Here is a 115343-nt window from a genome sequence, read left to right as displayed (position 1 = left end):
GATCCCCGCCTTTCTCGCCCGGCAGACCGACTTGTTGGCCGCCGCAGCCGCAACCGGCCGGCCGGTTCATGTGAAAAAAGGCCAATTCATGGCTCCCGGCGATATGAAGCATGTCGTCGCCAAATTGGACGAGGGGGGCTGCCGCGACGTGCTGGTCTGCGAGCGCGGTACGTTCTTTGGTTACGGCCGGCTGGTGAACGACATGCGTTCGATCCCGCAGATGCAGGCCTTGGGCGTTCCGGTGGTGTTCGACGCCACCCACAGCGTCCAGGAACCGGGAGGGCTGGGGGGAGCGACCGGGGGCAACCGCGACATGGTCGAGCCGCTGGCCCGGGCTGCGATGGCCGTCGGGGCTGACGGACTGTTTTGCGAAACGCATCCCGACCCCGACCGTTCGCCCAGTGATGGCCCGAACATGGTGCCCTTGCAGGCCATCGAGCCTATGATGAAGCGTTTGACGGCGATTCGCGCCGTGGCCGAGGCTGATTTCTAGCAGGGCCGTCGTCGGCTGCGAATTGAGCCGAAATCGCCGCGCCGCCGGGGGGGCTTGCACACCGCCCGGCTGGCCTGACTCCTTCCCGCCTGATATTTCCGAATTGCGATGCCTGTTCCTCTCTGCACTCGGTCCCGGCGGATGCATGTCGGGGCGTATTTGTCGCTGGTTGCGCTGGTCGCGTGTTGGTTGATTGTCGCAGGTTGCGGTCCGCCCCAAGCGCAGCGCGGTCGACGCAGCGCCGGCGCCGGCGGAGGCAAGCGGGCCGAGGGGGACGCGCTCCTGGCGAGCGTCGCCGAATCGCTCAACGATCTGGCCGAGCGGAACGACCTGAATCTCGCTCCCGCCGAGCCGGTGCTCACCGCCGCGAACAGTTCCGACGGCCGCGAGATTCGGGCCATCATCACCCCGAATCCCGCCTCGCCGGAGACCGGCGTCAATTACTTGCGCGTCACGACCGGCAACGCCAACTTCCGCACCCTCGGCGTGCGGCCGCTCGACGTGGTGCGAATCTACTATGTCAAAGTCGACGACGCCGACGAGGAATCGCGCCAGATGCAGGAGATGGGCATCCAGGAACGCGATTCGATCGAGATTCCGGTCCGTCGGCTCGATCTCCAGGACCCTGAAAGTGCGCTGCTGTTGGGGGTCGAACTCAATCAGGCGGTCGAGTATCCCGAGCGGGTCGAGATCTGGCGTTATTCCGACAAGCGGATGGAGCGGATCCGTTGGGCGCTCGATCAGTACGATGTGAACCGCGAGCCGCCGCTAGGGTGGGAACCGACTCCCGACGCGGGAGCGCTGGCCCAGTTGGTTGAACGGGCGAACCAATGGCTGCGCAACATCGGCTCCCCTGCGGACACTTGGCCTGCGCCCCCCTTGGTCGATTCCTGGCCGGCCGAGTTGCGGACCGCCAAGGGCGCGACCGAGGCGATCGCACCGACGAACTTGGACGGGGGGCTGTTCGCCGACTACGAAGGGCGACTCCTGCAGCAAGCTGTTTGGACCCGCGATGTCGCCGCTTGGGCTCGCGGCCCCGCCGTGACCGACGCCGACACGGCCGCTGCGCTGTTCGATTGGGTGGTGCGAAACATTCAACTGGACGATCCGGACGCCGCCCGCACAATCCACCTTCCCTGGCAGGCGCTTGCCTACGGCCACGGTTCGGCCGACCACCGCGCGTGGGTCTTCGTGGAGTTGTGCCGGCAACTGAGGATCCCTGCGGCGATGATGGCCTTCGCCCCGGCGGCCGACGCGGAACCGGCGCGGGCGCTCCTGGCCGCGCTCGGCGAACAGGGGTGGCTGCTGTTCGATCCCGAGTACGGTCTGCCGCTGCCGGGCGCCGGGGGGATCGCGACGCTGACCGAGTTGAAGGCGACCCCGGCGCTCGTGCGGGCATTCGACGTGCCGGACGCGCCCTACCCGCTTGCCGAGTCCGACTTGACGCACGTCACGGCTCAGATCGTCGCCTCGCCGCTGCAGTTGACGCGGCGAGCGGCGAGACTCGAAGCGGCCCTCAAGGGGGAGCAACTCGTCTTCCTCACAGCCAACGTGCCGGGGATGGTCGAGCGCCTGAAGTCGGCGCCGATCGACGCCACGTCGCTGTGGCCCGGAACGTTGGCCGGGCTGGCCGGCGCCTACTCAACCCGCTCGTCGACGCGCACGGCCGAGGTCGAGCAATTCGCGCCGTTCGCACAGGCCCCCGAGTTGTGGAAGGCCCGGACGCTGCACTTCATGGGGCACAAGGACGTTCCCCGCGATCGACGCGACGACCCGTTGGCGACCCCCAAGGAGGGGCATCGTGATGCGATCCCGCTTTACTACCACGAGCGGGTGCTGATGCCCGAGGCGCGGCTCGCAGCGTTGGACCCCGCGAAGCGAGCGGTTTCGATCGCGGCGAAGCGCGCGGCGAGTTATTGGCTGGGGCTGTTGAGCTACGACCTGGGGAACCTGGAAGCGGCCCGCAATTGGCTCGACAAGCGAACCCTGCAGGCGGCCCCCGACGGGCCGTGGCGCGAGGGCGCCCGCTACAATCTGGCACGGACGCTCGCTCGGCTGGCCGAGAGCGACGCCGAGGGGGGCTCGGAACTTTTCGCGGCGGCGATCAAGCTGCTTGAAGAGACCCCCCGGACGGCCCCCCAATGGCCGGGCAACCAGGCGCTTGCTCGCCAGTGGAGCACCCAGATCTCCTCCCCGGCTGAATCGCCCGCGGTGGACGACGTCCCCTGAATTTGCGGCGACTCGCGAAGGCTGGCGGGCCGAACAACCGATTTCGCGGGGATTTCGGCGGGTCGCGAACATGGGGGCGCGACCTCCGCGGGGGTAGTGATACCATTTGCGGCCTTGGAAGGGTGGCTGGGGTCGCAGCGCAGCGAAGCCCCCAGGGAATCCGCTGGGGGCTCACTTCGTTCGACCCCAGCCACCCGTCAATTTGGCAAATGGGGGGCGCGGCATTCGCGGGGTGCGTCTTGTCGGTGGCCGGCGAGGCCGGTATTCTTAGGGATTCGCCGGCCCCCGTCGGGGTTGGCCCCTCCGAACACGCTGCGTCCCCGCCTTACGGCGCAGGGGCCGGCAAAGACCATGGTGCGACGATGAAGGCAGGAGTTCATCCCGAATATCACGAAACGCACGTCCATTGCGGCTGCGGCAACACGTTCGTCACCGGCAGCATTCGCAAGGAGCTGAAGGTCGACATTTGCAGCCAGTGCCACCCCTTCTACACCGGCAAGCTGAAGTTCGTCGACACGGCAGGCCGGATCGAGAAGTTCAAGAACAAGTTCGCGGCCGCCGGCTACGCCAGCCTCGGACGCGGCAAGAAGAAGGACGAGAAGAAGTAGCTGCCTTGCCGCACCGGCCCCCTGCGGGCCTCGTGAGCCGACGGCGCTAGCCGCGCGCCCCCCCTGTACTGCGGGGTCGCCCGACGCAAGCGCGTGCGGCTCATTGTGTTTGGCGACCCGCCGGCTTGCCGCTTCCTCCTTCCTCCGGCCTGCTCCCTCCCATGCGCGAACTTCTCGAAGAAAAACTCGCGCGGTTCGAAGAACTCGACCGGCAACTCGTCGATCCCGAGGTGTTGGGGAACTCGACGAAGCTGACCGCGGTCATTCGCGAGCGCGGCTCGCTCGAGCGATTGGCGAACAAGTACCGCGGTTTCAAGGAACTGGCGGGCCAGATCGCCGACGCCCGCGGGATGGTCGAGGGAGACGACCCCGAGATGGCCGAATTGGCCGAGGCCGAGCTTCCCGATCTCATCGCCCAGCGCGAGGCGATCTACGACGAGCTCTTGGGCCTCACCCTCGGCGGGGCCGACGCGAACCGCACGCGGTGCGTCATGGAAATTCGCGCCGGCGCCGGCGGCGACGAGGCGGCCCTGTTCGCCCGCGATCTGTACGAAATGTACAAACGGCACGCCGAGACCAAGAAGTGGAGAATCGAGGTCCTCGATCACAGCGCCACGGAACTCGGCGGCTTCAAGGAAATCTCGCTCGCCGTCGAGGGCGAGGGGGTCTATCGCGAGCTCGCCTACGAGAGCGGCGGCCACCGCGTGCAGCGCGTCCCCGCGACCGAGACCCAGGGACGCATCCACACCTCGGCGGCCACGGTCGCCGTGATGGCCGAGCCCGAGGACGTGGAGATCGAGATCAAGCCGGACGACTACAGGCTCGACAAGTTCTGCGCCAGCGGCCCCGGCGGGCAGCACGTCAACAAGACCGAATCCGCCGTGCGGCTCACGCACTACGAAACGGGCATCGTCGTGCAGTGTCAGGACGAAAAAAGCCAGCATAAGAACCTCGCCAAGGCCCTGCGCGTGCTCAAGGCCCGCGTCTACGAGGCCAAACGCGAGGCCGAGGACAAGAAGCGTGCCGACGAACGGAAGACGCTCGTCGGTTCCGGCGATCGCAGCCAGCGGATACGCACGTACAACTTCCCCGACAATCGGCTGACCGACCACCGCATTGGACTCACGCTCTACAAGCTCGACCAGATCCTGGCCGGCGATCTCCAGCAGGTGACCGACGCCCTGGTCGACTACGACCGCCAGCAACTGCGCGGCGACATGGACGAGTAGGGAGTCGTTTCCGGCGTCTCGCGATCGGGATGCGTCCGCCAGTCTGCAATTTGCAATTCCCATTTTTGCAATCGGCACGCCCCCCGCATGTCTGACGCCCCCTGGACCATCGGCCGGCTGCTCAACTGGACGACCGAATTCCTGCGCGAGCGCGGGGCCGAGAGTCCGCGGCTTGACGCCGAGGTGCTGCTCGCCCACGCCCGAGGTTGCGAGCGGATTATGCTGTATGCCGCGTTCGAGGAGCCCGCGAGCGAAGAACTGCGGACCAGCTTTCGCGAGCTCGTGAAGCAGCGGGCCGCGGGCAAGCCGGTGGCGTACCTCGTCGGCAAGCGGGAGTTCTTCTCGCTCAGCTTCGCCGTGACCCCCGACGTGCTCATCCCGCGCCCCGAGACCGAGGGGCTTGTCGTCCGGGCGCTCGACCTGCTTAAGGCCCGCCCCGACGGGGCCCCCCAGGCGATCGACGTCGGCACGGGGAGCGGCGCCATCGCCGTCTGTCTTGCCAAGCACAACCCGAAAGTCCGCTTGACGGCCGTCGACGTCAGTCCCGCGGCGCTTGCGGTCGCTCGCCGCAACGCGGAGAAGCACGGAGTCGCCGAACGGATCGAATTCGTGGAGAGCGACTTGTTCGCGGCCGTTCCCGCGAGCGGGGACTTTGAGTTGATCGTCAGCAACCCGCCGTACGTGACGACGGCCGAACTTGCGGCGCTGGCCGACGACGTGCGCCGGTACGAACCGCAACTCGCGCTCGATGGCGGCGAGCACGGCACGATGGTCGTCGAGCGGCTGCTCGCCGCGGCGCCCGCTCGACTCGCCCCGGGCGGGTGGCTGCTGATGGAGATCAGCCCCGCGATCGCCGAGCGCGTCGAGCGATTGATCGACGCCGCCCCCGGCCTCGCGCGGGGCGACACGCTCGACGATTCCAACGGCCTTGCGCGAATTGTCCAAGCCCGGCGCGAACCCTGACCCCCGCCCCTGGGCCGGACCGCCACGCGGTCCGGAGGACGAGGGTTCCAATTTCGACTGCGATTTTTCGGAAGGCGTGGCCCTCCGGCTGGGGCGTTGCCGCCAGCTTGCCGATCGCACCCATTGCTCGTTGCACCCATTGCGACTGTCCGCTCACGCTTCGTACGCATGTCCAATCCGCTTCGCTGGCTGACGTTGGTTCCCCTGTCGCGGATCGAGCTGCCGACCGCCGAGACCATTGCCGTGACGTACCGGACGCAGTTCCCGGGCTCGCCTGAGCCGAACCTGGGGCAAGGGACCGAGCGGTTGCTCACGGCGACGATCGGCGAGCATACGGTCGCGGCGGGATTGATCGACCGGCCGATCCCGTGGTCGCAGCTTGAGGGTCCCGCGAGCGCCGCGTGGTACTGGCCGACGGCGGCCGACGAGTTGCGTGATCACCCGGCCCACTTGCTCGTGACGCTAGTCGACGAGGGGGGCTCGGCGATGGAGTCCGCGTTGACGCTGACGCGCTGGACGGCGACGCTGGCCGCCGCCGCCCCGGCCTGCGGCGTGTTGTGGGGCCCGGGGCGTCTGGTCCATCGCCCGGCGGACTTCGTCGAGCAGGCAGGTCCCTCGACCTTGGCGAATTTGCCGCTGTTTCTGTGGATTGATTTTCGCATCGAGCCGGCGCACACGAGCGTCATCGAGGGAGCGAGCGTGCTGCGGCTCTATACCACCGGCTTGGCCGCACTGGGACAAAGCGAGATCGAAGTCCCGCTCTTCAAAGGCGAACCGCAACAACTGCTCCGCCACGCCTACAACGCGGCCCACTACCTGCTCGACCGCAAACAAGTCGTCAGCGACGGCGACACGATCGCCCTGGCCGAGGGAGTGCAGGCGACGGTGCGCCGCACTGGCTCGATGCTCGGCGGAGACATGGAGGTCGTGCGGCTCGAGTGGGATGCGTAGGGCGTCATTTTGCTGGTGAGCAATAATATCGCCATTCACTGTGCAAAAGTCAGGGCAACGGCGAGGGTCAAGCGGCCCTAAGGGATTTCGGAGCAACAGTTTGCGATTGCGCCGCAATCGCCGCCGGCCGGAGTTTTGCTAGCAAAATCCCGCGCGGCCGTGCAAAACTCCGGGCAGCGTCTGTCGTCGCCTGTTCGCAGGTCACGCGCCGCTCGTCGCCGAGCGCGACTTGCCGCCCTCGTTCTACACGCGATGGCGGCTCAATTTCTACAGGAAACTTGGGGCAATTTGGAACCTCGCTCAGCACCGCTGGGAGTCACTTTGCGGACGTCATGCCTTGCGGGGGCTTCCGACCTGCAATCTTGAAGCAGCCTCCGGCCGAACGCTACATTTGACAGTCTTCATACCTTGGACGCTCCTCCGAATAAAATTTGCAGTTGCTTCGGAAAAGACTCACCCAACAACAAGAGTTCGCCGTCAGGAAGTCGTCGGCAGAGTCCAATTGAATAGATGCAGCCCCAGACGAGTCGTGATTTCTTGAGAGTCGCAGCACAGCGCATCAACGCTGCGGAAGCGTTGCTGGGCGCTGATTTTACGCTCGACGCGCAATACGTCGGCGGATACGGAGTGGAATGCTCGCTCAAAGCATTGATCCTTGAAAGGACGCCGGTTGACGAACGGCCTGACAAATTGTCCAGAATCTCATCGGGAGCTAGAATGCATCAGTTGGAAACGCTCTTGGGGGAGTTGCGAAATCTCGGCGTTCGCCTGACTCCGGAATTGGCAAGGAGAATGCGACGCTTCGATTGGAAGACCGACCTGCGGTACGAAACGGGACGTCGAAATCGCGGCGAGACGAGGGGGTTTCTTAGGACTTGCGTCGCAATCCACGACTGGGTGAGAGGGCAATTGCAATTATGACGACGAAACAAACGTCCGACTGGGAGTCCATGCGAACGGACGAGTCCCGGATGGTCGAAGATCATCTGCGCAACGAGGGCTTGGATCGGGTTGACGCGTATCGGTACAACTCCGCCTCGCTCCGCGTTAGGGTGATCGACGCGAAGTTCGAGTCGATGCCGCGTGACGACCGTGATTCGATTGTCGAACCGTTCCTCGACAAGCTGCCGCCGCAAATCCAGGCGGACATCGTGACGCTTGTGTTGCTCGCCCCGTCCGAGTTGGAGCAGCCGTGCGAACATCTTGGCGAGTCAATACTGAACGTTGAGTTCGAGCATCCAAGCCCTTCGATGCTATAGGTAGGTTGCAGAAGAAAGGTGCGCCATGACAATGCCCAGTTCGTCGTCCGCTTTGGGTTTGTTGCCGGCGTTGCGGTCGAGGGCGTCGTGAATGGCGGCCATTTCCAGGTCGCGCAGGGGCATGTCCCGAGGCATCTGTCGGGTGCGGCCGACTACTTCCCGACCTCCAACGTCTCCAGCACGATTTCGCGGTTGGGGAGTTTGATCGCGATGCGGCCGCCCATGGCGCCGACGAGGCGGCGCAGCGTCGAGAGTTGGATTTCTTCGCCCGCCTCTATCTGGGAGATGTTTGGCTGACGGACGCCAAGCCGCTCAGCAAGGACAGTTTGCGTCAGGCCCTGCTCTTCGCGAATCTCGGCCAAGAGCAGGCCGATCCGCATCGTCTCGGCCTTGCTGACGGCAGCCGAGCGCTGCTCTTCGCTCATCTTTGAGCGAAGCTGCTTCCACGGGTGTCGTCCTGCCATTATCCGTTCCCTTTCTTTCGCGCCTGGTTCTCCGTCTCCAGTTCCATCAAGTGCACGTCGTACAGGCGGTCGGCGACGGGGATCATGCGTTCGTAGAAGCGATCATCCCCCGTCTTGTCCCCGCCGATTAACAGGATGGCCGTGCGCTCCGGGTTGAAGGCGAACAATGTTCGCAACGGGTCGCCCCCCGATTGAGTCCGCAATTCTTTCATATTGGGATGCCGCGATCCGTTCACCGAGTCGACGTATGGCCGGCCGAGGTTCGGGCCCCGTTCCATGAGCACGTCGACGCAGGCGTCAATGTCGCTCTGTTGGGACGGGGTGAGAGTGTCCCACCACGCCTCAAACTCGTCGGTGTACTCGACATCCCACAACACGAGTATATACGTTACGACTTATAATGCCAAATCGTGTTGGATCGGTTGCGCGCGGGTTGACGCCCCGCTCAGGCAAGCGTTACGCCGACTTCTCCATCTCCCCCGCGGCATTGAGTTTGTTGTACAGCGTCTTGAGACTGACGCCGAGTTCTTCGGCCGCTTTGGGTTTGTTGCCGGCGTGGCGGTCGAGCGCGTCGTGGATGGCGGCCATCTCCATCTCGCGAAGGCTCATCACCCCCGGTTTGAGGCGTGCGGCGCCGACCAGTTGGCGGCTGTCGAATCGCGAGGGGAGGTGTTCGGCGCGGATCGGGCCGGCGTCGCACAGGATCGTCGCGTGCTCGATCACGTTCGCCAGCTCGCGGACGTTGCCCGGCCAGACGTGGCCCCGCAGCGCCTTGACGGCGTCCTCGGCGATCGCGTCGTGGGCGACCGCCCCGCGGCGATGCCGGGCGAGCAGGTGCCGCGCCAGGTGAGGGATGTCCTCGATCCGCTCGCGCAGCGCAGGCAACCGGATCTCGAAGGTGTTGATCCGATACATCAGGTCCTCGCGGAACTCGTCGGCGACGACCATCTCGGCCAGATTGCGATGGGTGGCGCAGACCACGCGGACGTCGACAGTGACCGGCTTGTTCTCGCCGACGCGGCGGATTTCGCCGCTTTCCAGCACCCGCAGCAGCTTGGCCTGCATCGACTTGGGAAGCTCGCCGATTTCGTCGAGGAACAGCGTGCCGCCGTGGGCGACCTCGAACAGCCCCATGCGGTTCTCTTCGGCGCCGGTGAAGGCGCCTTTGCGGTGGCCGAACAGTTCGCTCTCGATCAGGGTCTCGGGGAGAGCGCCGCAGTTGATCGCGACGAACGGCTCGCCGGCGCGGGGGCTCTGGTCGTGCAGACTGCGGGCGACCAGTTCCTTGCCGGTGCCGGTCTCGCCGAGGATGAGCACGGTCGACCCGGTGGGGGCGACCTTTTCGATCAAGAGCCGCACTTTCTGCATGAGCGCCGTTTCGCCGATCAGCAGGGGCGAGCCCGCGAGTCGGCGGACTTGGTGCTCCAGGGCGCGGTTCTTTTGCTCGAGCCGGCGTTTCTCGGCGACGCGGCGGAGCAAGGCCTCGATCTCGATCAGCCGACAGGGCTTGGTGAGGTAGTCGAACGCCCCGTGGCGCAAGGCCGCGATGGCGGTCTCCAGCGAGCTCTTGCCGGTCAGCACGACCGCCTCGGTCTCGGGCGACATCTCCTTGCAGCGGGCGATGACGCCGATGCCGTCGAGTCCCGGCATGTCGAGGTCGACGATGATGCAGTCGTAGGCGTTCTTTTCAATCGCCGCGACCGCAGTCATGCCGTCGGGGCAGACAGTGACCCGATGGCCGAGCCGCGGCAGTTCGAGCTTCATCAGCTCTTGCAGCGACTGCTCGTCGTCGGCGAACAACAGCGACAGCCCGGGGCTGTTAAGCGGCTTGGCGGCGATGATGCGACTCCTTGTAGGCGGCGGCCAGCGGCAACGTGACGGTGAACCGCGACCCGCGACCGGGGCCCTCGCTCTCCGCCGTGATCCGGCCGCCGTGGTCTTCCACGATGCGATGGGTGATGGACAACCCCAACCCGGTCCCCTGTCCGTTCTTGCGGCGCGTGAAGAACGGCTCGAACAGATGCTGGCGCACTTCGTCGGAGAGTCCGCAGCCCGTGTCCGACACCGCGATGGTCGCCTGGCGGGCGTTGCTGCCGATTTCGATTCGGGCCGTGCCGTCGGCGTCCATGCTTTCCAGGGCGTTGGTGACGAGGTTGAGAATGACTTGCTTGATTTCCTGGGCGTTGACCGCCGCCACGACGGGGGGCCCGGCGAGCAATTCGACGCGTCGGTCTCGATAGCGGCCCAGGTGGTCCACCATTTCGATGACCCCCGCGGTCAGCTCGCGGAGCTCGACGTTCGCCCGCTGCGAATCGCCTCGGCGGGCGAAGTCGAGCAGCTTCTCGGTGATCTGTTTGCAGCGGAACGCCTCGCGTTGGATCATCTGCAGGTAGTTGCGGGCGACGTCGACGTCGGCGGCCCGGTCGGGCCCGGCGGAGGCCAGCAGTTCCTGCAGCCGGCTTTCCAGCGACTCGCTGCACAGGGCGATCGACGCCAGCGGATTGTTGATTTCGTGCGACACTCCCGCGGCCAGGAAGCCGACGCTGGCCAATTGGGCGCTGCGGACCATCTGGCTTGCCTGTTCGCGGACCTGCTCGTTGAGGCTGTCGTTGATTTCGCAGAACCTTTGGGTCATGGCGTTCATTGCGTCGGCCAGTTCTCCCATTTCGTCGCGGGTGGCCAGCCGGATGCGGTGGTGGAAGTCGCCCGCCGCGACCTTGCGCGAACCGTCGACGAGCGTTTCGAGCGGATGGGCGAACCACTTGTAAAACACCCGCCCGGCGCCCGACAGGACGACCAACGACACGACGGCCGTGAACCAGGAGACGACGATGGCCGTGCGGTACCGGGCGCGCATGTCGCCGGCGAGGGCCCGGAAGCGATTGTGGAGATGGCTGGGGAGCGCGGCCACATCCGCGGCCAGCTTGTCGACCTCGCCGCGAATCCGCCCCAGTTGGACGTGGTCGAGCAGCCATTCCTGCCCGTGGGCGTCCTCGTCGCGGAGGGCGGCGATTCGCTTCTCGATGGCCGCCAGCGTCTTGCCTTCGCCCAGGTCGTCGCCCAGGCCTTGGTCCGCCTCGTGCTTGTTCTCCTCCCACTGATCGCGATACTTGGCCAGCGATTCGGCCAGCAAGTTGAGCTGGGCGACGTACGCGTACCGCAGCTCCTGCATGTCCAGCGGGGCATAATCGTAGGCGTCGATGACGCCGTCGTTGTTCGAGTCGTACGCCGACTTCGACGTCGACTGCGACGACGAGGCGAATGTCGTCGGCAGATAGAGCCGTTCGCCGGCGCGGCTGAGCGTGACGCGCAGGTTGCTGACGTTCTGCCGGACGTCGCTCGCCAGCGGCAACTCGGCGCTGCGCGCCGCGACGGAGTGCAACAGCCCGCGATAAGCGTGCAGTCCGAACAGCGCACTGCCGAACAGCGCGAGCACGGCGACCAGCAGCAGGCCGAGCCCGACCTGCAGCTTCGTGCGTATGGGCCAGTGGCGGAGCACCAGCGACCTCCTTGTCGCAAACGGCGCGGGGCGATTTGAGGGGGCGGAGTGTACTGGCCGGCGCTGTCCGGCGGCAAGGCGGAAGAGGGAGAGGCGAGGGGGAATGGCGGAACGAGGATGACGGAAGAGCTTGTTGGTTGGTTTGGGCGTTTGAGCCTCCGGCGCCAGCATCGATAACGTCGCCGCGGAGGTCGCCAAACTTTCCCCCGTCGAGCGACGACAGATCGAGACCCGCGGCGATCTGGGACTCTCCGGGCAGGTCCTCTTGGCCCGGCGGCGGACATTGGGTCGCCGGCAAGCTGCCCGAGCGGCTGGCCGAGCGGTTCCCCCAGTTGCTCCGCCGCAGCGATCGCAACCGCAGCGATCGCCTCAGCCGGGCCGAGATGACGGCCTTGGCCGAACGGAACGCGGCCGCCCAGCGTCGCCTTGCCGCCGGCGAGTGAACCCGCCCCGCGGAGCCCGGTTCGTCTTGCAGATCGGCATTTCCCGTCGAAGTCCGCGGCTTGGTGGGTTTCCGCGACCCCCTGCGTAATTAGCGCGGAGCCCTTGAACCGCGAACCGATCGGTGGTGTCATCCGTACAGATGGCAACGTCGCGTGCCGCGGGCGACTCTTGCGGGAAAGCAAGTCCGGGGTATGGGGCGTCGGATCACAGAGGAGGCTCCCCATGTCGACCCCCGTTCCCCCGCGCACCGAGCCGTTCGACGGCTTGCCCCCCGTGGCGCTTGAGTTCGGAGCATGGCTGAAGTTCAATAGCGAATTGAACACGCAGCTCCGCGAGTTCGAAGCCCGGTACGTTCGCCCCCGGCGGCACGCCGTCACCCGCGACCCGCAGCCGGGCCGCATGACCCCGCGCAAACCGCGATAGAGCGAGGGAGGATCCAGCGGACCACGTCCGCGTCAGTCAGCACATCAAGCATTGCTCCCAGGGCGTCGGGGACCGAGACTCGCCAACTCTCGAAGAGTCGGCGGCCTCCTTCCCCGACGCCCGTTCCCGTTTTCAGGGCGGCTCTCCCAGGCAGGGCGAGCCGGGCAGATTCCCAGGCCAGCTTGCCCCTTCGGCCCGAGGCTGGCGGAGTCTTAGGATTCGCACTTCTCACGCCGCGAGCTTCGCCTCGAGTTTCGGCGCCATTTCTCCAGGGGCGGCGTGTCGCTTGGGCGAACGACATGGGTGGTCGCGCCCAGGGAGTCGCGGTTATCATCGCAGGATCGCTGGATGCGTCCTCCCCCCGCGCCTGTCTCCCTCGCCCATGAACGTCCTGCTCGCCAGTCCCCGTGGATTCTGCGCCGGCGTCAACATGGCGATCGAGGCGCTGGAATTGGCCCTGCAGTCGCTGCCGACGCCGATCTACGTCTACCACGAAATCGTCCACAACAAGTACGTGGTCAATCGGTTTCGCGATTTAGGGGTCGTGTTCGTCGATCATCTCGACGAGGTTCCCGCGGGGGCGACGCTGCTGTTCTCCGCCCACGGCGTCTCGCCGGAAATCCGCCGCGCGGCCCGCGAGCGGCGGCTGCGAGCGATCGACGCGACTTGCCCCCTGGTCACCAAAGTCCACCTCGAGGCGATCCGGTACGCTGAAGCCGGGTACACGATCTTCCTGATCGGCCACGAGGGGCACGACGAGGTCATCGGCACCATGGGCGAGGCGCCCGAGGCGATCATCCTGGTCGAGACCCCCGAGGACGTCGACCGCCTGTGCGTCGCCGACGAGGCGAAGCTGGCCTATCTCACCCAGACCACGCTCAGCGTCGACGACGCGAACCGGATTATCCGCCGGCTGCGCGAGCGGTTTCCGCGGATTGCGGCGCCCCCGAAGGACGACATCTGCTACGCGACTCAGAATCGGCAGGAGGCGGTCGCCAAACTGGCGGACGAAGCCCAACTGACGCTGGTTCTGGGGAGCCAGAACAGTTCGAACAGCCAGCGGCTCGCCGAGCTCTCCGCGGAACGGGGAACCCCGGCCCGGTTGATCGACGGGCCTCAGGATCTCGACCCGGCTTGGTTCGCAGGGGTCGATACGGTGCTGGTGACCGCGGGGGCGAGCGCTCCGGAGGTCGTCGTCGAGGCGACGCTCGATTACTTGCGCGACAAGTTCGCCGCCACAGTCGAGGTTCGCTCGCTGCGCGAGGAGACCGTTTCCTTTCCGCTGCCGAAGGAACTGCGAGCCGGAGCCTCGGCGTGACGAGGCGTTTGATCGTCGCGGCACTCGAGCCCGTTTCTGTTGCACCGATTCCCGTGCGAAACATCGAACAGACCTACGAAGATCCCCTGTCGCTCGTTTGGATTCGGGCGGCGGCGCAGATGGGGATGCGCGTCGAGCGGAGCGCCGAGGTGAACGCTTCGTGGGACGGGGCCGGGGTGCTGACCATCGGCACGCCCGAGACCCTCGACCCCGACGACTCCCTCGCCCAGATGATCTTGCACGAGATCTGTCACGCCCTGTGCGAGGGGCCCGAGAGTCTGGAGAAGCTCGATTGGGGACTTCTCAACGAGCCGGAGAAGAAAGTTCACGAGCACGCCTGCCTGCGACTGCAAGCGGCGCTGGCCGACCAGGTCGGCATGCGGGCCTTCTTTGCGTCGACGACGATGTTTCGCTTGTTTTACGACCGGCTCCCCGCCGACCCGCTCGCCGCGGGGGACGACCCGGCGATCCCGCTCGCCCAGGCCGCGTGGCAGCGGGCCAAGCACGGGCCGTGGGCCGCGGCGCTCGACGAAGCGCTCCGGCGAACGGCCGACATCGCCCGCGCGCTCCGCGGCGCCACGACGGCAGACTCGCTGTGGCATCAGCAGGGGCCGGAATCATGGTCCCTGAAGGAGGTCCGAGCGATGGACGAGAGATCGAGGCCGCCCGCGACCTGAGGCGCCGGTGAGGCAATCACTCACTTTGGATCGGGCACTCCAAGACCCCTGCAAATCTTGCGGGCAAGGATATCGGCAATCTCGACATGGCGGGGGACGGCTTCCATTGCGCCGTTCATTGGGTTCATCCACAAGGAGTGGGAACGACCCTCTCGCTTAAGAATGCAGCCGTGTCGCCGCAAGTGTCGTAAGAGCGCCGCCCGTTTCATTCGAGCGTGACCACGGTCCGGTCGGCGTCAGCGGGCACGCCTCGGAGGGCGTCCTCGCGACGATCATCCAGGATCAGGGAGATCGCGTCGCGGAGACTTTCAAGCGACTCTTCTCGGGTGACGCCCTGACCGTTCGCACCGGGGACTTCGGGGCAATAGGCGACGAACCACTCGCCGTCCCGTTCTACGATGGCCGTGAATTCGTTATGCATTGCCGATTCCGCAAAAGTTCAGCGAGAACGAGCATCGCCCCGAGCTATTGTACCGTTTGGCGTCGCCCCGGGCGCCTTCTCATCTTACGCGACTGCCTCACCCCACCTTCCGCACCACCCCCGTCACCACCCCCAGCACTTCGACGTTGCGGACGTAGATCGGTTTCATCGAGCTGTTGGCCGGTTGCAGACGCACTCGGTTCGCCTCGGGGAACCAGTACTTGAGGGTCGCCTCCCCCTCGTCGGTCAAGGCGACGACGATGTCGCCCTTGTGGGCCGTCTTGGTGCGGCGGACGATCACGATGTCTCCCTCGGTGATCGCGGCTTCGATCATCGAGTCCCCCTTCACGCGCAATGCGAAGCAGCCCTTTTTGGTGGGGAACAGCTCCTCGAAGTCGAGCGTCTCGGCCTCCTCGATCGCCTCGGTCAGGTTGCCGGCCGCCACTTGGCCGACCAGCGGAATGCCGTGCCCGCGGGCGACGTCGGAGAGCTGGATTGCCCGCGACATGTTCGGCTCGCGGGTGATGATCCCTTTTTTTTCCAGGGCCTTGAGGTGGCACATGACCCCGTTGGGGGAGTTGATCTCGAAGTGCTCGCCGATCTCGCGGACGGTGGGGCCGTAGCCGCGGCCGCGGATCTTCTCGCGGATGAATTCGTAGACCTCGCGTTGCCGCTTGGTGAGTTGGTCGATGGCCATGCGTGCCCCCTGGTAAAACGCGAAATCCGCCGGTCAGAGCGGGCGATTCGCTCGAGTCCCGGAGGTCGCCAGTCGCGGCTTGGCTCCGGATTCCGTGGCGAAGTTCGCGTGACGACGGTTGTTGCGGCGGCGGTCCGACCGCGCGCCCGCTGCCACTAACTTAATATACGGGCGTACATGACGCAAGTGCGTTTGTACAGGTGACATCGGTCGAGGGGCGGGATGAGGTTTCACATGATCAGGGGGCGGAGCAGGGGACAAAACATTGCCGTAACGGGCAAGGGTTGCGAGAATGCAGGGGTCGCGGGCCGCCCGCGGCGGTCGCCGTTTGCTTGCCGGAGCCTTGCCCTTGTTCCGTCGCACCGCTGGTTTCGGGTCGCTGATTGCCGGGATTGCCGTCGGGGCCGCGCAGGTTTTCTCCCCCGGGACGGCCTGGGCCCAGAAGGTCGATCTGCCTGCGGGGGTGGCCAAAGTGCTCGCCGAGCGGTCCCCTGCAACAGTCGATGATTTGCGGCAAATCGAACGTCAGGTCGCCCGGGTCGTCGAGCGGGTCCTGCCGGCGACGGTCGGTCTGCGGATCGGCAACGGCATGGGGAGCGGGGTCGTCGTCAATCGCGAGGGGTTGATCCTCACCGCCGGGCACGTCGTCGGCGAGGCGGGCCAGCGGGCGACCGTCATTTTTCCCGATGGTCGTCGATTGCCCGGCTACACCTTGGGGGCGGATCACGACTGCGACGCGGGGATGGTCGAGTTGTTGGACCCCCCCGCGGATCTTGTCTACTGCCCGCTGGCCGAGGGGGACGAATTGGCCGCCGGGACGTGGGTCGTGGCCACGGGGCAGCCGGGGGGAGTCGTCGCCCTGCGCGATCCGCCCGTGCGACTGGGGCGGGTGCTGTTCACCGGGCACGACGTCGTCTGCAGCGACTGCGAGATCGTCGGGGGCGATTCCGGCGGGCCGCTGGTGAACCTCGCGGGAGAAGTCGTCGGCATTCACAGCAGCATCGGACCGATGATCAACCAGAATTTTCACGTGTCGATCGGCGCCTACCGCCGCGGCTGGGAGCGGATGCACAAGGGAGAGTCCTGGGGCGGGCCGTTCGACCGCAACGGCGACGGGATCCGCGATCGGCCGATGCTGGGGGTCGCGGGGCGGACCGAGGAGGGGACGTGCCTGATCACGCAGGTCTTTCCCGGACTGCCGGCGGAACGCGCGGGCCTGAAGCCGGGGGACGTGGTGACCAAGATCGACGGGCGGACGATCGACGCCTTCGAGGCGCTGATCGCGGCCGTCGAAGCGAAGATGCCGGGACGGCGCGTGCTGCTGGAGGTCCGCCGCGGGGAGGAAACGCTCGAGTTTCGCCCGCGATTGGCCGTGGCGCCCCCTAAACCTGCCGATAAGGAAAAGGGCCCCCAGGGCTTGTCGCCCGGCCGGGCCAACTGACCGGCGACTGCGGCCCGTGCGCTCGTTGGATCGCCGAGGCCTGCAGCCGTCGCTTGGAACTGACGAGATCTCGCCCCACGACTCGAGCCCCGTCGAACCATGACTGCACCATTTCAGTTCTTAGCGCGATTGGCGCTGGCCGTGTTCGTCGCCGCGAGCGGCGCGGTGGTCAGCGAACTGACGCAAGGGCAGGGGAGCCGCCCGCGCGGCGAGTCCTACGAGGGGCCGGGCACGCGCGATTTGCCGTTCAACGCGGATCAGTTTTTCGTCCCCCGGTGGCGACTGACCAACGGGCCCCAGGTCCGCGAAGCGTTTCGCGAGGTCGTCGAGCCGGTCGTCCCCTCGGTCGTGCGGATCGTCTGCGAGGAGCGGGACGTTGCGTTTGGCGCCGCCCTGCGCACCGACGGTTGGATCCTGACCAAGTTCACCTCGCTCAAAGGACCGGCGACCTGCGTCTTGGCGGATGAGCGCGAGTTGCCGGCCGCGCTCGTCGGATTCGACAACGAGTACGACCTGGCGTTGTTGCGGGTCGAGACGAACGATCTCGTTCCGGTGCGCTTTGCGCGCACGAGTCCCCTGGTCGGATCCTGGGCGGCGACAGTCGGGTTGTGGCGCGATCCGGTGGCCGTGGGAATCGTGAGCGTTCCTCCGCGGGCGCTGCCTCGGCAGGCCGGGGTGCTGGGTGTGGAACTTGATCAGTTCAACGCTCCGATCGTCACCAAGGTGCGCCCCGACACCGGGGCGGACAAAGCGGGGGTTCGCGTCGGGGACCGCATCGTCGCGGTGAGCGGCGAGGCGACGCCGACGCGCGTCGAGCTCATCCGCCGGGTACGCAGTTTCAGCCCTGGCGACGAGGTCGAACTGGAGATCCTCCGCGACGGCCAGCGGATCACGCTCGTCGCGGTGCTCAAGAGCGAGTCGAGCCTGCAGACCAGCGGCAGTCGCGGCGACACGGCGAGCATGACGGGCGGCCCCTTGAGCGAACGGCGGTTCGGGTTTCCGCGCGCCTTGCAGCACGACACCGTGCTGCGGCCCAGCGAGTGCGGCGGGCCGCTGGTGAATCTCGACGGCGAGACGATTGGGCTGAACATCGCCCGCAGCGGCCGGACCGAGTCGTACGCCATCGACGCGGCGACCGTTCAGCAAGTCGCCCAGCGCCTGCTCGCGGCGGCCGGAGTCGCGCAGCCGGCCGGTTCAACGGCCGCCACGGTCGGGGCGCCGGCGAGCGAACCGTAGCGAGCCGTACGCCAGTGCGGCCAGCGCGGCGGCAATCATCCCGCCGGTCGGTTCCGGTACGGCAGTCGTCTGCGGCGGAGCGGCCCCGAACGCGGCGCTCCAGGCGCCGTAGTCTGCGGAGTCGACCGCTCCGTTGCCATTGGCGTCGCCGTTGGCGTTGCCGGTTTGGCCTGCGAGTCCGAAACCGCGTTGCCAGATCAGAAAATCGCTGCCGTCGACGAACCCGTCGCCGTTGAAGTCGGGATCGTCGGCGCCCCCTGCGACGACCGCCAACACGCCGCTGGCGAACAGTTGCGATACGTCCCAGGCAAGTCCCGCAGTCAGTTCCGGCAGCGACATCACGAATCCCCCCGACGCCGAGCCGAAGTCGAGCAGATCGAAGACGTCGCCCATCTGCGGGGCGTAGGCGTCGAGCGTCACGGAGAAGACCCCGCCCGCGGCGAGATGGCCATCGACGATCAGGCGGTCGTACTGGCCAAAACTCGGGCCGGCGACGTCGAGGGCGATCTCGCCGGCCTGCATCGTCAGGTCGCCGAAGATGCGCGTCTGGCCGATTCCCATTCCGGGCGCGATGGCGCCGCCGGCGTTGACCAGCGAGAACGCCACCTCGTCGGCCGAGAGGACCCCGCCGGTGAAGCTCATCGCCCCCGCGGCTCCCTTCTCGATCCGCCCGACGCGGAGCAGCCCGCCGGCAAGCTCGAGCGTTCCCTGCGATGCGGCGGTCCCGCCGATGGCGATTTGATCCTGCACGACGAGCCACCCGGAGTTCACCGCCAGGGTCGCAACGTCGGCCGCTCCGCCGGCGATCAGCACGCGCCCGGCATGTTGGCCGACCGCGTCGACGACGGCCGTGCCGCTGTTGATCTGCGCCTCGTCGAAGCGGGAGGGCTGCCAGTGCGTGCTCCAGTTGCCGCTCTGGGCGTAACGGTTGCTCGTGGCGGCGCTGAACTCCAGGGGCCGCGGCGCCGGCCAAGCCGCGATTTCGTTGACGTATTCTTCGAGATTCGTGTAGCCGTCGTCGTCAAAGTCGCCGTTGTTGTCGGCGACCAGCGGGTCGAGATTGTGGGCCAGCTCCCAGTAGTCGGGCATTCCGTCGCCGTCTGAGTCCCAGCCGGCGCCGCGGGAGAAGGGGGCGGCGCCGGTCGCCGGGTTGGCGCGCAGGGCGAGCATGTCCCGCCATTCGGTTCCTTCGTTGGGATCGTTGTTGAACGGGTCGTCGGCCCAGGCCATGATTTTGCCCGTGCCGGTGCGCACTTCCTGGATGATCCGCTGGTCGACCGGGCCGCGGTCCCACCACGTGGCGCCCATGAAGTCGAGCACGCGGTCGTACGCCTCGGTCGCCGAGAGGGTGACGCCATGGTACGGAGTTTGGGTATAGGGGGTCGCTTGGATGCTCGACGAACTGAAGTTGCTGTTGGTGAGCAGGACTCCGTCCAGCGCGTCGCCGTCTTTGTTGATGTCGCGCATGTTGCCCGAGTGGTAAACCCGGGTCGCCGACGAACTGGCGCCGTTGAAGGTGTTCGTTCCGCCCGCCTTGACGGTGATCGCCGTGCTGGAGCCCCCCACAGGATTGTCGCCGCCGGGGCCGGCCAGATAGAAGTTGCCGATGAAGTTGTTGAAGCTCGGTTGCCCGCTGGCTCCGCTGCCGGCCGTGTCGAACCAGTTGTAGAAGACGTTGTTGCGGAAGTCGTTGTAGGCCCCCGTGCCGACTTCGCTGCCGACCCGCGGCAAGCGTCCCTTCTGGTGGGCGTAGAGGTTGTTGACGACGCTGATGTTGGCGTTCGAGCCCGCTTGCAACAGCGATCCGAGCGCGTGTCCTGTATAAGTCGTGCCGCTCGCCTCGGCGTCGGCTTGGGGATAATTCTGCCCCTGCGAGATGTTGCTGAACTGAATCGTCACGTCGTCGGCCAACTCGTTTGCCGAAACGGTCTCGTCGGTCGCGTAGACCATCGTCACGTGATCGATCATGATCCGCTGCCCCGAAATGTCGATCGCGTCGTAGACGTAGCGATCGGGGAAGGTGCCGGGCGTGGGGAAGACGCCGGCTTCCGGCTGCGAGAAGTTACGCATCCCGTACCCGGGGGCGATCGTCACGTTGCGCAAGATCGTGTTGGATCCGCTTGCCTTGACGAGCCCCCCCATGATGTACACGGGGCCCGGCGCCGTTTGGCCGGCGATCGTGACGTTGCTCCCCAGGTTGTACCGCGACTGGGTGTCCCAGCCGTTGTCGTGACCGTTCTCGGCGCCGTAGCGGCCGAGCCAGAACGTCCCGGCGACGTCGAACACGATCGTGCGCGGCTGGCCGCCGAAGTTGCTGTCGCTCAGCCCGTAGCGGAGCGTCCCGGGGCGGTTGTCGTTGAAGTTCTTGTCGAGCAGCGTGACGTGGTAGACCAAGCCGCCGCGCCCGCCAGTGACGGTTCGCGCGGCGCCGTCGGCGCCGGGGAAGGCGGGCAGTTGGGCCAGGGCGCACGGGATATTTGCGAGCGTCGCCAACGCGACCGCCGCCAGAGTGAGTCGACGAAGCATCAACCAGGAACCTCGCGGGGACCGATCGCGGCGAGACAGCCGCGGAGACGAGACGGGAACAAGGAGCGCAAGCCGGCTGACTCTCGGCATCGCCACGGAGTGCGACCGAGGAGCCTTTCGAGCCAGTATTTCCAGTGTAGGCGCCCGCTCCGCCGGCCCCAACGAAGGGGCTTTGCAATCAGGGCGAAAATCCCGCAAATGAGCCTGTTTTCCGCAGCGGTCTCATGCGGCCGACAGCCGGTTTTGCCCACGGTTCGATTTGCCGCTTTTCCAGAATTCTTGCTCCGCGCTAGACAAATCCCCGCCCCGACGCGCATCGTAATGGTGATGGGCCCGGAAACTTCGTTTGAACAGCACGTCGTCGGGGCGTCGCAGCGGCTTGCCGAGTCGGGGGTCGCTGCGCTGGGGGGATTGTACGATCTCACCGCGGACCGGCTCGTGCGCTACGCCAGCGCAATTACCCGCAACCAGCACGACGCCGAAGACGCGGTGCAGGCGGCCCTGGTGCGCGTGGCGGCTCAGCCGCGGGTGTTGGCCGCCGCCCAGCGGCCGTGGGCTTACCTGCTGCGGATCGTGCGGAACGAAGCCCTGCAAGCGGCCCGCAAACGGAAGCGGTGGTCGCTCGTGGCCAATCTCTCCGACCTGCTCGCCCGCCGGCTTGTCGACGAGGTCGAGCAGGAGGAGTCGCATCGGGCCGTGTGGCTCGCGCTGCGCAAGATCCCCGTCCCCCAGGCCGAGGTCGTCGTGCTGAAGATTTGGGAAGGGATGACTTTCGCCCAGATCGGCGAGGTGCTCGACGTCTCGACCTTCACTGCCGCCAGTCGGTATCGCTACGCCATGGAGAAGCTGCACGCCTTGCTCGGCGCCGGGCGGGAGGAGGCGGTCCATGAGTGAACGGCTTCCACCGCCCCCCTCCGGTGACGATCGCCTTGGCGCCGGCGACTTGGCCGATCTTGAGGCTCGCGTTCGGGCCGCGGGGCGTTACATGCGGGCTTCGGACGATCTTCGGCCGCGAACTCTGGAAGCGGCTCGCGTCCAGCGGGGCGTCAGCACGGGAGCCTGGACCGCGGCGGTTGCGGCCGCGGCGGCGATGCTGCTGGTGTGGGGAGCCTCGCACCGGGCCGAGCAGCATCTGCGACTCGCCCCCGAGAACATTGCCACGGCCGACGCTTGGCAACTCAGCCTGACGGTCCGTCGGCAAGCGGTCACCGCGGTCGGCGGCCCGGCCTGGGCGATGGTCGACCTGTTCGGCGCCCTGCGCCACCGCCAAGCGGAGCTTCTCGGCCAGCCGCGCGACGGCGACCGATAGCAGGGCGTTGAAAAGCGGAGCCGTCGCGCTCCCAGAATGCTGCTGTCTGCTGTCGGGGCGTTTGGAGTCGGTTCGTGTGCCCGTCCCCTTTTCGACCGCTTGGCAGCGCAGCGGTTTCTGCCGTTTGGCGCGCAATTCTAAACAAGTTCGCGGTTGGCGAGCATCGTCTTAAGCGGCGGCTCTTGGACGCTTGCGCGTTGGGCTCCGGCTGAGCGGCGTGGTCGCCGTCGCCGCTGCAAACGCGGGATACTTGTCGCCGCGTCCTTTGCTCGATGCTTGACCAACCATGTCCGCTCTTGACGATGTCGCTGCCTTGAATGAGGACATCCTGGCGCTGGAGCGCGCGGGGGTCCGGCTCGACTTGGGCTTGGGCAATTCGTTCGCCGCTTGCCGGAGGGGACTCGAGCAGGCGATGCATGCGATCGCCGTGCCGATGGCTCGCGGGGCGAGTGCGGCCGAGGCGGTCGCCAATCCGCGCACTCCGCTCCCCGGAGCGTATCGCAGTCTGCTGGCCGTCGGCTTGCGGCTGGGTTCGTTCGCCGAGCCGCTCGACGCCCTGCGTCGCCGCGCCGTCGCCCGGAGCGAGATGCGGGGCATCGTCCGGCGCGCGCTGGTCTATCCGTTCTTGGTGGCGGGGCTGGCGGTCGCGGGGATCATGGTCAACGCGCGCACGTTGGCGCCCCCTGAGGAAGCGATCTACGAGCAGTTCGATCTCGCCCCCGGGCCGCGGTTCGAGCGGCTCGCCATGATCAACGACACCCGCTGGCCAGCGGCGACGGCGATGGCCCTCGGCGCGGCGCTGGTCGTCGCGGCGCAGCGCTCGGGATGGCTGCGGCGCTTGCGTCCCCGCGGGCTCGCTCAGCACGAGGCGACGATCGAGCAAGGACATTTGGCCCGCCAACTTGCCCTGCTCACGGCTCGCGACGTGCCGTGGGAGGAGTCGTTGGGGCTGGTGCAAGGGCTGGCCGCGGATGCGGGCTTGGGGGAGACGTTTGGCCCGTCCGCGCCGCGGTTGCGACCTTTGTTTCGGTGGGCGCTGGCCGAGGACCTTGCGTCGCCCGATCGGGCGACGGCGCTGGCGGCGGTCGACGCCGCCTACGAGGATCGCACCGTACGGCAGGCGGGCCGGCTGCGCGTCTTGCTGCCGGCGCTGACGTGTGCGGTCGTCGGCGGCGCGGCGGTCTTGCTGCACGGCTGGGTCGTCTTCGGGCCGTGGGGCGAAATGTTGCTTAAGTTGTCGAACCCTCAGTGAGCGGGCGATGGGCGCCGATCAGGACAATCCGACCGCTGGTCCGCAACGCGACGTGCTCGCGGCGGGCTTGGGCGCGTACGCGGCCGAACTCCCCCGGGGTCGGCAGCGGCGCGAGTTGACCCGATTGGCTGCGGACCTGCGAAGCGGCGCTGCGGGAGACCTGTTGGCGCCGCAGAGCCGTGGCTTGGCTGCGGCTTGGGTACCGCGTTTCGCCGCGGCTGCCGCGACGGGGCGGCCGCTTGAGCCGCTCGCCGAGTTGTTCGTCGAAGCGCAGTCCGGCGCCCGGCTGTGGCGCAGCCGACTCGTGGCCGGAACGTATGTGCTGCTGATCGCCCTCGGGGCGCTTGCCGCGGCGACGTTCGTCGGGCTGGCGGTCACGCCGATCTTTGGCGACATCTACAGCGACTTCGAGCTCGACCTGCCGCCGCTCACCGAGGCCGTCGTCAGTTGGTCGCAATTCATCCGCGGCGATTGGGGGCCGATCGTCGGAGTCGCGCTGGCCGTGATTGTCCCTTGCGGCGCGCTTTGGTGGTGCGTCCGCCGGGGTTGGGGGACGCCGCTGGTCGGTCGATTCTTAAGCGGGTCGACCGGCAGCGTCGCGGACGCGGCGGCGCTGGTGCAGCGGATCGTCGATCTGCGCGAGGCGGGGCAGTCGCTCCCCGACGCCGTCGCCGCCGCGGGGTTGAGTTGTCGCAACGCCCCCTTGCGCCGCGGCGCGGTTGCCTGGGGGGCGCTCCGCGGGGCGGCGGTCGACGCGCCGCGGCAATACGTTCGCTCGCTCCCCGCGACGTTGGTTCATTTGCTCGACGACGAGACGATCCCTCCCGTGACGCAACTGGCGATGCTCAAGGCGCTCGCCGCCAGCTATCGCGAGCGGGTCGAGCGCCGCGGCAGCGAAGGACTGGGGATGTTCGCTCCGATTGCAATCGCGTTCGTCGGCCTGTTGGTGCTGGTCTTCGTGCTGGCGTTGTTTCAGCCATTGGTCTCTCTCGTCAACAGTCTCACAGGATAGCGGCCATGTGTCGGCAGGCGTTTCGTCTGCCTTGATCGCACGCAGATTGAGAAATTCATGACCGAGTCGTTTCCCACCTTCCGCAAGTGGTTTGGCAAGCTGCGAGACCTTGTGCGCACCGGCGAAGGCGCCGGGCGGCTCCGCGACTTGCTGCCGCCGCCGTGGCGGTTGAGCCCCTGGCGCCCCGGCGAAGGACGAGCGGCGCGACAGCGGACGACGCTGCGGATGATCGCCGCGGGAGCGGCGAACCAAGTCCCGCTCGCTCCGGTCGCGGACGCCTTGGCGCGCGAGCACCGCTGGTTCTACCGCGGTAAACTGCACGCTCTCGCCCGCCGGCTCTCGGGGGGGATCCCGCTGGCCGATGCGCTCGAACAGACCCCCGGCGTCGTCGCCGACGAAGCGGTCCTCGCGGCGCGGTTCGGCAGCGAAAGCGGGACCCTGGCCGCGTCGCTCGCCGAGATCGCCGAGCGCGACGAATCGGCGGCCCTCGCCGTCCGGCGCCGATATCGCACCGGGGCGTGGTACTTCTTCGGACTCGGCGCGGCGCTGATCGTCGTTTCGACGTTCATGCTTGTGAGAGTTGTTCCGAGCTTTGTCGAGATCTTCGGCGACTTTTCGCTGGAAACGCCCTCCGCGCTCCAGGCGTTCATCGCGACCGGCCGGGCGTTCCATGTGGTGTTGCCTGTCGTGTTCTTCGGTGCGGCGCTGTTGTTGTTCGCCCTGGTCGTCACCCGCGGCGGCTTGGCCCGTTGGTTGAGCCGCTCGGTCTACGGCCGGGCGTTTCGCCCCGTGGCCAGTCTGCGAATCGGGCAACTGTGGAGCTGCTTGTCGACCGCCTCCGCCGCCGGCCGGCCGCTGGCGGGGGCCGTGTCGACCTTGGCCCGGTACCACTACGATCCCTCGATCCGCCGGCGGCTGTTGTTCGTGCGGAACGAGCTGGATCATGGCGCCGAGTTGTTCGGCAGCCTCGCCGCGGTCGGTTTGGCCGCGCCCGCCGAGGTCGCGGTCATTCAGCGGGCCGAACCGGGCGACGAGCGGACCTGGACCCTGCGGCAATTAGCCCAAGCGCGCCGCGACCGAACGCTCGCGCGGCTTGATCGCTGGGCCGACGTCCTGTTCCCTGCGGCGGTGATCGTCGTCGGGTTGGCCGTGCTGCTGGTGGCCGTGGCGATCATGGCTCCGCTGAACAATCTGGTGGGAGGGTTGTCATGAATCGTCTCCTCCGCCGAGAGCGACGCGGGGCGCTGCTCGTCGAATGCATCGTCGCCGCGGGGGTGCTGACGACCGCCGTCGGAATCGTCGCGACGATCATCGTCCAGCAGGGGCGGCTGGCGGTCGCGACGCGGCACGAGCGACTCGTGCTCGAAGAGCTTTCCAACCAACTCGATCGATTGACGCTCCTCCCTCCCGACGAGGCGGCGGCGGCGCTGGAACATCTGGCGCCGTCGCCCCGCCTTGTCGACGCCCTCGACCAGCCGCGGCTCGTCGGTCTGCTGCGCGACGACGCCGACGGCTCGCGAATCGAACTGGGCCTGGAGTGGAGCGACGGGCCGGGGCGCGAGCGGCGGCGGGCTCTCGTCGGCTGGTTGATCGCACAGGGCGACTCGCCAGCCAGTCCCCAGGGAGAATCGCCATGAATCGCCTCCGGCGGGGAGCTTCGCTCGTCGAGACGCTCGTCGTCATCATGTTTGCGACGACGCTCTTGGGGATCGGCATTCAAATGATCGCCACGGCGAGGCACAGCGAGCGGACGGCGACAGAGCAGGTCGACCTGCAGCGCACGGCGGCGCGGCTGTCGCGACAGTTTCGCGCCGATTTGGCCGCATGCCGGGACGCGACCTTCGAGCCGGACCCGCAGCGGCTGCGGCTGGACTTTGGCGCCGAGCGAACCGTCGAGTGGCGCGTCGCCGGGCGACGAGTCGAACGAAGCGAACCGCTGGCCGGCGGGGAAGAACGTCGCGAATACTACGTCTTTCCTCCGCGCCGTCGGTGCCAATTGCGGATGGCGGAGTCGCCCCCGCGGGCCGAATTGACGGTCGCGCCGCTCGACTTTGACGAAAGCTCGTTCTTGCCCTACGAGTTGCAGATCGCCGCGACCCCCATGCGATGGCGCGCGATCGGCGTCGCCGAGGAGGATTCGCCATGAACGACGGTGTGCGCCCTTCTCTTCGGCGCCGGGGAGCGACGCTCGTGGCTGCGCTGGCGTGCGCGGCGGTTGCGTTCGCCCTGGCGGCGAACATGCTGCGCGCCGGGCTGCGATCCCGGCACGACGTCCAGGACCAAAGCGAGCTGCGGCAGGCGGTGCTGCTGGTCGAGGCGGGGCTCGTGCGAGCCGTCGGCGCCTTGGCCGACGACCCGGGTTACGCCGGCGAGACCTGGCGGCTCGACGCCGAGTCGCTTGCCGGGATCGCCGCCGGCGAAGTCGTCATTGCCGTCGAGCCCCTCGCCGGCGCGGAGCAGTCGCGCCGGATTCGCGTCGCGGCGACGTTGGCCCCCGACTCCCCGCGCTCGGTCCGCAGTTCGCTGACCGCGATTCATCCTCTCAATTCGTCCCCGTCAGGAGAACGTCTGCCATGAACGCCAACCCGCATACTCGAGACCAACGCCGGGGCGAATCCGCGGCGCCGATTTCGGCGAACAGCGGCGCGGGCCGCGGGGTTCGATTGCGACGAGTGACAGCTTTCACTCTCGTCGAGCTTTTGGTCGTGATCGCCATCATCGGCGTCTTGGTGGCGATGCTGTTGCCGGCGATTCAGGCGGCGCGCGAAGCGGCGCGGCGTTCGTCGTGTCAGAACAACGTCGCCCAATTGGGTTTGGCCGTGCTCGGGTACGAGTTCAGTCGCGAGTCTTTGCCCGCGGGGTGCCTGAACCCCGACGGCCCGGTGCGGAACGAGCCGATCGGCCGCCACGTGAGCTGGGTCGTGCAAATCCTGCCGTACATCGAGCAGTACAACGCCTATCGACTGTTCGACCAGGAGGCGGGCGCTTACGCGCCGCAGAATCAGGCGGTGCGGGAGGTGTCGCTGGCGCTGATGACGTGCCCCTCGTATCCAGGATGGGAGCGGAGCGAGCGGGGCGGCTTCGCCCACAGCACCTACGCCGGCTGTCATCATCACGAGGAGGCGCCGATCGACGCCAAGAACACGGGGCTGCTCTACCTCAACAGCCGAATCCGTTACCGCGACATGCTCGACGGCAGTTCGCAGACGATTCTGCTGGCCGAGATGTTTCCCGACGAACAGAACGGGTTGGGGTGGGCGTCGGGGACCCCCGCCACGCTGCGGAACACGGGCCGGATCGAATCGTGGCGCGAGTCGCGCGAGCGGCGCTCGCCGTCCGGAAGTTCGGCCGAGACTCGCGTCGATCCGCTCCACGTCGGCGGGTTCGGCAGTACGCACCCGGGCATCTTCCTGGCGGCCTTCGCCGACGGTTCGGTCCGGCATGTGAGCGAAAACCTCGAACCGGAGGTGCTCGCCCAGTTGGGCCATCGGGCCGACGGCAAGCTGCTGAAAGATCCTCACTATTGAGAGCAGCGGCGAGCGACGTCCGGCAAGCGGACGGCAGCACCGCGGAGTCCGCCCCGACTCGCGTTCCTCGTAACGCTCCGCCGGTGAATTCTCGCAGATTGTTTGCGCAATACCCGGGGACGATCCTCCGTGAAGATTTGCGACAATGCCGTTTCGCATGATGGCCGGCGCCGGGGGGCGACTTTACACTGTCCCCAGGCGGCGACTGTCGTTGCGCCGCGCCGCTCGGTCGGCTCACTGACGTCAAGTACGGCATGGTTGGCACAATGCTGCGTAACTTCCTTTCCGGCGGGCGGCGTGCGCCGCTTGGGGCGCTGCTGTGGTGCGGCCTGACGTACGGGTTCGTTCGGGCCGAGGAGAGCCTCGCCGACCTGCATGCCGCCGACGCGACGGTCGGCCGGCGCGACGACGGGACCGCGGTGACGCCGGTCAATCAAATCGTCACGCCGTACGGCAAGCTGATCGACCTGCCCGGGATGCGGCCGCAGGCGATTGCGCTCTCCCCCGACGGACGAACGCTGGTCGTCACCGGCAAAACGAATGCGCTGGTCGTGCTCGATCCCGAAACAGGGGAGGTGAACCAGCGGGTTCCGTTTCCAAGCGACGACGCCCGCATCGTGCGCTCGAAACCCGCCTCGTCCAACATTCTGCAGCCCGATCGCAAGAGCCAGGTCAGCTACACCGGCCTGCGGTTCTCGGGGGACGGATCGCGACTCTACTTGAGCAACGTCGAGGGGCTCGTCGAGGTCTTTCGCGTCGAGGCCGAGGGGCGGATCGTTCCCGCGGACTACTGGCCGCTGCCGGCGGCGAACGCCCCGCGCCGGGCGGCCGAAATCCCGGCGGGGATCGCCGAGAGCGGCGACGGCGCTCGGCTGTACGTGTGCGGGAATCTTTCGAATCGCCTGTTGGAACTCGACGCGACCGACGGCAAGGTGCTGCGGACCTTCGACGTCGGGGTCGCTCCGTACGACGTGGCGCTTGTCGGCGGCAAGGCGTACGTCAGCAATTGGGGAGGTCGGCGCCCCGGGCCTGACGACCTGACCGGCCCGGCCGGCCGGGGGACGACGGTGCGGGTCGATCCGCGCCGACACATCGCCAGCGAGGGTTCGGCGAGCGTCGTCGACCTCGCCGCGGGAGAGGTCGTCGCCGAGATTCCGACCGGGTTGCACGCCAGCGGGTTGGCCGTTTCGCCCGACCGCCGGCTGGTCGTGTGCTGCAACGCCGCCAGCGACACCCTGACCGTGATCGACGCGGCCGCCGATCGGATCGTCGCGACGTTGTGGGCCAAGGCGAGTCCCGCGGAGCTGCTGGGCGCGGCGCCGAACGCGGCCGTGTTCGACTCGTCCGGCGAGCGACTGTACGTGGCCAACGGCTCGCAGAACGCGATCGCGACGTTCGAGTTCCGCGCCGAGGATCCCGCGCGGTCGCGCTTGGCGGGGCTGATCCCCGTCGGCTGGTATCCCGGCGCCTTGGCGTTCGACCCGCGGCGCCGGCGACTGGCCGTCGCGAACGTGAAGGGATTGCCGACCGAGCGTCGGCGTCATCCGGATCTCGACGCCGAGGGATTCAACACGCATCACTATTTCGGCTCGGTCTCGATGGTTCCGTTGCCCGACGAGGAGACGCTCGCGCAACTGTCGCAGCGGGTCGCGCTCAACCAGCGCGCCCCGCGGATCGCCGAGGCGCGCCTGCCGCCGCGCCCCGACCAACCGCCGCGGGCGATTCCCCGACGCATCGGCGAGCCGAGTTTGATCAAGCACGTCGTGTACGTCATCAAGGAGAATCGCACGTACGATCAGGTGCTGGGCGACTTGCCGCAGGGGAACGGCGACCCGCAGTTGTGCGTGTTCGGCCGCCGCATCACCCCCAATCAGCACAAGCTGGCCGAGGAGTTCGTGTTGCTGGACAACGCGTATTGCAGCGGCATTCTGAGCGCCGACGGGCACCAGTGGAGCACGACCGCGTACTCGACCGACTACATGGAAAAAAGCTTCGCGGGTTTTCCGCGGAGCTATCCCGACGGCATGGGGGTCGACGAGGACGACGCCCTGGCGTACGCCCCCAGCGGGTTCTTGTGGGACAATGCGATCGAGCACGGCGTGACGCTGCGCAACTACGGCGAGTTCATGGGGCCTGCGGTGCGGTGGCGCGACGAGTCGCGCCCCGGCGAGCCCGACTTCGCGGCGTGCTATCGGGCGTGGAAGTCCGGCGGGAGCGAGGTCGTGTTCGAGTCGTGGCCGAGCGTCGAAAGCCTGCGGCCCTTTTCGCCCGTCGATTTCGTCGGCTGGAACATGTCGGTTCCCGACCAGTGGCGAGCCGATTACGTGCTGGCCGACCTCAAGCGGTTCGAAGCCGCCGGCGAGATGCCGCAGCTCGTGATCATTTGCCTGCCGCAGGATCACACCAGCGGGACGAGCCCCGGCTGTCCGACCCCGGCGGCCTGCATGGCCGACAACGACTTGGCCCTGGGGCGGATCGTCGAGGCGTTCAGCCGCTCGAAGTTCTGGCCCGAGACGGCGATCTTTGCGATCGAAGACGATCCCCAGGCCGGCTGGGACCACGTGAGCGGGTACCGCACGATCGCCCTGTGCGCCAGCCCCTACGCCAAACGGGGCGCCGTCGTCGGCACGCAATACAACACGACGAGCGTCATTCGCACGATCGAGCAGATTCTGGGCCTCCCGCCGATGAACCAGTTCGACGCGAGCGCGACCCCGATGTTCGACTGCTTCCAAGACGAGCCGAACCTGGCGCCGTTCACGGCCGTGCCGGTCGAGACGCCGCTGGACGAGATGAACCCGACGGTCGCCGAGATCGCCGATCCGATGTTACGCGAGGACGCGCTGGTGTCGGCGCGACTGAACTTCAAACAGGTCGATCGGGCGCCGGAGGACGTACTCAACCGAATCCTGTGGCGGGCGATGCGGGGCGCCGGCGACCCGTACCCCGAGTGGGCGATCTCAGTCACGGAGGACGACGACGACGAGTTCGAGGCCGACGGGGCGGCGCCGCCGCTTGATTGAGGGTTGAACGGGGGCGCGAGCGCGCCCCGAGCGGAGCCCGGACCGCGGGGCTGCCAAGCCCTCGGATCGCGCCTGCGACGCACGGGACCGAATTGCCGATTATTGCCGTTCGAAGATGTCGCCCGAGGAACGGCTGGCCATCGGCTTGAGCACGGCTTCGAGATCGGCGTCCTCGCTGACGAACTCCGCCGAGCCGTCGCACATGCCGACATGGGCGCCGCCGGGATGATAGCTGCCGAAGCTGATGTCGGTAAGCAACGGAGCGGGAGGGTCGAGCGTCGCCGAGCCGTCGTCCTCGATCGGGCGCTTGCCGTTGACGGCGTAACGGACGTTCTTGGCGTTGTAGACGAAGCCGAGCGACCCGCCCACCCAGTCCGAACCGTCGAGGGAGGTGCTGCCGACGATCCATGGTTGCTGAGGACCGACGTCCCAGGACATCTCGCCGTACATGATCGTGTTCGAGGTTCCGTCCGAAATGGCGCCCATGCGCAACTTGCTGAGGGGGTAGATGACGCCGTTGATCGCGACCCCTCCCGACGACGTGCCGGGGGGATCGGCGCAGGAAGCCTGATAGTAGGTGCTGGCCGGGTAGGGCCACGTTCCGCCGCCGCGCCCGCCGCCTGGGGGATTGCAGCCCGAGGAGGTTCCGTCCTCGCGGGGACCGGGCCGGGCGCCCATGTTGCCCACGTAGTGACAGCGGAGGGCGTTCAACTCCGGCGGAAGCGTGGCGTTCATGCCGGCGTCGACTTCCGTGAGCTCCAGATCCTTGCCGCTGGGGCATCGCAAGAACGGCAGGGGCGTGAAGCGGGCGAGGCGATTCGAGTTGTCACGCCAATGGGCGTTCTGGTTCACCAGATCGTGAACCGCCTTGTTCTCCATGTAGGGGAGCAGACGAGCCTGGCTGCTCAGCGCGCCGGCCGGCGCGTTGTTCACCACGTACACGTCGCCGTGCGTGACGATCTTGCCGATCGCCGATTCGTAGTTGAGCGCCGCCAGCAACGATTGCCGCAGGCGATTGATGCAGTCCGTTCTCCGCGCCGCTTCGCGGGCCGCTTGAATGGCCGGCAGCAGCAGGGCCACGAGCACCCCGATGATGGCGATCACGACAAGCAGTTCGACAAGCGTGAAACCCGACCGTCGGCGCCGGGCCGCCGGAATTGCTGCTGCGACGGGCATCGTCCTCGCTCCTTTAGATCCGAATTGCGGCACTTGCCGGCGCGGGCGCGCGAAGTCGGCGCTGTTGCGGGGATTGAAACGCTGCGGCGACGCCGGGTGCGGCTACTTCGTTGCGAGCTCTAGCTCGGCGACGTTTTTGACGCCCGACTTCACCTCGACCGACAGTCCGGACGAATCCGGGTTGGAATACTTCGCGGGGATGAGCGTGTTCCGAGATTGCGCCGCCGGCCGATCGTTGTCATAGTCGGGCGGTCCCGACGCGGTCTGCGAGGCGCCGGTCACCGTGAGCCGGTGCGTGCCGATCAAGGCGCCGTCCCCCTCGCCGAACGTACCCAGCTTGAAGGTTCCGTCGCTTTGAATCCATCCCGAGGCGCTGCGACCGCCGGCAGGCCAGGACGTGACCAAACCGGAGGCGAGGGGCTTGCCGTCCAATCGCACGACGCCGGTCACTGGAGCCAACTTGGCGTCTGAGCCGGAACAGCCCGCGGAGGCTCCGAGGGCGAGCGCGACCAGCCCGAGGCAGGCCGGCGAAACAGAGTTGCGCGGTCGTCGGGAGCGAGGGAGAAGGCGAAGCGACATGGGCTCGAGTCTCAATTCCAGCGGCTGGAGGGTCGCAGGCGACAACCGGCGTTAAGAAGTCGGTCAGAACGCCCCGCTGACGACTTCCCCGGAGTCGCGACTGGCCAGCGGTCGGTAGACTCCCTCCAGGTCGATGCTTTCGCTCAGAAAATGGGCCGACGCGTCGCACATCAGCACGTGCGTACCCCCCGGGTGCATGCTGCCGAGGCTGACGTTGGTGACGTTGGCCACCGGCGTCCAAGCCGAACTGGTCGGGTCGGCGGTGAACGCCTTCGAGTTGATCGGGTGGTAGATGTTCTTGGCATTGTGGACCCAGCCGTAGGCGCTGTCGGACGTGCCTCCCCACGAGACGGCGCCGACGATCCACGGATACTGCAGGCCGACGACCCACGAGCACTCGCCGTACATAATCGTCTGGGCCGTGCCGTCGGTGACGTTGCGGAAGTCGATGTTGCTGTTGGGGAAGATGACGCCGTTAGTGGCGACGCCGCCGGAGCTGCCGCTGGGGTTGCCGTCGAGATCGCAGGATTGTTGGTAATAGGTGCTCTGCGGGTAGGTGAAGGTTCCGCCGCCGCGTCCCCCGCCGGCTGCTGGGCAGCCGTTGGAGTTGTTGATGCCGGGGTCAGCGGGCCCGGGGCGAGCGCCGAGATTGCCTACGTAATGGCACCGCAGGTTGTCCTCCTTGGGGCCGGCGGTCCACCAACTCAGGTGGCCCATGTCGGTCCATTCCATGGAAGCCTGACTGGGGCAGCGGAAGAACTCGACCGGAGTGAGCAATGCTTCGCGATTGCTCACGTCGCGCCAGTGCGTGGTCTGGTTGACGAGGTTATGGACCGCCTTGTTCTCCATGTAGGGGAGCAACCGGGCCTGACTGCTCAGATGGGTCGGCACAGTCGAGTGAGGAACCATCTTGCGGTTGGCGTCGTGATAATTCATCGCGGCGATGCCGATCTGCCGCATGCGGTTGATGCAGTCGGTTCGCCGAGCGGCTTCGCGAGCGGCCTGGATTGCCGGCAACAGCAGCGCCACCAAGACGCCGATGATGGCGATCACGACCAAGAGTTCGACGAGCGTGAAGGCTCGATGAGAATTGGCCGGCGACGGCGTCCGCGGACTGCGTCCCCGGACGGCGGGGACATCGGAAGCGACGAACGGCACTCGGGGAGGGCGACGCATCATGCACTCTGGTGTTACGGCGGGGACGGGGATTTGAGCAGCCGCCACTGGTCGATTTGCCGGAGGCCTAACGGCTGCGACCAACCCTTGCCCCCAAGGGTTGGCCGCAGCGCGTCGCCGCCTTTTCACTTTGTCCGACTCGCGTCGGACGCTCACGCCGATCGCTTGCGAACGATCAGGCAAGCCAACCCGCCGACGGCGGCCAACAGCATGGCGCCCGGTTCGGGGACGCCGGCTACGGCCCCTCCCGCCGCCGCGACGGCGGGGACGCCGACGCCGTAATTGGCTTGCCAATCGGCCAGATCGGTCGCGTCGAACGTGCCGGGGAATCCGCGCTGCCAAGCCAGGAAGTCCGCCCCGTCCACGTCGCTGTCGTTGTCAAAGTCGCCCGGTTGGGTGAACACGGTCTGCACTTGCAGGAGGCCTGTGCCCGTGAAGAACGAACTTTGGAACGTCGCCCCGGAACCGATGGCGCCGTAGGTGCCGATCGCCTGCGACACGCCGGCGAGGAACAGCGAGTCGATGAAGTTGGTCCCGCCAAAGTTGAGATCCAGTACGGCGCCCGTGGCGATGTACACGTCGGCGCCGCCGTTGAGATACGGCTGCGAGATGCTAAGCGTGCCGCCGTCGACGATCGTGTCGCCGGTGTAGGTGTTGGCGCCGGACAGGACCAGCGTTCCCGTGCCGATCTTACGGACGCTGGAAACGGCCACCGCCCCGCCGCCGCCCGTGCCGTCGGAGATCGTGCCGGCGAAGTCGGAGTTGGTGTTCAACCCGCCGATCTCAAACTGGGCGTTGGGGACTGCGGTCGAACCGCCGCCGAAGCCCGCGAAGCTGCTGTCGGCGTCGCCGTGCAGTTCGCCGAAGCTGAACACGGCCAAGCCCGACCCGCCGTTGCGATTGGCGAACGAGGTCCGGGTCATGTTGACGACGGCGTTGGGAAAGTCGTTGTTGGCGCCGCCGGCCCGGATGGCGATGAAGCTGCCCGGATCTTGCGCCGCGAACGTGATCGTTCCGGAGAACGTGTTCGAGGCGTTCATCGAGACGGTCTTGGTGGCAGTCGGTTGATCATGGGTGTAGGTGACGCTCCCCGAGCCGGTCAGAGCCGGGAAGCCGAAGTCGGTCGTCGAACCGTTGTCGTTGATCACGACTCCCGTGCCGTTGATGTTGACGGCGGTGTTCGCCAGCGAATTGGTGCGAGTCAGGGTCGTATTGGTTTGCAGTTCCAGAACGCCCGTTCCCACGGCTCCCGCGGCGTTGGAGACGACCGCTCCGGCCTCGATGACCGCGGCGCCGCTGAACCCGTTGGTCGAGTTGAGCGTCAACGTGCTCGAACCTCGCTTGATGAGTCCGCCGGTTCCGACGATCGGGCTACCGGAGAACGAGTAGCTGTTCGTCGAGGCGTTGACGAGCACCGAACTGGGGGCCACGGCAGCCGCGACGTTCACGGCGGTGTTGGCGCCCGTGTCGTTGAACGTGACGTTGTCCCCCTCGAAGTAGGTGTTGGGGGAACCGCCGAGAGTCCAGTTTTGGGTCGTTTGAATGTCCCAGTTGGCGCTGTTGGCGCCAGTCCAGATCACGTCGCCGACGGCCCCGACGGCAGTCGTGGTGAATTGCAGCAGGTTGCCGTTCGTGACCACGGTCGGGGCCGTGCCGCGACCGAACCAAGCGACGTTCCAGCCGGTCGTGCTGCCGCTGAAGCCGCCGGCCGAGTTGAGCACCGTGTAGGTCAGTCCCGGGGCGGGAGCGCCGGCGAGGAAGTTCGGCTGAATCGTGCCGCCGCTCCCCAGGTTGGTCGTCCCGGTCACGGCGATCAGGTCGTCGCCGCCGGGAGTGGCGTTCATGTCATAGACGATCGTCCCGCCGTTGAAGCTGAGATTGCCGTCGAAGGTGATCGTGCCTGCGGTCGGCTGCAGATTGTTGGTGAGGCCCGTAATCGCCCCGCCGCCGACGTTGTTGGTGTTGCTGGTCCCCGCAATGCTGACGTCCGCCGGATTGATGAACCCGGCCTGATGGTTGAACGCGCCGCGGATCGTTCCCGCCCCGGTGAATTGCTGCAAGGGCTCGGAGTAGAACGTATTGGTCGAGCCGGAGACGTCGAGCACGGCTCCCGGCAGGACGTTGACGGTGGTCTTATACGTCGTCTGCCCCCCCTTGAAGTGGTCGAACGTTCCGCTGGTGGCCAGTGTGCCGGACGAAACGCGAATCACCCCCGCTTCGCGGGCGAAGTTCGTCGTGGGTTGCGACAGGACGGGAGAATTCGTTTCGTTGACGCCGCCCGACAGGGTGAGCGTACCCGTGCCCACCTTGTCAATTGACAGCCCGCCGAGCCCGTCGATGGTGCCGGCGAAGGTCGTGCTTTGATTGTTGCTGCCGATGATGTAGCGGACGGCCGTGCCGCTGTTTCCGCCGGCGAGAACCGACGTCGCGTCCCCGGTCAGCGAGGCCATCGGAACGTTGTTCCCCTGGCTATTGGTGACTGCGAACACCCGCGCATTGACGAGGTTGACGTTTGCGGCCTCAAATGCGTTGGCATTGAAGTTCTCCGGAGCGGGACGATTGATCCGCAGCCGGAATTGGCTGGGGCCCGCTTCGCTGAGCCCCGTCACGTTGACGTTGGCCAACGTGCCGGTCGACCAACCGTTGCCCTGGGCCGTATAGACGCCAGTGCCGGCGAATTCCAGATTGAGCGTCTCGCCGGCCCCTGGGCTCGAGACATGCTGTACGGTACCGCTGTTGCCGAGCAGTTTGATCGTTGCGTTGGCGCCGCTGGCGAGCGAGACGCCGGTGAAGAAGAACCCGTTGATCCCGGATTCCAGTGTCGTGCCGTTGGCCATCGTGATCGGCGCCGTGCCGCCGGCGTAGGTTCCGGCGTCCCGAATCCGCAAAGTACCGGCGTTCAACAGGATCGGGCCCGTGAGGCCCGCGGCCGGGGCGCCGATGGTCAATGTCCCGGCGCCGTTCTTCGTGAACCCGTTCGTCCCCGCCAGTTGGACGCCGATGTAAGCATCGTCGAAGCCGCCGCCGGTCGGGCCGAGCGGGTTGACGGTGATCACCGGGCTGCTGGCGTTGTTGTCGAGCGTGATCGTCGGCAACGGATCGTCGTTTGTGCGAAGTTCCCAACTGGTCGGGCTTCCGGCGTTGTCCGTATCTCCGAACAGCAGCGAGCCGAGGGTCGGGCTCAACCCGTCGAGCGTGACGGAATTGTCCCCGTTGAAGTTGAGCGTGCTGAAATCGGCAATGGCGCCGGCGGCGTTCGGAACTCCCCCGCTCCAGTTGCCGGAGTCGGCGTAGTTGCCGCCGCCGTTGGTCGTCCACGTGGCGGCGGTTGCGAGACTGGCGTGGACCGTCAGCAAGATTGCCGACATCGACAGGACGATTCGGAGACGTTGGTGTGATCGCATGAAGTGAGGCTCCCGGCTCGAAGTAAGCGACGATAGGGGCGACGAACCGATCAGTGACCGGTCGCTCGACGGGGGGGCGTGGCGACTTGTTGGCCGCGAAGTCGCGGCGCGGACGATTCGCATGAGTTCAGGCCTTGATGACAAGGCCCGATCGTTGCAAACGCACCGTGGGAAAAAGTTGCGAACTGAGAAGGGGAAAAGGCGCCGAGAACGGCGCTTGGTTGTCGTTACTCGATCAGGCGGAACGACGGTCGCCGCTGCCCCGTTTTTGCGTTGCGACTGCTATAAGCCGCGCACTCAAACTGGAGTTTACTGTATTGAAACGAATTCGTAAGTCAATAGATTTGAGCGACTTGCGTCTAATCGACCGGGCCTTGCGTGAAATCGGACCTGTGTCGTTCCTGCCCCGCGCGAGCCTGGCATATCCGCGCAAAATCTGTCACGGCGTCGTGCGTAATCGCGATGTTTCGTCACGCATTTTCTGCAGGCTCGTGTCAGCGCTCGCGAAACGCCCTTTTCAGTTCTTCAATCTCCTGAAAAACGAAATCCAGCGACTCGGGATCAGTTCGATCATGAGCGTCCGGGCGACCGGTCGTCGGCCAGTGCCGGCGGTGCTCTTCGCATGCGTCGTCAATGACAGCGAGCGCTTCACGGCGGCCGGGGCCAAGGGGTTGGCCCGGCTGGTTGGCGAACCGGTCGCTGAGGGGCGCATTTTTCGTAGAGCGGGGCCCGTCGGCCTCGCCGCGGCCGATTTGCAATTCAGCTTCCAGGGCCAAACTCGCCAGCGTCGGAGCGGCGAGCGGCTCGTCGATCGTCGCCGGGCTGGCGGCTGCGACGACGGCCGGCACGGCCAGATTCGTGCCGAATCCCCGCTGCCAGGCGAGGAAGTCCCCTCCGGCGACCAAGCCGTCCCCATCGGCGTCGGCAGGTTGAACGCCCCCGCCGGCTTGGCCGTAGAACGCCGACCAGAGGGCCAAATCGTCCCCGTCGACCGCAGCGTCGCCGTTGAAATCGCCCGCAGCGGGGCCGTTGGGGGTTGGCATGTAGACCAGCGGGGCCGACTGGGGCGCCATTCCCGCCCCCAGAAAAAAGCTCGGGTGGGGCGGCTGGTTGTACCCCACGTTCTGCCAGGCCAGCGCCGAGCGGTACTGCGTGTCGTGCGCCAGCGTGTACAGCTTCTCGGTCGTGACGATGGTGGTCGACCAGATCTGCAGAGCCGTGTTGTCGCTGGTGCGCCAAATGACCTCCTCGCGCCAATCGCCCAGGATGTCGCCCGAAAACGCCGGGGTGGCCTTGGTGCCGTTGTTCGACGACAGGGCCGAGGTGTTGTTGATGCCGCTGTTGGCGAACGAGACGAGGTTCGTCCGCCCGGCGGTCGTGTAGTTCCAGTCGCCGATCGTCGTGCCGTCGAGCGTCTCGCGCAGCAGGTCGGCGTCCCACCACACGCCGAAATTCGTGTGCATGTTCGCCGGCTTGGCGTAGATCGGCACGCCTTGGGCGTTGTAAATGCTCGGGCTGTAGCTGTTCCAGAATTCGTACCCCGGGTGGTTGGGGTCGATGTCCATCGCCGCGCCGCGGCCGACGTCGGGAAAATTGCCCGCCGCCACGTCGGCCGGCGACACCAACGGCGCCGCCAGGATCCGCCCGGTCGCCGCGTCGCGAAGGGTCGAGGCCGTATGATTGCCGATCGAGGTGCTCTCGTGCGGCATGAAGATTTCCAGCCCCGGATTCGACAGGTCCATGTCGGAAACGTGCAGGGCGTCGCCGTGCCCGCGGCCGGTCGAGTAGAGCCCCGTCCCGTCGTGGTCGACGACCATGGCGCCGAAGACGATTTCGTCGCGCCCGTCGCCGTCGACGTCGGCGACCGAAATGCCATGGGTCCCTTGGCCGATGAATTCGCTGTTGACGTCGTTGATCCCGACGTCGGCCTGGAAGTGCCACACCGGGATCAACTGACCGTCGCGCCAATCCCAGGCGGCCAGTTCGTTGCGAGCGGCGAAGTTCTGATTGAACGGTCCGTAGATCCCGCGCCCGACGACGATGCTGGGACGCGAGCCGTCGAGGTACGCCGGCGTCATCGACAGGCTCTCGCCCCGATGGCCGTAGTCGTCTCCCCACGAGGCGATGTTCTGCCGATCGGGCAAGAACGGGATCGTCGCCATCGCGGCGCCGGTCTCGCCGTTGAAGACGGTGAGGTACTCGGGGCCCGTGAGAATTCGGCCCGAACTGTTGCGGTAGTCGGCGTTCGGATCGTCGCCCGGCAGGATGACGGGGACGCCGAGGCCGTCGATCGTCCCCGGCATGGTGCGCGAGACGAACTCGGCCTTGCCGTCGCCGTCGAAGTCGTAGACGAGAAAGGGGCTGTACTGCGGCGCCGCGCGGATGTTGACCCCCAGGTTAATCCGCCACAAGAGCGTGCCGTCGAGCTTGTAGGCGTCGAAGATCATCGGGCCGGAGAACCCCGCGACTCCGGCGTGGGCTTCGTTCGTGGGCATCCACTTGAGGATGATTTCGTACTGTCCGTCGCCGTCCAGGTCGCCGACGCTGGCGTCGTTGGCCGTGTAGGAGTAGTTGACGAACTGCCCGGGGTTGGCCGCATCAGGCTGCTGGCCGCCGGGGGGAATTTGCAGCGGCAGATTCAGGTACTGCCGTGTCGGCGCGTTCGCGACAAGCGTGAACGTCTCGCTGGGGGGCTGTTCGACTCCGCCGAGGATCGGTCGGACGAAGTAAGCGTTGGTCGCCGCGGCGTTGAAGGTCGTGTCGACGTAGTTCGTCGAGTTCGTGATCGGCGTCGCGTTGAGCTTCACCGCCGCGCCGCCGTTGGCCGAGCGGTAGACGTTGAAGCTGACGTCGGTCGGGTCCGTACCCAGCATCCGCCAACCGAGGTAGACCTGGTTGCCGGCGCGGCGGAGGGCGATCAGCCCGCGGTCGAGATAGTCGACCTGTCGCGGCAGCACGACCGGCGTCTCCGGCGACGGGGGGAGGAATTCCAGGCGCAGGGTCGGCCGCAGACTCGGGTCGGGGTTCTCGCGCGAACCGTAGACGAGATCCCGATTGGCGCCGGCGTCGACCAGCACGATCAGGGTCGCCAGCCCGCCGGCGGCTTGGCGGTCCTTGAGGAAGTTCACCAGATCGACGCCGAACAGAAACTGCGACTTGCCGCTTGATGTGACCTGCTCGATGACGTCGGCTCCGCCGATCCCCTCGCTGCTGAGGTTGACCACGCGCGTCGTGTCGAGGTAGTTGCCGCCGGTGGTCGTGTACTCGAGCCCCAAGCCGGAATTCGCCAGCGTCGCTTCGTTCCAATTCTGCGGCGTGTTTCCGGGGAGGTCGGCGAGCCCGAACACGTCGAAGCGGTCGGAGTTGATGATCGCCCCGCCGACTTTTTGCAGATTGAAGTAGGCGTTGGTGATTCCCGTGAGATCGACCCCCGAGAGATCGAACCGCAGGTAGGCCATGTAGTCGCCTCCCGCGCCGTTGAGGTCGCGGGTTTCGAGCGTCGTGGCCGAGCCGGCGTTGACCCCGGCGCGGGTGTACGTGTCGGCCGTCGGCAACAGCGTGACGGCGCTCAGCAGACAGCGACTTTCGAGCGACTCGATCCGCGGCCGACGATCCGCCGGCCGATGCCGCTTGGGCTGTCTCCCGAACAAGGAGACGGGAGTTGTCTTCATTGGTGACGCCCAGTTGAAACGAACGACCTGAAATTGCCCGCGACTCCCGCACTTTGGAACTCCTCGGAGTCGGCGTCCGGCGATTCGCAGCGGAGTCGACCGGCGCGGAGCGTGGAGACGCCGACGTCGCTTCTCCGGCGGCGGCGGGCAGCTTCCTCGTCCGCGGATTCGTCGCCGGACGAGCCGTCGTCGTACGCCGCAGCGACGGCGATCAAGTCTCCGGCAAGCTCGGCCTCGGTCGCCTCGTCGTCGGCGCTGCCGGGGAGGCCGTCGCCGGCCAGCGTGGCGAATGCTTCATCGACCAGCGCGGGCGGCGCCGTCGCGGAGGCGACCGCCGCCGCGACGCTCGATTGTCCGAAACTGCGCTGCCACGCCAGGAAGTCGGACCCCGTGACGACCTGATCGCCGTCGGCGTCGCCCGGCAGGAAGCCGTGCGTGGTCGTCATGCCGTAGGTCTGTCCCCAGGCGCCAAGGTCCGCTCCGTCGACGGCGCCGTCCTGGTTGAAGTCGGCCGCCAGCAGGGGATTCGCCGCGGCGGCGTAGATGTTCGGCGTGGGGGGCGGGGCCATGCCGGTCCCCAGGAAAAAGCTGGGATGGGGGGGCTGGTTGTACCCGCCGTTCTGCCAAGCGATCGCCGTGCGGTACTGCGTGTCGTGCATCAGCGTCGTCAGGCGGGTCGTCGACGGAATGACGGTCGTGAAGATCATCAGCGCCGTGTTGTCGCCGCGGCGCCAGACCACTTCCTCGCGCCAATCGCCCAGGATGTCGGCCACCAGGGCGGGGGTGCTCTTGGTGCCGTTGTTCGACGCGGCGTTCGGGGCGAACTGCTGCGTGCCGCCCGTTGCCGGGTCGAGGTCGAAATTCGACCGCCCGGGGCTGTTCCACTTCGAAATCGTCGTGCCGTCGAGCAACTCTCGCGACAGATCGGCGTCCCACCAGACCAGGAAGTTGTAGAACATGTTGCTCGGGGTCTGATACAGCTGCTGTCCCGAGGCGCTGTAGACGTAGCGTGGCCCGCCGTCGGGATCGCTGGTCGTCGCCCACATTTCGTAGCCGGGCGAGTTGGGATCGATGTCGGCCGCCACGCCGCGCCCGACGTCGTTGGTGGCCGGGATGCCGAAGATCAGTTCGCCCGTCGCGGCGTCGCGGAACGTGGCTCCGTTGCCCTGGTAGCTGCCCGGGCTCTCGTGGACCATGAAGATCTCCAGCCCGGGGCGCGACGGGTCCATGTCCGACATGTGCAGCGCGTCGCCGTGCCCCCAGGTCGTCGAGTACAGGCCCGTCCCGTCGTGATTGATCACCGCGGCGCCGTAGACGATCTCGTCCTTCCCGTCGCCGTCGACGTCGCCGATGGTCAGCGAGTGGGCGCCCTGGCTGACGTACTCGCCGTTGATGTTGCCGTTGATGTTGTAGCCGGCCTTGAAGTGCCAGCGCAGCGTGAGCTGCCCGTCGCGGAAGTCGTAGGCGGTCACTTCGTTGCGGGCCTGCCCGCCGCTGGATTGCGGACCGTAGTATCCGCGGCCGAAGACGATGCTCGGCTGCTCGCCGTCCAGGTAGGCGACCCCGGCGGTGAACCGATCGACCCGGTTGCCGTACGTGTCGCCCCACTGCGAGGCGGAGCCCCGGGCCGGCTCAAAGGGGACGGTGGCCATCGCGGCGCCGGTCTCGCCGTTGAAGACCGTGAGATACTCGGGACCGCTGAGAATGTAGCCGCTGGAGTTGCGGTAGTCGGCGCTGGCCGAGTGGCCGGCGAGCAGCACGTCGTTTCCTTGGCCGTCGATCGTGCCGGGGGCGGTCTTCATGACGACCTCGGCCTTGCCGTCGCCGTCGAAGTCGTAGACGAGCAACTGCGTGTAGTGAGCCCCGGCGCGAATGTTCCGCCCCAGATCGATCCGCCACATCAGGGTCCCGTCCAGCTTGTACGCGTCGATGTAGACGTTGCCGGTGTAGCCCGACTGGGAGTTGTCCTTGGAGTTCGACGGGTCCCACTTGAGGATGATTTCGTATTGGCCGTCGCCGTCGAGATCGCCGACGCTGGCGTCGTTGGCGTTGTATGTGTACTCGACGCCGTCGGGGGTCGTCCCTCCCGCGGGAATCTGCAGGGGCACGTTGAGGAATTGCTGCACGGGCGAGTTGGCCGGCAGCGTGTGCGAACCGTTCGCGGCCAGCTCGACGCCGGCGATCACCGGCCGGACGAAGTACGTGTTCGTCGCCGAGAGCGAGGCGGTCGTGTCGACGAAGTCGGTCGTCTGCACGAGCGGAGTCGCATTGAGCTTGACCGGGGCGCCGCCGTTGGCCGAGCGATAGAGGTTGAACGCGACGTCGGCCGGGTCGGTCGCCAGCATGCGCCAGCCGACATAGACCTGCGAGGTTGCGCGGCGGACCGCGACCATGCCCCGGTCGAGCGCCTCGACCTGCCGGGGAGGAGTCGCGACGGGGGGCGGCGGATTCTCGGGGTCTTCGGCTTTTTCCGTGAAGGTCAGTTCCAGCTTGGGGCGCAAGATTTCGTTGGCGTGCTCCTTGCTCGCAAGACCGTAGCCGAGGCCGCCGGTCGCCTCGACGGGAATGACGAACGTCGCCAGCCCGTTGTCGTCGACCCGCGAATTCAGAAACGCGATCAGATCGGGTCCCGTGAGCATCTGCGGGACGTCGGTCCCGTTGACGATGATCTCGGTGACGTTGGCGCCGTCCTCGGCGTCGAGGCTGACCAGCCGCGAGCGGTCGATGCCGTTGAGGGCGGCGTCGTCGACCCACTCGGCGCCCGAGTTCATCCCCGCGACGAGCGTCGCTTCGCTCCAATTCTGCGGCGTGTTGCCCGCGACGTCGGCCAGACCGTAAACGGCGAAGCGGCCGCCGTTGATTGAGTCGTTCCGCGCGCTGGCGACCTTGGAGACCGTGAGCGTCGCCGCGCTGATCTCGTCGATGTTGAGCGTCGACAGATCGAACTGGATGTAGGGGACGAAGCTGAACCGCGAATCGAGCACGGTTGCCGCGCCGTTGTTTTGGCCGCTGCGGAGGAAGGTGTCGGCGCTGGCGACCAGCGAAACCGTGGTCAGAAGTTGGCGTGCTTCCAGCGGCTCGAAGCGCAGGGGACGATGCGAGGCGGGCTTCTTCTTCATTCAGTCCACGAAAGTACGAGGCGAGCGACGCGGCGACGACGGTTCCGGACGTCGTGCTCGGCGAGCGGCAGCAGAAAGCGCGCGGGGACTCGATCGACTGCGAACTCGGGCGTCGATCGCCGCGGCGACCGAGCCAACGCAAGGGAGAGGAATGAGTCGAACGCAGGAGACGAGCCGGCCCACGCGCCAGGCGTCTCTCCAGACTACCAACAAAGGCCCGTTTTCCGCAGAGATTGGCGCGCGTCGTGCGGTTTTTCGACCAAGGATTGCGACCGCCGGGCCATGGGGTCGGGCGTCGCCGCGGGCGGCCCCCTGCGCGCGTTTCACGAAGGGCTGCCGACTCTCCCCCGACGCAGCGACTCGGTCGTCCGCCCCGGCTCGCTCGGCGCCCAGCGTAGCGCCGATCACCCAGGCGATTTCTGTCGACGAGACGGTTTGATTGTTCCGACTCTTCCCCGTGATAATGCGTTTGCCGCAGGGCCCTCGGTATGCCGCTCCTCTGGATTTGGAAAGTTCGCCGTCGTGAAACTCACTTCGCTGCTCGTCGATTTGTTCCGTACGCTTTGGCAATCGCTGATCTTGCTGATCGTTGCGGGTTCCGTGCTGGACGTCCCCCTCGTTGGCCTGCGGGATGCCGCAGCCGCGGAGCAGGGAGCCGAGTCTCCCAATTCGTTTTGGCCCGCAGTCACCCGGGAGACGAAGCCCTGGACCCGCTGGTGGTGGCATGGCAGCGCGGTCGACGCGGGCAATCTCACGCGCCAACTCGAAGCGTACGCCGCGGCGGGCGTCGGCGGAGTCGAGATCACCCCCATCTACGGCGTGCGGGGGACGGAGAACCGGTTTCTCGACTATCTTGCCCCCGAGTGGATGTCGGCGCTCGAGCACACGCTTGACGAGGCGGAGCGGCTCGGACTGGGGGTCGACATGGCCACTGGCAACGGCTGGCCGTTCGGCGGACCGTGGGTCGAACCGGACGCGGCCTGTCGCAATCTTGTGATCGAGACCTGGCGCGTCGCCGGGGGCGAGCGGCTCGCCGCGCCGGTGCAATTCACCCAGGCCCCGATGGTTCGGGCGATCGGGCGCCGGCTGCGAATCGACGAGCTCAACCAGCCGCTCCGCGACAACGACGACCTGCAGGGTCTGGCATTGGAACAAGTTCGCTTCCCCCGGCCCCTGCCGCTGGCGGCGCTGGCGGCCGTGTCGAAGTCGGGCGAGACGCTGCAACTTGCCGACCGCGTCGGCGCCGACGGGACGCTCGACTGGACGGCCCCTCCGGGCGAGTGGACGTTGTACGCGGCGTTCATGGGCTGGCACGGCAAACTCGTGGAACGGGCCGGCCCCGGCGGCGAGGGGGACGTCATCGACCACTTCTCCCGCGACGCCCTGACGGCCTATCTCAAGAAGTTCGACGCGGCGTTCGCCGACCGCGAGATCGCAACGCTGCGGGGGTTCTTCAACGACTCGTACGAGGTCGACGACGCCTCGGGCGAGTCGGATTGGACGCCGGAGTTCTTCGCCCAGTTTGAGCGGCGCCGAGGGTACGATCTCCGCGAAGAGCTTCCCGCGCTGACCGGGGAGGGGGAACCCGACCGGTCGGCACGAGTCTTGTGCGACTTTCGCGAGACGATCTCGGACTTGCTGTTGGACGAGTTCACCGAGCCGTGGGCCGAGTGGGCCCGATCGCACGGGGCGATTATTCGCAATCAGGCCCACGGCTCGCCGGCGAATTTGCTCGATCTGTATGCCGCGTCCGACATCCCGGAGACCGAGGGGGAGGACCGCATCAAGTTCCTGACCGCCGCGTCGGCGGCGCACGTCACGGGCAAGCCGCTCGCGTCGGCGGAGGCGTGCACTTGGATCGACGAGCACTTCGTCGAGACCCTGGCCGACACAAAGCGGTGGGTCGACCGGTACTTTCTGGGCGGGATCAACCACGTGTGCTACCACGGCACGCCGTACACCCCGACCGACGCCCCATGGCCAGGATGGTTGTTTTACGCCAGCGGTCATTATGGCACGACGAACTCGTGGTGGCCCCACTTCCACGCCCTCAACGAGTACGTGACCCGTTGCCAGTCGTTGCTGCAGGCCGGCAAGCCCGACAGCGACGTGCTGGTCTACTACCCGATTCACGACCAATGGTCGCAGCGAGGCCGCACGCGACTGGTTCACTTCGACGGCTCGATGCAGGGCAACGCGGCTCGCCAGTGCGCCGAGCGGTTGCTTGCCGGGGGCTACCTGCTCGACTTCGTCTCGGATCGGCAGCTTGAGAACGTCGCGGTCGAGGGGGGCAAGCTGCAGACGGGCGGGATCGCGTATCAGGCGATCGTCGTCCCCCCGTGCCGGGCCTTGCCGATCGCGACGCTGGAGAAGCTGGCGACGCTGGCCGAGCAGGGCGCCATGGTCGTGTTCGAAGGCGAGGCGCTGCCGAGCGGGCCGCCGGGGCTGGGCGATCTGGCCAAGCGGCAAGTGGTGTTCGACGAACTGATCGGCCGCTTCAATTCCGCGGCGGGCGAAGCGGGGCTGCGGATGGGGGCGCCGATCTCGTTCGGCGCCGGTCGGCTGATCCTCGATGACGCCGTAGTCGCGTTGACCAAGCACGCCGTCGCCGGCGAACCGCTGGCCGTCGCAGGGCTGCAATTCACGCGGCGCCGGTTGGAGGACGGTTGCATTTATTTCATCGTCAATTCCAACGAGCAGGAGTTCGACGGGGCCGTTGCGTTGGCTCGACGGGGCCGCGTCGTCCGGCTCGATCCTGCGAACGGGCGGACGTCTGCGGTGCTCCTCCAAAGAGCCGGCGACGGGTTTGAGTTCGGCGTGACGTTGCGGCTGGCCGCCGGCGAGTCTTGTCTCTTGCGAACGTTCGACAAGTTCGATCCTCCGGCGGCGCTCCGGCATCAAGTCTGGCCGCCTCGCAGGCTCGGCGATCCTCAGACTCTTGTCGGGACCTGGGAGGCGGAATTCATCGCCGGCGGACCGGAAAAGCCGGCGGCGATGAAGCTCGACGCGCTCGCTTCGTGGACGGACCTGCCGGACGATCGGGGCAAATCCTTCTCGGGGACGGCTCGGTACACGACCAGATTCAATACGCCGATGCCTGGAGCAGCCCTGGAACTCGACCTGGGCGAGGTCCGCGAATCGGCCGCGGTGACGGTCAACGGCCGAGCCGTCGGCACGCTCTTTGCGCCGCCCTACCGGGTCGTCGTCGATCGAGACATGCTGCTGCTCAATGGGAACGTGTTGGTGGTCGAGGTCGCCAACCTGATGGCCAATCGCATCGCCGCGATGGAGCAAGCCGGCGACGCGTCGTGGAAGAAGTTCTACAACATCAACTTCCCGTCGAAGGGGGCCCAGGTCCGCGGCGGGCCGAACCCCAATCGGGGGCCCGACGGCCTGTTCACCGCCAAGCACTGGCAGCCGCGCCCGTCGGGGCTGTTGGGGCCCGTGACGATCCGGCCTGTGGTCGGGAAGGAGACGCCTTGATTCCCCGCAGGCCCACACTGGCATTGCCGGCAGCGATCTTCGCGGCCTGCTGTTGCACGACGTCGCTCGCCGAGCGTCAGCGCGAGCAACTCGATCGGGGCGTCGTCGCGGTGCGCACAGGGGACGAGGCGGTCGTCTTGTGGCGGCTGCTCCCCGACGATCCGGCGGGAGCGACGTTCCATGTTTCCCGGCGCGTCGGCGACGGGAGCCCGGTGCGCCTGACCGCCGAGCCGCTTTCCGGACCGACTCGGTTCGTCGACGCGACGTACGGCGACGTCCGCGGCCAAGCGGTCGAGTACCTCGTGCAGGGCGCCGGAACTCTTTCTGCTGATCGGACGGAGGACGGGGCGGACAATCCGACGATCCCCGCGGGTCGCTTCGCGCTCCCTGCCGATGCGGCGGACGTTCCGTACTTGGCGATCCCGATTCGGCCCCCCTTCGGCTATCAGGCGGGGGACGCCTCGATCGGCGATCTCGACGGCGACGGGGCGTACGAGATCGTCGTCCACATGGTCGGCGTGGGCCGCGACAACAGTCAGAACGGCTTCACGACCCCGCCCTGGCTGCATGCGTACAAGCTCACCGGCGAGCGACTGTGGGCGATCAACTTGGGGCCCAACATCCGCGAGGGCGCCCACTACACCCAGTTCATGGTTTACGACTTCGACGGCGACGGGCGGGCCGAGGTCGCCTGCAAGACGGCCGACGGCACGGTGGACGGCGCCGGGCGCGTGATCGGCGATCCGCATGCGAACCACGTCAACGCGGTCGGACGGATTCTTGCCGGCCCGGAGTTTCTCACGGTGTTCGACGGACGCACGGGCGCCGCGCTCGACACGGCGGACTACATCCCCCCGCGCGGCGACGTGGCCGCGTGGGGCGATCGCAACGGCAATCGCAGCGACCGATTCCTGGCATGCGTCGCGTTTCTCGACGGACGCCGTCCCAGCCTCGTCACGGTCCGCGGGTACTACACGCGCACCGTGGTGGCGGCATGGGACTTTCGCGACGGCAAACTCGCGCATCGCTGGACCTTCGACAGCGACGCCGGGGACGAGTCGAACCGCGCCTACCGCGGGCAGGGGAACCACCACCTCGCGGTCGCCGACGTCGACGGCGACGGGCGCGACGAGATCATTCACGGCTCGTGCGTCATCGACGACGACGGCCAGGGGCTCCACGCGACTGGGCTAGGGCACGGCGACGCGCTCCATGCGGCCGATCACATTCCGGAGCGGCCCGGGCTCGAAATCTTCAAAGCGAACGGCGACGGTCCCAGTTCCGCGGGGATCGAGATGCGCGACGCCTGCACCGGCGAGCGCATTTGGGGCGTCCCCTGCCCGGGACGCGACGGGGTGGTGCGGGCCTGTGCGATCGATATCGATCCGCGCTATCCGGGCAGCGAATGCTGGGGATTCGGCGCGGGGGTCCGCGGTTTGTTCGCCGCTTCGGGGGAGCGGATCGCCGACCGGTCGCCCCGGGTGTGCAACATGGGCGTCTGGTGGGACGGCGACCCGCAGCGAGAACTGCTCAACGGCGTCACGGTGAGCAAATGGAACCCCGAGAGCGAACGCGACGAGCTCGTGTTCGACGGGCGCGAGTTCGGCGCCGTTTCGATCAACGGCTCGAAATCGAACCCTTGCCTGTGCGCGGACCTGCTGGGCGATTGGCGCGAGGAGATTGTCGCCCCTTCGGCCGACGGCACGGAACTGCGGATCTTCGTCTCGACCGAGCCGACGCCCCATCGGGCGACGACGCTCATGAACGACCCCGTCTACCGGCTCGGCATCGCGTGGCAGAACGTCGGATACAACCAGCCGGCGCACCTGGGGTTCGACCTGGCGGAGCGGTTGGAGGAGCGGCAGGGCGGGGGCGATTAGGAGGGGGGGCTTCAGCGTACGTTGCGCGGCCAGTGAGTTCCGAGGGCTTGCTCGGCAAGTTGCCGTCAGCGACGCCTGCCAGTCCGATCGAACTGCCGCGAATCGTTCCGGTCTCGCTTCCCTACGGCTCAGTTCGCTCCGCCTTGGCGATCTCCGCCATGTACACGTGCGGCGCCCCGTGCATGTTCGAGCGGAAGACGAGGTGCTTGCCGTCGGGGGTGAAGATGCCGTTCGGCTCGAGGTCATAGTCGTGCTGCGACAGGTCGACCAATCGCTCGGCGTGGAGGACGCCGGTCCCGACGAGGTCGCCCCCTTCGGCCCCCAGGCCGTTGCGGCGGCCCTCTTCCGGGCGGAACAGGTACATCCACTGGCCGTTGCGGGGCGGGTCGAATTTCTCGAAGTTGGCCGTCAGATTGGCGACCGAGGAAGGCCCCCCGCCATCGCCGCTCATGAGCGTTCCGTCAGGCGAGACGTTGTAGTGGACCGACCAATGCTCGCGCTCGAGATGGTACCACCTCCGGGCGCCCGTCTTGAGATCGCGGCTGGCCAGCCAGAAGACCATGCTCCGCGGCGTTTGCAGGTCGTACCAGATCTTGTCGCCGCGGGGGTCGAAGAACTCGTGGCCGGCGATTTCCATGTTCATCGTGCGCGGATGGACCAGCGTCAGTCCCGTGCCGTCGGTGCGAATGACCCAGGTGCGGTCGACGTAGTGCCAGGGGCCCTCGTGGCAGAACAGAATTTGCCCCGGGTCGGTCGGCGAACACTGCAGGTGATTGAGCCAGTCGTGGCTGCGGTGGATGACCCGCACGTCGCCGGTCGCGACGTCGATCGTGTACATGACCAAGGGTTGGCCGGACGCCCAACGCGGGCCGAGTCGCCCCCCCGCCGCCTCGCCCTCGGGGGCCGTGCGCGGCTGCAGTGTGCCGTCGGGATCGGTTCCGATGCCCACCAGCAGCGTCTCGTCGGCGTTCACCGCGACGTTCCCCCAGCCGAAGTTGCGGCGCACCCCCTCGGGAATGCTCGGCGGTTCGCGCCGCTGTTCGGCCGGGTCGTCGCCGCGCCGCCATTGGCTCAATTGCCGGGCCGAAGGCCGGAACCGAAACTGCTCCGGCAACTTCGCGACGACCCGGGCCGCGCGGGTGTCGAGACTCGCGGCTTTCACATGTCCGTCTTGGATGTAGTACACGTCCCCCGTCTTGCGACCGGTGAGCAGGATGAGCGCCGGCCCCGGAACGATTTCTTCGATCTCTCGGGTTTCGAGATCGACCGCGGAGATGCCGTGCGGGGTCGTGAAGACCATCTTTCGCCCGTCGGCCGAGAACGGGTACTGATGGAAGTAGAGGCTCTGGCTCCCCGGCTCGTCGGAGAGCCGCACGATCCGGTGGCCGGTTTGCGGGTCGATCCACTCGCGCGGCGGCTCGTCGGCGGCGGAACCGCGGGCGAGCAGCGCGACGGCGACGTAAGCGAGGGATGCGGTCGCCCGGCCGACGCCGGCGAAACGGAAGGGTGCGAACTGGTTCATGCGGCGCTCAGCGCGAGGAGGAAGCGGCCGCCGAAACGGCCGAATACGGCTGCCCGTTGACGAGGACTTGTTGAAACACGACGGCCTGCTCGTCGTCGAGCACAAGTCGCGGCACGTCGGCGACGACGTCGATGCGGCGCAGCATGACGCCGGAGATCTCGTCCCCCTTGTTTCCGCGTAGCTCGCCGAGCGTGCGGAACGTGCCGGTCACGTGTTCGACCGTCACGTTGCGAACCACCGACTGAGGGGGGGCGTGTCCCTGCAAATCGAAGAACTGGGTCCACGGCTTCACGTCGAAGATCGCCTGGGCGCGATCGGCCGTGATCCCGTCGACCGCGATGTTCTCGTAGAGTTGCGGCGTGTCGGGGCGGAGCTTGAGCCGTACGACCGGCACTGCCGCGCCGACCCGGCAGTTGCGCAGCGTCACGTTGCGAACGATCGTCGCCTCGCTGCCGCAGGTCAGCACGCCGTGACCGCTGACGAAGTTGCAGTCTTCGATCAGCACGTTCTCGACGGGGGGGCTCGTCTCGTCCTCCATGGCCAACGGGCCCTTTGTCCCCTTGAGCGCGATGCAATCGTCGCCCACCGAGATCGTGCAGTTGCGGATCGTCACGTTTTGACAACTGTCGACGTCAATGCCGTCGGAACTGGGGGCTCGGTCGATCGCCGTCTCGTCCCACGGCTGGAGCTCGCCGACGATCTTGGGGGGATCGCCGTGCGGGGCGGCGATCGAGATCCCCTCGACCAGCGCGTCCCGGCATCTGTAGAGGTGCAAGTTCCAGAAGCCCGAGTCCTTGAGACGCACGTCGCGGACCTCGAGGTTCGTGCAGTTTTCGAGGAAGACCAGCCGGGGACGTTCGACTTCCAAATTGGTGCACTTGGGGTTCTCGGCCCGGCGCCGCCAGAACGCGGTCCAAAACGGCTTGCCGTTGCCGTCGAGCGTGCCGGGGCCGGTGATCCGCACCCCGTCGAGATCCTTGGCGTTCACGAGCGCCGGCCGCCACGGCTCGAAGTGCCCCTCGATCCGCGTCATCTGCGTGGGGTAGTCGTCCAGGTCGGTCGAACCCAGCAGCACGGCCCCTTCGGCCAGATGGAGTTCGACCCCGGCCTTAAGGACGAGGGCCCCCGACTTGAACACGCCGGCGGGGATCGTGACGCGCCCCCCGCCGGCGGCGGAGGCGCGGTCGACGGCCCCTTGGATCGCGTCGGTGCAGAGCGCATCCCCCCCAGGTTTCGCACCCTCGTCGAGGATCGAAACGTCGAGTGCCAAGCAGCGCACAGCGCCAATCGCGACGAGCGTCGCTGCAATCAAGCATCGTGTCATGGGTGAATCGCCCAAAGCCACAATCGGGGCCGCGGAGCTACGAGTTGCGCCGCGGTTCAGCAGAACACGAAAGACGAGCCGTCCGCCCAGGGTACCAATAAAAACAGGCGCGCCCAGCGAAGCCGGGCGCGCCTGAGCGCTGCTTGGTGCGATGAGGCACGTTACTTGCGGCGCCGCCGGACGACCAACGTTGCCGCGATCGCCGCCAGGGCGATCGTCGCCGGTTCGGGAATCGGCACCAGGGCGATGCTGTTGCCGTTGAAGGCGTAATCCAGCACGTACCCCGACGGAAGATTCAGCACGTTGGCGAACGCGGCGCCGGAGAGCGAACCGTAAGTAGCGATCACGTAGGCCGGATCATTCAGCGGGGAAAGGACGCTCAGATTCAGAGACGCGGCCGTGATGTCGAGCGCTCCGGCAATCGCCAGCACGTCGGCCGAGCCGGGACCGGCGCCGTCGACTTCGGCCAGCAGGGTTCCGCCCAGCACAGCGCTGCCCGCCGACAACATGCCGATGCTCGTCCCCGGCGACACGGTTCCCGCGCCGGTGACGGAGCCGGAAATCGTCCCCGTTCCGCCGAGCGTTCCGTTGGCGTTGACGAGCGCGTTGCCGGTCCATGCGCCGTTGACGTTCAGCACGCCGGCGTTCACGGTCCCCGCGCCGGCGACCGAGACGGAACCGTTGAGATTCTGCGTCCCGGCGCCCGTCTTGATGATCGTCGACGAACCGCCGGTGAACGTGATGTCGCCGGAAAACGTGCCGTTGGCGTCGTTATTCCCCATGGTCAGCGAGCGGGTGTTGCTGCCGGACTTGAGGACCGTGCCCGCGCCGCCGCTGTAGTCGTTGAGGCCGTTGATCTGCAGGTTGACGTTGTTGAGGAACAGTTGGGCGCCGGCCCCGACGTACACGTCCCCTTTGCCCGCACCGGAGGGGAGCATGTTGTCCGAGGACATGTCGAGCAGGCCCCCGGTCACGATCGTATCGCCGTCGTAACTCTTGGCCGTGGTGACGAATCGTAGCCGGCCCGGGTCGGCCTTGATGATGCCGAAGGCGCCGCTGATTCCGCCGCTGACTTCCAGTCGGCCATTGCTGGTGTTCGCCGAGACCGAGTAAGTCGTGTCCTGCAGCAAGACGACCGGGGCGCCGATCCGCCCGATGCTCGAACCGCCGGCGGTGTAAGAGACGTTGCCGCCCAGGTTGATCGAGTTGCCGTTCACCTCGTTCAGGTTGGCTAAGATCGCGATCCCGTCGATCTGCGTGCCGGCCGGGAGATCGTTCACGGTGATGCGCGATCCATTGGCAACGGGGATGCCGATCACAACGTCGTCCAAGGCGGCCGGCGCGATGCCGCCGATCCAGTTGGCCGGATTGCTCCACAGGGTGTTGTCGCTCGGATCAACGCCCGTATCGTGCGACGACCACGTAATCGTGGTTCCCAGAGTGGCCTGGGCGAGCACCGCCCAAGCGGCCGCGACCATCGGCCACGACCATCGTTGTGTCCATTTCATGAGACGCTCCTCACAGCTAGTGTGTCAAAGGGGAAGAGTTCGAAAGACAAGCGTTACGAAGAGACCGCCGGCGTGAATTCCGCAGGACCATCGCCCGCGACGGCGGCTCGGCGAGCGACGCGATCGAACCTGTTCAAGACAAGTCGGCCAATCAAATCGCCCTGAAATCAGGTTAGTTGCCGCGTACGACGGGGACAAGCGATTACGCGGGTGTGAATTGCTGCAAGTACTGTCGCAAGAACGGATTGCGATAATTCGTCGCGGGTCTGCAAAAAAGGGGTTCCAACGACCAGGCGCTTGGCAGCGCTTTCGGGACGCAGCCGTCGGCGAGACCGCTCCCGCGGCAGGCGTGCGTTGGTATCTTGAGAGCGAGTCTGCGAGCGAAGCCTGACGGCATGCGGGCAAGCTTGTCCCCGGAGCTCGTCGCCCGTGCGGAGGCCGATTCTCCTCGTGCCTGCTTGTCGGCGGATGTGACAGCTTCCCTATCGCGGGCATGCAGGCCCCGGCAATTCGGGCTGCTCGCCGCCAGCAGCTCTCGGCATGAACCACTCGCCTTGAGCCGACGACTGAGATCCGATCGCCCGTGAGGCGCTTTCACAAGGCACTCCTCAACTGCTCAACTGCGTAATAGCAACAACCAGCCATGAATTCAGCTCTCACACGGCGTTTCTTCGCGGCTATCAACGCGGCGATCCTTTGCTGCCCGCAGGCGCTCGCGGCGGACAATTCGAACGACCCGGTTCGAATCGTCCTCGTCGGCGACTCGACGGTGAAGAACGGCAGCGGTCGCGGCGAGGGGGGAATGTGGGGCTGGGGGCAGGCGCTGGCCGAGCACGTTCGCCCCGAGGCGGCCGTCGTCGAGAACCGGGCCCTCGGCGGACGCAGCAGTCGCACCTATCTCACCGAAGGGTTGTGGGAGCGGTCCCTGGAGCGGCTGCGCCCCGGCGACTTCGTGCTCATTCAGTTCGGCCACAACGACGGCGGCCAGTTGTTCGAAGGCGATCGCCCCCGGGCCTCGCTCAAGGGCAACGGCGACGAGACCGAGCAAGGCACGGTCGCCGCCGCCGGCAAGGCCGAGACGGTGCACAGCTACGGCTGGTACTTGCGCAAGATCGTCGCCGACGCGAAGGCCAGGGGCGCCACGGCGATCATCCTGTCGCCCGTGCCGCGCAACATGTGGCGAGCCGGCACGGTGGTGCGTGCCGATCGCGACTACGGCCGGTGGGCCAAGGAGGCGGCCGAGCAGAGCGGGGCGCTGTTCGTCGATCTCAACGGCATCATCGCCGCGCGGTACGAGCAGCTTGGCGAAGAGACGGTGTCGCGCGACTTCTTCACGGTCGCGGACCACACGCACACGACCGAGGCGGGGGCGCGGCTCAACGCGGCGTGCGTCGCCGAGGGAATCCGCCGGCTTGCGGACTGCCCGCTCGCGGAGATCCTACGTCCTGAAGGGGAGGCCGATGACGGGGCGGCTCGACGCCCGCGACAGGCGAGCGTCCGCGATGCCTACCGCTTCCACTTCCGCGAGCACGGCGTCGCCGACGGGGGGAGCTGGGTTGCGGTTGACGACGCCTACGACCCCGAGCGCGGGTTTGGGTTTGAACAGCTCGCCGAGCGCAGCGAGGAGTCGCGGTATTTCTCCGTGAAGCTGCCGGAAGGCAACTATCGCGTCACGCTGAACTACGGCCGGGGAGATGCGTCCCCGCGGGCCGTGAAGGCCGAGTTGCGACGGCTCATGGCGTGCCGCATCGGCCAGACGCCGCCGCGGCGGGAATTCACGGTCAACATTCGCACGCCGGCGATCGGCGCTGGCGGCGCCGACGGGCCGAGCGTGCGGCTCAAGGACCGCGAGCGCGGCTCCGAAGCGTGGGCCTGGGACGATCGGCTGACGCTGGAATTCTGCGGCGGCCTGCCGGCAGAGATGACGGTGGTCCCCGAGCCGCGCGCGACGACCGTCTTCCTTGCCGGGGACTCGACCGTCGCCGATCAGCCGCTCGAGCCGTGGGGAAGTTGGGGGCAGATGCTGCCGCTGTTCTTCGCACCCGGCGTCGCGGTCGCCAATCACGCCGAGTCGGGCGAGAGCGTCCGCAGCAGCGTCGGCGCCCGACGGTTCGAGAAGATTGAATCGCTGCTGAAGCGGGGCGACTACCTGCTGATTCAGTTCGGTCACAACGACATGAAAGACGCCCGTCCCGGGGCGCTTGCCGAGTATCGCCGGCTGCTGGCGGACGTGATCGCCCGAACCCGCGATCGGGGAGCGACGCCGATTCTGGTTACCTCGATGGAGCGGCAAACGGGGGTCGAGAACGACACCCTGGGCGAGTATCCGCAGACCGTCCGCGAACTGGCCGCGGCGGAGGAGGTTCCGCTGATCGATCTGCATACATTGAGCAAGCAGCTCTACAGGGCTCTCGGGGACGATCTCGGCGCTGCGTTTCAGGATCCGACGCACCACACGTCCTACGGCAGTTTCCTGCTCGCAAGCTGCGTGGTCGCGGCGCTCCCTGACGCTGATCCCGGAGCGGCGACGAGGCTGGCCGAAGAATTGCCGGAGTTCGATCTCGCCCGCCCGCCGCGATTCGCCGAGTTCGCCGTCCCGGCAAGCGTCCGCTGGGACCCTGCGGCTCGCGAATAGCGCGGATGATCGCGATTCCATTTTTGCACTGCAGCCGTCCGTTGCAGGTTCGACAAAGTCGAGCAAGTCGTCAATCAATTCGGCAGTGATACCGTTTACGCCCTTGGAAGGGTGGCTGGGGTCGCAGCGCAGCGAAGCCCCCAGGGAATCCGCTGGGGGCCACCCGTCACCCGTCAATTTGGCAAATGGTATCACTACCATCAAATCAGCCGCCCGACCGCCGCTTACGGTTGAAGCTGTTCGTCGGCGTTTGATTCGCATGTGCCTGACAGTTCGCGATGACTCGCGTGATGTGCGGGCGCGTGCTTGGTTCTCTCGTTCGCAATACTTCTCCACGTAGGGTTAACTCGTGTTCCATCGAATCGAATTGGCAAGAGTCGTCCTGGCGCCGTTGGTCGTCTTGCTGTCCCCGTACGCTTCGACAGCAAGCGCCCCGGCCGGCGAGTCGTCGCCGCGGGAGGTGATCGACTTCGATCGCGGCTGGCAATTCCAACGGGGCGACGCCGCCGAGGGGGAGGACGCCGCGACCGTGGAAACGGTCGACGTCCCGCACGATTGGAGCATTGCCGGTCCGTTCGCCGAGACGAATCCCGCCGGAGGGGAGGGCGGGTTCTTGCCCACAGGGGTCGCCCGGTATCGCAAACGGTTCGCGGCGCCCGACGATTGGCGCGGCAAGCGCGTGTTTGTCGAATTCGACGGCGTGATGGCCAACAGCGACGTCTGGATCAACGGCGAGCATTGCGGCCGGCGGCCCTTCGGGTACGTCAGCTTCGCCTACGAACTGACCGACCGACTCCAGTTCGGCGACGACGCGGCGAATCTCATCGAGGTCCGCACGGACACGTCCGAGCAAGTCGCCTCGCGATGGTACGCCGGCAGCGGCATCTATCGGCATGTGCGGCTGGCGGTCGTCGATCCGCTGCATGTCGTGCGGGACGGGGTGTTCGTCACGACTCCCGAGGCGACGGCCGACTCGGCGACGGTTCGCGTTGCGATCGAACTGCAGAACGCCGGCGTCAGGGGCGAGGACTATCGCGTCCAAACGGTCCTGCGCGATCCGCAAGGCGCGCAGGTCGCCGCTGGCGAGAGCGCGGGCCGCATCGACGCGGGCGCAACGGCGACCGCCGAGTGCTCGCTCGTCGTCGTGCGTCCGCAGCGGTGGGAACTCGACGCGCCGCGGCTCTACACGGCGGTTGTCGCGGTGAAGCGCGGAGACGAACTGGTCGATCAGACGTCGGTTCCGTTCGGCATTCGCACGGCCGAGTTTCGCTCGGACACCGGGTTCTGGCTCAACGACCGGCACGTGAAGATCCAAGGCGTGTGTCTCCATCACGACGGCGGGGCGTTTGGCGCCGCCGTGCCGCTGTCGATCTGGCAGGACCGACTGGAGCGGCTCAAGGCCCTGGGGGTGAACGCCGTGCGGACCGCTCACAATCCGGTCGCGCCGGAGTTTCTTGATCTGTGCGATCGCCTCGGGGTGCTCGTCATGGACGAATTTTTCGATTGCTGGACCGTGCGCAAGCGTCGCCACGACTATGCCAAGCACTTCCGCGAGTGGTCGCATCGCGACATGCGCGATACGATCCGACGGGACCGGAATCACCCGTCGGTGATCCTGTGGAGCGTCGGCAACGAAATCCATGACACGCCCAAACAGGACCTTGCGAAGGAGATCCTGCGGGGGCTGGTCGACGCGTGCCACGAAGCCGATCCGACTCGGCCTGTGACGCAGGCGCTGTTTCGCCCCAACGTGAGCGGAGACTACGACAACGGCTTGGCCGACATGCTCGACGTGATCGGGACGAACTACCGCGATCAGGAATTGCTGCAGGCTTGGCGTGACGATCCGACGCGCAAGATCATCGGCACCGAGCAGGGGCACGATCGGGGCACGTGGTTGGCATGCCGCGACAATCCCCAGCACGCGGGGCAGTTTCTGTGGGTCGGCATCGACTACCTGGGCGAGTCGCGCCGGTGGCCGGTGACGACGTTCAACGCGGGTCTGCTTGACCGTTCGGGCCGGGTCCATCCGCGCGGTTACGAGCGGCAAAGCTGGTGGAGCGACGCGCCGATGGTTCGCGTCTTCCGGCGCGAGGCGGCGACCGAGAGGACGCCGACCGATCCCGGCTACGAGGCGGTCGAGTGGCAACGCCGGCAGGTGCTGTTCGACGATTGGACGCCGCGCGATTTGGAGCCTCATCGCGAGCTCGTCGAGGTCTACAGCAATTGCGACGAGGTGGAATTGGTGCTCAACGGCCAATCGCTCGGCGCCAAACCGCTTCCCGGCGACGCCCGCCCGCGGACCTGGGAGGTCGCGTTCTCGCCAGGCGAAGTGACGGCAATCGCGCGCAACGCCGGTCGCGAGGTCGCCCGACATGAACTGCGTACGGCCGAGGCGGCGCATCGCTTGGAGCTTACGACCAATCGCTCGAGCATCACGTCGTCATGGGACGACGTGGCGATCGTCGTGGCTCGTCTCGTCGACGAGCGGGGAACGCCGCTGCCGCGGAGCGAGGACCTTGTCGAGTTCACGGCGACCGGTCCCGGGGCGATCGTCGCGGTCGACAACGGCTCGATCGTCAGCCACGAACCCTTCCAGGCGACGCGCCGCAAGCTGTTTCAGGGACAGTGCGTCGCCTACGTGAAGGCCAGCGGGACGGGGTCGATCAGCATCAAGGCCGTCGCTTCGAGCGTAGCGCCGGGCGTCGTCGCGATCGAAGCCGTTGCATCCGACGAGGGTCGGTAGCGAGAAAGAAATCAGCCCGACTCCGCCCCTCGACGGGGCGGAGCCGAACAGTGGGCGCGCCAAGACTCGAACTTGGGACCTCAGCCTTATCAGGGCTGCGCTCTAACCAACTGAGCTACGCGCCCGGCCGCGGCTCGTGCCGGCGGACCGATGCTAGCGTCGTGCACCGAGCCAGCAGGATGCCAGCATTGCTGCTGGGGAGCCCCATATTGTAGGTCGCTGCGGGGGGGTGTCAAAGGGGGCCCCAGACGAACCGCGTCGACAAGCCGCGTCCTTGAGCGCCTTGCCGTCGCAAGACCGGGAAACGCTCTGGTCGGGCTCGGCGATTGGCCGTTATAAACCGAGTTCCGGGGCAGGGGCGGCCGGTTCGCCTCACCCCCCGGAGACGCGCTCCGACGGCCGGCGGCCGCCGGTCGGACATGCCATTGGGACCCCTGCGACGAGGACGGCGCCATGCGGCGGATTAGCGGCGGACGATACGGCGTTTTCTTGGTTCTCGCCCTCATGCTGCTGGCGCCCGGCCGGGCGTCGGCCGCGGGCTCGGCTCCGACCGCCGAGTACGCCCTCCAGTTCAAGCCGACTCAGGCGCCGATCGACTACGACACCCCCGGCGAGGGCGAAGTCGCTCAATGCACGATCAAGGTCGAGACGCTCGACGGCGCCACCGCCTGGGTCGTTCGCGACCCCAGCGGGCTGACCCTTCGCGAGTTCGCCGACAGCAACGGCGACAAGACCGTCGACCGGTGGAGCTACTTCAAGAACGGCATCGAGATCTATCGCGACGTCGACAGCGACTTCGACGGCAAGGCCGATCGCTTTCGCTGGCTGCAAACGGCCGGCTCGCGGGTGGGGATCGACACGAGGAAAGACGGCAAACTCGACGCCTGGGAGCGGCTGAGCCCCGAAGAGGCGGCCGAGGAGGCGGTGCTCGCGCTCCGCACCGGCGACGCCGAGCGGTTTGCGCGCGTGGCGCTGACGGCCGAGGACGTCGAAAGGTTGCAAGTCGCCCCCGCCGTCGCCGAGCGGCTCGCCCCGCGCGTGAAGAAGTCCGCGACGGATTTTGCGGCCGTGGCCAAGAGCGGCAAGATCGCCGCCGACGCGGAGTTCGCCGACTTCGGGGGCTTGCGACCCGGGGCCGTTCCCGCAGGAAGCAAAGGCGCCGCTGCCGACCTGATCGTTTACGAAAACGCCTGGGCGATGATTCGCAACGGCGACGATCACCAGCAACTGCAACTGGGAACGATGGTCGACGTGGGCGGGGTTTGGAAACTGGTCGACGCTCCGTCGCTTGCGGCGCCCGGCCAAATCGCCGCGGGCATCTTCTTCGACAACGCCGCCGGAATGCCCGATCCCCATCTGGCCGGCCAGAATTTCGATCCACCCAGCGAGGCGCTGCAGGAAGCCCTCGAGCAGCTCGAGCAGCTCGACACGCAGATCGTCGGCGCCGCCCCGGCCGCCCGGGTCAAGCTGAACGCCCAGCGCGTGAAGGTGTTGCAGAAGGTCGCCGCCGCGTCGGGATCGCAGGACGAGCGCGAGCTGTGGCTCAAGCAGATCGTCGACACGATCCACTTCGCCATGCAGGGCGAAGCGTACGAAGGGGGGCTCGAAGAACTCGCCGAGTTGGAAAAGCAGTTCGTCAAGGACGGGGCCTCGAACGACCTGATGACGCACGTCCACTTCCGCAAGCTGCAGTCGGAATACGGCAGCGATCTGTCGACCCCCAAGGCGCAGGCCGCTTGGTTCGAGCAGCTCGAGAAGTTCACTGCCGAACACAAGGACAGCGAGCACGTTTCCGAAGCGCTGCTGCAATTGGCGATGAACAGCGAATTCACCGGCGAGCCCGAGGCGGCCGAGAAATTCTACCGCCGGATCGTGACCGAGTATCCCAAGAGCGTCGATGCGGTCGACGCGAAGGGGGCGATCGTGCGACTGACCTGCGTCGGGAAGCCGCTGGCGATCTCCGGCCCGGCCGTGGGCGGCGGCAGCGTCGATTTGAAGCAGTATCGCGGCAAGATCACGCTCGTGCACTTTTGGTCGTCCGATGCGCCGACCTGCAAGTCGGACCATGACATGCTCAAAGACGTCATCGCCAAATACGGCGGAAAGACGTTCGACGTGTTGGGGATCAGTCTCGACACGGACAGCGCCGCTCTGACGGCGTATCTCAAGGAACATCGCCTGCCGTGGAAGCAAATCTTCGAGCCGGGCGGGTTCGAGAGCCGGTTGGCGAACGATCTGGGGATCATCACGCTTCCATTGATGATTCTGGTGGACGACAAAGGGGCGGTCGTCAACAACAACGTTCAAGTCATGGATCTCGACGAGGAGCTCAAGAAACTCCTCGCCCCCCCGAAAACGGCGAAGAAGTAGCGACGCCGATCCCACGACGCAATCTCCGACGGGCCGTTGTCGCAAGGACGCGCCACACCGCCCCTCGGTTCCCAGCCGCCAATCACCAGCGCAAGGACGCGCCCCGATGGACTCTCTCAGCCTCCAGTGCGCGTGGTTCGCGCTTCACCTGCTCGGACTCGCCCTGACGGTGTTGGTGCGAACAACCCATCGGCGCCGGGGGGAAGACGCGGTGCAAGCGGCGTTTCTCGCGACGCTGTCGGTGATGGCGCTCGGAACGCTTGCCGGACGACACTTCTGCTGGCCGCTGTGGGGACTTTCGGCCGGGACGCTGGCGGTGATGATCGTTGTCGCGATCGCGGACTTCGATCCGGCTCCCGCGCGCAGCGAGGCTTGGTGACGTCGCGGCGACGTCGGCTCCGAGGCGCCCGGCGTTCTGCTAGCTGCCGGCGCCCGGCGCAATCCGAATCACCGGCAAAATCGGAAAAAGACTCCCCTTCGGCATAACCGCGAGCCGAAATTCTCTTGCAGATCGACGCACGGCTCTTGCGCCGCACCGCGTGCGCCTCGCGCCGCACGGGGTCGCCGCGTCGATCACAGCGAGATCACACCGGCTTTTCACCGGAGCAAAGTCGTCGTGGCCGCGTGCGTGACGCGCCGCGGGCGACGGCCTTGAACCAGCCCAGGAGGGGTACCATGCGAAAGATGTTGTTTGGCCTGGCGATCGCGCTGGTCGCGCTCGCGCCGGCCGTGCGAGCTTCGGCCGACGAGGCCGCGGATCGCGCCGCCGCCCAGCAGATCGCCGCGAATCTCAAAGAGAGCGGCCAAATGAAGGACTATCGCGTCGGCGTCAAGTACCAGGACGGCGTCGCATGGCTCATGGGCTCGGTGACCAGCCAGCAGCAGAGGCAGCTGGCCGAGAAGATCGCCGCCAGCAGCTCGGGAGTCGAGAAGGTCATCAACCGGCTTGAAGTCGCTTCCGCAACGGCGGCCGAAACGCCGGCACCGGCGACTCTGGCCGGCGAAGTGCGGCCTGCAGGCAACTTCCAGCCCGTCGGCGGCGTGCAGGGCGGGAACGTTCCCGTGCCGATGGCCCGCATGGGCGGCGTGCAGCCGGCCGGCTACGGCCAGTACGCGGGCCCTGCGATGAACGGCGGCGCTCCTGTGCCGATGGGCCACGTCCCCATGGGAGGCGGCGGTCGCACGGTCAGCTACGACAATCCCCAGATGCCCAACTACGCTTGGCCGAGCTATGCGTCGTACCCTAACTACGCCGCGCTGACCTATCCGCAGCAGTACTCGGCCTCGGCTTGGCCGTACATCGGCCCGTTCTATCCCTATCCGCAGGTCCCGCTGGGATGGCGGAAGGTCACCCTGGAATGGGACGACGGCTGGTGGATGCTCGACTTTAAGGACTGCAAGGATTGCCACTAGGCGCCGATGCTGCCGAACTCTCGCGACGACAACTGCCCCTGCCAGCTTTGTGCTGGCAGGGGTTTTTTTCGTTGGCGTCTGGCGATTGGCGTTCGGGGAATGGCAAGGCAGCTGGGATCGCAAGTCGTCCGCGTCGAGCGGTTCCGCCCCCGGAGCGGTTCCGACGAGTCGCTTGCTAGCACGCCCCCCGGCTTCTTTCGCCGGAATAATCGGATTTACCCGCAAGTTCTACCCAGATTCGCTCGATACTTGTCTCTGTAGGGAAAAAGTCTCGCGGCCCGCCGCGAGCAGCGGGCGACGCGCCCGCGTGAGGCGACCAGCCAGGACGGCTGGCGCCGCCAACGAATTACTCATGGTGAAGGGCTCGCAGGATGCCTCGTAGAACTGCCCCTCTCGTGCTTGTCGCGGCCGTACTCGGCTCCACGGCGTTCAGTTCCGGCTGCACCCACTTGGGCCCCAGTCTGGGTATCGCCGCGTTTCCGATTCCGGTTCCTGCACTCAAGCAGAAGGAAAAGGAAGATGCGTTCTGGATGAAGGAACGCTACGAGCGCGTGCCGATCTTGGGGCCGATCACCTCGGGCGCCCAGATCGTAGCCCTCGATCCCCCCAGCGACGACGAAGTGATGCGAGCCCTGGAAAAGGCTCAGCCCGTTCAGGGAGGCATCCCCTTGCTGTTCGAACGCAACCGCAACAACGTGCGGATCGTCAAGGAGAAGATCGCCGACTACATCGATCCGCCCCGTGTCTATCCGCTGATCGGGCCTGCTCAGCAGCACCACGCTCACTACAAATGCACGGTGTACTTCGAGGACGTCCGTCGCGTCGGCTGGCCGGTGCCGCACACGCTGCGAGACGAAGACGCACGTGAAGTGATCTACGTCGACCACAACCACCTCCACATGGTGGGGAACGTCAACGACTCGGCCGGCGTGCCGGCTCAGTGAAGATGATCTGGCGGTTGGTCGACGGAAGGTTTGCTTCTGCTTGAGGCATCGATCCCGTCTCCGCGACGGTCGCTTTGACGATTCACGCAAACTCCGGCTTGCCGAGACTTCGTTAAGGAAGTTTCGGCAAGCCGTTTTCGTAGGATGCGAGATGAACCTCTTGCCGCGAATTTGCCGACTCGCACCGACCGTCCTGGTCGGAACGGTCGCGTTTGCGGCATCGATCGCCTCGGCCGGCGAGCTCGCGGGGACTGCCGTCGCGGCGGATTCCGCCCCTCCGATTTCTGCGACGGTCGAGCTCCAATCGCGGCGCCTTGAGGAGGCGGGCAACTACGACGGGGCAATTGCGCTCTTGCGGCGATCGCTTGGCGAGTCCGACGAGGCCGCACGCTGCGAGTTGCTCGCGCGGATCGCCAGGCTCCATCGGCGATTGGGACAAACTTCCGACGCCGTCGCGATCTATCGCGAATTGCTGGCAAAGATTCCCGCGACCGACGACGCCGAGACTTCGTCAGCCGACGATCACGGCGACGCTGCGACGGAGAAGGCTTGGCGGCATTTCGAGTTGGCCGCGCTCTTGCGCGAGCAACAAGCCTATGCAGAGGCGGGCGAGCATTTCGCCGTGGCCGCCGTCACGGAGCCGACCGGCCTTCTCGCCATGGAAGCTTCGTACTGGCTTGCGTGGCTCGATCGGCAGGCGGACCGTCGCGAGGCCGGACGACAAAGGACCGGCGAGTTGCTGGCGCGGCTCGATGCTACGCCAGGCGCGGAGGAAACCGTCGCGCGTCGCCGCGAGCTGCGTCAATTCACGCTCTATCTGCAAAGCCAACTGGAACTTGCCGACCGAGACGAACAAGCCGCGGCGGCGACGCTTGACCGGCTGCGAGCCGAGCGTCCCGGCGACCCGTTGCGGGCTCAGGCGGAGTTCTGGCGCGCGGAGATCGCCTATCGCCAGGGGGAGGACGAACTGGCCCGCGAGTTGTTCGGGCAAGTCGCTTTGCGGACTGCGGCGCTCAAGGAGCCGTGGACTGCCCTGGCGCCGTTGCGGCTGGCGCAGCTTGAGGCAGCGCGATTGCGGTGGGACGACGTCCTCGTGGCGCTCGATTGGCTCGAGTGGCGGTGGCCTCAGTTTCCGCTCGCGTACGAGGCCAACTACCTGCGGGGCAGGGCGCTTGCCGGGCGGGGGGAGTTCCCGGCTGCTCGCGGGGCCTATCGCCAAGTCCTCGACGACCCGGCGGCCCAGGGGAGCGAGACGGCGGCGATGGCCCAATGGATGATCGGCGAATCCTACTTTCACCAGCGGGCCTACGCCGAGGCCCGCGTTGCGTATCAGCAAGCCGTCGACGGACACCGTCACGCCGAGTGGCAAGCCCGAGCGGCGCTGCAATGCGGCAAGTGCTGGGAACTGGAAGGCCGCTGGCAAGAAGCGGCTCAGGTCTACGCCGACGCCGCCCGGCGATTCGCGAGGACAGAGTCGGCTACGCAGCTTCAAGCGCGCAGCGCGTTCGTCGAACAGACTCTCCGCCGATGAGATTGCCAAGTCGTGCACCGCAGCCCGTCGCCAACCATCAGTCCGCGGATTGATTTCAAGAGACGCAAGACCATGAACTCCGAACTTCGTCATCCTCGAACTCCGCGTCGGTTGGTCGTCCTCCTCTCGTTGCTGGCGGCCATCCTGGGGCCGACCGCCGCGCGAGCCGCTGACGGGGACGCGACGCCGATCCCGACGACCAGCCTGTGGAGCGTCCTCTCCGGCGGCGGGCCGTGGGTGGCGCCGATCGGGCTCTGCTCGTTCGTGCTGGTGCTGGTGGTGTTCGAGCGCGCCTTCAGTCTTCGCCGCAGTCGGATCGCGCCCAAATTGTTCGTCGAGCGATTCCTGCTCCAGGTGAGCGAAGGAGCCCTCGATCGGCACGAGTCGCTCCTGTATTGCCAGGAAAACGGCAGCCTGACCGCCGACGTGTTCGAGGCGGCCTTGCGAAAGTGGGGCAAACCGGCCGTCGAGGTCGAGCAAGCCGTGCTCGACGAAGGGGAGCGGGCCGCCAATGAAATGCGCAAGTTCCTCCGCGTCATCAACGGCGTGGCGACCGTCTGCCCGCTGTTCGGACTGTTGGGGACGGTGTGGGGGATGATCGAGGCGTTCAACGCGATCGCCTCGAGCGGCGCGATGGGCCGACCCGAAATGCTCGCCGGCGGCATCAGCGGGGCGCTCCTGTCGACCGCGGCCGGATTGTTGGTCGCGATTCCCGCGCTGATCCTGTACCTGTTCTTCGTGGGGCGCGTCGACGCGCTCGTGATGGAGATCGATCGCAACGGCCAGGAACTCGTCAATCTGATCTCGGCCGAGGGGATCGAAGACCGCCGCAACCGCAAACCGAAGAAGGCGGCGTAGCATGCGCGGCAATAGTCGCTTTGCGACAAGCGACCTCACGCAGCGAATCGAGATCGCGGTTTGCGAGATTCGCTTTCGGTCTAGTTACGAGTATCGAACTTCGGATTTCGGACGAGCCTCATGCCGCTGAAATTGCAGCACGACGAAACGCCGCAACTGAACCTCACGCCGATGATCGACGTGGTGTTTCAGTTGATCGTGTTTTTCATGGTCGCGACGAAGTTCGCCGAGTTGGAGCACGACGTCAGCGTCAATCTGCCCGAGGTGCCGCAAGCGACCGCCATGACCGCCAAGCCTCAGGCTCGCGAGATCGTCGTGCTCGCCGACGGGAGGTGCTTGCTTGACGGCCAGGGGGCGAGCGCGGAGGAACTCGCAGCGCGGCTGACCAAAGCCCGGGACGACTACCCAGGGCTGGCCGTGATCATTCGCGGAGACGCGGCCTGTGCATTCCAGCATGTCGCGGCGGCGCTGGCCGCGTGCCAACAGGCCCGGATCGCCGAACTGTCGGTCAGCGTCCGCGTCGCCGATCGCCCCGTGACGAGGCAGTAGCACATGCCCGCGGGCGCCGTCCCAATCATCGCATTCGCCGAGCGGTTCTCCCCGCCGGTGGCTTGGCTGCCGCTGGGGTGGAATCGCTGGCTGGCGATCTGGTTCGTCTTGGCCGCGGGGTCCGCGGGCGTGGCGCTGTTGCTGCGCACTCGATTGCGCAAAGCGAGCGCCTGGCGGAAATGCGCCCTGCTGTCGTTGTGGGTTCACGTCGTGCTGGTCGTGCTGGCGACCGCCGTGCAAATCGTCTCGGGCGTCCCCGGCGAAGGCCCCGACGAACCAATCCGCGTCGCGCTGCTTCCCGCGGAGTTGCCGGCCGAGGTCGTCCCGGCCAAGGCGGAAACGCTGCCAAAGTGGGAACGCCCGCAAGACCCGGCACGGCTGGAACCGCCGCCGCTGGCGCTGCCCGAGCCGACGCCTGCCGAGGACGCTCCCGTCGAACCGACCGACGAACAGTACGCCGAACCGCCGCCTTCCGAAGCCCCGTCCCCGCCGCCCGAATCGACGCCGACTCCACCGGAGCCGCTGTCCGCGCCGCCGCTCTTGCCCTCGCCGCAACCCGAGCCCGCCCCTGCGCAGTCCCCGAGCGACAAGCAAGCGGAGCCGTCCGTCGACACGGCGGTCGAGCCGCCGCCAACGGAGCCGCCGCCGTCGACCGCGGCAGAAGCTCCTGCGCCCAAGCCGTCCGCATCGACTCCGCAGCAGCCCGCTCCGCGCCCGACGCCTCCCGTGGCGCCGCCGACGTACGCGGCGCGATTCAGCCCCGATCGGGCCGAGATTGTCGCGCGCCGCGGGGGCAACGCCCAGACCGAACAGGCCGTCCGGTCGGCTTTGGCATGGTTGGCCGCCGCGCAAGATCCCGACGGGCGGTGGAACGCCGCTCGCTTCGGCGCCGGCGGCGAACGACGCACGCTCTTGGGCCACGATCGAGCCGGCACGGGGAGCCGCGCCGACTCGGCCGTCACGGGGCTGGCGCTGCTCGCCTTTCTCGGCAGCGGGCACACGCATCAGGGCGGAGAGTACGCCCGCCACGTCGCGCGGGGACTCGACTGGCTTGCTGCGCTGCAGGCCCACGACGGATCGCTCGCCGGCGAGGCGACCACGTTCGACCGCACGTACTGCCATTCGATGGCCACGCTCGCCGTATGCGAGGCGTATGCCATCACGCGCGACGCGCGATTGCGCCGGGTCGCCGCCGCGGCCGCGGGGCATTCGGTCGCAACGCAGAACCCGCAGGACGGAAGCTGGCGCTACTGGCCCGGCATGCCGGGCGACACCAGCCAACTCGGTTGGCAGTTGATGGCGCTTAAGAGCGCCGATCTCGCGGGGCTGGACGTGCCGGCGGTCGTTTGGACCCGCGCCGATCGATTCATGCGCAGCGTCACGCGCGGCGCCTCGGGGGGGCTCGCCAGCTATCGCCCCGACAGCCGCCCGACCACGTCGATGACCGCCGAAGGACTGTTCTGCCGACAGCTGCTCGTCGACCGCTTGGGGGGCGCGGTCGACGACGGCTGCTACGGCGAAGCCGCTGCAACCTTGCTGGGAGAGCTCCCCGGCAGCGGGGAAGCGAACCTGTACTATTGGTACTATGCGACTCTCGCGCTCTGCCGCGAACAGGATCGATCTCCCGTGGCCAAGGCGGCTTGGCAGCGGTGGAACGACGGGCTCGTGCGGACGCTGCTCGCGCAGCAGCGAACCGACGGCAGTTGGCCCGCGAGCACGCTGTGGGGCGGTTGCGGCGGCCAGGTCTACACGACCGCGATCGCGGCCTTGTCGCTCGAGGCGTACTATCGCTACCTGCCGATGGAGCCCGAGACCGAACTGGCCCGACGCCGCGAGTGGCGCAGCGGCCCGCAGTAGGCGACGCCGCAGCGTCCCGCCTGGGCGGACCTCTCCCGGGTCCCCGCGGACCGCGTGCAATCGGCCTCCCCGCTCGGCGAGAACCCGCAGGAATTCGCGTGTCGTGCGGCTTGCAGCGGGCCGGGGTGCAGCCCGGTTGCCGGTTTGACTTGCCCCGGGGCCCCACTAGAATTGATTGCTGCGGGCTCTCGCGTCGACGTCGGCCCCCGCATTTGCCGTTCGCCGTCACTCCCGCGCCATCGCTTTGTGCGATTCGCACACCGAGGTCTTCATGCCCGCTCTATTCGCGTTCTTTTCGCCCGGGCCGACGCAGCTCATCATATTGGGCTTCATCGTGCTGTTGTTGTTCGGCAACCGCCTGCCGTCCGTGATGCGTTCGCTGGGCGAAGGGGTCACCGAGTTCAAGAAGGGGCTCAAAGGGGATGACGCCGATCCCAACGCCCGGATCGAGGATGGTCGCGATTCGTCCCACACCAAGGCGTAGCGACCTGCGCCCCCGCGGACAATAGTCGCCCTGCTTTCGGCGTCAAAGGACTGAGGTCGCAGTCGGCAAGCTTGCGTGCGATGCGAGCTTGTTGTCGGCATCGCGACGGTTTAGTTTCCCCGTCTCACTGTTCAGCAGCCATGCTCCTCGCCTCGCCCCACGATCCGCTCCTGGCGATGTGGAGTCCAGGGCCGGGCGAGATGTTGCTCTTGGCGGTGATCGCGCTGCTGCTCTACGGCGGCGAACTTCCTGAGAAGGCTCGCCACTGGGGCAAGGCCTTCGCCGAGTTCCGCCGCAACCTGAGCGGGATCCAAAACGACATCAACAGCGCGATCTACAGCGAACCGCCGAAGCCGCAACGATTGCAGCACTACCCGGAGTTCCGCGACGTCGAACCGCTGACCCCCGCCGCGTCGCCCGCCGCCGACCCGCCCGCCGAACAGCCCCCAGCCGACGCCCCCCGCCCGGAAGAGCCCACGGATTGAACCCCCCGCGGGCCCCGCTAGCCGACGCCGCGCCGCTCGGCTAAAATCACGCATCGCCCCGGGCGGCTAGCTCAGTTGGTTAGAGCGCTACGTTCACACCGTAGAGGTCACAAGTTCGAGTCTTGTGCCGCCCATGCCCCGGTTTTGCACGGTTTCGCTTCTAAGCGCAGACCCTCGCAAAACCGGGGCTTTTCTTTGCGCGGGCAGTTCGTCGTGCGACTCGCCGCGACCCTCTGCGTGCGCTGACTGCGCCGCATTTTGCGCCGCTTCGCTGCCGCCCCCTGCGGCCTTGGCGAAATCGGCGTCCGTCACTTGCCAGTAGTGTTTGTTTGCCACCAATGTTGAGTGGCCCAGCCACGCCGCCGCGACGTGCGCGGGGAACTCGCTGGCCAGTTCCGTCGCCCGGCTGGCGCGGAGATTCTGAAACAGCTTGGGCCACGATTCGAGCCCGGCCCGGCGGATGATTCGCTCTAGCTGGGTCCGGAGGTTGACGTTTGCGGCCCGGTATCGCGTGACAACGTTCTGTGCGCCCGGCTCGGCTTCGTCCCAGACTTGTTCAAGATACGGCCGCAGCTCGGGGAAGATCGGCACAAGGCGCGTCGCCTTGCCTTCGTGGTGCGCGGTCTTGGCGCTGCGGACCAGCAATCGGCTTTCGGCCCAGTTCACGTCAGCCCAAGTTAGCGCCAGAAGTTCGCTCGGGCATCGCAGTCCGGCATACCGCGCCAACGCGAAGATCAGACGCCATTCGGCATCGGGGCAGGCGTCCAGAATCTTCGTCGCCGTGGCGCGATCAATGAAGCGGTCCCGCTCGCGGTTGCTTCCGACGGTTCCCTTGAGTTCGGCAAAGGGATTCCGCGCAAGCAGTTCGCGTTGCACCGCGTCTTGAAAGAACTGCTTGGCGTTGGCGACGCGCTTGCGGGCCGTGTTGGGGGCCAGCCCATCGGTCGCCTTGTGCCCGGCGTAGCGATTCTCACGGGCTTCGCCAGTCTTCAGCCAGCGTTCCCAGTCGCGGGCCTCGCCGGCCGTGATGCCGGCCAACGGCCGGTCCGCGCCGAAGTAGGCAAGCAACAGTCGCTTTGTGTGGTTCCAGTGCGTGAGCGTGTTCGGCTTCACGTCGGTTCGCCGGGCAAAGTATTCGGTCAGGTGCTCGCCGAGAGTCTTGACCGCCCGCGGCTCGCGCGGCGCAATCAAGCCCACCGCCGCGAATCTCTTGGCCAAGTCCGGGTCCAGCCCGACAACCCACTCGGAGAGGTCCGCATCCATCGAACGGCCAAAGCGCAGCGATTCCAACAATTGCTCGACGCGGTATTTGACGCCTTCGGCGGTCCGCTGCGAAACCTTGCCCAGTCGGATCGTCGGTCGCTTGCCGTCGGGGGCGACGAACAAAATCCGCCGCGTGCCGTTCTTGTCGCGGGCGATGCTGGCCATTGGCTTTTCACTTTCCGTTTGGAATCACTAGATGGGATCGCCGGGGGTGCCTTCCTGACATTGCGGACACCGCCGACCGGCCCCGGCATTCGCACCATCGATGTCGCAACCGTTGGCACCATAATTGTTGCCGCAGCGCGTGCATTCGAGTTGATAGGTGGATTGGTTCGAGTGCGAAGGGCTAGGCCCAATTCGACGAATGACTCGCTGCCCTTGTTGATTGACGTGGCCAACTTCCGTACTCATTTTCTTACCCTTTCGTTTTGGAACTTCACTTTCAACGACTAACCCAAGAACCCCAGCTAGTCGGTCCAAGCTGTCTAAGGAAAACCCGCCGCTTCCACCCATGAAGCGGGAAAATGCCGCATGGTCGATTTGCGCCAGCTTGGCTATGACGTAGCGCGAAAGCTCTGACGCATCGACGCATCGACGGATTTGGTCGGATAACTTTCGCTTCATTGTGGCCATCCTATCCCTTGTATGTCGTTTAGTCAAATAGGGGGCGTGAATTCCAAATCGGAAAGTTCGCGAAGCGTCCGCATATGGCGCAGTCGCGGCGAACCGATTGCCCGCCGTGAATCACCACGTCGCGCCAAGCTGTCGAACCGCATCGGCACACGGCCGTTGCGTCCGTAGGCAGCAGCATCGCTAGTAGCTCGGCCTTGCGGGCCGTTAGGGCTTCCAGCAGGCCCGGTGTTAGCTCCGCTTGGGGGGCGTCGATTGCCAGCCCGCCGCCGTCGCGCGCCGCCAGCCGGACGCCGTGGGTGTTGCAGTCGGCCAAAAGTTCTGCCACCGTCATCGGGGTGCCGGTCATAGCGTCACCCTCACGCGGCCTTCGCCTTCGGGCGGGTCGAAACCGTTCTCAGAATTCTCAAAATCGACAGCCAACGGGCTCGCGGGAGCGTTGTGGGAATTGTGGGAGCGCTTTTCTGGCTTCGCACCATCGAACGCCGCCGGGTTCACTTCGTAGGTGGGCGAAGGGGGCCGCCCCGGGCCGGGCGCTTCCGCGGGCCGCAGCCGGACGTACCCCCGCCGCGTCAGTTCGCCCAACGCGGCGTCGATGTCGTCGGCCTTCGGAAACCGCCGCTTGCCGTGCTGGTGAGCGTCGCGCTTGGTGAACTCCCGCCGGCCGTGGCGTTCGATCCACCGAAGGACGTACCGCGCATCGGCGTCGCTCGAATCTTCCTTGGCTTGCATCATGTTCAGCACGGCTTCGGCGTGTGGAACGAGATAGCGGGCGATTTCAATGGCCGCGGCCAACGTGGGCGCGTCAATGCGCCCGGTTGGGCCGTGGGCGATGCAATGCAGAACGGCCGCCAGCCGGAGCGTGGCGCCGGCCAGCTTCGCGCCCCAGTCGCGCATGATTTCCATTTGGCCGCCGTCGGCGAGCATCGCTTCGATTTCCGTTTCCCACTCGCGCAGCCCTGCCATTGCGCTGGGGGCAAGTTGCAAGATGAACTCACTTTCCGCGTCGGCGAGCGCTCGCACGGTTTGCCGGTATGCTTCGCGCGTGGCATCGGAAACGGGCGTCGGGGCAATCTCGCGTTGGCCGATCCAGCTTTGCGGCGCCGCATACAGGAAGCGGGCCAGCAGCCCACGGCCGCGGAACGCCGTGTTCTCCGCCAAGCCTTCAATCACCGCCGGTTGCATCGCATAGGCGCACGTCAGCGCCGGCCGCTCGACGCGCACACCCTTGCGGCCCACGCGGTCTGTATTCAGGTCGTCGCCCGAATGCCCCATCAGGTAGACGCCAAATTGGGGAATGCCGCTCTTGGAGTACAAGCCGGCCATCAAGTCGAACACGCCCCCTTCGGGCGACATGCTGGCGATGCGGCCGCCGTGGTCGGCGAGCATCATTCCTAGCTTTTCCGCCGTGGCATCATCGACGATCAACCGGGGCAAGACCGGCTCGGCTTGCTCGGCCAGCGCCGCCGCCAGCTCGCCGGCTTCGTGTCGGGCTTCCGCGTCGCCCTTTTCGGCCGCCACCTTTTCGAGCTTGTGCAACCGAGCGTCGTCTTGCCGTCGGTCGGATTGTGCGCGGGCCACCGTCGGTCGCGCGGCTTCAATCAACTCGGCTTCCAACTCGCGCAACGGCTGCATGGCGTCGGCGAACACGGCCGACTTGCGGTTGCCCGGCTCCAGCAGCACGGCCGCGAACAGATTGACCGGCTCGCGCCAACCCTGCCGCGCCTCAACCACAACGCGGCGCGCGACCGTCGCTGAGCACACGGCCAAGGCCAGTAGGCCAGCCAGGTCCGCGGGCGTTTGCGTGGCGTGTGACTCGGCTTCGACCCACGCGCGAACCGCGCCGGGCAGCGCGTGCGTGGGGAACTCCGGCACGTCCAACACGTCGAACGGCTGCAACTCGGGCCACCCTTGCGCCGTCGTTGGCGTCCACTCGGGCGCGGCTTCCGCCAGCCGCTTCAAGTCATCCCGCGTTCCACCGGCCGCAAGCCAATCGCTTGCATCGCCCTTGGGGGGCAGGCCGGGCAACTCGACCATGCGCACCGATGCCGCGATGCCGGCGAGCGACTTGGCGACTTGCTGGGCGTGGGCGCGCCCCGGTTCATCGTTGTCGGCCAGCACCACAACACGCCGGCCGCGCAGGAACGCGGCGTGCTCCGCGGTCCACTTGCCGGCCCCGCCGGCGTTGCACGTCGCCAGCACGCCGATGCGTGCCAGATTGTCGGCGTCTTTCTCGCCCTCGACCACCACCACGGGCCGCGTCGGCTCGGCCAGCAGTTCGGGCAAGCGATACGGCACGGCGCGCACGCCCTTGACGCTCCAATCCCAGCCGCCGCCGGGCTTGGGGCGCCGCTGGCGGAAGTCCTTCGGTTCGTAGCGCACGACTTGGAACAACAGCTCGCCCGCTTCGTCGCGGTAGTCGTACTCGGCGACGATTCGGGAATGGCCGTTGCTCCCGGCGCTGCCGTTCAGTCGCGGCTTGTTGGGCGACGGCAGCGAGCCCGGCGTCATCAAGTCCGCGACCCGCAGCCCGATCGCACCGCAAATGTCGTCGACCTTACAACCGGCATGGCAAAACAAGAGCGCTCGGCCGTCGTCGCCCTCGTCGATTGACAAACTCGCGCGGCGGTCGTCGTGCGCCGGGCAGCTCGCCGACCACCCTTTGCCGGCTTGCTTGGCGTCGGCCAGCTTCGCCAAGAGCCGTTCAACGGGCGTTGTCATCGTCGCCCCCTTTCCGCTGCGCGTCGATCCACTGGCGCAGGTCATCGGGTGAGTATCGGACCAGCCGTCCGCAGCGAACGAAGGGCAGCCCCGGCGAGTCCTCGAACGTCATTCCCCACAATTTTCGGGGCGAGACGGAGAGCATCCGCGCCGCCTCGCGGGCGTCGACGAGCAGCGCGGCGCCCGTTCCATGGTTTCGCATCGCAGATTCCTTGGCTTCAGTTGCTCGCCACGAAGCGCGGCTCGCATAAACGTGAAACTAAGGGGCGTTCCGACAGATCGATTTTGTCGGAGCAATTTGTCGGAACGATTCGCGGGCAAAAGCACCGAATTGCCGCAGAAAGCGGCGAGGAGTTTTTCTCTCCGACAAATTCGCGCCGTTGTCGGAGCTATTTGTCGGAGCGCCGATTTCGCTGCCCCACGCGGTCCAAGAGCAAGTCGAGCTTTGCCGCGGTCGTTCCGTGGTTCTTAGCAAAGTCGGGCTTGTAAACGCCGCTTATTCGCGCCTGTTCCCAGGCCGCCGCAAGCTGGGATTCCCGTTGGACCGTTTCGTAATCGGCCTTTCGCCGGCCACGGCGCTTGCGCTCCGTTGGCGGCTGGGTCGCGTCGGCGTGCTCGTCGGCTTCGGCTGCTGGGCGGATGCCGATAAATCGTGCGGTGTGATACTTGATTGCCGCGTCGGTTTCTTGCCGCACAACGTCGACCAAGCGTTCCAATTCATCGACCGGCGGCCACAGCAGCCAATCGGGGATGCCGGATTGAAACTTTTCCGCCAAGGCTCGGGCCAGCCCAACTGCATCGGTCGGCAGGTGTTCGTCTGTATTGGCTTCATCACCAGCCAAGACCGCCAGTGCCGAAAAAAAACATGCCGCGCCATAGCAGGCCGACGGATAATCGTCTTCAGCTGCAGGAATCGGGACATAAACCGGATTCGTCGGCCCTAACCAATGTTCGGCGCGTTTCAAGCAGTCGTTCAGATCCGCGCGTCTCTCAATCGTCAGGTTTGCCAAGTAGGAGGCAAGCTCTTCCCCATCACCACGGATGGCCAATACCTGCAGGAAACCCGCACCTCTATATGCCCATTGGGCCGCGTCCCGCAGGGCGTTCAACGCCGCAATTTGTTCGTCGAGCAGTGCACGGGCTTCTGACGCCATGAGAAGTCTTGCCTTTATGTCGATGGGCCGATCCGTGCGGGTCGGTGGCAGGCAAGCGCCCCGTACCCGCAAGGATCGTTCACCGGGGATCAGCCGGCTACCCAATTCTCTCGGCGCGAAGATTCGCGCCGGCCATTGTCACAGTCGGCCCGCGGCCGCAGCGCACAACCCCCCAAGCCCCCCTCGGTCCTTTTCCGCCTGCTTGGCATGGTGCATTCTACCGCAGCATGCGCCGCTCTGCGAAGTCTGCCAATTCGGGCGGGGGCGTGTAACCGTTGACAACCAGCCACGCCAACGCCGCTTCATCCCGTCCAGCGTGGTTGCCGGCCAATGCCGCGGTCGCGGAGAGTGCGAGACTAACCCCCGGCGGAAACGCTCAGCGAGGGGGAGGGGGCGATTCCAAGAAACGCCGGCCGAATATCCCGTGGGGCCCCGGTAGGGCCAAACTTGGGGCAGAAAATTCCCCTCTCGCGTGCGTACCGGGCGCCCCGTCGGGGGAGGACAAGCGAGCGCGTCACTTCGTCCCCCGGACCATCGCCAGGATGCCCGCCTTCAGCGCTTCCGGCAGCGTCGGCCAAGCCTCGACCAAGGCCGCCAAATCGGGGTCAAACGGGGCGTTTTGTGCGCCGAGTGCGCCGCATTCTGCGCCGCTTTCCCACGGACTACTCGAATTCCCCCCGTTCCGCCGGGGGTGTTCGAGTCTTGTGCCGCCCACTCGACGCAGGTCGATTCGCCACGCACGCAGGTTTTTCTCGGCAATTCTCGATTCGCTGCGAATCGTCGTCTCAGCCGACGACCTGAAGCACCCAATCGGCGATGCTCGCCAGATTGGAACGGCGCAGAACGGGGGCGGAGCAGGGAGGGTGGTCGTCCGTCGCGACGGCCAGGACGGCGTCGTCGGTCGCTGCGAGCGGTTCGACGCCAAGGTCCGCTCGCCAGACTTCGAGCTTGGGGGCCGCGGTCTGCGAATCCCCTTCGACGAGGACAAAGTCGCACCCGGCGAAGGCCGGCGCAAACGACGCATAGCGGTCCTCGCCTTCACGGCGCCCGTCGGCGGGCAGAAAGATCGCGCTCATGCCTTGCGACAAAACCCCGACCGCGGCGGCCCCCGCAATGCGGTGGCGGTGCGAGTCTTTGCCTGGCACGTCGAGTTCGTGCCGGTGATGCGTGTGTTTGATCGTTCCCACGACGCGCCCGCGGCGGACGAGCTCCGCGACCAGTTCGACGAGGAGCATTGTCTTGCCGTGGTTCTTCCTGCCAATGACGTGGAGTCGGTTCACGATCGTCTCGAACTGAGGCTCGGTTGCAAGGGTGCGGCAGGCGCGGAAGCGACGTCAGTTGCTCGCTTCGCAGAGCGGGATGATCTTGCTTGTCGAACGAAGCAGGTCGGCCAACGTGACGCGACCGAACGCTTTCTCGATCTCGGCGTAGACCCGGTCGAGCTCCTTGTGCAAGGGGCACAATCGCGTGTGCGACGTCAGGCCGAGCGGGCAACTGTGAATCCTTTCCAGCGGCGACACCGCGTTGACGACATCGAGGATCTTGATCTTGCCGGCGGGGCGACTGAGTGCGTAACCGCCGCCCGGCCCCGGCTGCGAGTCGACGAGATCGGCTTGCACGAGGGCCTGCAGGACCTTGTGAAGGTAACGGCGCGGGACTTTCGTCCGCGCTGCCAGGGGCTCAGCGGCTTCGCGCCGGTCGGGCTCCCCGGCCAGCCAGACGACCGATCGCAAGGCGTACTCGGCTGTTTTCGGCAGCATATCTCTATTTCCTCCGCGACTGCTAGAACAAAATCTACACCTTGACATGTACAATTCAAGGTTGATAATCTCGGGCATCGGCGCTTTAGCCGGTGAACTCGACCGAATGCAACTTCATCGTGATTGCCGAGGAACTGCCGTGAAACGCCTATGGTTCGCGTTTGTCGCCGTCATGCTCGTGTCGTTTCTGATTCTCGGCTGGATTGGGACGCGGATCTACGACGAAATGCCTCCGATCCCCGCGAAAGTCGTCACGACAGACGGCCGTACGCTGATCGACGAAGGCCAAATTTCCGCTGGGCAAAACGTCTGGCAGTCGATGGGGGGGATGGAGGTTGGCTCGATCTGGGGCCATGGCAGCTATGTCGCCCCGGATTGGACCGCCGATTGGCTCCACCGGGAAGCCGTCTTCATTCTCGACGCTTGGTCGCAAGACGAATTAGGAAGCGAGTTTGCGGAACTGGCCGCTGAAGAGCAAGCCCGACTGCAGGCTCGGCTGACCGAACTGCTGCGGACCAACACGTATGACAAGCAGACCGGAATCGCGACCGTGGATCCGATTCGGTCCGCGGCCTTCGAGGCCAACTTGGCTCACTACTCCGAGGTGTTCTCGCAAGGAAACGTCGACTACGCGATTCAGGCCGGCGCCGTAACCGAAGAGGCTCGTCTCCGAGCCATGGCGGCGTTTTTCTTCTGGACCTCGTGGGCGGCGTCGACCAATCGGCCGGGCCAGACGATCTCCTACACGAACAACTGGCCGCACGAACCCCTGATCGGCAATCGGCCGACGGGCGAGAACGTGGTTTGGACGGGGGTCAGCATCATCATGTTGTTGGCCGGCATCTCGGCGATGGCGTGGTGGCACGCGGCGAAGAAGGAGGACGAGCCGGTTCCCGTGCCGCCGGACGCCGATCCGCTTGCCGCCTGGAAGGCGACTCCCTCGCAACGGGCGACGCTCAAGTTCTTCTGGGTCGTCGCCGCGCTGCTGTTCGTCCAGATGCTGCTGGGAATCGTCGTCGCTCACTATGGGGTCGAGGGAGACGGATTCTACGGGTTTCCGCTCTCGCAGTACTTGCCGTACTCCGTCGCCCGCACGTGGCACGTGCAGGCGGGATTGTTCTGGATTGCGACCGCCTGGTTGGGGGCGGGGTTGTTTATCGGGCCGGTCGTCAGCGGCGTCGAGCCGAAGCATCAGGCGCTGGGAGTGAACGTACTTTTCGCCGCGTTGCTGGCGGTCGTCGTCGGATCGCTGGCGGGCGAATGGCTGAGCGTCCACAACAAGCTGAGCGACGTCGCTTCGTTCTACTTCGGCCACCAAGGGTACGAGTACGTCGATCTTGGCCGGGCTTGGCAGATTGCCTTAATGGTCGGCCTGCTGCTGTGGCTCGTGCTGATGCTGAGAGCCTTGACGCCCGCTTTGAAGCAGAAAGGCGAGGCCAAGCAACTTGTGGCGCTGCTGGCGGTCGCTTCGGCGGCGATTGCGTTGTTCTACGGGGCGGGGCTGACATGGGGGCGGCACACCCATCTTTCGATGGTCGAATACTGGCGATGGTGGGTCGTCCACCTGTGGGTCGAAGGGTTCTTCGAGGTCTTTGCGACGACCGTCATCGCGTTCGTGTTCATGCGGCTGAACGTCGTTCGGCCCGGCGTCGCGGCCGGGGCGGCGCTGCTGTCGGCGACGATCTTTCTGGCGGGGGGCATCATCGGCACCTGTCACCACCTGTATTTCTCGGGCACGCCGACAGTGGCGCTCGCCTGGGGGTCGGTGTTCAGCGCGCTGGAAGTCGTGCCGTTGACTCTGGTCGGTTTTGAAGCCAACGAAAACCTCCGCCTCTCGAAGCAAACCCTCTGGCTTCGCCGGTACAAGTGGCCGATCGCGTTCTTCATCGCCGTAGCGTTCTGGAACATGGTCGGCGCCGGGTTGTTCGGCTTCATGATCAACCCGCCGATTGCGCTCTACTACATGCAGGGGCTCAACACGACCCCTGTTCACGGGCATGCGGCGCTGTTCGGCGTGTACGGCATGTTGGGGATCGGCCTGATGCTGTTATGCCTGCGGGTGTTGCTGCCCGATCCGGAGTGGCGCGACGGGCTCCCCCGCTTCGGATTTTGGGCAATGAACGTCGGCCTCTTTGCGATGTGCGTCGGCAGCCTGCTGCCGGTGGGGCTGTTGCAGACGTGGGCGTCCGTCGACCGCGGCTACTGGTACGCCCGCAGCAGCGAACTGATGCAGACCGACCTAATGCAGACCTTGCGCTGGATGAGAGTTCCCGGCGACACGGTTTTCTTCGCCGGCGCCGTGGCTATCGTGATCTTCGTGGCGACTTTGCGACCCCGCCGCGGCGCGGCGCCGCGCGTCCCCGACTCGCTGCAACCGACCGCTTGAACCTTGAGAGGAGCGACGACCATGAAACCGACCGAGATCCTCAAACGCGAGCATCGCGCGATTGAAACAGGGCTCGATTGCCTCGAACTCCTCGCGGACCAATGCGCCGCGGGAGCTTGGAACGCAGAAACTGCCGCCGAGGCGCTCAGTTTCATCCGCGATTACGCGGACCACGTTCACCATGGGAAAGAGGAAGACTTGCTGTTCCCGCTGCTTGAGGCCAAGGGTTTCTCCCGCGAGCAGGGCCCGACCGGCGTCATGACCTACGAACACCAGCGGGGTCGAGACCTGGTGCGAGCCATGGCCGAGGCCGTTGCCCAGCGGTCTCCGGAGCGATTCGCGGAGAACGCCCGCCAGTTCGTCAGTCTCCTACGGCAACACATTATGAAGGAGGATCATTGCCTGTTTCAGATGGCCGATCAGGCGTTGTCGGACAGCGAGCAGGAAGACCTGCAGCGAGCCTTCGAGGCGTTCGAATCCGATCCCCAGGAAACGACTCGACGAGAGCAGGCTTTGGAACGCGCACGGACCTTGGCGAACCTGTTGGGCGTTTCGACCGCTGCACTCGACGCCAACGTCTCGGCAACCGCTTGAGTCGGGGACGGCGACTCGCGCCGCGACGAGCGGCCGGGCGAGAGCAGAGGGGTTCTGCGTCGCACGATCTATTTCCGAGCGATCTTCGCCTTGGCGGCCTGCGCGGCGAACACGGCCAAGGTCGTTTTGCTTTGCCAAGCGCGGAACCGTTCGGCGAGCGCGACGTAATCGTCGTGCAGCGGGCATGGCTCCTGCGTGCCGCACCAGTGGGGCCCGAAGGGGCAGAGCATGTTCCCGTCCGGCCGCTCGAAAACGCTCGCGACGTCGAGCAGCGAGATTTTCTTGGGAGGGCGCGCCAGCGCGTAGCCGCCGCCAGGTCCGCGAGCCCCGACGACGAGGCCCGCCTGAGAGAGGGTCGTCAGCAGCTTGGCGACCAGCGTTTGCGGCAAGTTGCGAGCCTTAGCGATCTCGTGCGACGAGAGGTGAGTCCCCTCGGCGTACGCTTCGGCCAAGCGGCTCATCGCCGAAATCGCGGTTTGCGTCGTCTTGCCGTAGCGAATCATGCCCTGCGCCCGTGGGTCAAGGTCGCCGACTCCTGGTCGGTGAGAATGGGGATCGCAATCCGCAACGCCAGCGTGAGGACCATCAATCCCAGGGCCCAAATCCCGACGGTGATCTTCCACTCGGCCATGCTCGGCTGGTACTCGACCAGTTCGTGAAGCGTCGATGGGATGAAGCCAGGAACGATGAGGCCCATTCCCTTCTCGATCCACACCCCGACGAACGCCAGAACGCAGGCCGTTGTGAGCAGTAACTTGTGGTCAATCACCCGGGGAGTCAAGAGCAGCGTCGCGGAACAGGTCATCATGCCGATTGAAGTCCAAATCCACGGCGCCAGGGCGTCGTGTCCGTGCAGGCCGAAATACAGATAGTGCGCCGAGGCGATATGACTTCCCCCGGCGTAGAACTCCGTGAACGCTTCGGAGACGACCATAAGCAGGCTGATCAGAATCGTGACCCGCATGATTCCCACGAGGGTGCGCACCGGGCCTTCGCCGATCCGAATCCCCGTGACTTGTCGGACAATGAGCATCGCGACGACGATGAACGCCGGCCCCGAGACGAACGCTGACGCGAGAAAGCGGGGCGCCAGCAGGGCGGTGTTCCAGAACGGTCGCCCGCCGAGACCGCAGTAAAGGAAGGCCGTCACGGTGTGGATCGAGATCGCCCAGACGATCGAGAGATAGACGAACGGCACGTACCACGCCTTGTCGGGCCGCTCGCCGCGGAATCGCTTGTAGAGCAGATACCCGGTGATGTGCAGATTCAGCAGCAAGTAGCCGTTGAGCACGATGACGTCCCACGTGAGCATCGAGATCGGCCAATTGAAGCGTCCGATCCCGGGAACCAAGTGCCAAAACCGATCGGGGCGTCCGAGATCGACGGTGACGAAGGCCAAGCACATGAGAATTGCGGCGATCGCGACGAGCTCGCCCAGGATGACGACTTCGTGCATCTCGTCGTCGTGGTACAGATACGCGGGGATAACCATCATCACGCCGCCCGCCGCGAGTCCCACCATGAACGTGAAGTTGGCGATGTACAGTCCCCAGGAAACATGGTCGCTCATTCCGGTGACCTGCATCCCGTCGCGTACTTGCACGGCCCAGGCGTGCAGCCCGACGAGGCACAGCGCGGTCAGCAGGGTCATCCACGCGTAGAAGTGCCACGGGCCGTCGGTGGAAAGCTTCACGGCCCGCCACAGAAATCGCGGATAGGTCACAGCGTGGCTGGCCGGCAGGTCGGCGACGACGGGGGCGTCCATCTAGGATGTTCCCTTCAGCAGAGTCAGCAGGAAACGCGCGGGTTCGACCGCCCGCACAGCGTGAAGTTCACCGGCGGGCATCGCAACCCAGCCGCCGGAGCGGAGCTCGTGCTTCGCTCCCGACACGTCGAACTCAATCGTCCCGTCGAGCACGTGCACCAGCGCCGGTTTCGCGGCGCTGTGGTCGGTCAGTTGCTGACCTGCGTCCATCGCGAACAGCACCAGTCGCGCCGCGGGCGAGTCGTACAGCGTCTTTGTAACGGTGGCGTCAGGCGTCGCTTCGACCAAATCGTTCCAATCGGCGACGACCGAGGTTGCGTCCGGGGAGAAGATTGCAGCGCTCATTTCTCTCATCCTTCGCTTCGTGCACTCCAGGCGTGGCACGAATCATGTGTCGAAGAAGTAGAAGAACTGGGGCCTGGTTCCCAGTTCTTCCTTGAGGACGAACACCCGCTTCGTGCGGAGCACGTAGGAAATCTCCGAGTCGGAATCAAGCAGATTGCCGAAGACGCGAGCCCCGGTAGGGCATGCCTCAAGGCACGCCGGCAATCGACCCTGGCGGGTCCGGTGGAGGCAATAGGTGCACTTCTCGATCACTCCCTGCGGGCGAATGCGGTTGCTGAGGTAACCCTGGTTCGGATTGATCTCCTCGGCGGGGATCTCAGGTTTCGTCCAGTTGAAGCGCCGAGCATGATACGGGCATGCCGCTTCGCAATACCGGCAACCGATGCACCAGTTGTAGTCGACGACGACGATCCCGTCCGCTTCCTTCCAGGTCGCTTCCACCGGGCAGACGTTCACGCACGGAGGATGTTCGCATTGCTGGCACTGCACTGGCATGTAGAACTTGTCGGGCTGCGGGACCGGATGGTCGTAGTGAGCGTTGCCGCTCGCCAAGTCGAGGCTCCCCTTGTCCATCTCCAGGACGCGGATGTACGAATTGCCGCTCGGGCGATCATGGTTGTTTTCCTGATGGCACGCCTCGGCGCACTTCCGGCAGCCGATGCAGATCGACAGGTTGAGCGCGTAGCCGAACTTCACTCCCGGAAGAGGGCGGTCGTCGACGATCGTCGCCTCGACGCCGTACTCGTTGCGTGACTCGTCCTGCAACCGGCCGATCACGGTCGTCATCTCGGCGGGGGAGAGTTCTTTGAAGTGCTTCTGCAGAAATTCCGCGGCGGACGTCTCCTGCGACGCCCATTCGACGATTGGCGCCATCGCCTTGGCGAACGCCGCCGCGCCGAGGGTCGCCCCGACCGCCTTGATCGCCGTGCGGCGATCGACCTCGCCGAGCACCGGGAGTTTCACCTGCGCGGAATCGTTCACGGACGGTCCTCCTGGACGAGAACGCGCGAAACCCCGTCGCGAGGGGCGAACACCGGCGTCACCGGCTGGTACTGCGGGGCGTGGGCGTCATGGCAGGCGAGGCAGTGATTCCGTACCCGCGGCCCTCGAGCGAGATCCCAATAGCCCGTCATGCCGCCGTGAACTCCGTTCTGATAGTCCCGGAATTGCGGTCCGTGGCATTGGGCGCAGAGCCGGAGCGAATCGGCGAACTCAATCCCCTCGCCGCTCGCCAGCCGAAGCTGCGAGTAGTTTGCCGGATTGTGACAGGCGACGCACTGCAGACCGCCATGAGCGGCGGCGAGTCCCATGTGGAAGTCTCTCAGTTGGGCGCCGTCGCTCGTCGCGGGGTTCGGTGCACGCGTTGCGTGGCAGGTCGTGCAGTTGGCAAGGACTGGCTCGCCGAGACGGTCGATTTCGCCCGTCGCAATCCCCGGGGCCGAGCGGGCGCCGACGATCACGACCCCGTGACGATTCACGCCGTCGGTCGCCTCGCGCACCGCGACCGAGCCGGCGACGGGCGGCGGCGACTCGCGCGACTCCTCCGCAATCGCGAGCAGCACGGCGGTCGTGGCGAGGGCGACAAGCAGACCAGCCCTCCACGGGGCGGAGCCGCGGCGATCGGGGTTCATGGTCAGGTATCAGATGGCCAGGTTCATGCTGAGTCGGTCTCCAGCTTATCGACCTGCGCGCGGGAATTCAAGAATAGTTATTCTTTTATTCTTGAATTGTCCCGGCAGAGCCGATAATCTGTCCGTATGAGGGTTGCGCCGACGATCAGGCGCGTCGACTGTCGGCCAAGTCCTTTCTCACTGGTCGAGAGCCGACAGCCCCTCGCCAAGGGATGATTCGCCGCGTAAGGCGCCATCGGCGTCCGCTCTTCAAGCCGTTCCCGTACGCGAAGCCCAGCGATGCCTACCAGCGGACTTGTCCTGACCGCCGAGCGGCCTGAAGACCTTGTGCCGATCCTCGCCGCCCTGGCCGCCGAGCCGGCCGTGGAGTGCGCGACTCCCCGGGGCGTTCGCCTGCCGCTGGTGCTGGAGACGCCCGACAAGCAGACCGACCAGCGCTTGTGGGATTGGCTTCGCCGTCTGCCAGGCGTCGCGAACGTCGACGTGGCGTTCATCCATCTTGGAACTCAGGGCTCAGTCTCCCCGAAATTGCCGGAGGAAATCACGTGACCGTCGTGGACCGACGCGAGGCGATCAAACTCGCCGCAATGGCGGCCGCCGCCGGTGCGGCGGGCGTGCAGGTCGAACCGTGCCAAGGGAGCGTCGACGTTCCGCCGCCCCCGGGACGCCCGGACCTGCCCGGGGTCGTCTGGAACAAAGCCCCGTGCCGGTTTTGCGGGACCGGTTGCCATGTTCAAGTCGGCGTGCAGGACGGCCGCGTCGTCGCCGTCGCCGGCGATCAGCAGGCGGAGGTCAATCGCGGTCTGCTCTGCGTCAAGGGCTATCACGTCGGGGGCATCCTCTACGGGGCCGATCGGCTGACGAAGCCGCTGCTGCGAATCGACGGCCGCTTGCAGCCGATCGAATGGGACCAGGCGATCGACGTCGTCGCCCGCAAGATTCTCGAGGCGGGGCCCAAGTTCGGCCTCTATCTCTCGGGGCAATCGACCGTCCCCGAGGGGTACGCCGGCACGAAGTTGATGCGCGCCGGCCTCAGCAGCAATCAGATCGACGCCAACGCCCGGCTCTGCATGGCTTCGGCCGTGACGGGGTTCTTAAGCACCTACGGAGTCGATGAGCCGGCCGCTTGCTTTGACGATCTCGACGCGTGCGACGCTCTCGTCCTATGGGGAAACAATCCGGCCGAGATGCATCCCATTCTCTTCAGTCGCGTCATCGATCGACGAGTGCGAGGAGACAAGATCGAGATCTACGACATCGGCACGCGCTGGACCCGAACGACCGAGCGGGCCGACCACTACCTGCAAATGAAGCCCCACGGCGATCTGGCGATCGCCAACTGCGTGGCTCGGCAACTTATCGCGTGGAACGCCTTCGACGAGGAGTTCGTCGCCAAGCACTGCGCGTTCCGCGCCGACCGCACCCCGCCGCAGGGGTGCGAACACGACGCCTACGTGGCGCTGGCGGCCGAGAAAGGCTCCGCGGGTCTCATGGGCGAGCCGATCGACTTCGAGCAGTACAAACGGCTCGTCTCGTATTACACTCCCGAGAAAGCCTCCCAACTGTCGGGGGTTCCGGTCGACCAACTTGTGACGCTCGCCCGTCTGTTCGCAGACAAGAACCGACGAATCGTCTCGCTGTGGTGCATGGGAATGAACCAGCACACCGCCGGGACGGCGATCAACAACTTGGTGCACGGGATTCATCTGCTGAGCGGGCATTGGGGCAAGCCGGGGGACGGGCCGCAGTCCCTCACGGGTCAGCCGTCGGCATGCGGCACCGTGCGCGAAGTGGGAACCCTCTGCCACACGTTGCCTGGAGGGCGGTTGGCGGCGAACCCCGAACACCGCGCCGACGTCGAACGACGCTGGAATCTCCCCCCGGGCCGGTTGAATCCGGAGATCGGGTTTCACACGGTCCAGATGTTCGAAGAATTCTGCAAGCCGACCGCCGAAGGGGGGCGAATCAACACGATTTGGGTGCAGGTCACCAATCCCGGCCAGTCGCTCCCCAACACCAAGAAGTTGTTCAAGGCGAAGGGGGAGCAGTCGGACAAGTTTCTCATCGTGTCGGAGGTGTACCCCACCGCGACGACCGAGTTGGCCGACCTCGTGCTCCCCTCGGCGATGTGGGTCGAGAAGAACGGCGTCTATGGCAACAGCGAACGCCGCACGCAACAGTGGTTCAAGATGGTCGATCCGCCGGGCGAGGCGCGGGACGACTGTTGGCAATTGCTGGCCGTCGCACGGCGACTGTTCGAATTGGGGCACGCGGGGCTCAAGGACCGGGACGGCCGGTGGATCTTCGAGATGCGCGACGATGCGGGCGAAGAAGTCCCGATCTGGCAGTGGGAGGACTACTACGGCCGCGTGAACGTCGATCGAACGCTCTTTGAGGAATATCGGCAGTTCACGGCGCTGAAGCACAAGGATGTCGCTCCGTACGACGAGCTGGTCGCTCGCCGCGGGATGCGCTGGCCTGTCGTCGAGACCGCTCCCGGCGAGTTCCGCGAGACGCGGTGGCGCTTCGTCGAGGGAGCGGACCCCAACGTCGCAGCAGGCAAAGGGTTCCAATTCTATCACTCGGTCACCGGCGACGACCGGGCGCAAATCTGGTTCCGCCCCCATCAACCGCCGGCCGAAACGTGCAGCAATGACTACCCGTTTATGCTTACGACGGGGCGCGTGCTGGAACACTGGCACACGGGCACGATGACCCGCCGCGTCAAGCAACTGTCGGGCGCCATGCCGACGGCGTACCTTGAGATGAACCCCGACGACGCCCGGGAACTGGGCATCGCCAACGGGGAAGAGGTGGAATTGCAGACGCTTCGCGGCCGGATGCGATTGCCGGCCTGGCTTGACGGTCGGGCCAAGCCGCCGCGAGGAACGCTGTTCGTCCCCTTCTTTGACGAGCGGGCCGCGATCAACGACCTGACTCTCGATGCGATCGATCCGTTCTCGAAACAACCGGATTACAAGAAGAGCGCCGCTCGCGTCGTGAAGGCCAATCGGTTGCCGCTGTCCGGCCGCGACGAGGTGGCCCCGTGACGAAACCTGCCGACCAATCCGCCAAGCGCTGGGACCGTCTGGGCCACATGGCGCTCGCGGTGACGATCGGCGTTTCGGTCGCGGGGTTTCTCGTCGGCGTGCGAGATCGCTCCGAACCGGCGTTGCCGTCGCTGTCCCAGGCGAGCGAGATTCCGCCGGACGTCGATCATGCGGCGGTCGTCGTCGAGTACGCTCGCATGGCCGCCGTGCGCCGCGGTCCCAACGCCGAGTGGAGCCAATCGCAATCGTTGCCGACCTTGCGCGACGACCCCGTCGAGGCCTTCGGTTCCGCGTCGCCGTCGGCCGACCAGCGCCGCGCCACGGTCGCGGCGCGCACGTTGTTGCGGGCGTTTAGCGGAGCCCCGCCGGTCGTGCCCCATGCCGTCGACGAGCGCAACCCGCAGGCTTGTCTCGCCTGCCATGGAACCGGGCTCAAAGTCGGCGAGGTTGTCGCTCCTCGGATGAGCCACCAGATGCTCCCCAACTGCACGCAGTGTCATGTTGAAGCCAGGCAAGACGCACCGTGGGCGACGGCTTCGCAACTGCGCGTCGAATCCAACTTCGCCGGCCTCGTTGAACCGGGCTCCGGCGACCGAATCGGTCCTGGGGCGCCGCCGACGATTCCGCACCGACTCTGGATGCGCTCGGACTGTACCGCCTGCCATGGCGCTCTGGCCGGCGACGGCCTCCGCACCAGCCATCCCTGGCGGACCAACTGCACGCAGTGCCATGTTCCCGCTCACGGTTTCGAGTGGGCCGGGACCGAAGACGCACCGCCCGGTGCGGCGGCGAGTGCGACGGACGATGAAACGATCTCCCGATGGATTACCCAGCCGTGAGCGAGATGTCGAGTCGACTCAGCCGTCGCCAGTGGCTTGTCGGCGCTTGGCGTCGCGCGAGCAGCGAACCCGTTGTGCACTCCGACTGCCAGTCTGAGCAGCCTTCTGTCGCCGTTGTTCAGGGGCGGCATTGCCTCGCGTATCGGAATCTCGTCTGTTCGGTCTGCGTCGAACGCTGCCCGGTCGAGGGAGCGATCGCCGTCGTCGACGGCGCGCCCCAAGTCGTCTCCTTGCTTTGCACGGGATGCGGCGATTGTCTGGCAGCTTGCCCGGCCCCGCTTCCGGCGATCCGGTTGCTCCCTCGGCGAGAGACCTTGGTCCCATGAGCTTGCTGCCGGAAATCTACCAAGCCGATCTCGACGGGCCGACGCTTGAAGCCCTTGTCGCAGACGTCGCCGCGCTCGGCGGCGACGTCGAAGTCATCCCCCGGCGGCGCCCGCACGAGTTGATCAGCGGCGCGGAACTCAGCCTCGCGGAGGCGCTCCATGCCCTGCAATCCGGGGCGATGAGCGGAATCCAACTTCGCTACGACCACCAAGGCCGACGCTGGTGCGACACGATCGCCCCGACCAAGTCGGGATGGCGGCTCGTCCGGATCGATCTCGCCGAAGCAGCTTCTCGCGGAGGCGAGCCAAGCTGACGCTCCCAGGCGCCGGGTCGTCAAACGCGACGAAGGTCAATGTTTTGCAGTTGTGCTGCGCGATCCCGCTGCAACGCAGACCTGAACGCTCCAAATCAGCCTGCTAGCGATCTCGGTTCATTGCGAGTCTTGGGACGAAGCCCGACTGCAGGGCTGGAGCGAGCTTGTCGTCGTCGACGTTCTGCCAGCGTGACGATGCGTCGTGCGGTCGGCTGTGTCGCCGCGCGGGCTTGGCAGCCGCGTTGTGCAGAAGCTCCGTTTCGGACGAGGGTTCTCCTCCCCGGCCGCGTTCGAGCGGCGAGGCGCGTCTGGCGTACAGCGCCTCGATCGCGGCGTCTCGTTCTTGCTCGCTGACGCCGGAGGAGTTGCTCCAGGCATCGGAGCGGGAAGGGGATTCGAGGCTGAGAATGAACGCCGATTGCCAATCGTTCGTTTCCGGCTCGCCGTCGACGGCAAGAGCGCTCGCGACGAGCGATTCGCCGACGGCAGCGACCGCCGCTTGCGGGCTGCTGCCGTAATGCAGCTTCCAGAGGTCCAGGTCGTCGGCGCCGATTGTTCCGTCGCCGTCGCCGTCGGCCCCAAGCAGCGAGCCGGGCGGCACGCTGGCGCCGGCCGTACGCTGCCAAAGCAGGAAATCGCCCCCCGCGACGAGTGCATCGCGGTCGTAGTCGCCGGGCAGGGCGAACTGAACGGCGCCGGGCGTCGCCGGGCCGGCCGACCAACTCGTCGCATAGTCGCCGAAGGCCTGAGCGGCCGTCCGCGACAACGACAGTCCCGCGCCGGCGGCGAGTTCAGGCCACGGGGTTTGGTCGTCGTACGTCGTACGATCGACCAAACGAAATATCTGTTCGGGGGGATTGGTCGGGGCGAGGAGCTTGATTTCCGCTCCCACGCCTCCCAACGACGGCCCGAACGGACCGAACAACGGCACAGAGACTTCGAGGTCGTAGTGGGCGCGAAACGCCGCCGCGCGGGGGGCGTCCAGAGGGTTGAAGCTCACCAGCACGATCGCTTGCCCCGCTCCGATGACCGCGCCGGCGGGAAGCGTTGCGGCGATTGAGCCGCCGAGCTTCCAGCCGCTTAGGTCGACAGCCTCGCTTCCGGAGTTGTGGATCTCGATGAACTCGAGTTGATGCGGCAGGATCGGGGCTCCAACCGCCGGCGGGGACGGCCGGTACTGCACTTCGCTGATCACGACGCTCGAGGAGCGATGTTTGCCGTTAGGCGATCCGAGCGAAGCATGGGCGAGCGGATACAAACCGTACGCCGTGGCGGCGTCGGGGACGCGGCCGTAGGAAACCCCCGGCAGCGAAGCGTCGAACCGCGCTTCGTCGGCGAATCGCAGCGGCTTGCCGTTGGCGGCGGCCTCGACGAGAAAAACCTGCTCGCCGGACGAACTCAATGCAAAATCGGAGGCGCTTCCCCCGTTGCCGGGGTTGAATTGAGCTTCGGTCAGCAGCAACAAGCCTCCCGCGGCCAGAATGGTCCCGCCGGGGAATTGGTGCTTCATCAGGGCCGAGCCTGAGTCGGAGACCCACCAACCCGACAGATCGACAGTGTCGCCGGTCGAGTTGAATAGTTCGATCGCGTCGCCGCCGGGAGTCAGCGGGTTGGCGAGCACTTCGTTCACGACGACCCCGACAGGTCCCAACGGCGCTGCGCCGGGCGTACCGTTGTAAGCTACGCTGGCTTGCCAGTTTCTTCCGTCGTTGTAGTCCCCGTGGAAATCGATCGGTTCCAACGACGAGCCGCGTCCGTCGGTTCTGACGTACCATTCGTCGCTGAACATGAACTGTTGAATGAGCGAATCGTCGCTCGCCCGCAGCACCAGTTCCTCGCCGCCGTTGCTGAGGGCGCCGGTCCATTCGCCGGCGATGAAGACGCCGGTTCCGTACCGCGATTCAAAGTCGATTCGGTCGTCGACCACCACGACGCGCTGCCCCGGCAGCAAGGATATGCTAGGGAACGTAAAGGTGATTCCGACGGTGAACTTGACGCCCGTCAGGTCGATCGTCTCGGTTGCGCTTGTGTTGATCAACTCCAAGAACTCGAACTCTTGGGCGTCGACAGGATTGTCGCCGTACTGCGGCAGGGGAGCAGCGGGGTTGTAGTGGATCTCCGAAATCCGCAGATAGTCCTGGGCCAGTTGCGCGTTGTCGACCGGGGTCGGCACGAACGTCAGCGGGTCGGACCAGTGGCTCCAGCGGCCCGTGTCGTCTTGGAAGCGAACCCGAGCGCGGTGCTCGGCGCCCGCCGTCACCGCGCTCGGCGGCGGCACGATCGCGACGTTAGTCGTGGTCAACGGCCCCGACGTCCAACTCGCGGTCCACTCGTCGAGGAACGTCCGAGTCGGGTCGAGTCCGGCCGCGACGTCGGTCACATGCGAGATGCGCCACTCGACGGCTCCGAACGTGTGGGCGCCCTGAGGGTCGGCGAACGGGGTCGTCTGAAACGCGAGTTGGTTGGCCGCCAAGCCGGGATCGCCGACGTAGCTGATCGTCGGGGTGTGCGGAATCAGGGCTTCCTCCCCCGATGCGGCGAGCAAGTTGTCGAGATAGGCGGCGCGGCCGCCCGGACCGATTCCGCCGCCCGGCCAGTTCCCCCCGACGAACGCGAAGTTCAGCATGTCCTCGACGAGATTCGCGAGCGAAACGAGCCCCGCCCCCGACAGCCCGTCGTAATTGCCGGCGTCGGCGGGGGCGCCCTGCCACCGCGCTCGATCAGCGGCCTCGAGCGGCAGGATCTTCGATACGAGCTCTTCGAGCATCCCTCGCAGTTGGTCCGGCTGCCACAGCAAGTCGCGCAGTTCTCGCAGCGTATTGTAGTACTGCGGCGTGATCAGCGCGTTCTTGTACGCCGAATTGACATTCTCGAACAACGCGTCGTAGACGACGTCTTTGCCGTCGTTCCAAGTCGGTCCCCAGGTCGCGTCGGCGTCCCACATCAGCAGCCACAACTTGCCGAGGTAGTCGTTCTCGGCCGTATACTCCGGCTCGAAGTAGTACGCCATGTTCTTGTTGGCCGTGGGCCAGTAGTCGTAATGGCGCACCGCCTCGGCTAGGGCGTGGAAGACGAAGTACTTCTCCAGGTTGACGCGATGTTCGATGTCGCTGCTGAGGCGGGACAGGACGTTCTCGATGTAGTCGTGGTCCGACCCGTCGTTGACGGCGTACGGAGCTTGATAGTCCTGCTGCCGCAGGGCGTTGCGAGTCTGGTTGATCAGTTTGTAGAGATTCCCCTCGGCCAGCCCGTGGGCCTCGAGAAACCGTTTGTCGTAGTCCTCGAGCGCGAAGTTGATTCCCCAGAAGTCGCCGCGCCACTGGTCGGGCGCTTCGCTGGCGCCGTCGACGACGCGAAACTGGAACCAATGCGTCTCCGGCGCGGGAACGCCCATCATGTTCGACAGCATCATCGTCATCGCCTCGTTGAGCGCATAGGTCAACGTCTGGCGGTTGTCGAAGCCTTTGCCGGTGGTCAGCGTCTTCCACTTCTCGGGATACGGTTGGCCGTCCTGGTCGAGCGGCTCGAACCAGTGGCCGTCGTTGAAGCGGAATCGCATGCTGCGTTTGCCGTCGGTCAGATAGCGGCCGTTGGCCCCGCGCAGCCGGTACGTGATGTTGTCGTAGACCTGGCCGTTGTAGACCATCGTGCCCGACCAGTTGTAGACGAATCGCCCTTCGGTCCCCTGGGGGATTTCGTCCGCGGGGTCGTAAGCGTATGCGTCGGCCAGGTCCTCGGCGCGCGTGATCAGGTGATACGTCGGCAGCGACGCCATCGCCGCCGCGTCGGCGAGCACTTGGTTCGCGTTGTCGTGGTACTCGGGAACGCCGTCGTAGACGAAGTAGGCGAAGTTCAGCGACGCGTCGTCGGCGTAGGGCGCCGTGGCCGAGGCGCCCAGCGAATCCGTAACGACGATCCGGTAGCGGACGAGCGTGCGATGCGCCTGCCAGGGGATCGTCGCCGTGTAGACTGAGTCGCCGGCGAGTGCGTCGCCGGACTGGCCGTCGTCGCGCATCGCGACGGTCGTCCAATTGGCCGAGTCGAAGTAGGTCGGATTGGCGGTCGGCGCTGCGTAAGGGTTGGTCACCAGATCGCTATGCGACGCCGGAAGCCGTGCGGGCAAGTACTGCCCGGGGAGCACGATCTGGTACTGGAGTTGCACCGAGGCGACGCCGTCGGGATCGGCGACCTTGGCCGTGATCGACGTCGGCAACCCAGAAACCGTTTGGCCCGGCTGCGAGACTGCGTGGATCGCCGGCGCCGCGTTCGGGGCATAGGCCTGGTTTTGTGCCCCCGGAGTCGCCCGCGGATGGTTCACAGCAACGCGAAGCGACCGGGTCGTCGTCCCCTCGGCGTTGGTCGCCGAGATCGTGTAAGTCGTCGAGACGCTCGGCGACACGACGACTTGGCCTGTCGCGCCGACGGCTCCGACCCCTTGGTTGATCTCGACCGAGGTCGCCCCCGACACGTCCCAAGCCAACGTGGCCGACTGCCCCGCAAGGATTGCTTCTTGGCTGGCCGTGAACGAGTTGATCGCAGGCCCCGCGGCGACGGCGTCGGGTCCTGCGGCGAAACTGTCGGCAACCTGGCCGTCAGTCAGGGCCTGACCGTAGATGCGGAATTCGTTGTAGAAGCCGTCGAACAGCGGATCGTTCCACTGCGAACGGCCGAGCCAGTTGTTGACGTCCTCGACGTCGGCCAGATCGATCAGCGTCGTGCTCGTCCCGACCAATTGTCCGTTGACGTACAGCTTCTGTTGGTCGAGCAGGCTGTTCCACGTGACGGCGACGTGGTACTCGACGCCTGTCGACAAGGGCGTCACCCAGTCGACAACACTTTCCGTCGCCGTGCCGCCGTCGCGGTGAGTGAACCGCAACCGTCCGTTGCCCGCCTGGGGGATGAGCGTCAGATACTCCTGGTTGCCGGCGCCGTTGGATAGGTTCTCGCCGCCGGTGCTCGTTCCAAACGAGAAGATCTCGGCCCAGGTCCGATTGGTGCTGACAGTGCCCCACCACTCAAATGTCGCGTCGCCGCCGAGATTCGAGATGATCCCGTTCGGCAAATCGACGTACGCCCCTGAGGTGAAGGGGGTCTGATCCGAAGTCTGGCCGCTGTTGGCGCTGAGGTTCAATCGCGTCGATGAGAACGTAGCGATCCCCTGCGGATCGACCAAGACGCCGTCGGCGCCGCTGACGCTGTCGACGAGATTGCCGTTGAAGCTCCAGCGATGCACGAGGTCGCCAATGCCGCCGCCAGGGGGCGGAGAAGGATCGGGCGTGGCGAACAGCGGAGTCGTGAACGACGGGCGCCAGGAACTGCCCAGGTTGTTGTCGAGCGCCGGATTGACGAGTTCCATCGACGGACCCTCGCCGTCCGGTTGGATCGGCCAGGGGAACGTGACGCCGTAATCGACTTCGTCGATCAGAACGCCTTGAGCATTGCGCAGTTCGATGCGCTCGCCGTCGCCGCTCAAGCCGCCGCTATAGGCCCCTACGGCGACGGCGCCGAACTCGGCCAGCAGCGTCGCCGGGTCCTGCGCCACGACGACGTACCCCCCCGCTGGAATCGTCGTACCGGTCGGGAAGACATACGAAATGCCGTCGGTGAACGCCCACCCCGACAGGTCGACCGTCGCGGGTCCCGAGTTGTGAAGCTCGATGAACTCCTCGAACTTGGTGTTGTCGGCCGGGTTGTAGTGAATCTCGTTGATGACGACGGCCAGCAACTGCCGCGATTCCAACGGTTCGAACCGAAGTCGACGAGCGCCTGTTCGCGATCCGCGTGAGAAACGACGTTGCCTTGCCATGCCCAACTCTCTTCTCAGATGCCTCTCTGCTGCATTGCGGAGGATGCGAATCCCCCGCGAGCTGTCGCGCCGGCGAATCCTGACTTGCGCAGGGGGCCGACGCCGATCGCTGGGGCGCCGAGTTCGGACTCGGTCCGACCTGCGCCAATTGCAGCACTCTCTTCAGGATGCGTGTCGATAGTTCCGGTCAATCGTCAAGGCCAAGTCCCAAATCATCGTGGCGCCGAAGGGGCTCACGCCCTCGGATCATGGGCGAGTTGCTTGCACGATGCCGTCAGCCTGCGCGAATCCGACGAAACGAACAGGGACGGCTGCTATTCGTTGACGATCGAACAGAACCCGACGTCGACGTATTGACCGCCGGTCGATTGACGGCAGTGCACGGCGAGGACGTTGTCACGGGGCCGCAAGGCTTGCAACGCTTCCGGCCGAATTCGGTAGTGCTGATAATCGTTCACGTGCCCGTTCCGCCGCGCCGCCAGGACGCCGTTGACGTAGATCTCGACGTCCTCGTCGTGGTGGACGTGCAGCCGCAGCGTGTCGTCGATCGGTTCGGCCAGGTCGAACGTCCGACGGAGCCAGATCTCCGACGAGTCCCAGATCGTGCCGATGCGAGCGCCAGGAGTCCCCGGGGTTCCGAAGCCGCTGCGACCGACCTGCCATGACGAGTCGTCGAAATCCTCGCTCTGCCAATCGTCGCCCGGACGCGTGGTCGCGTATCGCCATGGGACGGACTTTGTATCGGCCGAGGCGACGCGAGACTCCGTTTTCGGCATCCGGGGCAGGGGGGCGTAATCGTCGGCTCGGGTCACGTCGCGCTCCGCCCACTTCTGCCAGTTCGCTTGGTCGCGGAGCAGTTGCATAAAGACCCCGCCGACGACGGGGCGGGCCGTGAACCCGACCTTCTTGCCGGAGATCGTGTCGTACCAGTCCGTCATCGGACTGCGATCCGGCGTTTCGCGCAGGAACACGGCGACCGGACGAACCAGCGCCTCGAAGTCTGCGCGATTCTCGGCCAGCGTCGCCGTCCAGAGAATCCAGTCGAGCTTTGTGTAGCTCTTGCGATTGTCGAGCGGCAGACCGTACTTGTTCTGTACGCGTAGGTAGTGCGCAACTTCCTTGGCGAGCACTTCGTCGCTGAAGAGGTTCAGGCCGAGAATGCGGTCCCAGGCGAGATTGTACTTCTGACTCCAGGTGCCCGCGCGGTCGAACGCCAGACGATATTGGTCTCCGTCGCTGGCTTCCGAAACCCACCGCTTCGCAAACTCCTCGGCGACGGCTCGGTACTCCGCCGCCCGCTGGTCGTCGCCCCGCATTTCGCAGAGGAGGGCGTACGAACCAAGCCCGCAGATCGCCTTGGCCGACAGGTTCACGTTGTGCGCCATGTGGCCGGCGAAGTCGTCCGTGCAGAGTTGATTGGCGGGGTCGAATCCCTCTTTGCGCAGGTACTGGGCCCATTGCGTCAACTGCGGCCAATAGCGTTCGGCGAAGTCGGCGTTGCCGTCGATCTGCGCGATTGCCGCCATGAGGATCAGCAGGTTGCCGGACTCCTCGACCGGCATCTGATTTTCCTCGCTCCGCTCGCCCCCGCCGTAGACTTGCCCGTTCGCTTTCGGGTAAGTCCCCAAGTCGTGCGGTGCAAAGGGAAACTTCCACCGATCGCTCGCCGCGTACTCCATGAACGGAACCACGAACGACTTGGCGAGCGAAGGGCCGAACAGCAAGAACTGCGGCGCCATCGGATAGAACACGTCGGAGGTGCCGATGCAGCCGTTCGAGTGATTTTCCTTGCAGAACTGGATCGGCTGGCCGTTGGCGTCGGCGACGAACTTGCCCGCGGCAAAGCACTGGCGATAAGCCGCGGTGGCGATCGCCGCGAAGTCGGAACCGCCGGCAGCGAGCAGGTCGGCGCCGAGTTCCCGGTCGAACGCATCGCACGCGGCCAGCAGTTTGTCGCGATCGCGAACCGCTTCGGCCAGCAGTCCCTCGGCGTCGAGCCCGTTTCGCCGCCAATAAGGCTTGAGCGGGGTTCCCATGAACTCGATCGAAAACAGGTCGTCGTAAGCCGCCACGAGCCACGCCGTGGCGCCGTCCTGGCCGACTTGGCCCAGATCAAAGGCGATTGCCAGCGACAGCTCGTCGGCACGCGACGACTCCTCGGCGTCCCGCTCCGGCAACGGCGATCCCTGCGAGAAGCTTCGGCGCAGCTCGGCGGGCTTGCCGAGCGCAAGCGACGTCGATTCCTTGGCGGGTGCGGCCAGATAGAGATACCCCCAATCGATCCGCAAATCGTCTCCCTGCGACTCGAGGACCGGCTGATCGACGGACCCGACCTTCAACGCAGCGACGCCGTTGCCGTTCGACCGGCTGGCGACCACGCTTTGATTCGGCGTGTTGACGCACAACTCGGACGAGGCTTCCCAATACAGCCGCACCTCATGCTTCCGACCGTCGGTGGCCTTGGCCTCGGCCGTGACATAGGTGATCGGTCGCGACAGGACGTCGATATCGAAGGGGAGCGCCGGCGTCGTGAAGGCAAGCGATAACTCCAACCCCTCGCCGGCGAACTTGTAGCGAGTCTGCGTGAGGGTGATCTGGGAGCCGACCTGCGGCAGCGCCGACACGTCGCTCGGTTCGCGGCCCATCAGCCGATACGGTTTGCCGTCGATGAGCGCCAAGCACGTCAACCGGTGCGGTTTGCCGGTCCAGTGGGTCGTGTCGACCTCGGTCAGGGTCTTGCCGGTCGACCAGACGCTGAAGTAGGGATCGCATGCGATCAGCGGGGTCGCGGGCAGCGCGTCGGAGGTCAGTCGCCCCGGAGCTTCGGCAAAGCACGATTGGCCGAGGGACGCGAGCGCAAGCCAGCCCGCCAACCAGGACTTCCGCAACCGCGAGGGCGCCGTTCGAGAGCAAATCGTCATCATTCATCCAGGGATCAAGTCAGGTGGTCGATTGCCGCGGCGGTCGCCCTATCGCGACCCCCTGTGCGGCAGACGGTCTATTGAACAAACGCAATCAGGAATCTTTCGGTTTCGGACGGGACTCGTCGACGACCTTGAAATCGATCGTCTGCTTCCCGCTGGCGATTTCGCATTCCCGGCTGTTCCCTGCGGCCTCCGGCTCGATGTAGGAGGTCGATTCGGAAACGTGCTGCCCGGCTTTGGGGGCGTTCGCGTAGGCGTCGGCGGAACTTGAGTAGTGGTTGAGGCGGCGCGAGCCGGTCACGATCGCGCGATACTTGCCAGGCGTCGCCTCGGACGCTTGGTACGACCCGCTGGCGATCGGGGCCGAGAACGAACGCCCTCTCCCTTGGGCGTGAAACGTGACATAACCGAACCCGACGGGTTCGCCGTTGTAGGTCACCTCGCCGGATACGGACGTTTCATCCTTGCAGCCTGAGCTCATGGCGACGATCGCAACGGCGAGTGCCGCCAAGCAACGTGAACGGAGCGGGGATCGTCTCATGTCGCTTTCCCGTGAGGTGGTTGTCGCATGCGTTTCGAGCTCGTCTCGATTCGGCTCATGCGCGTCGTGCGCCGCCCAGGAGTGATTCCAGTCAGTCCGCCGCGGGGACGTCGGCCAGCGCGCGAGTTCCCAGGGCGCGCCACGACTCGACGTCGATGGAGTCGGAGACGAACCGAACGCCGCCGTCCACGAGGGCGGCGTTGACGCCGCCGACGTGTCTGCTGCGGGCGTACGCGGCGGCCGCCGCGGCGCCGGGGTTGGCGGCGCCGGGGTGCCCGCCGATCGAATTGCACGGCGCCGTGTATTCCGTATCGGGAGGCACGAGGTCCCACTGCGGGCAAGGGCCGATGATTTGATCGGGAAGCGAGGTGTTCGGCGCTTCGGCGGCCGAGAACAGCGAGCCGCCCATGTTGCCGTAGATCATCGAACCGAGCGGCCCGCCCCAGCCGGTGATTGTCGGAGCGATTCCTTCCGAGAACAGCAGCGTGCTCGTCGTGCCGTCCGAGAACTCGGCCAGTTTCGTCGGCGGCACGGTCACGGCCGTATAGTTGCCCCCGGCCGAGCGTCCCGGCACGCGGGCCCCGAAGGCGCCGATCAAGCCGTTGCTGTCCGCTGCCACGAGCATCTGGCGAATTGCGGTCGGGAAGGTCGAGCCGGCCGGCAACCCGCCGTACAAGTCCCCGGCCCCGACGCACCCGCGGTAGTTGCCGCGCAGGCACCCGAAGGCGGGCGTCGTAATCTCGTTCTCGATCGGCGTCCCGTCGCTGGGGCAATAAAAAACGGGGATGCGCGCATGGCGGGCCTCTCTCATCCGCGGGTCGTCGCCGATCGGGCCGTTCGGTCCGGCGCCGATCCCGGGCGCCCCGGAGAGCTGTTGCGGGAAGGTCCAGAACAGATCGTAGACCGCCTGCTGCTCGATGTAGGGGAGGATGGCTTCGTACCAGGTGTAGGTGTCCCAGTAGTTGTACTTGCGTCCGAACGGCAGCGCCTTGCGCGCCGACTCGTAGTTGTGGCATCCCAGGGCGAGGTTCTTGATGTTGTTCACGCAGCCGTTGCGGCGGGCGGCCTCGCGAGCCGCTTGCACGGCCGGCAACAGCAGCGCAACAAGGACCCCGATGATCGCGATCACCACCAACAATTCCACCAAGGTGAAACCATGTCGGGGCCGAACGAGGGACCGTCTGAGTGGACGCCGAGTCATTATCTCGATCCTTTGTTTTTCATGCATCGCCGTCTCGCTCTTCGGCGAGTTCCCGGACGACGACGCTGCGCCGTCGCCGGACGCCTTGTGCGGACCTCTCGCCAAGTCCTGGAAATCGTCCGCAATTTCAATCAACCTCTGTCGGCGAGCCGCAGATTTGACCGAACTGCGGCTCGCCGTCGTTCCCCGCGTGATCAGACTCGCTTTCGTACGCCGAGCCATGCCGCTGCGAGCAAGCCCAGGGCGAGTGACGCCGATGCCGGCTCGGGGATTGCGCCCACGGCGGCTGTCGCCGGAACTCCGGCGCCGTAGTTGTTGCGCCAAGCGGTTAAATCGGCCGGGCCGTAAGGAGCGCCAAAACCTCGCTGCCAGACCAGGAAGTCGGCCCCGTCGACCTTCGTGTCGTTGTTGAAATTGCCGGGAGTCCCGCCGCTGGTGACATACGAAACCGTCCCCTCGAACAACGCGCCGCCGTTGACGCCGAATTCAAACTGAAGGTCGCCGTCGGCCCCGCCGAACACCGACGTATTGTACGCGTTGCCGAGGCTCAAAGTCGCGTTCGGAGCCAGAAGCGATCCGGCCGAGCCGAGGAACAATTCGTTGAGCAGGTTCGCGTTGGAACCGCCGGCTGCGTCCCAGCCTTCGCCGGGCGAATCGCCGGCGACGGATCCGTCGTCGGGGCCGTCCACCGCGTTGTAGTTCTGCTGGTCGAGGCTGTTCCAGCCGCCGACGTTCATGGCGCCGGCGGTGCTGGAGATTGCGTAGTACTCCAGATTCAGCGGGGCCGCTGAGTTGTTCTTCAGCGTAATGGCTCCGGTCGTCTTGTCGACCTCGATCGACGGAATCGCGGCGGCGTTCGTCACGTTCGGCCCGAAGACGGCGTTGGCCAGGGCCTGCTGGGGGGTGACTGCCGTGTTGTAGATGCGCAGCTCGTCGAATCTGGCGTCGACCATGCCGTCGTTCCACTGTGACCGACCGAGCCAGACGTTGACTTCGTCCGCGGCGAAATTGACCAAGTCCAGTGCGCCCGAGATCCCGGAGGTTCCCATCAATGCGCCGTTGCGGTACACGGTCAGCGAGCCGGGCAGGCCTCCCGACTGATCGAGCACGGCGAGAACATGTTCTTTTCTGCCGATTTGCAAGTCAGTTCCGTTTCCGTCGCCCAGGTCGTCGACCCAGGTGGTCGGCCCTTCGCCGGCGCTGGAACTGGTGGTCACGCGGAAGTCGTTCCCCCGGCCGCCGTCCCCTGTGCGAGGGATGATCTGAACGTAGGGCTGACCGCCGGCGCTGTCGGAGATCCCCTCGCCGCCGTTGCTGCGGCCGGCGGAGAAGAGCGCCCGCCAGTTGCCGTTGCTGTTCATCGTGACCCACATTTCGATCGAGACCTGACCGCTGGCCCCCCCCGCCGCGGCGGCGGAGACGAGCCCGTTGGGCAGGTCGACCCAACCGCCGGCGCCGGTTCCGTCGTTGTTCGAGTTCGAGCCCGGGCTGGGGTTGTTCGCCAGATTCAACTCGCCCCCTGAAAAGCTCGCGTTCGTGCCGTACACGATTCCGTTTTGGCCGCCGACGGAGTCGTTGGCGGTTCCGTCGTTGAACGAGTAACGGTTGCTGATCGCCGCGCTCGCTTGAGAGGCGAAGATCGCGGCGCCTGCCAGGGCGACGCACAACGCCGTGCGAACGGGACGGATGTGATTGAGGTATCGCATGGTTGCACTCCTGAACGGATCTATGCTTGTTTTCTTGAGCGAAGAAGAGAGAGCGAGAAGCGAGCGACGGGCGACAGCAGGCGGATCAACTCCGTCTCTTGAAGCGCCGGCAGAGCAGGGTCCCGCCGGCGGCCAGCGCCAGGGCCAGCGACGCCGGCTCGGGGACCGAGGTCAACGCAGCGAACGCCGCCTCGCCGTTGGCCGCGATGTAGTCGGCCTTGAACAACTGAAAGTCGGCGTAGTCGTTCGTCAGCGTCCCGTTCAAGTCGCCTTTGGAGTACGCGACGGCCGGCAAGTTGCCGGCGAGGTTCGTTCTGTGGTTGGCGGTGAAGATCGCCCAGTCGGCGGGGGTCAGGGCTCCGTCGCCGTTGAGATCGCTCCGGGCCGGGGCGGAGCCGACGTACTCGACGACGCCGGCGCCGTTCGGACCGCCGTTGAGGGTGAAGCTGAACGTGAGATCAGACGACACCGGCGTCCTGAGCCAAGCGTTGCCGATCGAGACGCTCGCCCCTCCGGCCAAGGTCCCGCCGTCGAGCGTGCCGCCCGTGACGCTTTCCGCGATAAGCGTCTGCGTGGAGGAGCTCGGCGTCCACGTGCCGTTGTTGTCAAACACGTTCCCCGCGTCGACGGAATTCCAAGACCCCGGGACGAGCCCGCCGGACGCCGAGCCGATGGAGTAGCCGGTCAGGTTGAACGCGGTGCTCGCGGGGTTCACGAGCGACATGGCTCCGGTCGCGCGATCGACGCGGAGCACGGGAAGCGGGACGGGGACCGGCCCGGTCGTAAAGCTGGTCGAAACCTCGCCGCTGCTCAGTGCGTGATCGTAGATGCGGAACTCGTCGATCAGTCCGTCGAACAGCGGATCGGGATACTGCGCCCGGCCGAGCCAGACGTTGACGTCGTTCATCTGCTCGAGCGCCATGCCCGTCGCAATCGGCCCGACGATTGGCGTCCCGTTGTTGAGGTAGAGCTTAAGCGTGCCGTTTTCGCCGGCGGACGTGTCGAACTGGTCAAAGGTCACGACGACGTGTTGTTTCACGTTGACGGGGATCGGATTCGGGGTCGCCGACATGACGAACGACTCGCCCCCCTGCCGAGTCGACGCGGCAGGGCGTTCCCACGAATCGCCGCGCTGCGGGGTGAAGATCGTGTACGGGCCGGTTCCCCCGTTGGAGATGTCTTCGCCCCCGGAGCTAGTGCCGATATCCCACAGACGCGCCCAGTCGCGGTGCGTATCGACTGTGAACCAGCCCTCGAGCGTCGCTTGGCCGAACTCTCCGAAGAGCACGGCGTCGGTGAAGACGTGGTTCGGCAGATCGACGTACGCCCCGACAGTCGCCGGTTGCGAGAAGTCCTGGCCGGAGCCCGCCCCGTTGTTTGCCCGGAGGTCGAGCTCGCCGCCCGTAAACATGCTGATGCCTGTGTTGTCGACGATCGTGGCGTTCTGCCCGCCGACCGAGTCGTTTGCGTTGCCGTTGAACGTCCATTGATTCCGCAATGCGGCGTCTGCCGCAGGCGAGAAGATCAAGGCGAAGAGGGCGGCGCCGAGCATCCGACGTCGCAGTGACGTATGACCGCCAAGCTGATGAGTCATCGAATCATTCTCCTGCTTGAGTCGCTTGAGTTGAGAAGTTTCTAGAGTCGCAATCACGATGTCCTGTCAGGTCCTGTCGCTCGCATGCGGAATCGAATCCATGCGCGACTGGCGGTCGCCGGTCGCAGACCGGCGAGGGTTGGCGGTGCGCCGCCGTCGCGTCCACGCAATTCCTGCCGCGAGCAGCAAGCCCGCCGTCGCGGGCTCGGGCACGGCGAGCAACGCCGCGAACGCCGCCTCGCCGTGGACGGCGACGTAATCGGCTTTGAAGAGCTGAAAGTCGGCATAGCCGTTCTCGCCGTCTCCGTTGAGATCTCCCAAGCCGTACGAGGCCGCCGTACTGAGCCCGACAAACGTCGCCCCGGCGTTGGCGACGAAGATCTCCCAGTCGGCGACCGTCAACGCCCCGTCGAAGTTCAGATCGCTTCGAACGAACGGACTGCCGCCGTTTCCGACGTAGATCACGGTGGCGTTGACGACGGCGTCGGCGGCGTCGGTGATCGAAAGCGCCAAGTCCTCGACAGGCGAGCGGATCCAGCCGCTTGCCGGCGAAAGCACGATCTGCTGCCCCGCGTCCAGCGTGCCCGGGTCGCCGGTTGACGCTTCGGCAAACAGCGAATAGCTGCCTGCAGGCGACGTGACGATCCAGGCGTTGACGTCGTCGACCGACCCGTCCCCCTCCGCGTCGTAGAAGCCGGTGATCGGCGTCAAGGCGCTGCGCTGGATTGCGCCGACGGACGAGGCGAGCGAGAGCGATTTCAGCGACAGCGGCGCCCCCGTGTTATTCGTCAGCGTGATGGCGCCGGTGCTCCGATTCACCACGGCGTCAAGCGCCACCGCGGGGATGACGCGGTAGATCTCTCCTTGGCCGTTGGCCGGAAAGAACGAGTTGCCGAACTTGACGATGTACAGGTTGCCCGCGTTGTCTTCGCCGAAGGACGTCACGAACCGAATGTCCGAGGAGCCGCCGGCCAGGGTCTCGAACTGGACCGTGTGATTCTCGATGCCGGTCATGTTCGCGCCGTTGTAGGCCGCGGAGGGCGTGTTCGGGTCGAACGTCCCCGAGTAGACGTTGCCGTTCACGAAATCAGAGAAGAAGTACCGCCCGTGCAGTTCTGCCGCCGGGCCGCGGTAGACGTAGCCGCCGGTGATCGAGGTGCCGTACAGAGCCGAGGGATGCGGCAACACGATGTGCGGTCCGTGGGAGTACTCGAAGACGGGATTCAAATCGCCGGGCGACCCGGGGCCGCCTGCCGAACTGCCCGGCGTGGCGATCGTTCCCTCGCGGCTGGTCCAACCGAAGTCCAGGGGCGGCGCGGCAGGATTGGCGAAATGACCGGCCGGGATGAAGTTCACTTCTTCTGCCGCGTTGAAACCGACGTCGCCGAAGTAAAAGTCGCCGGTCTCGCGATCGAACGACGAGCGATAAGGATTGCGAATCCCGAGCGCGACGACGCTCACCCCGGCGTGCGTCGCATCGACGGCCGGAACCGGATAGCTGGCGTTCAGGTCGAAGCGCAGCACTTTGCCGTAGATTGAATTCGGGCTCTCGATGAGCGCCGGGTTGAACGACCCTTGATCCGCCTGGGTTCCGCCGTCGCCGGTGGTGAGGTAAAGCTCGGTGCTGCTCCCGCCCGGTCGGAATAACGGCTGATTGATCGTGTGAAACACGTTGGCCAGGTTGTTGTACTGCAGCAGCCGCCGCTGGAAGACCGGCGCGCCGTCGACGACACGGTACTCCTCCAGGCGGTTCACTCCCGAGTCGTTCAGCGTGACGTAGAAATAGCCGCTGGTTTCGAAGTCGGGACGAAATTCCATCGCCAAGAGACCGCCGTCCGAGTTGACGGTTCCCGAGAGGTCCAGAAACGTCGTGATCGACTGCGTCTGCAGGTCGTATTTTTGAACCCTCCCTAGCGTGTTCGTTCCCTCGCGCCGTTCGACGATGTACAGCGACGAATCGTCGCCCGGCGCCTGGGTCACGTACATCGGCTGGTTCAAGCCGGTGACGAGCCGCTCGACGGCGTAGGCGGCGAACAGCGTCTTGGCCGGCGACAAGGCGACCATCGCTGCGCACGTTGCAACGAAGCCGGCGCCGATCCGAGAGGAGAGTTGCGTCACGATCTAAATGCTTTGCGATTCACGAGGCGTGCTGAGAGCGTCGTCGAGCGCACTCGTCAGCGGGCCTGAGTCTGACTGCCGAGCGTTCGCTCGGAGAATTTGTGCGAGTTCGCGGCTCGGCGTCATGCTGAGCCAGACAAGTCGTCACGTCGGTCGTTTCTTGCTGAGAACCCTCAAAGCGGGAGAGCGCGCCTGCCGTCGGCGACTCGACTGCCCCAGCGACCCGTCGACGACCGGTCGCGCTCCCCGCTCAAGGATTCAATTCATCTGCCCATCTGCTTTCGGCGAATCATGCGCCGAATCGCCGAATCCCCTTTCCGCCCGCCAGGGCCGCGATCGCCAGGACCAGGCAGGTCGGCTCCGGCACGACCGGCCCGAGCACGACGTTCGGACCGGCGGTGAAGTTGTCGAGCGCCTGGGCTGCGCTCAGGGCCGTGTTGTAAATCCGCACTTCGTCGTAGTTGGCGTCGACCATGCCGTCGTTCCACTGCGACCGACCGAGCCACACGTTGAGCTCGTCCGGAGCAAAGGCGAGCAGGTCGAGCGCGCCCGAGATCCCGGAGTTTCCCATCAGCGCGCCGTTGCGATACACCGTGAGCGATCCGGGCAGGCCGCCCGACTGATCGAGAACGGCGACGATGTGCTCTTGCGATCCGATCGCAAGATCAGTGCCGTTGGCGTCGCCCAGGTCGTCGACCCAGGTGGTCGGTCCTTCGCCGGCGCTCGAGCTGGTCGTGACGCGGAAGTCGTTCCCGCGGCCGCCGTCGCCGGTGCGAGGAATAATCTGGATGTACGGTCGTCCGCCGGCGCTGTCGGAGATCCCCTCGCCGCCGTTGCTGCGGCCGGCCGAGAAGAGCGCCCGCCAATCGCCGTTGCTGTTCATCGTGACCCACATTTCGATCGAGACCTGGGCGCTGGCGCCTCCCGTCGCGGCGGCGGAGACGAGCCCGTTGGGCAGGTCGACCCAACCGCCGGCGCCGGTTCCGTCGTTGTTCGAGTTCGAGCTCGGGCTGGGGTTGTTCGCCAAGTTCAGCTCGCCCCCGGCGATGCTGGCGTTGGAGCCGTACACGATGCCGTTCTGGCCGCTTACCGAGTCGTTGGCCGTGCCGTCGTTGAACGAGTATCGATTCACCAAGGCTCCCTGAGCCGCGGGCGCACCGACGATCCCCGCCAGGAGGAGCATCCACAGTTGTCGCTTCATGAGTACTGACCTCGAAAAGAAAGGTGGGAAGAGAACGAAAAAACAGAGTCGAAAGTCAAGTTGCAACAGTCGGCCGGGTCTTCGCTTGGTTGCGGCGAGGTTCGTCAACGATGTCTGCAGGCACTGTCATCGGCATCGGCACAAAGGAGCGTTGCCTTGCGGTTGCTACGCGGCGAGTTGAACTTCGACGGCCGTTACCGACGCCGCGGGAAACTCCCACGGCCCTGCGAGGGGCAGAGGCCGCTCGACGGTTTGCATGACGGAATCGCTGTTGAGGTCGTCGATCTCGACCATCGGATCGTCCGCGATCGTGAAAGCCCGAGCGCCCGTTGCGCTGGCGCCGTTCACAACGAGCCGAGCCGCGACGGAACGACTTTGATTCGTGTTGACGACGTGCAGAAAGAGTCGGTCGCCGGTACGGCTGGCAACGACGTCCAACTCCCCTCCCGCGTTTGCGGCGACCGCCTGCTCGCCAATGTGCTTGCGGTAGAGTTCCATGACCCGGGCCACGGGCATGAGATACGACTTCCCGTGCGGAACAGGGATCATCACGGCGTTTACCTGCCACCGCGTCCCGCAGAAATCGGCGGCAGTGGCGATCTTCAGCATGTCGCCGTGCCGCTGGTGGTTGTTCAGGATTCGGGCGTAGGACGCTCCTGCGGCCCAGGTCGACAGCACGTCGCACCGGTTGCGACCGGGGATTGCGAAGTGGCACTCCGTCATCGCCAGCGGACAAGATCGTCCGCCCAGGCTGTCGCGAACCTCCCGGATCTTGCGATCGTTGTGTTCCCACGCAGTCATCAGGCAGTCCCAGGTCGCCGCGGGGTCGCGTCGGTAGCGCTGGCCGGCCAGGACCGGCGACTCGCGGCGGTCGGGGTTGAACATGTGGTGGAAGGCGAGCAGATCGACGTCCTCGCCGACCCGATCGAGCATGGTCGGGGCCCACCCCGAATCTCCCCAGGCGATGATCTTGATCGACGGATCGACGCGCCGCATCGCCCGCGAGAATTCCCGCGTTTTTTCAATCGCAACGTCCCGCGAGAAGCCGCGATCGTCGTAGGAGGTCTCGTTGCCGAGTTGCCAGTAGCGAACGGTCAGCGGGGACTCCAGGCCATGGGCCCGTCGTTCGACATTGTCGGGATCGTTGCAATAGGCGACCCAGTCGGCCGCCTCCTGAGCGTCTCCCCACCGCACATTGCCTCCGGCCAGACGGTACTGTCGCCGGCCGTCCCCCTCGAAGTTGACGCACATCAGCGGCTCGGCGTCGACCTGTCGGCACAACTCGACGAACTCACACGAGCCGATTTGATTCGACTCGATCCCGCCCCACATCAGATTGTGCATCGGCACGCGCGTGGGCCGGGGGCCGACCGCTTCGCGCCATCGATAGAAGTCCGTGAAAATCCCCCCCCACCGCATCATCGTCGGCGCCAATTGGCGAGTCGCCGCGACAAAATCGGGCCGCCACTGGTCGCGGGAGTGGTCCCAGGACGCTTCCACTGAACTGTCGGTGACGCCGAGCGGTTCCATGAACTGCATGAACAAATAGGGCGAGAGATCGAATCGAGGGGTCGGATCGACGACGATCACTTCGTCCGCTGGCGACTTTCCTTCGCCGGCTGTGGCGACGGTCAGCGCGCTCGAGCCGACGATGACCGTGGCGATCGCCTGTCTCCGAGTGACGTGATTCGTCATAACGAGTCACAAGCGGCGCCGCCGCTTGCGATGGAATTACAGGACAAAGACAAGATGGGCGAGCGAAGGACTTCGACCCGATCCGATCCCGCCGAAAAGCCGCGTCTTCTCCGGCGTCCCCTGCAAGGGGCGCCGGAGGTCGCGGGCCGCCAGGGCGGACATGGCAAGCGCGAGGAGAACCAGCCTGTCGCCAGCGGGGACGGCGTCCCCGTTATTGTGTAAATACCATGAGCCCCGACGGCATTACGGTTTTTTTCGCACACTCGAAAAAATGGGAGCAATCACAGCTCCCCTGCGAGCGAGATTTCGCCGCTTGGCGTTGCTGGACAGCATTTCGAAGCTTTTTCCGTAATGCGGAGTCGTTTCGCGGTATTACACATGCAGAGGGTCGAGCCACTCCGATCCTTAGCGTCTCTCGAAAGCTGGTCTCGATATTGGGCATTGGCACAGCGAGATTTGCCGTGGGCAACGCCTGAGATCGTACAGCCGGGGCGAGACGGCCTCGGCGGTCGTTGTCGGCGCTGCCTCCCAAGTTGTGGCGCCAGGATTGCTCCGCTAAGCTTCGTCGTTGAGCTTCAAAATGCCCTCTCGTCCCGCCGCTGACTTGTCGTGCCACTCCAACCGCGCGGCGAAGAATCGCTTGCCCGCTTGTTGCACCATGAACGAGAACGGAGACCCGTCAGAGCCCGGAGCCCGCAAGGCTGAGGACGGCAGCGAGGATTTCGTCCAACTGCTGACCAACTCGCAACTGATGCTCCATCGATACATCGCCTCGATGCTGGGAGGGTTGGACGATGCCAGACAGATTCTTCAGGACGTGAATCTGACCCTGTGGCGAAAGCGGGACGAATTCGCCCTGGGGACGAATTTCTCCGTCTGGTCCCGCAAGGTCGCCTATTGGCAAGTCCGCGCCTTTTTGCGCGACCGGCGTCGCGATCGGCATGTGTTCAACGACGAACTGCTGGAACTGATCGCCGACCGTTCGGCGATCGGCGAAGAGGAGGCCGACTCCGACGGCGACACGACCCAGGAGGCCCTGCGGACGTGTCTTGAACACCTGACGCTCGCGAATCGGGCGCTGATTCGCGAACGATACTCGAACGGCCTGTCGGTTCAGGCCTTGGCGCTGAGGCATAACAAGTCCGACAACGCCATGCGCGTGGCCTTGCTGAGGATTCGCCGCGTGCTGCTTCGTTGCATCAGGAAGGCGATCGCGATGACATGATCACTGACGGCTGGTTCGCGCGACTGCCTCCGGAGACCCACCGCACGGTCCGTCTCCGCCGGCCTCGCGGACTCGTACGACGATTGTGAACGATATGACGCGACGGCGGCCGCTTGGCTGCGTCCGTCGCAAACAATGCTCCCGGGCAGGGGACGCTGAGAATGGGCGCTACGCAAGGCAATCGAAGAGTGGATCGCGAATTCGAACAATTCGACCAGCTCTGCTGCGACTTGGTCGACGGTACGATCGCCGAGGCTGACTTCCGGCGATTGCAGGAGCTCATGCAATCCGACGTCCGCCTTGTCGACCGGTACGTGGAATGGATTCGGCTCCACTCGCGCCTCGACTTGGAACTGGGCGCCGACGGGCTCGCCGCCGCGATCAAAGGCGCGCGAACTGCCGGCAAGGCTGCGCCGAAACAACTCGCTCCGCGCGCCCTCGATGTCCGCGGTCGGGGGCCCGCCAGCGGCGGCGCTTCCCGAATTCGCAGGACCTGGCCGTCGCTCGCCCTGGCGACGGCGGCGCTCGTGCTGGTCGCAGCGATGCTCGCCCTGCGCGAGAACGACAAACTTGCCGTGGCTCCGACCGAATCGGTCGAGTTGCCGGAGCCGTCGGTCGCGACCCCGCCGGCAGTCCTTGCGGAGGTTCCTGCCGGAGGCGCGGTGGACGAAGACAAACGCCCTGCAGTCCGCGGCAGGGAACGCGCTCCCCGACGCGTTCCTCGGGGTTTCGGCGTGATCTCGCAGGTCATGGCCGCCAAGTGGAGCGACGACCGCATGGCCACCGACGTCGGAGCCCGGATCCCCGAACGGCGGCTGAGGCTCGTGCAAGGCGCCGTCCAAATCGAGTTGGTCAACGGCGTCAGTTTGATCGTTCAATCGCCGGCGGATTTCGAGGTCAAGAGCCCCCAGCAGGTCGTCTGCCATTCCGGCCAGATCCGCGCTCACGTGCCGAAGGTCGCTGACGAATTCGCGATCGTCACCCCCTCCTACAAGGTGGTCGATCTGGGGACGGAGTTCGCCCTCGACGTCGCGGCCGACGGGTCCTCGAAGTGCCACGTTCTTGACGGCGAAGTGGAATTGCATTTGCCGGCTCGCGAGGAGCGCGAACCGGTGCTGCTGCGACAAGGCGAGAGCATCATGGCGCGCCCGGGGGGGGCTCTTGAGAAAGACGACGCGTCGGCGGACCGTATTCCCGTCGACGCCGCGACCCTCGCCGATATGGCCTCCCGATACCAGGGCGAGCGCTTCACGGCCTGGAAGGAGTTCAGCGAGCAGTTCCGTCAAGACCCGTCGTTGTTGGCGTACTTCGATTTTGAAGGCCTCGTCGGGTGGTCGCGGTCGCTTCCCTGCCGGTCGCAGGGGCGGATGAGCGTCCTGGACGGGGCGATCGTCGGCTGCCAAGTGGCTCAAGGCCGGTGGCCCGAGAAGACCGCGCTCGAGTTCAAACGCGTCAACGACCGCGTCCGCATCAACGTTCCGGGAGAGCACGAATCCCTGTCCATGACTGCCTGGATACGGATCGAGGGTTTCGAGCGATCGCTCAGTTCGATCATGTTGACCGACGGCCACGACCTGGGCGAGGTCCATTGGCAGATCACCAATTACGGCGCCTTGCGGTTGGGGGTCAAGGCGGAGAGCGACCGTTCGCACGACTTCGATTCGCCGGGCGTCGTCACGCCCGACGTCCTGGGACGCTGGCTCCATCTGGCCGTTGTGTACGACGGAGCCGCGGGACGCGTGACCCACTTCGTCAACGGCGAGGCGATCTCGTCGCACAGAATCGCGACCCGCACGGTGCTCCGCATCGGCGCGGGCGAGATCGGCAACTGGGTCCCGATCCCGGTTCCCCAGCAGGATCTGTGGCAATCAATTCGCAGTCTCAACGGTCGGATCGACGATTTCGCGATCCTCTCCCGACCGCTCTCCCCCGAGGAGGTGGCGGGAATGTACCTCGTCGGGCGACCGTAGACCATGCTCCTGCACCGGTTCGACGCTGCCGGCCATTCGCATGTCGAGCTGCCCCGGCGCCACCTCAGACTGGCGCCTGCGACCTGGCTGGCGCTGGCATCCCCTTGTCTTCCGTGAGTCTGCCGACCGAGCCAGTCGTGACGAGCATCCCTCGGACCGAGACGCCTCGGATTCGGCAGGTTATCTTGAGCTTCTCGCAGCGGCGACCTTCGCGGCCGCTCGCCGCGGGGCCTTGTCTTCGACTCGCCTGACGACGACGACGTGCGACTCCCTCAGGCGATCTCGTCGGACTCCGCAATGAGCAGGGAGAATCGAGCATGAAACGCCCGTCCAAGCAGTCCTGCAGTCGTCCGGCCCCGTCACGGCGTCAGTTCTTGCGGGCCTCCGCGACGACGGTCGGAACGCTGGTCGTGTCGTCGGGACTGGCGACGTCCTCGCTGCACGGCGCCGATGCGTCGAGCGTCAAACCACGCTCGATCGCGACGGCGGTGTTTCCGCGCGAGCCGCTGAGAAAGGTCCCCTTCGCGGCCCTGCCGTTAGGAAGCGTCCGCGCCCGGGGTTGGATGCTCAAGCAGTTGGAACTCCAACGCGACGGACTCACGGGTCGGGCCGACGCGCTGTTGCCGAGCTTGACGCGCGAGTCGAGCGCCTGGCTGGCACGGGGCGTCGGCGACGGCGAGGGGTGGGAGAAGGGGCCGTACTACGCAAAAGGGCTGACCTCGCTGGCCTACACGCTGCAAGACCCGGCGCTCGTCGCAAAAGCCGAAGCGTGGGTCGAGGCGATCCTCGGCTCGCAGCGCGAGGACGGCTTTTACGGGCCGAAGAACGACGACTGGTGGCCCCGCATGGTCGTCAACGTCATGCTGCGCGACTATGCCGAGGCGACGGGCGACGACCGGGTCGTCCCGTTTCTCGCCCGGTACTACGCCCACATGCTCAAGCGGCTTCCGAAGCGACCGCTGCAGGAATGGGGCAAAGCCCGGGCTGGCGACGAGATCGACTCCGTGTTCTGGCTCTACAACCGTACGGGCGACGAGTCCTTGCTCGTACTGGCCGATCTGCTTGACGAGCAGAGTTACCAGTGGCGGACGATCTTCGCCGAGAACGCCTTTTTCAATTCCTCCCGCCCCGTCGCCGACTTCTATCCAAAGCACTCGGTCAACGTGGCCCAGGCGCTCAAGGCGCCGGCGATCTACTGGCAGCGCTCCGGGAACGACGCCGATCGTGCGGCGTATCGCCAGGCGATCGAGCATCTGACCGCCGATCACGGCACGTCGTTCGGCATCAACACGGGGACGGAGATGGTCTCCGGGCGCTCGACCGTCGAAGGGGTCGAGCTGTGCGCGATCGTCGAAAACATGCTGAGCGCCGAGACCGCGTTGCGAATCCTGGGAGACGCTCGCATCGGCGACGAGCTGGAACTCGTGGCGTTCAATGCGCTCCCCGCGGCGTTCTCGAAGAACTTTCGCCAACACGTCTACTACACGCTGGCGAACAACGTCTCCGCCCGTCGCGGGCTAGTCGGATACGAGGTCGACTACGCCGACGGCAGAACGCCGGCGGCAAGATCGGGGTATCCCTGCTGCTGCTACAACTTGCACATGGGGTGGCCGAAGCTCGTCCAGAACGCCTGGGCGGCGACTGCCGCCGGGGGCTTGGCGCTGATGACGTACGTCCCGTCGGAGGCGACGACGCGTCTTCCCGACGGAACCGTCGTGCGCGCCGTCTGCGAGACGAACTACCCGTTTTCCGAAACGATCGCCGTCGCGATCCAGGTCGACCAGCCGACTAAGTTCCCGCTCAGCCTGCGCATACCGGGGTGGTGTCGCCGCCCGGTCGTGGCCGTCAACGGCAAGCCCTGGCCCGACGTCGCCGGCGGCCAGTTCGCCGAGCTGGATCGCGTGTGGACGACCGGCGATCGGATCGAAATTCAATACCCCATGCAGGCGAGCTTCGTGCCCGGCGTCAACGGCGCCGTCTCGGTCCGCCGGGGGCCGCTGGTCTACTCGCTCCGCATGGACGAGAAGTGGACCGAGATCGAGACCTCGCCCGTCGCCGGGTTCGAGTCGTACGAGGTCGCCTCCGAGACCCCTTGGAACTACGCTCTGGAGGTCGACGTCGACCATCCTGAGGAGCCGCTCGCGTTCGAGACTCGACCGCTCGCGGAAAACCCCTTTGCAACCGGCGCGGCGCCGGTCGTTCTCAAGGCCCGCGCCAAGCGCGTACCGGAGTGGCAGTCGCGTCCCGACGGGTTGCTGTCGCTCGACCCGCCGGCCTCCCCGGTGGCGTCCGATCAACCGACCGAGACGATCGAGCTGGCCCCGTTCGGTTCGCAGATGCTGCGGGTCACGAACTTTCCCGTCTTGGGGACGCCTTCGCCTCCGCCGCGCCAATGGAGCACCGACTTTGAGAACGGGGACGGCGCGGCGTGGATCGTCTACCGGGGCGGGGTCGTCCGCAAGAATCGACTTCACCTGCCGCTCGGCGCCAAGGCTCTGGCGACGAACACCGACTTCGCCGACGTCGCCTTTCAGGCGATCGTCAGCGTCGGCTCCGAAGGCGATGCAGGCCTCGTGTTCCGCGTGACCGAACCCTCTCTCGGGTTCGACGATTACAAAGGGTATTACGCAGGACTCGACGCCCTTCACGGCGTCGTCCTGGTGGGCAAAAGCGACTACTCGTGGACCCCCTTGGCGCGGGGGCCCTTCAACGTCGCGGCCGACCGCGATTACCTCCTCAAGGTCGTCGTGATCGGGTCGCGGATCGAGCTCTGGATCGACGACGCCCCCGACCCCGTGCTCACGTGCCGCGACGATTCGTTCACGCACGGCATGACGGGGGTTCGCTCCTACGCGAACCGCGCCTCGTTCCGCACGCTGCGCGCCGTGGAGATTTGATTCCGTTTCCGGCGGCGGCTGTCGGCGGGGAACGTGTCGTCATTCTGCCGACGAGCAAAACTCCATCATTATCTCGTGCAAAACTCCGGGCTGCGGGGCGGGGGAGACTTCGCCGAACGTGTTGGGGGCCAACGTCTTGCGCTCCGCGCCGCCGGTCGCGAGGGGACTCGTTTTGCAAGCAAAACTCGCGGCGGGCGAGCAAAACTCGCGCCCCGTCGCGGCTCGCGCCGGCGCGCGATTGCGTCGCAAGCGCGGGCGAAGCGCGCGGCTGGCAGCATCTGTTCTACGCGATGCGGCGGCCCATTTTCTAGCGAAATCCCGCGGGGAATTGAGGGGACGATTCCGGCCTTGTCGCGCCCCCCAGGGTAGCACCGGTTGTCCTCAACCGGTGCGCAAGCAAGAAGCATTTCTCCCACGGTCGCCCCAAACCGGAGCGCCGCGTGGCAAGGTAATGCCTCCCGCGCGCAGGCAGCCCTGGCCTCTGGCCAGGGGTCGCTCGGCAACCACGCACCACTGCGTAGCGGCGATCGTCCGACCCCCCGGCAGAGCCGGGGGCTGATGTTGCCATTGGCAACGTTGCGCGCGGCGCGCCCCCGGGGCAGCACCGGTTGTCCGCAAGGGAGTGCGTGAGCAAGAAGCATTTCTCCCAACCGTCGCCCCAACCTGGAGCGCCGCGTGGCAATGGAATGCCTCTTGCGGCTGGGTGCTTGAAGGGGACGCAGCTCCTTGCTTTGATCTTTGCGGGGTCTCAGAGCGGGTTCGGGCCCGAGCCGCACCGCGGAATGCTTGGCCCGCCGGGTCGACCCGAACGGCGTCCCTGTGCGCACTCATAGTCGTATCCGTTCCGCATCGCTCGCGCGCTCAATGTTAGTGTACCCTCTGTTCTGTAAAAGTCCCTGCAGGGGCCGCGTTGGTGCGGGGCGTAGCGAGCCGAGCGAAGCCCCGCACCAACGCGGCGCGCGAACTTGGGCGGCTTGAAAGGAGCGGGCCAAGACGGTTTCCTAGTTTGGTTTGGTTCTCAATCATGCCTTGATTAGGCGTCGTCATTCAGTTTTCACGAGGAAAGCGTATCATCCTATTCCAATCGCCCTCAAAACCGGCCCGCTTGTACCATTCGATCAACGCTTCCTGCGTCAGCCCGATCTTCCTGGCCTTTGGTTCGGCTCTCAAAGAGAGCGTAACGCCATAACTGTCCGCTAGCAGTGCGTTGAAGATGTCGGATTCTTGCGGCTGATGGAACTATGCACTCCACCGTAACGGCGAGCGTCGGGAGTTGATTTTCAGGTCGTCGAGAATGCGTAGGAGTCGGCGGCGCGTAATCTGGGCGATCTGCACGGCGTGCAGAAGCGGCAACAGCGCCGCGTAGGCCCGCGGTTTGCCTGCTTCCAGCAGCTTGCGGAGGATCAGACCCAAGTTGTGCGCAGCGGCCTTCAGAAGGTGGTGCTTGCGAACGTTCGCGAGGCCGCGCAGCCAAGTCCGGCGGCCGCCGCCGGTCTCGCAGACGTGGGCGAAGCTCCGCTCGCCCCGTTCGCTCCGCTGGCGCTGCAGCCGCTTGCCGTAGTCCCGCTGCGTGCGGGCCCGATTGTTGAGCACGGCCCGCTTCTGCTCCGGCGTCTTGCCCGTCCAGTTCCAGTTCGTCTCGCGCTGGGGGTGTAGGTCTTGGCGCCGACCAGCGCCGACCGCTCGACGCCGGTGAGCGTCTCGATCGCGTGATACCCCTTGTCCGCCGCGATCTTGCCGATGAGCCGGCCCGTCTCCGTCGCGTCGACGTGGTCCTGGGCGCGCTCGACGCTGGGGACCAAGGTCGCCGCGTCGGGACCGATCGCCCCCGCCTCCCGCATCAGTCCCGTGACATAGGCCCGCCAGTCTTCGCCGGTGTCCTTGCGGACGATGCTCTTCATCGCCGCGTTGGCTTCCAAGGTCGTGCTGTCGACCCCCACGGCGTGAGCGGACAACAGCTTGTGCTCGGCCA

Annotated in this window: 85 protein-coding genes and 2 tRNA genes (1 of these 87 running past the window's edge); 47 read left to right on the top strand and 40 right to left on the bottom strand. The window is 66.2% G+C overall.

Features of this window, described 5'->3' with window-relative positions:
- From kdsA to KF688_13350, 7 genes are all read left to right on the top strand, one after another.
- Positions 1-493, top strand: the 3' portion of a protein-coding gene (gene kdsA / locus KF688_13380; protein ID MBX3426665.1) for a 3-deoxy-8-phosphooctulonate synthase. Its footprint begins 362 nt before the window's first position; 493 of the gene's 855 nt are visible here — the last part of the coding sequence; its start codon lies off the left edge, out of view; the stop codon is at positions 491-493.
- A gap of 108 nt (positions 494-601) precedes the next feature.
- On the top strand, positions 602-2722 hold the full coding sequence (locus KF688_13375) for a hypothetical protein (protein MBX3426664.1): 2121 nt from the start codon (positions 602-604) through the stop codon (positions 2720-2722).
- Between the two features lie 362 nt (positions 2723-3084).
- Entirely contained in the window at positions 3085-3330 is a 246-nt protein-coding gene (gene rpmE / locus KF688_13370; GenBank protein MBX3426663.1) for a 50S ribosomal protein L31, read from the top strand.
- A gap of 149 nt (positions 3331-3479) precedes the next feature.
- Positions 3480-4559 carry a peptide chain release factor 1 gene (gene prfA, locus KF688_13365; protein MBX3426662.1) on the top strand — a complete coding sequence of 360 codons (1080 nt, stop codon included), beginning with the start codon at positions 3480-3482 and terminating at the stop codon, positions 4557-4559.
- Positions 4560-4646: 87 nt separating this feature from the next.
- On the top strand, positions 4647-5522 hold the full coding sequence (gene prmC, locus KF688_13360; GenBank protein ID MBX3426661.1) for a peptide chain release factor N(5)-glutamine methyltransferase: 876 nt from the start codon (positions 4647-4649) through the stop codon (positions 5520-5522).
- Positions 5523-5690: 168 nt separating this feature from the next.
- Positions 5691-6473, top strand: coding sequence for a DUF4261 domain-containing protein (locus tag KF688_13355; protein ID MBX3426660.1), 783 nt, complete (start codon positions 5691-5693; stop codon positions 6471-6473).
- 971 nt (positions 6474-7444) lie between these two features.
- Positions 7445-7732 (top strand): hypothetical protein, encoded by a 288-nt coding sequence (locus tag KF688_13350; protein MBX3426659.1) that lies wholly within the window; start codon positions 7445-7447, stop codon positions 7730-7732.
- Here KF688_13350 and KF688_13345 read toward each other — a convergent pair.
- The 5 genes from KF688_13345 to KF688_13325 all read right to left on the bottom strand — a co-directional run bounded on the left by KF688_13345 (position 7727) and on the right by KF688_13325 (position 11695).
- Complete coding sequence (locus tag KF688_13345) at positions 7727-7855, bottom strand: hypothetical protein (protein ID MBX3426658.1); 129 nt, start codon at positions 7853-7855, stop codon at positions 7727-7729. The two genes, KF688_13350 and KF688_13345, sit on opposite strands and share 6 nt — an antisense overlap.
- Positions 7856-7884: 29 nt before the next feature.
- Complete coding sequence (locus KF688_13340; protein ID MBX3426657.1) at positions 7885-8157, bottom strand: helix-turn-helix transcriptional regulator; 273 nt, start codon at positions 8155-8157, stop codon at positions 7885-7887.
- Positions 8158-8195: 38 nt separating this feature from the next.
- Positions 8196-8570: a type II toxin-antitoxin system RelE/ParE family toxin gene (locus KF688_13335; GenBank protein ID MBX3426656.1), complete on the bottom strand. Its 375-nt coding sequence runs from the start codon at positions 8568-8570 to the stop codon at positions 8196-8198.
- Between the two features lie 82 nt (positions 8571-8652).
- Positions 8653-10005, bottom strand: a complete 1353-nt coding sequence (locus tag KF688_13330) for a sigma-54-dependent Fis family transcriptional regulator (protein ID MBX3426655.1) — start codon at positions 10003-10005, stop codon at positions 8653-8655.
- 10 nt (positions 10006-10015) lie between these two features.
- Complete coding sequence (locus KF688_13325; protein ID MBX3426654.1) at positions 10016-11695, bottom strand: HAMP domain-containing histidine kinase; 1680 nt, start codon at positions 11693-11695, stop codon at positions 10016-10018.
- Between the two features lie 666 nt (positions 11696-12361).
- Here KF688_13325 and KF688_13320 point away from each other — a divergent pair.
- The 3 genes from KF688_13320 (at position 12362) to KF688_13310 (ending at position 14557) form a co-directional block, all read left to right on the top strand.
- Complete coding sequence (locus tag KF688_13320; GenBank protein MBX3426653.1) at positions 12362-12562, top strand: hypothetical protein; 201 nt, start codon at positions 12362-12364, stop codon at positions 12560-12562.
- 382 nt (positions 12563-12944) lie between these two features.
- Entirely contained in the window at positions 12945-13880 is a 936-nt protein-coding gene (gene ispH, locus KF688_13315) for a 4-hydroxy-3-methylbut-2-enyl diphosphate reductase (GenBank protein MBX3426652.1), read from the top strand.
- A 53-nt stretch (positions 13881-13933) separates the two neighbouring features.
- Positions 13934-14557, top strand: a complete 624-nt coding sequence (locus KF688_13310; protein ID MBX3426651.1) for a hypothetical protein — start codon at positions 13934-13936, stop codon at positions 14555-14557.
- Between the two features lie 205 nt (positions 14558-14762).
- Here KF688_13310 and KF688_13305 read toward each other — a convergent pair whose 3' ends face one another.
- On the bottom strand, positions 14763-14978 hold the full coding sequence (locus KF688_13305; GenBank protein MBX3426650.1) for a type II toxin-antitoxin system HicB family antitoxin: 216 nt from the start codon (positions 14976-14978) through the stop codon (positions 14763-14765).
- Between the two features lie 97 nt (positions 14979-15075).
- On the bottom strand, positions 15076-15675 hold the full coding sequence (gene lexA, locus KF688_13300) for a transcriptional repressor LexA (protein MBX3426649.1): 600 nt from the start codon (positions 15673-15675) through the stop codon (positions 15076-15078).
- Between the two features lie 349 nt (positions 15676-16024).
- Here lexA and KF688_13295 point away from each other — a divergent pair, with 349 nt between their 5' ends.
- Both KF688_13295 and KF688_13290 read left to right on the top strand, forming a co-directional pair.
- The gene (locus KF688_13295; GenBank protein ID MBX3426648.1) at positions 16025-17116 is read left to right on the top strand and encodes a trypsin-like peptidase domain-containing protein; all 1092 of its coding nucleotides are present in this window, start codon (positions 16025-16027) and stop codon (positions 17114-17116) included.
- A 99-nt stretch (positions 17117-17215) separates the two neighbouring features.
- Positions 17216-18352, top strand: a complete 1137-nt coding sequence (locus KF688_13290) for a PDZ domain-containing protein (GenBank protein MBX3426647.1) — start codon at positions 17216-17218, stop codon at positions 18350-18352.
- Here KF688_13290 and KF688_13285 read toward each other — a convergent pair.
- Entirely contained in the window at positions 18311-20878 is a 2568-nt protein-coding gene (locus tag KF688_13285; GenBank protein ID MBX3426646.1) for a hypothetical protein, read from the bottom strand. The genes KF688_13290 and KF688_13285 overlap by 42 nt on opposite strands.
- A 327-nt stretch (positions 20879-21205) precedes the next feature.
- On the opposite strand from KF688_13285, the gene KF688_13280 reads away from it, so the two are divergent.
- The 10 genes from KF688_13280 (at position 21206) to KF688_13235 (ending at position 31001) form a co-directional block, all read left to right on the top strand.
- Entirely contained in the window at positions 21206-21772 is a 567-nt protein-coding gene (locus KF688_13280) for a sigma-70 family RNA polymerase sigma factor (GenBank protein MBX3426645.1), read from the top strand.
- On the top strand, positions 21765-22187 hold the full coding sequence (locus tag KF688_13275; GenBank protein MBX3426644.1) for a hypothetical protein: 423 nt from the start codon (positions 21765-21767) through the stop codon (positions 22185-22187). The genes KF688_13280 and KF688_13275 overlap by 8 nt, the downstream gene beginning before the upstream one ends.
- 286 nt (positions 22188-22473) lie before the next feature.
- A complete protein-coding gene (locus KF688_13270) occupies positions 22474-23439 on the top strand; it encodes a hypothetical protein (protein ID MBX3426643.1) in 966 nt (321 codons plus the stop codon).
- Between the two features lie 7 nt (positions 23440-23446).
- The gene (locus tag KF688_13265) at positions 23447-24451 is read left to right on the top strand and encodes a hypothetical protein (GenBank protein ID MBX3426642.1); all 1005 of its coding nucleotides are present in this window, start codon (positions 23447-23449) and stop codon (positions 24449-24451) included.
- A 57-nt stretch (positions 24452-24508) separates the two neighbouring features.
- Positions 24509-25663 (top strand): type II secretion system F family protein, encoded by a 1155-nt coding sequence (locus tag KF688_13260; protein MBX3426641.1) that lies wholly within the window; start codon positions 24509-24511, stop codon positions 25661-25663.
- Entirely contained in the window at positions 25660-26088 is a 429-nt protein-coding gene (locus KF688_13255) for a hypothetical protein (protein MBX3426640.1), read from the top strand. The genes KF688_13260 and KF688_13255 overlap by 4 nt, the downstream gene beginning before the upstream one ends.
- Complete coding sequence (locus tag KF688_13250) at positions 26085-26597, top strand: hypothetical protein (protein ID MBX3426639.1); 513 nt, start codon at positions 26085-26087, stop codon at positions 26595-26597. The genes KF688_13255 and KF688_13250 overlap by 4 nt, the downstream gene beginning before the upstream one ends.
- Positions 26594-27028 carry a hypothetical protein gene (locus KF688_13245; GenBank protein ID MBX3426638.1) on the top strand — a complete coding sequence of 145 codons (435 nt, stop codon included), beginning with the start codon at positions 26594-26596 and terminating at the stop codon, positions 27026-27028. The genes KF688_13250 and KF688_13245 overlap by 4 nt, the downstream gene beginning before the upstream one ends.
- A complete protein-coding gene (locus KF688_13240; GenBank protein MBX3426637.1) occupies positions 27025-27978 on the top strand; it encodes a DUF1559 domain-containing protein in 954 nt (317 codons plus the stop codon). Before KF688_13245 ends, KF688_13240 begins: the two co-directional genes overlap by 4 nt.
- A gap of 254 nt (positions 27979-28232) precedes the next feature.
- Positions 28233-31001, top strand: a complete 2769-nt coding sequence (locus KF688_13235) for a phosphoesterase (GenBank protein MBX3426636.1) — start codon at positions 28233-28235, stop codon at positions 30999-31001.
- 99 nt (positions 31002-31100) lie between these two features.
- On the opposite strand, the gene KF688_13230 is transcribed toward KF688_13235, so the two are convergent.
- The 6 genes from KF688_13230 to KF688_13205 form a co-directional block, all read right to left on the bottom strand.
- Positions 31101-32177 (bottom strand): DUF1559 domain-containing protein, encoded by a 1077-nt coding sequence (locus tag KF688_13230; protein MBX3426635.1) that lies wholly within the window; start codon positions 32175-32177, stop codon positions 31101-31103.
- Between the two features lie 102 nt (positions 32178-32279).
- The gene (locus tag KF688_13225) at positions 32280-32627 is read right to left on the bottom strand and encodes a hypothetical protein (GenBank protein ID MBX3426634.1); all 348 of its coding nucleotides are present in this window, start codon (positions 32625-32627) and stop codon (positions 32280-32282) included.
- Positions 32628-32819: 192 nt separating this feature from the next.
- A complete protein-coding gene (locus KF688_13220; GenBank protein ID MBX3426633.1) occupies positions 32820-33935 on the bottom strand; it encodes a DUF1559 domain-containing protein in 1116 nt (371 codons plus the stop codon).
- A gap of 149 nt (positions 33936-34084) precedes the next feature.
- Positions 34085-37336, bottom strand: coding sequence for an autotransporter-associated beta strand repeat-containing protein (locus tag KF688_13215; protein ID MBX3426632.1), 3252 nt, complete (start codon positions 37334-37336; stop codon positions 34085-34087).
- Positions 37337-37830: 494 nt separating this feature from the next.
- The gene (locus KF688_13210) at positions 37831-40794 is read right to left on the bottom strand and encodes a hypothetical protein (GenBank protein ID MBX3426631.1); all 2964 of its coding nucleotides are present in this window, start codon (positions 40792-40794) and stop codon (positions 37831-37833) included.
- 209 nt (positions 40795-41003) lie between these two features.
- Complete coding sequence (locus tag KF688_13205) at positions 41004-43646, bottom strand: rhamnogalacturonan lyase (GenBank protein MBX3426630.1); 2643 nt, start codon at positions 43644-43646, stop codon at positions 41004-41006.
- Between the two features lie 1002 nt (positions 43647-44648).
- On the opposite strand from KF688_13205, the gene KF688_13200 reads away from it, so the two are divergent.
- Together KF688_13200 and KF688_13195 are read left to right on the top strand one after the other, a co-directional pair.
- On the top strand, positions 44649-47609 hold the full coding sequence (locus tag KF688_13200; GenBank protein ID MBX3426629.1) for a hypothetical protein: 2961 nt from the start codon (positions 44649-44651) through the stop codon (positions 47607-47609).
- Positions 47606-49489: a rhamnogalacturonan lyase gene (locus KF688_13195; protein MBX3426628.1), complete on the top strand. Its 1884-nt coding sequence runs from the start codon at positions 47606-47608 to the stop codon at positions 49487-49489. Before KF688_13200 ends, KF688_13195 begins: the two co-directional genes overlap by 4 nt.
- 121 nt (positions 49490-49610) lie before the next feature.
- On the opposite strand, the gene KF688_13190 is transcribed toward KF688_13195, so the two are convergent.
- From KF688_13190 to KF688_13180, 3 genes are all read right to left on the bottom strand, one after another.
- On the bottom strand, positions 49611-51011 hold the full coding sequence (locus KF688_13190; GenBank protein MBX3426627.1) for a PD40 domain-containing protein: 1401 nt from the start codon (positions 51009-51011) through the stop codon (positions 49611-49613).
- Positions 51012-51018: 7 nt separating this feature from the next.
- On the bottom strand, positions 51019-52335 hold the full coding sequence (locus tag KF688_13185) for a right-handed parallel beta-helix repeat-containing protein (GenBank protein ID MBX3426626.1): 1317 nt from the start codon (positions 52333-52335) through the stop codon (positions 51019-51021).
- A 161-nt stretch (positions 52336-52496) separates the two neighbouring features.
- On the bottom strand, positions 52497-53843 hold the full coding sequence (locus KF688_13180; protein MBX3426625.1) for a hypothetical protein: 1347 nt from the start codon (positions 53841-53843) through the stop codon (positions 52497-52499).
- A gap of 643 nt (positions 53844-54486) precedes the next feature.
- Here KF688_13180 and KF688_13175 point away from each other — a divergent pair.
- A complete protein-coding gene (locus KF688_13175) occupies positions 54487-56478 on the top strand; it encodes a rhamnogalacturonan acetylesterase (GenBank protein MBX3426624.1) in 1992 nt (663 codons plus the stop codon).
- 403 nt (positions 56479-56881) lie between these two features.
- A complete protein-coding gene (locus KF688_13170; protein MBX3426623.1) occupies positions 56882-59224 on the top strand; it encodes a DUF4982 domain-containing protein in 2343 nt (780 codons plus the stop codon).
- Between the two features lie 51 nt (positions 59225-59275).
- Here the strand turns inward: KF688_13170 and KF688_13165 are convergent.
- Positions 59276-59349, bottom strand: a tRNA-Ile gene (locus KF688_13165).
- 328 nt (positions 59350-59677) lie between these two features.
- Here KF688_13165 and KF688_13160 point away from each other — a divergent pair.
- The 11 genes from KF688_13160 to KF688_13110 all read left to right on the top strand — a co-directional run bounded on the left by KF688_13160 (position 59678) and on the right by KF688_13110 (position 69849).
- Entirely contained in the window at positions 59678-61594 is a 1917-nt protein-coding gene (locus tag KF688_13160) for a redoxin family protein (protein ID MBX3426622.1), read from the top strand.
- A 106-nt stretch (positions 61595-61700) separates the two neighbouring features.
- Positions 61701-61973: a hypothetical protein gene (locus KF688_13155; protein ID MBX3426621.1), complete on the top strand. Its 273-nt coding sequence runs from the start codon at positions 61701-61703 to the stop codon at positions 61971-61973.
- Between the two features lie 296 nt (positions 61974-62269).
- Positions 62270-63007, top strand: coding sequence for a BON domain-containing protein (locus KF688_13150; GenBank protein ID MBX3426620.1), 738 nt, complete (start codon positions 62270-62272; stop codon positions 63005-63007).
- Between the two features lie 371 nt (positions 63008-63378).
- Entirely contained in the window at positions 63379-63951 is a 573-nt protein-coding gene (locus tag KF688_13145) for a hypothetical protein (GenBank protein MBX3426619.1), read from the top strand.
- A gap of 151 nt (positions 63952-64102) precedes the next feature.
- The gene (locus KF688_13140) at positions 64103-65482 is read left to right on the top strand and encodes a tetratricopeptide repeat protein (protein MBX3426618.1); all 1380 of its coding nucleotides are present in this window, start codon (positions 64103-64105) and stop codon (positions 65480-65482) included.
- Between the two features lie 72 nt (positions 65483-65554).
- Positions 65555-66340, top strand: coding sequence for a MotA/TolQ/ExbB proton channel family protein (locus KF688_13135; protein ID MBX3426617.1), 786 nt, complete (start codon positions 65555-65557; stop codon positions 66338-66340).
- Positions 66341-66460: 120 nt separating this feature from the next.
- Positions 66461-66889, top strand: coding sequence for a biopolymer transporter ExbD (locus tag KF688_13130; GenBank protein MBX3426616.1), 429 nt, complete (start codon positions 66461-66463; stop codon positions 66887-66889).
- Between the two features lie 3 nt (positions 66890-66892).
- Positions 66893-68746 (top strand): hypothetical protein, encoded by a 1854-nt coding sequence (locus KF688_13125; GenBank protein MBX3426615.1) that lies wholly within the window; start codon positions 66893-66895, stop codon positions 68744-68746.
- Positions 68747-69017: 271 nt separating this feature from the next.
- Positions 69018-69230, top strand: coding sequence for a twin-arginine translocase TatA/TatE family subunit (locus KF688_13120; GenBank protein ID MBX3426614.1), 213 nt, complete (start codon positions 69018-69020; stop codon positions 69228-69230).
- Positions 69231-69370: 140 nt separating this feature from the next.
- Positions 69371-69715, top strand: coding sequence for a twin-arginine translocase TatA/TatE family subunit (locus KF688_13115; GenBank protein MBX3426613.1), 345 nt, complete (start codon positions 69371-69373; stop codon positions 69713-69715).
- Positions 69716-69775: 60 nt separating this feature from the next.
- Positions 69776-69849: transfer RNA gene (locus tag KF688_13110), tRNA-Val, on the top strand.
- Here the strand turns inward: KF688_13110 and KF688_13105 are convergent.
- Positions 69809-70651: a site-specific integrase gene (locus KF688_13105; GenBank protein MBX3426612.1), complete on the bottom strand. Its 843-nt coding sequence runs from the start codon at positions 70649-70651 to the stop codon at positions 69809-69811. The two genes, KF688_13110 and KF688_13105, sit on opposite strands and share 41 nt — an antisense overlap.
- Here KF688_13105 and KF688_13100 point away from each other — a divergent pair.
- Positions 70598-71431 (top strand): hypothetical protein, encoded by an 834-nt coding sequence (locus KF688_13100; protein MBX3426611.1) that lies wholly within the window; start codon positions 70598-70600, stop codon positions 71429-71431. The two genes, KF688_13105 and KF688_13100, sit on opposite strands and share 54 nt — an antisense overlap.
- 199 nt (positions 71432-71630) lie before the next feature.
- Here KF688_13100 and KF688_13095 read toward each other — a convergent pair whose 3' ends face one another.
- From KF688_13095 to KF688_13070, 6 genes are all read right to left on the bottom strand, one after another.
- Positions 71631-71957: a hypothetical protein gene (locus KF688_13095; GenBank protein MBX3426610.1), complete on the bottom strand. Its 327-nt coding sequence runs from the start codon at positions 71955-71957 to the stop codon at positions 71631-71633.
- Positions 71954-74329, bottom strand: coding sequence for a DUF3987 domain-containing protein (locus tag KF688_13090; GenBank protein MBX3426609.1), 2376 nt, complete (start codon positions 74327-74329; stop codon positions 71954-71956). The genes KF688_13095 and KF688_13090 overlap by 4 nt, the downstream gene beginning before the upstream one ends.
- Positions 74313-74531, bottom strand: a complete 219-nt coding sequence (locus KF688_13085; protein MBX3426608.1) for a helix-turn-helix domain-containing protein — start codon at positions 74529-74531, stop codon at positions 74313-74315. Before KF688_13085 ends, KF688_13090 begins: the two co-directional genes overlap by 17 nt.
- A gap of 187 nt (positions 74532-74718) precedes the next feature.
- Positions 74719-75483: a hypothetical protein gene (locus tag KF688_13080; protein ID MBX3426607.1), complete on the bottom strand. Its 765-nt coding sequence runs from the start codon at positions 75481-75483 to the stop codon at positions 74719-74721.
- 785 nt (positions 75484-76268) lie between these two features.
- A complete protein-coding gene (mobB, locus tag KF688_13075) occupies positions 76269-76763 on the bottom strand; it encodes a molybdopterin-guanine dinucleotide biosynthesis protein B (protein ID MBX3426606.1) in 495 nt (164 codons plus the stop codon).
- A gap of 54 nt (positions 76764-76817) precedes the next feature.
- Complete coding sequence (locus KF688_13070) at positions 76818-77243, bottom strand: Rrf2 family transcriptional regulator (protein ID MBX3426605.1); 426 nt, start codon at positions 77241-77243, stop codon at positions 76818-76820.
- 139 nt (positions 77244-77382) lie between these two features.
- On the opposite strand from KF688_13070, the gene KF688_13065 reads away from it, so the two are divergent.
- Both KF688_13065 and KF688_13060 read left to right on the top strand, forming a co-directional pair.
- On the top strand, positions 77383-79629 hold the full coding sequence (locus tag KF688_13065) for a nitric-oxide reductase large subunit (protein MBX3426604.1): 2247 nt from the start codon (positions 77383-77385) through the stop codon (positions 79627-79629).
- A 21-nt stretch (positions 79630-79650) separates the two neighbouring features.
- A complete protein-coding gene (locus tag KF688_13060) occupies positions 79651-80223 on the top strand; it encodes a hemerythrin domain-containing protein (GenBank protein ID MBX3426603.1) in 573 nt (190 codons plus the stop codon).
- 68 nt (positions 80224-80291) lie between these two features.
- Here the strand turns inward: KF688_13060 and KF688_13055 are convergent, their stop codons facing one another.
- The 5 genes from KF688_13055 to KF688_13035 are packed head-to-tail and all read right to left on the bottom strand — an operon-like array spanning position 80292 to position 83964.
- Complete coding sequence (locus KF688_13055; GenBank protein ID MBX3426602.1) at positions 80292-80726, bottom strand: Rrf2 family transcriptional regulator; 435 nt, start codon at positions 80724-80726, stop codon at positions 80292-80294.
- Complete coding sequence (nrfD, locus tag KF688_13050) at positions 80723-81988, bottom strand: polysulfide reductase NrfD (protein ID MBX3426601.1); 1266 nt, start codon at positions 81986-81988, stop codon at positions 80723-80725. The genes KF688_13055 and nrfD overlap by 4 nt, the downstream gene beginning before the upstream one ends.
- On the bottom strand, positions 81989-82333 hold the full coding sequence (locus KF688_13045) for a cupin domain-containing protein (protein ID MBX3426600.1): 345 nt from the start codon (positions 82331-82333) through the stop codon (positions 81989-81991). It abuts the gene before it with no gap.
- Positions 82334-82375: 42 nt separating this feature from the next.
- Entirely contained in the window at positions 82376-83314 is a 939-nt protein-coding gene (locus KF688_13040; protein MBX3426599.1) for a 4Fe-4S dicluster domain-containing protein, read from the bottom strand.
- Positions 83311-83964: a hypothetical protein gene (locus KF688_13035; GenBank protein ID MBX3426598.1), complete on the bottom strand. Its 654-nt coding sequence runs from the start codon at positions 83962-83964 to the stop codon at positions 83311-83313. The genes KF688_13040 and KF688_13035 overlap by 4 nt, the downstream gene beginning before the upstream one ends.
- Positions 83965-84243: 279 nt before the next feature.
- On the opposite strand from KF688_13035, the gene KF688_13030 reads away from it, so the two are divergent.
- The 4 genes from KF688_13030 to KF688_13015 all read left to right on the top strand — a co-directional run bounded on the left by KF688_13030 (position 84244) and on the right by KF688_13015 (position 88493).
- The gene (locus KF688_13030) at positions 84244-84513 is read left to right on the top strand and encodes a chaperone NapD (protein ID MBX3426597.1); all 270 of its coding nucleotides are present in this window, start codon (positions 84244-84246) and stop codon (positions 84511-84513) included.
- Between the two features lie 38 nt (positions 84514-84551).
- Positions 84552-87014: a molybdopterin-dependent oxidoreductase gene (locus tag KF688_13025; GenBank protein MBX3426596.1), complete on the top strand. Its 2463-nt coding sequence runs from the start codon at positions 84552-84554 to the stop codon at positions 87012-87014.
- Complete coding sequence (locus KF688_13020) at positions 87011-87853, top strand: diheme cytochrome c precursor (GenBank protein ID MBX3426595.1); 843 nt, start codon at positions 87011-87013, stop codon at positions 87851-87853. Before KF688_13025 ends, KF688_13020 begins: the two co-directional genes overlap by 4 nt.
- Before the next feature lie 322 nt (positions 87854-88175).
- A complete protein-coding gene (locus KF688_13015) occupies positions 88176-88493 on the top strand; it encodes a hypothetical protein (GenBank protein ID MBX3426594.1) in 318 nt (105 codons plus the stop codon).
- A 103-nt stretch (positions 88494-88596) separates the two neighbouring features.
- Here the strand turns inward: KF688_13015 and KF688_13010 are convergent, their stop codons facing one another.
- From KF688_13010 to KF688_12970, 9 genes are all read right to left on the bottom strand, one after another.
- Positions 88597-94299 (bottom strand): lamin tail domain-containing protein, encoded by a 5703-nt coding sequence (locus KF688_13010; protein ID MBX3426593.1) that lies wholly within the window; start codon positions 94297-94299, stop codon positions 88597-88599.
- 314 nt (positions 94300-94613) lie between these two features.
- Positions 94614-97220 (bottom strand): DUF4965 domain-containing protein, encoded by a 2607-nt coding sequence (locus tag KF688_13005; GenBank protein MBX3426592.1) that lies wholly within the window; start codon positions 97218-97220, stop codon positions 94614-94616.
- Positions 97221-97314: 94 nt separating this feature from the next.
- Positions 97315-97704 (bottom strand): hypothetical protein, encoded by a 390-nt coding sequence (locus tag KF688_13000; protein MBX3426591.1) that lies wholly within the window; start codon positions 97702-97704, stop codon positions 97315-97317.
- A 151-nt stretch (positions 97705-97855) separates the two neighbouring features.
- A complete protein-coding gene (locus KF688_12995) occupies positions 97856-98911 on the bottom strand; it encodes a DUF1559 domain-containing protein (protein ID MBX3426590.1) in 1056 nt (351 codons plus the stop codon).
- A 248-nt stretch (positions 98912-99159) separates the two neighbouring features.
- A complete protein-coding gene (locus tag KF688_12990) occupies positions 99160-100671 on the bottom strand; it encodes a LamG domain-containing protein (protein MBX3426589.1) in 1512 nt (503 codons plus the stop codon).
- Between the two features lie 85 nt (positions 100672-100756).
- Positions 100757-102265 (bottom strand): LamG domain-containing protein, encoded by a 1509-nt coding sequence (locus tag KF688_12985; protein MBX3426588.1) that lies wholly within the window; start codon positions 102263-102265, stop codon positions 100757-100759.
- A 66-nt stretch (positions 102266-102331) separates the two neighbouring features.
- A complete protein-coding gene (locus KF688_12980) occupies positions 102332-104329 on the bottom strand; it encodes a PQQ-dependent sugar dehydrogenase (protein ID MBX3426587.1) in 1998 nt (665 codons plus the stop codon).
- A 343-nt stretch (positions 104330-104672) separates the two neighbouring features.
- Complete coding sequence (locus tag KF688_12975; protein MBX3426586.1) at positions 104673-105584, bottom strand: LamG domain-containing protein; 912 nt, start codon at positions 105582-105584, stop codon at positions 104673-104675.
- Positions 105585-105749: 165 nt separating this feature from the next.
- Complete coding sequence (locus KF688_12970) at positions 105750-107279, bottom strand: hypothetical protein (GenBank protein ID MBX3426585.1); 1530 nt, start codon at positions 107277-107279, stop codon at positions 105750-105752.
- A gap of 658 nt (positions 107280-107937) precedes the next feature.
- On the opposite strand from KF688_12970, the gene KF688_12965 reads away from it, so the two are divergent.
- The 3 genes from KF688_12965 to KF688_12955 all read left to right on the top strand — a co-directional run bounded on the left by KF688_12965 (position 107938) and on the right by KF688_12955 (position 113371).
- Positions 107938-108504 (top strand): sigma-70 family RNA polymerase sigma factor, encoded by a 567-nt coding sequence (locus KF688_12965; GenBank protein ID MBX3426584.1) that lies wholly within the window; start codon positions 107938-107940, stop codon positions 108502-108504.
- 188 nt (positions 108505-108692) lie between these two features.
- The gene (locus tag KF688_12960) at positions 108693-110474 is read left to right on the top strand and encodes a FecR domain-containing protein (protein ID MBX3426583.1); all 1782 of its coding nucleotides are present in this window, start codon (positions 108693-108695) and stop codon (positions 110472-110474) included.
- A gap of 317 nt (positions 110475-110791) precedes the next feature.
- Positions 110792-113371 (top strand): glycoside hydrolase family 127 protein, encoded by a 2580-nt coding sequence (locus KF688_12955; GenBank protein ID MBX3426582.1) that lies wholly within the window; start codon positions 110792-110794, stop codon positions 113369-113371.
- A 1239-nt stretch (positions 113372-114610) separates the two neighbouring features.
- Here the strand turns inward: KF688_12955 and KF688_12950 are convergent.
- Positions 114611-114964, bottom strand: a complete 354-nt coding sequence (locus KF688_12950) for a transposase (GenBank protein MBX3426581.1) — start codon at positions 114962-114964, stop codon at positions 114611-114613.
- Between the last annotated feature and the right edge of the window lie 379 nt (positions 114965-115343).

The organism is Pirellulales bacterium (assembly GCA_019636345.1).
Lineage (GTDB): Bacteria > Planctomycetota > Planctomycetia > Pirellulales > Lacipirellulaceae.
This window is presented reverse-complemented; position numbering and strand designations above follow the sequence as displayed.

Coding starts and splice junctions, on each gene's coding strand:
- KF688_13375 (MBX3426664.1), top strand. CDS start 602: ATGCCTGTTCCTCTCTGCACTCGGTCCCGGCGGATGCATGTCGGGGCG.
- rpmE (MBX3426663.1), top strand. CDS start 3,085: ATGAAGGCAGGAGTTCATCCCGAATATCACGAAACGCACGTCCATTGC.
- prmC (MBX3426661.1), top strand. CDS start 4,647: ATGTCTGACGCCCCCTGGACCATCGGCCGGCTGCTCAACTGGACGACC.
- KF688_13355 (MBX3426660.1), top strand. CDS start 5,691: ATGTCCAATCCGCTTCGCTGGCTGACGTTGGTTCCCCTGTCGCGGATC.
- KF688_13350 (MBX3426659.1), top strand. CDS start 7,445: ATGGTCGAAGATCATCTGCGCAACGAGGGCTTGGATCGGGTTGACGCG.
- KF688_13345 (MBX3426658.1), bottom strand. CDS start 7,855: ATGCCCCTGCGCGACCTGGAAATGGCCGCCATTCACGACGCCCTCGAC.
- KF688_13340 (MBX3426657.1), bottom strand. CDS start 8,157: ATGAGCGAAGAGCAGCGCTCGGCTGCCGTCAGCAAGGCCGAGACGATG.
- KF688_13320 (MBX3426653.1), top strand. CDS start 12,362: ATGTCGACCCCCGTTCCCCCGCGCACCGAGCCGTTCGACGGCTTGCCC.
- ispH (MBX3426652.1), top strand. CDS start 12,945: ATGAACGTCCTGCTCGCCAGTCCCCGTGGATTCTGCGCCGGCGTCAAC.
- KF688_13305 (MBX3426650.1), bottom strand. CDS start 14,978: ATGCATAACGAATTCACGGCCATCGTAGAACGGGACGGCGAGTGGTTC.
- lexA (MBX3426649.1), bottom strand. CDS start 15,675: ATGGCCATCGACCAACTCACCAAGCGGCAACGCGAGGTCTACGAATTC.
- KF688_13290 (MBX3426647.1), top strand. CDS start 17,216: ATGACTGCACCATTTCAGTTCTTAGCGCGATTGGCGCTGGCCGTGTTC.
- KF688_13285 (MBX3426646.1), bottom strand. CDS start 20,878: ATGCTTCGTCGACTCACTCTGGCGGCGGTCGCGTTGGCGACGCTCGCA.
- KF688_13280 (MBX3426645.1), top strand. CDS start 21,206: ATGGGCCCGGAAACTTCGTTTGAACAGCACGTCGTCGGGGCGTCGCAG.
- KF688_13275 (MBX3426644.1), top strand. CDS start 21,765: ATGAGTGAACGGCTTCCACCGCCCCCCTCCGGTGACGATCGCCTTGGC.
- KF688_13270 (MBX3426643.1), top strand. CDS start 22,474: ATGTCCGCTCTTGACGATGTCGCTGCCTTGAATGAGGACATCCTGGCG.
- KF688_13265 (MBX3426642.1), top strand. CDS start 23,447: ATGGGCGCCGATCAGGACAATCCGACCGCTGGTCCGCAACGCGACGTG.
- KF688_13260 (MBX3426641.1), top strand. CDS start 24,509: ATGACCGAGTCGTTTCCCACCTTCCGCAAGTGGTTTGGCAAGCTGCGA.
- KF688_13255 (MBX3426640.1), top strand. CDS start 25,660: ATGAATCGTCTCCTCCGCCGAGAGCGACGCGGGGCGCTGCTCGTCGAA.
- KF688_13250 (MBX3426639.1), top strand. CDS start 26,085: ATGAATCGCCTCCGGCGGGGAGCTTCGCTCGTCGAGACGCTCGTCGTC.
- KF688_13245 (MBX3426638.1), top strand. CDS start 26,594: ATGAACGACGGTGTGCGCCCTTCTCTTCGGCGCCGGGGAGCGACGCTC.
- KF688_13240 (MBX3426637.1), top strand. CDS start 27,025: ATGAACGCCAACCCGCATACTCGAGACCAACGCCGGGGCGAATCCGCG.
- KF688_13235 (MBX3426636.1), top strand. CDS start 28,233: ATGGTTGGCACAATGCTGCGTAACTTCCTTTCCGGCGGGCGGCGTGCG.
- KF688_13230 (MBX3426635.1), bottom strand. CDS start 32,177: ATGCCCGTCGCAGCAGCAATTCCGGCGGCCCGGCGCCGACGGTCGGGT.
- KF688_13220 (MBX3426633.1), bottom strand. CDS start 33,935: ATGATGCGTCGCCCTCCCCGAGTGCCGTTCGTCGCTTCCGATGTCCCC.
- KF688_13215 (MBX3426632.1), bottom strand. CDS start 37,336: ATGCGATCACACCAACGTCTCCGAATCGTCCTGTCGATGTCGGCAATC.
- KF688_13210 (MBX3426631.1), bottom strand. CDS start 40,794: ATGGCCTACCTGCGGTTCGATCTCTCGGGGGTCGATCTCACGGGAATC.
- KF688_13205 (MBX3426630.1), bottom strand. CDS start 43,646: ATGCTCACGGGACCCGATCTGATCGCGTTTCTGAATTCGCGGGTCGAC.
- KF688_13190 (MBX3426627.1), bottom strand. CDS start 51,011: ATGAACCAGTTCGCACCCTTCCGTTTCGCCGGCGTCGGCCGGGCGACC.
- KF688_13185 (MBX3426626.1), bottom strand. CDS start 52,335: ATGACACGATGCTTGATTGCAGCGACGCTCGTCGCGATTGGCGCTGTG.
- KF688_13180 (MBX3426625.1), bottom strand. CDS start 53,843: ATGAAATGGACACAACGATGGTCGTGGCCGATGGTCGCGGCCGCTTGG.
- KF688_13175 (MBX3426624.1), top strand. CDS start 54,487: ATGAATTCAGCTCTCACACGGCGTTTCTTCGCGGCTATCAACGCGGCG.
- KF688_13160 (MBX3426622.1), top strand. CDS start 59,678: ATGCGGCGGATTAGCGGCGGACGATACGGCGTTTTCTTGGTTCTCGCC.
- KF688_13155 (MBX3426621.1), top strand. CDS start 61,701: ATGGACTCTCTCAGCCTCCAGTGCGCGTGGTTCGCGCTTCACCTGCTC.
- KF688_13150 (MBX3426620.1), top strand. CDS start 62,270: ATGCGAAAGATGTTGTTTGGCCTGGCGATCGCGCTGGTCGCGCTCGCG.
- KF688_13145 (MBX3426619.1), top strand. CDS start 63,379: ATGCCTCGTAGAACTGCCCCTCTCGTGCTTGTCGCGGCCGTACTCGGC.
- KF688_13140 (MBX3426618.1), top strand. CDS start 64,103: ATGAACCTCTTGCCGCGAATTTGCCGACTCGCACCGACCGTCCTGGTC.
- KF688_13135 (MBX3426617.1), top strand. CDS start 65,555: ATGAACTCCGAACTTCGTCATCCTCGAACTCCGCGTCGGTTGGTCGTC.
- KF688_13130 (MBX3426616.1), top strand. CDS start 66,461: ATGCCGCTGAAATTGCAGCACGACGAAACGCCGCAACTGAACCTCACG.
- KF688_13125 (MBX3426615.1), top strand. CDS start 66,893: ATGCCCGCGGGCGCCGTCCCAATCATCGCATTCGCCGAGCGGTTCTCC.
- KF688_13120 (MBX3426614.1), top strand. CDS start 69,018: ATGCCCGCTCTATTCGCGTTCTTTTCGCCCGGGCCGACGCAGCTCATC.
- KF688_13115 (MBX3426613.1), top strand. CDS start 69,371: ATGCTCCTCGCCTCGCCCCACGATCCGCTCCTGGCGATGTGGAGTCCA.
- KF688_13095 (MBX3426610.1), bottom strand. CDS start 71,957: ATGACCGGCACCCCGATGACGGTGGCAGAACTTTTGGCCGACTGCAAC.
- KF688_13090 (MBX3426609.1), bottom strand. CDS start 74,329: ATGACAACGCCCGTTGAACGGCTCTTGGCGAAGCTGGCCGACGCCAAG.
- KF688_13085 (MBX3426608.1), bottom strand. CDS start 74,531: ATGCGAAACCATGGAACGGGCGCCGCGCTGCTCGTCGACGCCCGCGAG.
- KF688_13080 (MBX3426607.1), bottom strand. CDS start 75,483: ATGGCGTCAGAAGCCCGTGCACTGCTCGACGAACAAATTGCGGCGTTG.
- KF688_13070 (MBX3426605.1), bottom strand. CDS start 77,243: ATGCTGCCGAAAACAGCCGAGTACGCCTTGCGATCGGTCGTCTGGCTG.
- KF688_13060 (MBX3426603.1), top strand. CDS start 79,651: ATGAAACCGACCGAGATCCTCAAACGCGAGCATCGCGCGATTGAAACA.
- KF688_13055 (MBX3426602.1), bottom strand. CDS start 80,726: ATGATTCGCTACGGCAAGACGACGCAAACCGCGATTTCGGCGATGAGC.
- nrfD (MBX3426601.1), bottom strand. CDS start 81,988: ATGGACGCCCCCGTCGTCGCCGACCTGCCGGCCAGCCACGCTGTGACC.
- KF688_13045 (MBX3426600.1), bottom strand. CDS start 82,333: ATGAGCGCTGCAATCTTCTCCCCGGACGCAACCTCGGTCGTCGCCGAT.
- KF688_13035 (MBX3426598.1), bottom strand. CDS start 83,964: ATGAACCCCGATCGCCGCGGCTCCGCCCCGTGGAGGGCTGGTCTGCTT.
- KF688_13030 (MBX3426597.1), top strand. CDS start 84,244: ATGCCTACCAGCGGACTTGTCCTGACCGCCGAGCGGCCTGAAGACCTT.
- KF688_13025 (MBX3426596.1), top strand. CDS start 84,552: ATGGCGGCCGCCGCCGGTGCGGCGGGCGTGCAGGTCGAACCGTGCCAA.
- KF688_13015 (MBX3426594.1), top strand. CDS start 88,176: ATGAGCTTGCTGCCGGAAATCTACCAAGCCGATCTCGACGGGCCGACG.
- KF688_13010 (MBX3426593.1), bottom strand. CDS start 94,299: ATGGCAAGGCAACGTCGTTTCTCACGCGGATCGCGAACAGGCGCTCGT.
- KF688_13005 (MBX3426592.1), bottom strand. CDS start 97,220: ATGACGATTTGCTCTCGAACGGCGCCCTCGCGGTTGCGGAAGTCCTGG.
- KF688_13000 (MBX3426591.1), bottom strand. CDS start 97,704: ATGAGCTCAGGCTGCAAGGATGAAACGTCCGTATCCGGCGAGGTGACC.
- KF688_12990 (MBX3426589.1), bottom strand. CDS start 100,671: ATGCGATACCTCAATCACATCCGTCCCGTTCGCACGGCGTTGTGCGTC.
- KF688_12985 (MBX3426588.1), bottom strand. CDS start 102,265: ATGACTCATCAGCTTGGCGGTCATACGTCACTGCGACGTCGGATGCTC.
- KF688_12980 (MBX3426587.1), bottom strand. CDS start 104,329: ATGGTCGCCTTGTCGCCGGCCAAGACGCTGTTCGCCGCCTACGCCGTC.
- KF688_12975 (MBX3426586.1), bottom strand. CDS start 105,584: ATGAAGCGACAACTGTGGATGCTCCTCCTGGCGGGGATCGTCGGTGCG.
- KF688_12970 (MBX3426585.1), bottom strand. CDS start 107,279: ATGACGAATCACGTCACTCGGAGACAGGCGATCGCCACGGTCATCGTC.
- KF688_12965 (MBX3426584.1), top strand. CDS start 107,938: ATGAACGAGAACGGAGACCCGTCAGAGCCCGGAGCCCGCAAGGCTGAG.
- KF688_12955 (MBX3426582.1), top strand. CDS start 110,792: ATGAAACGCCCGTCCAAGCAGTCCTGCAGTCGTCCGGCCCCGTCACGG.